Annotated in this window: 94 protein-coding genes, 2 tRNA genes, 3 pseudogenes and 1 riboswitch (1 of these 100 cut by a window edge); of the genes and pseudogenes, 28 read left to right on the top strand and 71 right to left on the bottom strand. The window is 74.6% G+C overall.

Annotated elements, in window-relative coordinates:
* From G9H72_RS05185 to G9H72_RS05210, 6 genes and pseudogenes are all read right to left on the bottom strand, one after another.
* A pseudogene (locus G9H72_RS05185) lies at positions 1–542 on the bottom strand (cell division initiation protein); the annotation flags it as partial.
* 55 nt (positions 543–597) lie between these two features.
* Positions 598–1,089 (bottom strand): pantetheine-phosphate adenylyltransferase, encoded by a 492-nt coding sequence (gene coaD / locus G9H72_RS05190; protein WP_166168992.1) that lies wholly within the window; start codon positions 1,087–1,089, stop codon positions 598–600.
* 8 nt (positions 1,090–1,097) lie between these two features.
* Positions 1,098–1,709, bottom strand: coding sequence for a GNAT family N-acetyltransferase (locus G9H72_RS05195; RefSeq protein ID WP_166168503.1), 612 nt, complete (start codon positions 1,707–1,709; stop codon positions 1,098–1,100).
* A complete protein-coding gene (rsmD, locus tag G9H72_RS05200; RefSeq protein WP_166168506.1) occupies positions 1,706–2,278 on the bottom strand; it encodes a 16S rRNA (guanine(966)-N(2))-methyltransferase RsmD in 573 nt (190 codons plus the stop codon). Before rsmD ends, G9H72_RS05195 begins: the two co-directional genes overlap by 4 nt.
* Positions 2,275–4,491 carry an ATP-dependent DNA helicase RecG gene (gene recG, locus G9H72_RS05205; RefSeq protein ID WP_166168509.1) on the bottom strand — a complete coding sequence of 739 codons (2,217 nt, stop codon included), beginning with the start codon at positions 4,489–4,491 and terminating at the stop codon, positions 2,275–2,277. Before recG ends, rsmD begins: the two co-directional genes overlap by 4 nt.
* A 4-nt stretch (positions 4,492–4,495) precedes the next feature.
* Entirely contained in the window at positions 4,496–6,145 is a 1,650-nt protein-coding gene (locus G9H72_RS05210; protein WP_166168512.1) for a DAK2 domain-containing protein, read from the bottom strand.
* Between the two features lie 186 nt (positions 6,146–6,331).
* On the opposite strand from G9H72_RS05210, the gene rpmB reads away from it, so the two are divergent.
* On the top strand, positions 6,332–6,517 hold the full coding sequence (gene rpmB, locus G9H72_RS05215; RefSeq protein WP_166168515.1) for a 50S ribosomal protein L28: 186 nt from the start codon (positions 6,332–6,334) through the stop codon (positions 6,515–6,517).
* Between the two features lie 226 nt (positions 6,518–6,743).
* Here the strand turns inward: rpmB and G9H72_RS05220 are convergent, their stop codons facing one another.
* Positions 6,744–7,811: a thiamine-phosphate kinase gene (locus G9H72_RS05220; RefSeq protein WP_331271999.1), complete on the bottom strand. Its 1,068-nt coding sequence runs from the start codon at positions 7,809–7,811 to the stop codon at positions 6,744–6,746.
* On the opposite strand from G9H72_RS05220, the gene G9H72_RS05225 reads away from it, so the two are divergent.
* Both G9H72_RS05225 and G9H72_RS05230 read left to right on the top strand, forming a co-directional pair.
* A complete protein-coding gene (locus G9H72_RS05225; RefSeq protein ID WP_166168518.1) occupies positions 7,803–8,036 on the top strand; it encodes an Lrp/AsnC ligand binding domain-containing protein in 234 nt (77 codons plus the stop codon). The genes G9H72_RS05220 and G9H72_RS05225 overlap by 9 nt on opposite strands.
* 104 nt (positions 8,037–8,140) lie before the next feature.
* Positions 8,141–8,566 carry a DUF3515 domain-containing protein gene (locus G9H72_RS05230; RefSeq protein ID WP_166168521.1) on the top strand — a complete coding sequence of 142 codons (426 nt, stop codon included), beginning with the start codon at positions 8,141–8,143 and terminating at the stop codon, positions 8,564–8,566.
* Positions 8,567–8,570: 4 nt separating this feature from the next.
* Here the strand turns inward: G9H72_RS05230 and G9H72_RS05235 are convergent, their stop codons facing one another.
* Positions 8,571–9,677, bottom strand: coding sequence for a D-alanine--D-alanine ligase family protein (locus tag G9H72_RS05235; protein ID WP_166168524.1), 1,107 nt, complete (start codon positions 9,675–9,677; stop codon positions 8,571–8,573).
* 50 nt (positions 9,678–9,727) lie between these two features.
* On the opposite strand from G9H72_RS05235, the gene G9H72_RS05240 reads away from it, so the two are divergent.
* Complete coding sequence (locus G9H72_RS05240; RefSeq protein WP_166168527.1) at positions 9,728–10,852, top strand: trans-sulfuration enzyme family protein; 1,125 nt, start codon at positions 9,728–9,730, stop codon at positions 10,850–10,852.
* A 15-nt stretch (positions 10,853–10,867) separates the two neighbouring features.
* On the opposite strand, the gene G9H72_RS05245 is transcribed toward G9H72_RS05240, so the two are convergent.
* Positions 10,868–11,866, bottom strand: a complete 999-nt coding sequence (locus G9H72_RS05245; RefSeq protein ID WP_166168530.1) for an NAD(P)H-dependent glycerol-3-phosphate dehydrogenase — start codon at positions 11,864–11,866, stop codon at positions 10,868–10,870.
* Positions 11,863–12,597, bottom strand: a complete 735-nt coding sequence (locus tag G9H72_RS05250; RefSeq protein WP_166168533.1) for a lysophospholipid acyltransferase family protein — start codon at positions 12,595–12,597, stop codon at positions 11,863–11,865. Before G9H72_RS05250 ends, G9H72_RS05245 begins: the two co-directional genes overlap by 4 nt.
* Positions 12,598–12,797: 200 nt before the next feature.
* Here G9H72_RS05250 and cofC point away from each other — a divergent pair, with 200 nt between their 5' ends.
* Together cofC and G9H72_RS05260 are read left to right on the top strand one after the other, a co-directional pair.
* Positions 12,798–13,421, top strand: a complete 624-nt coding sequence (cofC, locus tag G9H72_RS05255; RefSeq protein WP_331272000.1) for a 2-phospho-L-lactate guanylyltransferase — start codon at positions 12,798–12,800, stop codon at positions 13,419–13,421.
* Between the two features lie 4 nt (positions 13,422–13,425).
* Positions 13,426–13,668, top strand: coding sequence for a cold-shock protein (locus G9H72_RS05260; protein WP_196790882.1), 243 nt, complete (start codon positions 13,426–13,428; stop codon positions 13,666–13,668).
* 46 nt (positions 13,669–13,714) lie between these two features.
* Here G9H72_RS05260 and G9H72_RS05265 read toward each other — a convergent pair whose 3' ends face one another.
* The 4 genes from G9H72_RS05265 to leuC form a co-directional block, all read right to left on the bottom strand.
* Positions 13,715–14,512, bottom strand: coding sequence for an HU family DNA-binding protein (locus G9H72_RS05265; RefSeq protein ID WP_166168536.1), 798 nt, complete (start codon positions 14,510–14,512; stop codon positions 13,715–13,717).
* A gap of 144 nt (positions 14,513–14,656) precedes the next feature.
* Positions 14,657–15,475: a class I SAM-dependent methyltransferase gene (locus G9H72_RS05270; protein ID WP_166168539.1), complete on the bottom strand. Its 819-nt coding sequence runs from the start codon at positions 15,473–15,475 to the stop codon at positions 14,657–14,659.
* Positions 15,476–15,485: 10 nt separating this feature from the next.
* Positions 15,486–16,085, bottom strand: a complete 600-nt coding sequence (gene leuD / locus G9H72_RS05275) for a 3-isopropylmalate dehydratase small subunit (protein WP_166168542.1) — start codon at positions 16,083–16,085, stop codon at positions 15,486–15,488.
* Positions 16,086–16,127: 42 nt separating this feature from the next.
* A complete protein-coding gene (gene leuC / locus G9H72_RS05280; protein WP_166168545.1) occupies positions 16,128–17,552 on the bottom strand; it encodes a 3-isopropylmalate dehydratase large subunit in 1,425 nt (474 codons plus the stop codon).
* A 92-nt stretch (positions 17,553–17,644) separates the two neighbouring features.
* Here leuC and G9H72_RS05285 point away from each other — a divergent pair, with 92 nt between their 5' ends.
* On the top strand, positions 17,645–18,355 hold the full coding sequence (locus G9H72_RS05285) for an IclR family transcriptional regulator (RefSeq protein ID WP_166168548.1): 711 nt from the start codon (positions 17,645–17,647) through the stop codon (positions 18,353–18,355).
* 140 nt (positions 18,356–18,495) lie between these two features.
* Here G9H72_RS05285 and G9H72_RS05290 read toward each other — a convergent pair.
* The 5 genes from G9H72_RS05290 to G9H72_RS05310 form a co-directional block, all read right to left on the bottom strand.
* A tRNA-Glu gene (locus G9H72_RS05290) sits at positions 18,496–18,568 on the bottom strand.
* A 35-nt stretch (positions 18,569–18,603) separates the two neighbouring features.
* Positions 18,604–18,675: transfer RNA gene (locus tag G9H72_RS05295), tRNA-Gln, on the bottom strand.
* A gap of 212 nt (positions 18,676–18,887) precedes the next feature.
* A complete protein-coding gene (locus tag G9H72_RS05300) occupies positions 18,888–19,625 on the bottom strand; it encodes an HAD family hydrolase (protein ID WP_331272001.1) in 738 nt (245 codons plus the stop codon).
* Positions 19,622–21,088: a glutamate--tRNA ligase gene (gene gltX / locus G9H72_RS05305; protein ID WP_166168551.1), complete on the bottom strand. Its 1,467-nt coding sequence runs from the start codon at positions 21,086–21,088 to the stop codon at positions 19,622–19,624. Before gltX ends, G9H72_RS05300 begins: the two co-directional genes overlap by 4 nt.
* Positions 21,081–21,866, bottom strand: coding sequence for a fumarylacetoacetate hydrolase family protein (locus G9H72_RS05310; protein ID WP_166168554.1), 786 nt, complete (start codon positions 21,864–21,866; stop codon positions 21,081–21,083). The genes gltX and G9H72_RS05310 overlap by 8 nt, the downstream gene beginning before the upstream one ends.
* Positions 21,867–21,955: 89 nt before the next feature.
* On the opposite strand from G9H72_RS05310, the pseudogene G9H72_RS21325 reads away from it, so the two are divergent.
* Positions 21,956–22,276, top strand: a pseudogene (locus tag G9H72_RS21325) (VOC family protein); the annotation flags it as partial.
* A gap of 74 nt (positions 22,277–22,350) precedes the next feature.
* Here G9H72_RS21325 and cimA read toward each other — a convergent pair.
* The 20 genes from cimA to G9H72_RS05415 form a co-directional block, all read right to left on the bottom strand.
* Entirely contained in the window at positions 22,351–23,970 is a 1,620-nt protein-coding gene (cimA, locus tag G9H72_RS05320) for a citramalate synthase (protein ID WP_166168557.1), read from the bottom strand.
* A gap of 308 nt (positions 23,971–24,278) precedes the next feature.
* A complete protein-coding gene (locus G9H72_RS05325; RefSeq protein WP_166168560.1) occupies positions 24,279–25,373 on the bottom strand; it encodes a branched-chain amino acid aminotransferase in 1,095 nt (364 codons plus the stop codon).
* A gap of 57 nt (positions 25,374–25,430) precedes the next feature.
* Positions 25,431–26,039: a hypothetical protein gene (locus G9H72_RS05330; RefSeq protein ID WP_166168563.1), complete on the bottom strand. Its 609-nt coding sequence runs from the start codon at positions 26,037–26,039 to the stop codon at positions 25,431–25,433.
* 26 nt (positions 26,040–26,065) lie between these two features.
* On the bottom strand, positions 26,066–27,130 hold the full coding sequence (locus G9H72_RS05335; protein WP_331272002.1) for a 3-isopropylmalate dehydrogenase: 1,065 nt from the start codon (positions 27,128–27,130) through the stop codon (positions 26,066–26,068).
* 299 nt (positions 27,131–27,429) lie between these two features.
* Complete coding sequence (gene serA, locus G9H72_RS05340) at positions 27,430–29,022, bottom strand: phosphoglycerate dehydrogenase (RefSeq protein ID WP_166168566.1); 1,593 nt, start codon at positions 29,020–29,022, stop codon at positions 27,430–27,432.
* Positions 29,023–29,089: 67 nt separating this feature from the next.
* Positions 29,090–29,776 carry a TenA family protein gene (locus G9H72_RS05345; protein ID WP_166168569.1) on the bottom strand — a complete coding sequence of 229 codons (687 nt, stop codon included), beginning with the start codon at positions 29,774–29,776 and terminating at the stop codon, positions 29,090–29,092.
* The gene (thiD, locus tag G9H72_RS05350) at positions 29,773–30,576 is read right to left on the bottom strand and encodes a bifunctional hydroxymethylpyrimidine kinase/phosphomethylpyrimidine kinase (protein ID WP_166168572.1); all 804 of its coding nucleotides are present in this window, start codon (positions 30,574–30,576) and stop codon (positions 29,773–29,775) included. The genes G9H72_RS05345 and thiD overlap by 4 nt, the downstream gene beginning before the upstream one ends.
* Positions 30,573–31,220, bottom strand: coding sequence for a thiamine phosphate synthase (gene thiE / locus G9H72_RS05355; RefSeq protein ID WP_166168575.1), 648 nt, complete (start codon positions 31,218–31,220; stop codon positions 30,573–30,575). Before thiE ends, thiD begins: the two co-directional genes overlap by 4 nt.
* The gene (gene thiM, locus G9H72_RS05360) at positions 31,217–32,044 is read right to left on the bottom strand and encodes a hydroxyethylthiazole kinase (protein ID WP_196790850.1); all 828 of its coding nucleotides are present in this window, start codon (positions 32,042–32,044) and stop codon (positions 31,217–31,219) included. The genes thiE and thiM overlap by 4 nt, the downstream gene beginning before the upstream one ends.
* An 88-nt stretch (positions 32,045–32,132) precedes the next feature.
* A riboswitch (TPP riboswitch) is annotated at positions 32,133–32,208 on the bottom strand.
* A gap of 196 nt (positions 32,209–32,404) precedes the next feature.
* The gene (locus tag G9H72_RS22805; protein ID WP_331272004.1) at positions 32,405–33,463 is read right to left on the bottom strand and encodes a sensor domain-containing diguanylate cyclase; all 1,059 of its coding nucleotides are present in this window, start codon (positions 33,461–33,463) and stop codon (positions 32,405–32,407) included.
* 139 nt (positions 33,464–33,602) lie between these two features.
* Entirely contained in the window at positions 33,603–34,631 is a 1,029-nt protein-coding gene (ilvC, locus tag G9H72_RS05370) for a ketol-acid reductoisomerase (RefSeq protein ID WP_166168581.1), read from the bottom strand.
* Between the two features lie 53 nt (positions 34,632–34,684).
* A complete protein-coding gene (gene ilvN / locus G9H72_RS05375; RefSeq protein ID WP_166168584.1) occupies positions 34,685–35,209 on the bottom strand; it encodes an acetolactate synthase small subunit in 525 nt (174 codons plus the stop codon).
* Complete coding sequence (locus tag G9H72_RS05380; RefSeq protein ID WP_407939547.1) at positions 35,206–36,987, bottom strand: acetolactate synthase large subunit; 1,782 nt, start codon at positions 36,985–36,987, stop codon at positions 35,206–35,208. The genes ilvN and G9H72_RS05380 overlap by 4 nt, the downstream gene beginning before the upstream one ends.
* Positions 36,988–37,348: 361 nt before the next feature.
* The gene (gene ilvD, locus G9H72_RS05385) at positions 37,349–39,070 is read right to left on the bottom strand and encodes a dihydroxy-acid dehydratase (RefSeq protein ID WP_166168587.1); all 1,722 of its coding nucleotides are present in this window, start codon (positions 39,068–39,070) and stop codon (positions 37,349–37,351) included.
* Positions 39,071–39,181: 111 nt separating this feature from the next.
* Positions 39,182–40,081, bottom strand: a complete 900-nt coding sequence (locus tag G9H72_RS05390) for a hypothetical protein (protein WP_166168590.1) — start codon at positions 40,079–40,081, stop codon at positions 39,182–39,184.
* The gene (locus tag G9H72_RS05395) at positions 40,078–41,034 is read right to left on the bottom strand and encodes a hypothetical protein (protein WP_166168593.1); all 957 of its coding nucleotides are present in this window, start codon (positions 41,032–41,034) and stop codon (positions 40,078–40,080) included. Before G9H72_RS05395 ends, G9H72_RS05390 begins: the two co-directional genes overlap by 4 nt.
* Positions 41,034–42,482 carry a hypothetical protein gene (locus G9H72_RS05400; protein ID WP_166168595.1) on the bottom strand — a complete coding sequence of 483 codons (1,449 nt, stop codon included), beginning with the start codon at positions 42,480–42,482 and terminating at the stop codon, positions 41,034–41,036. Before G9H72_RS05400 ends, G9H72_RS05395 begins: the two co-directional genes overlap by 1 nt.
* Before the next feature lie 41 nt (positions 42,483–42,523).
* Entirely contained in the window at positions 42,524–43,303 is a 780-nt protein-coding gene (locus G9H72_RS05405; protein ID WP_166168597.1) for a hypothetical protein, read from the bottom strand.
* A gap of 204 nt (positions 43,304–43,507) precedes the next feature.
* Positions 43,508–44,221: a Mut7-C RNAse domain-containing protein gene (locus G9H72_RS05410; protein ID WP_331272005.1), complete on the bottom strand. Its 714-nt coding sequence runs from the start codon at positions 44,219–44,221 to the stop codon at positions 43,508–43,510.
* Between the two features lie 11 nt (positions 44,222–44,232).
* Positions 44,233–45,132, bottom strand: coding sequence for a 2-hydroxyacid dehydrogenase (locus tag G9H72_RS05415; RefSeq protein ID WP_166168599.1), 900 nt, complete (start codon positions 45,130–45,132; stop codon positions 44,233–44,235).
* 59 nt (positions 45,133–45,191) lie between these two features.
* Here G9H72_RS05415 and G9H72_RS05420 point away from each other — a divergent pair, with 59 nt between their 5' ends.
* From G9H72_RS05420 to G9H72_RS05435, 4 genes are all read left to right on the top strand, one after another.
* Positions 45,192–46,283, top strand: a complete 1,092-nt coding sequence (locus tag G9H72_RS05420; protein WP_166168601.1) for a PQQ-dependent sugar dehydrogenase — start codon at positions 45,192–45,194, stop codon at positions 46,281–46,283.
* A 56-nt stretch (positions 46,284–46,339) separates the two neighbouring features.
* Positions 46,340–47,506 carry a PQQ-dependent sugar dehydrogenase gene (locus G9H72_RS05425; protein ID WP_166168603.1) on the top strand — a complete coding sequence of 389 codons (1,167 nt, stop codon included), beginning with the start codon at positions 46,340–46,342 and terminating at the stop codon, positions 47,504–47,506.
* Between the two features lie 28 nt (positions 47,507–47,534).
* A complete protein-coding gene (locus G9H72_RS05430) occupies positions 47,535–48,077 on the top strand; it encodes a ferritin (RefSeq protein ID WP_166168630.1) in 543 nt (180 codons plus the stop codon).
* Positions 48,078–48,245: 168 nt separating this feature from the next.
* Positions 48,246–49,349, top strand: coding sequence for an Ig-like domain-containing protein (locus G9H72_RS05435; protein WP_166168632.1), 1,104 nt, complete (start codon positions 48,246–48,248; stop codon positions 49,347–49,349).
* A gap of 491 nt (positions 49,350–49,840) precedes the next feature.
* Here G9H72_RS05435 and gatB read toward each other — a convergent pair whose 3' ends face one another.
* The 5 genes from gatB to G9H72_RS05460 form a co-directional block, all read right to left on the bottom strand.
* Positions 49,841–51,352, bottom strand: a complete 1,512-nt coding sequence (gene gatB / locus G9H72_RS05440; protein WP_166168634.1) for an Asp-tRNA(Asn)/Glu-tRNA(Gln) amidotransferase subunit GatB — start codon at positions 51,350–51,352, stop codon at positions 49,841–49,843.
* Entirely contained in the window at positions 51,349–52,878 is a 1,530-nt protein-coding gene (gene gatA, locus G9H72_RS05445) for an Asp-tRNA(Asn)/Glu-tRNA(Gln) amidotransferase subunit GatA (RefSeq protein WP_166168636.1), read from the bottom strand. The genes gatB and gatA overlap by 4 nt, the downstream gene beginning before the upstream one ends.
* A complete protein-coding gene (gatC, locus tag G9H72_RS05450) occupies positions 52,875–53,174 on the bottom strand; it encodes an Asp-tRNA(Asn)/Glu-tRNA(Gln) amidotransferase subunit GatC (RefSeq protein ID WP_166168638.1) in 300 nt (99 codons plus the stop codon). The genes gatA and gatC overlap by 4 nt, the downstream gene beginning before the upstream one ends.
* 266 nt (positions 53,175–53,440) lie before the next feature.
* Positions 53,441–55,588 (bottom strand): NAD-dependent DNA ligase LigA, encoded by a 2,148-nt coding sequence (gene ligA, locus G9H72_RS05455; RefSeq protein WP_166168640.1) that lies wholly within the window; start codon positions 55,586–55,588, stop codon positions 53,441–53,443.
* The gene (locus G9H72_RS05460; protein ID WP_166168642.1) at positions 55,585–56,640 is read right to left on the bottom strand and encodes a uroporphyrinogen decarboxylase/cobalamine-independent methonine synthase family protein; all 1,056 of its coding nucleotides are present in this window, start codon (positions 56,638–56,640) and stop codon (positions 55,585–55,587) included. The genes ligA and G9H72_RS05460 overlap by 4 nt, the downstream gene beginning before the upstream one ends.
* A gap of 70 nt (positions 56,641–56,710) precedes the next feature.
* On the opposite strand from G9H72_RS05460, the gene G9H72_RS05465 reads away from it, so the two are divergent.
* Positions 56,711–58,099: an MFS transporter gene (locus G9H72_RS05465; RefSeq protein WP_166168644.1), complete on the top strand. Its 1,389-nt coding sequence runs from the start codon at positions 56,711–56,713 to the stop codon at positions 58,097–58,099.
* Here G9H72_RS05465 and mnmA read toward each other — a convergent pair.
* From mnmA to G9H72_RS05490, 5 genes and pseudogenes are all read right to left on the bottom strand, one after another.
* Positions 57,997–59,118, bottom strand: coding sequence for a tRNA 2-thiouridine(34) synthase MnmA (mnmA, locus tag G9H72_RS05470; RefSeq protein ID WP_331272007.1), 1,122 nt, complete (start codon positions 59,116–59,118; stop codon positions 57,997–57,999). The genes G9H72_RS05465 and mnmA overlap by 103 nt on opposite strands.
* A gap of 1 nt (position 59,119) precedes the next feature.
* Positions 59,120–60,346 (bottom strand): cysteine desulfurase family protein, encoded by a 1,227-nt coding sequence (locus G9H72_RS05475; RefSeq protein ID WP_166168646.1) that lies wholly within the window; start codon positions 60,344–60,346, stop codon positions 59,120–59,122.
* An 11-nt stretch (positions 60,347–60,357) separates the two neighbouring features.
* Positions 60,358–61,569 (bottom strand): glycosyltransferase, encoded by a 1,212-nt coding sequence (locus G9H72_RS05480; RefSeq protein ID WP_166168648.1) that lies wholly within the window; start codon positions 61,567–61,569, stop codon positions 60,358–60,360.
* Positions 61,566–62,771, bottom strand: a complete 1,206-nt coding sequence (locus G9H72_RS05485; RefSeq protein WP_166168650.1) for a glycosyltransferase family 4 protein — start codon at positions 62,769–62,771, stop codon at positions 61,566–61,568. The genes G9H72_RS05480 and G9H72_RS05485 overlap by 4 nt, the downstream gene beginning before the upstream one ends.
* Before the next feature lie 272 nt (positions 62,772–63,043).
* Positions 63,044–63,790: pseudogene (locus G9H72_RS05490) on the bottom strand (glycosyltransferase family 2 protein); the annotation flags it as partial.
* 414 nt (positions 63,791–64,204) lie between these two features.
* Between G9H72_RS05490 and G9H72_RS05495 the strand changes: the two are divergent.
* Complete coding sequence (locus G9H72_RS05495; RefSeq protein ID WP_166168652.1) at positions 64,205–64,909, top strand: serine O-acetyltransferase; 705 nt, start codon at positions 64,205–64,207, stop codon at positions 64,907–64,909.
* A gap of 52 nt (positions 64,910–64,961) precedes the next feature.
* Here the strand turns inward: G9H72_RS05495 and G9H72_RS05500 are convergent, their stop codons facing one another.
* The 4 genes from G9H72_RS05500 to G9H72_RS05515 all read right to left on the bottom strand — a co-directional run bounded on the left by G9H72_RS05500 (position 64,962) and on the right by G9H72_RS05515 (position 70,184).
* Positions 64,962–65,708, bottom strand: a complete 747-nt coding sequence (locus G9H72_RS05500) for a hypothetical protein (protein WP_166168654.1) — start codon at positions 65,706–65,708, stop codon at positions 64,962–64,964.
* Positions 65,695–67,614, bottom strand: coding sequence for a hypothetical protein (locus G9H72_RS05505; protein ID WP_166168656.1), 1,920 nt, complete (start codon positions 67,612–67,614; stop codon positions 65,695–65,697). Before G9H72_RS05505 ends, G9H72_RS05500 begins: the two co-directional genes overlap by 14 nt.
* Positions 67,615–67,785: 171 nt before the next feature.
* On the bottom strand, positions 67,786–69,216 hold the full coding sequence (locus G9H72_RS05510; RefSeq protein WP_166168658.1) for a family 16 glycosylhydrolase: 1,431 nt from the start codon (positions 69,214–69,216) through the stop codon (positions 67,786–67,788).
* Positions 69,213–70,184 carry a glycosyltransferase family 2 protein gene (locus G9H72_RS05515; RefSeq protein WP_166168660.1) on the bottom strand — a complete coding sequence of 324 codons (972 nt, stop codon included), beginning with the start codon at positions 70,182–70,184 and terminating at the stop codon, positions 69,213–69,215. Before G9H72_RS05515 ends, G9H72_RS05510 begins: the two co-directional genes overlap by 4 nt.
* 204 nt (positions 70,185–70,388) lie before the next feature.
* On the opposite strand from G9H72_RS05515, the gene G9H72_RS05520 reads away from it, so the two are divergent.
* The 6 genes from G9H72_RS05520 (at position 70,389) to glgX (ending at position 79,758) form a co-directional block, all read left to right on the top strand.
* Positions 70,389–72,173 (top strand): family 16 glycosylhydrolase, encoded by a 1,785-nt coding sequence (locus tag G9H72_RS05520; protein ID WP_166168662.1) that lies wholly within the window; start codon positions 70,389–70,391, stop codon positions 72,171–72,173.
* Positions 72,174–72,296: 123 nt separating this feature from the next.
* Positions 72,297–73,730: a lipopolysaccharide biosynthesis protein gene (locus G9H72_RS05525; RefSeq protein WP_166168664.1), complete on the top strand. Its 1,434-nt coding sequence runs from the start codon at positions 72,297–72,299 to the stop codon at positions 73,728–73,730.
* A 162-nt stretch (positions 73,731–73,892) separates the two neighbouring features.
* Complete coding sequence (locus G9H72_RS22810; RefSeq protein WP_166168666.1) at positions 73,893–75,932, top strand: hypothetical protein; 2,040 nt, start codon at positions 73,893–73,895, stop codon at positions 75,930–75,932.
* Positions 75,929–76,828 carry a DUF4397 domain-containing protein gene (locus tag G9H72_RS22815; RefSeq protein WP_166168668.1) on the top strand — a complete coding sequence of 300 codons (900 nt, stop codon included), beginning with the start codon at positions 75,929–75,931 and terminating at the stop codon, positions 76,826–76,828. The genes G9H72_RS22810 and G9H72_RS22815 overlap by 4 nt, the downstream gene beginning before the upstream one ends.
* 7 nt (positions 76,829–76,835) lie before the next feature.
* Complete coding sequence (locus G9H72_RS22820) at positions 76,836–77,582, top strand: class F sortase (protein ID WP_331272009.1); 747 nt, start codon at positions 76,836–76,838, stop codon at positions 77,580–77,582.
* Between the two features lie 58 nt (positions 77,583–77,640).
* Positions 77,641–79,758: a glycogen debranching protein GlgX gene (glgX, locus tag G9H72_RS05545; RefSeq protein ID WP_166168670.1), complete on the top strand. Its 2,118-nt coding sequence runs from the start codon at positions 77,641–77,643 to the stop codon at positions 79,756–79,758.
* 106 nt (positions 79,759–79,864) lie between these two features.
* Here the strand turns inward: glgX and glgP are convergent, their stop codons facing one another.
* Entirely contained in the window at positions 79,865–82,468 is a 2,604-nt protein-coding gene (gene glgP / locus G9H72_RS05550) for an alpha-glucan family phosphorylase (protein ID WP_166168672.1), read from the bottom strand.
* A 436-nt stretch (positions 82,469–82,904) separates the two neighbouring features.
* Entirely contained in the window at positions 82,905–83,039 is a 135-nt protein-coding gene (locus tag G9H72_RS22265; RefSeq protein WP_269205053.1) for a hypothetical protein, read from the bottom strand.
* Between the two features lie 385 nt (positions 83,040–83,424).
* On the opposite strand from G9H72_RS22265, the gene G9H72_RS05555 reads away from it, so the two are divergent.
* From G9H72_RS05555 to G9H72_RS05575, 6 genes are all read left to right on the top strand, one after another.
* The gene (locus G9H72_RS05555; RefSeq protein WP_166168674.1) at positions 83,425–85,407 is read left to right on the top strand and encodes an alpha-1,4-glucan--maltose-1-phosphate maltosyltransferase; all 1,983 of its coding nucleotides are present in this window, start codon (positions 83,425–83,427) and stop codon (positions 85,405–85,407) included.
* 4 nt (positions 85,408–85,411) lie between these two features.
* Complete coding sequence (gene treS / locus G9H72_RS05560) at positions 85,412–87,100, top strand: maltose alpha-D-glucosyltransferase (protein WP_166168676.1); 1,689 nt, start codon at positions 85,412–85,414, stop codon at positions 87,098–87,100.
* Positions 87,097–88,503: a maltokinase N-terminal cap-like domain-containing protein gene (locus G9H72_RS20920; protein WP_331272010.1), complete on the top strand. Its 1,407-nt coding sequence runs from the start codon at positions 87,097–87,099 to the stop codon at positions 88,501–88,503. Before treS ends, G9H72_RS20920 begins: the two co-directional genes overlap by 4 nt.
* 5 nt (positions 88,504–88,508) lie before the next feature.
* The gene (gene glgB / locus G9H72_RS05565; protein ID WP_331272011.1) at positions 88,509–90,689 is read left to right on the top strand and encodes a 1,4-alpha-glucan branching protein GlgB; all 2,181 of its coding nucleotides are present in this window, start codon (positions 88,509–88,511) and stop codon (positions 90,687–90,689) included.
* Positions 90,686–91,327 (top strand): NYN domain-containing protein, encoded by a 642-nt coding sequence (locus G9H72_RS05570; RefSeq protein WP_166168678.1) that lies wholly within the window; start codon positions 90,686–90,688, stop codon positions 91,325–91,327. The genes glgB and G9H72_RS05570 overlap by 4 nt, the downstream gene beginning before the upstream one ends.
* Positions 91,328–91,488: 161 nt before the next feature.
* Positions 91,489–92,826, top strand: coding sequence for a cellulase family glycosylhydrolase (locus tag G9H72_RS05575; RefSeq protein WP_166168680.1), 1,338 nt, complete (start codon positions 91,489–91,491; stop codon positions 92,824–92,826).
* Between the two features lie 9 nt (positions 92,827–92,835).
* Here the strand turns inward: G9H72_RS05575 and G9H72_RS05580 are convergent, their stop codons facing one another.
* From G9H72_RS05580 to G9H72_RS05620, 9 genes are all read right to left on the bottom strand, one after another.
* Positions 92,836–94,584, bottom strand: coding sequence for a hypothetical protein (locus tag G9H72_RS05580; RefSeq protein WP_166168682.1), 1,749 nt, complete (start codon positions 94,582–94,584; stop codon positions 92,836–92,838).
* Entirely contained in the window at positions 94,577–96,034 is a 1,458-nt protein-coding gene (locus G9H72_RS05585; protein ID WP_231126439.1) for a glycosyltransferase family 2 protein, read from the bottom strand. The genes G9H72_RS05580 and G9H72_RS05585 overlap by 8 nt, the downstream gene beginning before the upstream one ends.
* A 38-nt stretch (positions 96,035–96,072) precedes the next feature.
* On the bottom strand, positions 96,073–97,863 hold the full coding sequence (locus tag G9H72_RS05590) for a glycosyltransferase (protein WP_166168684.1): 1,791 nt from the start codon (positions 97,861–97,863) through the stop codon (positions 96,073–96,075).
* Between the two features lie 302 nt (positions 97,864–98,165).
* Positions 98,166–98,975, bottom strand: a complete 810-nt coding sequence (locus G9H72_RS05595) for a class I SAM-dependent methyltransferase (RefSeq protein ID WP_166168686.1) — start codon at positions 98,973–98,975, stop codon at positions 98,166–98,168.
* Between the two features lie 35 nt (positions 98,976–99,010).
* Positions 99,011–100,159, bottom strand: coding sequence for a glycosyltransferase family 4 protein (locus tag G9H72_RS05600; protein ID WP_166168688.1), 1,149 nt, complete (start codon positions 100,157–100,159; stop codon positions 99,011–99,013).
* A gap of 70 nt (positions 100,160–100,229) precedes the next feature.
* A complete protein-coding gene (locus G9H72_RS05605) occupies positions 100,230–101,363 on the bottom strand; it encodes a glycosyltransferase family 4 protein (protein WP_166168690.1) in 1,134 nt (377 codons plus the stop codon).
* The gene (locus tag G9H72_RS05610) at positions 101,360–102,757 is read right to left on the bottom strand and encodes a lipopolysaccharide biosynthesis protein (RefSeq protein ID WP_166168692.1); all 1,398 of its coding nucleotides are present in this window, start codon (positions 102,755–102,757) and stop codon (positions 101,360–101,362) included. The genes G9H72_RS05605 and G9H72_RS05610 overlap by 4 nt, the downstream gene beginning before the upstream one ends.
* Before the next feature lie 488 nt (positions 102,758–103,245).
* Positions 103,246–103,896, bottom strand: coding sequence for a class I SAM-dependent methyltransferase (locus G9H72_RS05615; RefSeq protein WP_166168694.1), 651 nt, complete (start codon positions 103,894–103,896; stop codon positions 103,246–103,248).
* 139 nt (positions 103,897–104,035) lie between these two features.
* Complete coding sequence (locus G9H72_RS05620; protein WP_166168696.1) at positions 104,036–105,271, bottom strand: glycosyltransferase family 4 protein; 1,236 nt, start codon at positions 105,269–105,271, stop codon at positions 104,036–104,038.
* 243 nt (positions 105,272–105,514) lie between these two features.
* Here G9H72_RS05620 and G9H72_RS05625 point away from each other — a divergent pair, with 243 nt between their 5' ends.
* Positions 105,515–107,125, top strand: coding sequence for a glycosyl hydrolase family 28-related protein (locus tag G9H72_RS05625; RefSeq protein ID WP_166168698.1), 1,611 nt, complete (start codon positions 105,515–105,517; stop codon positions 107,123–107,125).
* A gap of 247 nt (positions 107,126–107,372) precedes the next feature.
* The gene (locus G9H72_RS05630; protein WP_331272012.1) at positions 107,373–108,524 is read left to right on the top strand and encodes a nucleotidyltransferase family protein; all 1,152 of its coding nucleotides are present in this window, start codon (positions 107,373–107,375) and stop codon (positions 108,522–108,524) included.
* Here G9H72_RS05630 and G9H72_RS05635 read toward each other — a convergent pair.
* The 7 genes in view from G9H72_RS05635 to G9H72_RS05665 are tightly spaced (at most 52 nt apart) and all read right to left on the bottom strand, a layout consistent with a single transcriptional unit that may run on beyond the window.
* Complete coding sequence (locus G9H72_RS05635) at positions 108,459–109,187, bottom strand: glycosyltransferase (RefSeq protein WP_166168702.1); 729 nt, start codon at positions 109,185–109,187, stop codon at positions 108,459–108,461. The two genes, G9H72_RS05630 and G9H72_RS05635, sit on opposite strands and share 66 nt — an antisense overlap.
* Positions 109,177–110,289: a glycosyltransferase family 4 protein gene (locus G9H72_RS05640; protein WP_166168704.1), complete on the bottom strand. Its 1,113-nt coding sequence runs from the start codon at positions 110,287–110,289 to the stop codon at positions 109,177–109,179. The genes G9H72_RS05635 and G9H72_RS05640 overlap by 11 nt, the downstream gene beginning before the upstream one ends.
* Positions 110,286–111,641: an oligosaccharide repeat unit polymerase gene (locus tag G9H72_RS05645; protein WP_166168706.1), complete on the bottom strand. Its 1,356-nt coding sequence runs from the start codon at positions 111,639–111,641 to the stop codon at positions 110,286–110,288. The genes G9H72_RS05640 and G9H72_RS05645 overlap by 4 nt, the downstream gene beginning before the upstream one ends.
* Before the next feature lie 7 nt (positions 111,642–111,648).
* Positions 111,649–112,521, bottom strand: coding sequence for a glycosyltransferase family 2 protein (locus G9H72_RS05650; protein WP_166168708.1), 873 nt, complete (start codon positions 112,519–112,521; stop codon positions 111,649–111,651).
* Positions 112,518–114,008 carry a hypothetical protein gene (locus tag G9H72_RS05655; protein WP_166168710.1) on the bottom strand — a complete coding sequence of 497 codons (1,491 nt, stop codon included), beginning with the start codon at positions 114,006–114,008 and terminating at the stop codon, positions 112,518–112,520. The genes G9H72_RS05650 and G9H72_RS05655 overlap by 4 nt, the downstream gene beginning before the upstream one ends.
* A gap of 33 nt (positions 114,009–114,041) precedes the next feature.
* Positions 114,042–115,202, bottom strand: coding sequence for a glycosyltransferase (locus G9H72_RS05660; RefSeq protein WP_166168712.1), 1,161 nt, complete (start codon positions 115,200–115,202; stop codon positions 114,042–114,044).
* 52 nt (positions 115,203–115,254) lie between these two features.
* Positions 115,255–115,343, bottom strand: the 3' portion of a protein-coding gene (locus tag G9H72_RS05665; protein ID WP_331272013.1) for a sugar transferase. 1,294 nt of this gene lie beyond the right edge of the window; 89 of the gene's 1,383 nt are visible here — the last part of the coding sequence; its start codon lies off the right edge, out of view; the stop codon is at positions 115,255–115,257.

A 115,343-nucleotide genomic window follows, 5' to 3' on the forward strand; every position in this document is an offset into this window, starting at 1 on the left:
CTGTAGGGCTGCTCGCTGTACGGCTGCTCGGCGTACGCCTCCTGCGCGGCCGGGTGCCCGCTGCCGGCGCCCCCGCGCTCGGCGATGTCGGCCAGCTCGGAGCGACCCCGCAGCTTGTCCCGGCCGCGGGTGACGGCGGCCAGCGTCTTGGTCAGGGCCACCTCGAAGTTGGCCAGCTTGGCGTCGACGTAGTCGTCGGTCTCGCGGCGCATCCGCTCGGCCAGCTCCTCGGCCTCGGCGACGATCTCGCGCGCCCGCCGCTGGGCCTCGGCCACGACCTCCTGCTGGCCGACGAGGCGCTCGCGCTCGGCGTACGCCTCCTCGAGCACCTGCGCGGCCTGGCGCCGCCCGTCGTCGACGACGGCCTCGCGGTCCTCGAGCACGGCCTCGGCGTGGTGGAGCTCCTCCGGAAGCAGCTCGCGGACCTCGTCGAGCAGGGCGAGGACCTCGCCGCGGTTGACGATGCAGGACGCCGACATCGGCATCGAGCGCGCCTCGGACACGAGGCCGGTGAGCTCGTCGAGCTTGCTCGTGACGTCCACGGGCTCTCCCTTTCTGCGTGCGCCGGGGGTCGGGACGACTCCCGCCGGTGCCGGCTCAGGACCGCCGGCCGCCGGACTGCAGGCGGGCGCGGAGCCGCTGCAGGACGAGGTCGGGGACGAGCCCGGTCACGTCACCACCGTAGGTGGCGACCTCCTTGACCAGGCTGGAGGACAGGTAGGAGTACTCGGGGTTGGTCGCGACGAAGACGGTCTCGAGCCCGGACAGCCGGTGGTTCATCTGCGCCATCTGCAGCTCGTAGTCGAAGTCGCTGACGGCGCGCAGCCCCTTGACCACGACCGGGATGTCCCGCTCGCGGCAGAAGTCGACGAGCAGGCCGTGGAAGGACGTCACCTGCACGTTGCCGAGCCGGCCGACGACCTGGCGGAGCATCTCGATGCGCTCGTCGAGCTCGAACAGCCCCTTCTTGCTCGCGTTGACGAGGACGCCCACGGTGACCTCGTCGTAGAGGCGCGACGCCCGTTCGATCACGTCGAGGTGCCCGTTGGTCACGGGGTCGAACGACCCGGGGCACACGCATCGCCGCACGGACTGGCTCACGGCTCCTTCCCGCCTCTGGTGGGGCCCACCTGGGACTGCGCGGGCGTGGCCGGCGCAGCCCCTGGCCCCACTCGGCTCGGGGCGGCCGCATCGTCGCACAGCCCTGGGCCGAGCGCCTTCACGAGGTGCGTGAACACGACGCCGTCGAGGGCGGCCGGCTCCGTGCCCGCCGGCGCGTCGACGTAGCCGTGGCGCCGGTAGAGCCGCAGGTTCGCGGCGCTGCGCGCGCCGGTGAACAGCCGGATCTCGCGCACGCCGTCCGGCGCGACGCTCTCCGCGGCCGACAGCAGCGCTCCGCCGAGCCCCCTGCCCTGCAGGTCGGGGGCGACGACCAGCCGGCCCAGGTGGGCCACCGTGTCGTCCGCCTCGTCGAGGCGCAGCCGGGCGGCGGCCAGCAGGCGGCCCCCGGGGCCGCGCAGCCCGAACACCACGACCGCCGGGCCCTCGATCGCCGCGACGACGGCCGCCAGCGGCTCGGTCAGCGGGTTGATGTGCGGGTTGGAGTACGCCTGCGCCTCGGTGACGAAAGCGGCCCGCTGCAGTGTCAGCAGCTCACCGGCGTCCTCGGCGGCGAGCAGGACGAGAACCGCGCTTCCTGGAAGTGTCATTCGGCGAACTCGGCGTACCAGATCGTGCCTTCGCCGTAGCGGCGCTCCCGGCGCGGAAGGAACCCCGGCGGCCACGTGAACGGGCCTCCGCGCGTCTCCCGCTCCACGGCGGCCACCGCCCCGTCGGCGAGCCAGCCGTTGCGGGCGAGCAGCTCCAGCACCTCCGCCACGGCGGCATCGGCGACGGCGTAGGGCGGGTCGAGGAAGACCACGTCGTACGGCCCGCGCGCCGGGGGCGCGGGCGGGAGCGCGACGAGCCGCTCGACCGGGGCGCCGACCACCTGCGCGCCGGGCAGCCCGAGGGCCGCGACGTTGGAGCGGACGACCCGCTGGGCGCGCTCGGCCTTCTCGACGAGCAGGACGTGGGCGGCGCCACGGCTCAGCGCCTCGAGCCCGACGGCGCCGGACCCGGCGTACAGGTCGGCGACGTGCGCGCCGTCCAGGCCGCCGGTCAGCGCGGTCAGGGTGGAGAAGAGCCCCTCGCGCGCCCGGTCCGAGGTGGGCCGGGTGCCCGCCGGCGGGACCGCGAGCCGGCGCCCGCCCGCGGTACCGCCGACGACGCGCGTCACGCCTTCTCCAGATAGTCGGCGCGCTCGGCGTCGAGCAGCTCGCGGACCGCGGACCGGAGCGCGGGGTGGGCGGCGAGCTCGGGGTCTGCCTCGACGACGGCCACCGCCTGCTCGCGGGCGGCCCGGATGACCTCCTCGTCGCGGACGACGGAGAGCGCGCGCAGGCTCGAGCGCTTGCCCGACTGGGTGGCGCCCAGCACGTCGCCCTCCCGGCGCTGCTCCAGGTCGATCCGCGACAGCTCGAAGCCGTCGAGCGTCGAGGCGACCGCGTCGAGCCGCTCCCGCGCCGGCGTGCCCGCCTCCGCGTCGGTGACGAGCAGGCAGATGCCGGGCGCCGACCCGCGGCCCACCCGGCCGCGCAGCTGGTGCAGCTGGGAGACGCCGAAGCGGTCGGCGTCCATCACGACCATGGCGGTCGAGTTCGGGACGTCGACGCCCACCTCCACGACCGTCGTCGCGACGAGCACGTCCACCTCACCGGCCGCGAAGCGGCGCATCACGTCGTCCTTGGCCTCCGGCGGCAGCTTGCCGTGCAGGACGTCGAGCCGGAGCCCGGACAGCGGCCCCTCGGCGAGCATCGGCGCGACGTCGAGCACGGCGAGCGGCGGCCGGCGCCCGGTGTCGTCCGGCTCGTCGCCGGTCGGCTCCTCCTCGTCCTTCTCCGCGCTCGAGCCGGCGCCGGCGCCGGCGGCGGCCTCCCCGATGCGCGGGCACACGACGTAGGCCTGGTGGCCGGCCGCGGCCTCCTCGCGCACCCGCGCCCACGCCCGCTCGAGGAAGTGCGGCTTCTCCCCGACCGGCACGACGTGGCTGGAGATCGGGGAGCGCCCGCGTGGCAGCTCGCGCAGGGTCGAGACCTCGAGGTCGCCGAAGACGGTCATGGCCACGGTCCGCGGGATGGGCGTCGCGGTCATGACGAGCACGTGCGGCGGGTGCTCCGCCTTGCCGCGCAGGGCGTCGCGCTGCTCGACGCCGAACCGGTGCTGCTCGTCCACCACGACCAGGCCGAGGTCGAAGAAGGAGACGTTCTCCTGCAGCAGCGCGTGCGTGCCGACGACGATGCCGGCCGCGCCGCTGGCGACGTCCAGCAGCGCCTGGCGGCGCGCGGCCGTCGGCTGCGAGCCGGTGAGCAGCGCGACCCGGGTGCCGCGGTCGGCCCCGCCGAGCAGCCCGCCCTCGGCGAGCGGCCCGAGCATCGCCCGGATCGAGCGCGCGTGCTGCTGGGCGAGCACCTCGGTGGGCGCGAGCAGCGCGGCCTGGCCGCCGGAGTCGACCACGGTGAGCATGGCCCGCAGCGCGACGATCGTCTTGCCCGAGCCGACCTCACCCTGCAGCAGCCGGTTCATCGGGTACGCCCGGGCGAGGTCGGCGCGCAGCTCCTCGCCGACCGCCTGCTGCCCCTCCGTGAGCGTGAACGGCAGCGCCGCGTCGAACGCGGCCAGCACCCCGTCGGGGGAGCCGGCCCGCGCGACGGCGGGCAGGGCGCGTACGGCCGCCCGGCGCTGGGCGAGCGCGACCTGCAGCACGAACGCCTCGTCCCAGCGCAGCCGCTGCAGCGCCCGCGTCACGTCGCCGCGGGTCTGCGGCCGGTGCACCAGCCGGAACGCCTCGCCGAGCGGGACCAGCCCCTCCCCCACGAGCACGGCCTCCGGCAGGGGGTCCGGCGGGTCGCGCAACGAGTCGAGCGCCACCCGGACGCACTGGGCGATCTTCCAGCTGGGCAGCTGCGCGGTCGCCGGGTAGACCGGGATGAGCGCCTCCGCGAAGGCCGCGATGTCGTCGGCCCCCGCCTCCAGGTCGGCGTTGCCGTCCAGCAGCACGTAGTCCGGGTGCGCGAGCTGGCGCTGGCCGCGGAAGTCGCCGACCTTTCCGGAGAAGAGCCCGGTGCGGCCCTCCCGCAGCTCCTTCTCCCGCCAGTGCTGATTGAAGAACGTGAGCTTGAGCCGCCCGACGCCGTCGGTCACCACGACCTCGAGCAGCGACCCGCGGCGGCCGCCGCGGGAGAACTGGCGGGAGGAGACGCGCTCGACCCGCGCCATCACGGTCACGTGCTCGTCGGGCTCGAGCCCGCGCAGGTCGGTCAGCTGGCCGCGCTCGGCGTAGCGGCGCGGGTAGTGCCGGAGCAGCTCCCCGACGGTGCGCAGCCCCAGCCCCTTCTCCAGCACGGCCGCGGTCCGGTCCCCGACCAGGGACTTCAGCGGGTCGTCGAGCACTTCCTCACTCCACCCCGACGAGCAACGGCGTCCCGGGCAGGCCACCGGCCAGCACGACCACGTCCACGTCGGGCCGGGTCGCGGCAAGGTGGCCCTCGACGTGCCGCGCCAGCCCGGCGTCGCCGCCCTCGCCGTGCAGCAGGGTCACGGCCTCGCCCCCGCCCGCCAGCAGCCGGTCGACGACCTCGCACGCGACAGGGGCCAGGTCCGCGCCCACCACGGCGATGTCGGACTCCACGACGCCCAGCACGTCGCCCGGCCGGCAGGGGCCGGCGCTCGTGAGCCCCTCGGCCGCCGCGAGGGCGACCGCCCCGTGGCGCATGTGCCCGGCCGCGGCGGTCATGGAGACGACGTCGTCCTCGAAGCGGCGCGCGGCGTCGTGCACCGCCACGGCCGCGATGGCCTGCACCGGCGAGCGCACGGGGACGACCGCGACGCGGAGCCCGGCCTTGCGCGCCTGCCGCGCCGCGGCCTCGGCCACGGCCAGCCCCTCCTCGCCCCCGGGGAGCAGGACGGCCTCCCGGCAGCCGGAGCCGCGGACCGCCTCCAGCAGCCGCTCCGTGCCGGGCCGCGCCCCCGGCGCCAGGCGTACGACGGTCGCGCCCTCACCGGCCAGCAACGCCGCCAGCTCGTCCCCCTCGACGACGGCCACGACCGCCCGGTCCCGCGCTCCCGCGTCCTCGTGGGCAGCGGTGGCGGCGAAGGCGGTGACCCGGATCCGGTGCGGGCGGCCGGCGACGATGCCCGCCTCGACCGCCGCGCCCGCGTCGTCGGTGTGCACGTGCACGCTCCACAGCCCCTCGCCGCCCACGACGACGAGCGACTCCCCCGCCGCGTCGAGCCGCTCGCGCAGCGCCGGGACCGCCGCGTCGTCGGCGTCGAGCAGGTACATGACCTCGTACGCCGGGGCGCCGTCCTCCGTCGCCTGTGCCGCCGCTCCGGCCACGGGCGGGACCGCCGGCCCCCTGGTCGTGAGCGCGAAGGGCGGGAGCGGGGTGCCCGTGACGGTGGCGGCCAGCGCGTCGAGCAGCAGGCAGACACCGGCGCCCCCCGCGTCGACGACGCCGGCCCGGCGCAACGCCTCCAGCTGGTCGCGGGTCCGGTCCAGCGCCTCGCGCGCCGCCGTGGCCGCCGCCCGGGCGACGGCCCCGAGGTCACGGTCGCGCGCGGCCCGTGCCGCGTCCGCCGCCGCCCGCGCGACGGTCAGCATCGTCCCCTCGACCGGGTGGGCGACCGCGGCGTACGAGAGGTCCGTCGCCTTGCAGAGCGCCTCGGTCAGCAGGTCGGCGTCGGCGGCCCGGGTCTCCAGCGCCGCCTCGACGGCGAGCGTGCCGGCCACGCCGCGCAGCAGCTGGCTGAGGATGATCCCCGAGTTGCCCCGCGCCCCGACGAGCGCGCCACGGGCGAGGGCGCGCACGGTCTGGGCGAGCTTCGCGTCCGGGGGCAGGGCCGCCACGGCGTCGTGAGCGGCCTCCATGGTCAGGTAGAGGTTCGTGCCGGTGTCCCCGTCGGGAACCGGGTAGACGTTGAGCGCGTCGATCTCCTCGCGGGCGGCCCCGAGGGCGTCCAGGCTGAGGCGGCACCAGCGGCGCAGGGCGGAGGCGTCGAAGCCGGCGAGCGCCGGCTCGACCTGCGCGCTGTCTGCCTCGGCCACCCGACCTCCTCCGGACCACTGGCGCCGTGTCGCGACGACGGCTGCCTCCCTGCCGCCGCAGGGTATCCGCCGCCGCCCGGCCGCACGGTTTCCCGACTTGCTGGCGCGTCCGCTACTCTGTGCAGGTTGCCCGGCGTCGTCCGGGACACCAATGACCCCACTGAGCGACCTGACGGAGTGTTTCCCGTGGCAGCGAACTGCGACGTCTGCGGCAAGGGCCCGGGCTTCGGCAACAACATCTCTCACTCGCACCGCCGGACGCGCCGCCGCTGGAACCCGAACATCCAGACCGTGCGCGCGCTGGTGGGCAAGACGCCGAAGCGCCTCAACGTCTGCACCTCGTGCATCAAGGCGGGCAAGGTCGTCCGCTAGTACGGCGAGCTCTGACAAGGGCCGGTCCCCCTCGGGGGGCCGGCCCTTCTCGCGTCTCCGGGAGGGGCCGAGGATCGGCACGGACCCCCGCGACCGCGTGCAGCGGGCGATCGGCGTGCAGCATGCGGCAGCCCGGTGTCGTGGGGGCGACAGCAGACGCCGCGCGCCTCGCGCGACAGCCGGGAGCACCGGGCGGCACTGCCGTCCAACCGCCGCGCGAAGACCCTCAGCCGGCGTAGTGGTCCCACCCGAGCGTGCCCGGCAGCTCCCGCCCGTGCAGCACGACCCCCGGCGAGCGGCCGGACGCGTCGAGCACCCGCCCGACCACCCGGGCCCCCTCCGGCAATCGTGCGCCGGCCGGTGCCGCGCCGGCCAGCGAGTGCTCCTCACCGCCGCCCAGCACCCACTCCCAGGGGTCGCCCCCGAGCGCCGACGCGCAGGACGCCAGGACCGCGACGTCGCCCTCCAGCGCCGCCGCGTCCAGCGCGAGCACGACCCCGCTCGCCTGCGCGACGTGGCCCAGGTCCTGCAGCAGGCCGTCGCTGACGTCGACGAGCGCCGTCGCCCCCGCGTCGGCGAGCGCCGGGCCGGCGGGGTACGGCGGGACCGGCACCCGGTGGACGGCGGCCAGCTCGGCGAAGCGCTCGAGCAGCGCTCGGTCGGCGGCCAGGTGCAGGGCCAGCCCGGCGGCCGAGCGCCCGAGCGACCCGCAGACGACGACGTCGTCGCCCGGACGCGCCCCGGAGCGCAGGACCGGTGCGCGGCCCTGCAGGTCCCCGAGCGCGGTCACGCTGACCACGACCTCCTCGGCCCGCACGACGTCGCCGCCCACGACGTACGCCCCCGCGACCGCGCACTCGGCGGCGAGCCCGTCCGAGAGGCCGGTGGCCCAGTCGGCCGGGAGCGCCGGCGGCGCGGCCAGCCCGACGACGATCGAGGTCGGCCGTGCGCCCATGGCCGCGACGTCGGCGAGGCTCTGCGCCGCCGCCTTGCGCCCGACCTCGGTGGCGGAGGACCAGTCGCGCCGGAAGTGGACGCCCTCGACGAGGACGTCGGTCGTGACGACGACCCGCCCGTCGGGGGCGGTGACGACGGCGCAGTCGTCCCCCGGGCCGACGAGGACCTCCGGGCCCGCCGCGAACCGGCGGGTGATCTGCCGGATCAGCCCGAACTCGCCCAACCCGCCGACCGACGCGCCCGCTTGGGGCGCCGGGACCCCTTCGGTACCCTCGCCGTCAACTCGCCCTTGCCCGGTCAGCTCGGCTCCGTCCTCTCGGGAGGCCCCGTGGTCCACGCCTACATCCTTGTGCAGACCGAGGTGGGGCGGTCGGCGGCGGTCGCCAAGGAGATCCGCGAGGTCCCCGGCGTGGTCAGCGCCGAGGATGTCATCGGCCCCTACGACGTCATCGTCCGGGCTCAGGCCGCCGACGTCGACGAGCTGGGCAAGCTCGTCGTCGCCCGGGTCCAGGGCGTCGAGGGCATCACGCGGACCCTGACCTGCTCGGTGGTCAACCTCTGAGCGCCCCCGCCGACACCCCTCCGCCGGCGGCACCGCCGGCCCCGGAGGTACGCCGCCCCGCCCTCCTGCGGGCCGGGGCGGTCGTCGCGGCCACCGGCGCGGCGGTGCTGGCCGTCGCCGGCGTGACCACGGTGGCCCGCTCGCACCTCGGGCCGGCGCTGACGCCACCGCCGGTGTCGGCCGGGGAGCGCTCCACCTGCGAGATCGTCACCCGGCTGCTGCCACCCGAGCTCGGCGGCCTCGAGCGCCGCACGACCCGGCCGACCAGCACGCTCACCGCGGCCTGGGGTGAGCCGGCGGTGACGCTGCGGTGCGGCGTGCGCGAGCCCGGGCCGACGGAGGACGACTGCTACGGCATCGACGGGGTCGACTGGGTCAGCGTGCCGGTGGACGACGGCGCGATCTTCGTCACCTACGGGCGCCGGCCCGCGGTCGAGGTCAAGCTGCCGGCGAACTACGACAGCCAGCCGTTGGCCGAGCTGTCCGACGCGCTCGAGCACCTGCCGCGCACGACCACCGGCTGCAGCTGAGCCCCTAGCGCAGGCCCAGCGGGCGCGCGGCCGCGGTCCGCAGCAGCCGGTCGACCAGGGCCGGGTAGTCCAGCCCGGTCGCGGCCCACACCTGCGGGAACGCCGACGCCGGGGTGAACCCGGGCATGGTGTTGACCTCGTTGACGAGCACCCGCCCGTCGTCCGCGAGGAAGAAGTCGACCCGGGCCAGCCCCTCGCAGCCGAGCGCGTCGAAGGCCTGGACGGCCAGCCGTCGCACCTCGTCAGCGACCTCGGCGGGCAGGTCGGCCGGGACGTCGAGCGTCGCCCCACCGTCGACGTACTTCGCCCCGAAGTCGTAGAAGTCGTGCGCGGCGTCGACACGCACCTCGGCGACGACACTGGCCTCGGCCGGGCCGCCCGCCTCGCCCTCGAGCACGCCGCACTCGAGCTCGCGGCCCACGATGCCGGCCTCGACGATGACCCGCGGGTCGTGCCGCCGCGCCTCCTCGACCGCTGCGTCGAGCGCGTCCCACGAGGTGACCTTCGTGATGCCGACGCTGGAGCCCGCCCGGCACGGCTTCACGAACACCGGCAGCCCCAGCGCGCGCGCCCGGGCCCGCTCGGCCTCCGGGTCGCGGTCCCAGTCCCGCGGGGCCAGGACGACGTACGGCCCGACCTCGAGCCCGGCCGCCGAGAGCAGCGCCTTCATGTGGCCCTTGTCCATCGCGGCGGACGAGGCGAAGACGCCGCTGCCCACGTAGCGCACGTCGGCCAGCTCCAGCAGGCCCTGCACGGTCCCGTCCTCGCCGAACGGCCCGTGCAGCAGCGGCAGGACGACGTCGACCGAGCGCAGCGCCCCCGGCAGGCCGCCCGGCTCCTGCAGGACGAGCCCGCCGGTGGTCGGGTCCGGGGGCAGGACGACCGCGGTGCCGGTCTCGGGCACCTCGGGAAGCCGACCAGCGCTGATCTGCAGCCGCTCGGGGTCGTCGGCGGCGAGGGCCCAGCGGCCCTCGCGGGTGATGCCGACCGGGACGACGTCCCACGCGCTGCGGTCGATCGCCCGCAGCACGCAGCCGGCCGAGACGCACGAGATCGCGTGCTCGGAGCTGCGGCCGCCGAAGACGACCGCCACGCGGGGCAGCTTGCTCATGGGCGGCGACCCTACCGGCCCGGCGGATCGGGCTCTGGGAGGCTTGCGGTGTGAAGCGCAACCCTTCCCCCGCAACGATCGCCGTCTCCGCCGGCCGCCCGCCGCACGAGCCGGACGAGCCGCTGAACGTCCCCCTGACCTTCGCCTCGACCTACACCCAGGGCGGGGGGGCGGTCTACGGCCGCTTCACCAACCCCACGTGGGAGGCGCTCGAGGACGCGGTCGGCCAGCTCGAGGGCGGCATCGCGGTGGCGTACGGCTCGGGCCTGGCCGCGGTCTCGGCCGCCCTCGACCCGGTCCCGGTGGGCGGGACCGTCGTCGCGCCGCTGGGCTCCTACTCGGGCACCCTCGCGATGCTGCGGACGATGCAGACCCGCGGGCGCATCTCCGAGGTCCGGCTCGTGGACCCGGCGGACACCGCCGCGGTGACGGCCGCCGTGCAGGGCGCCGACCTGCTGTGGGTCGAGTCGCCGACCAACCCGCTGCTCGCCGTGGCCGACCTGCCCGCCCTCGTCGCGGCCGCACACGCCGCCGGCGCCGTGACGGTGGCCGACGCGACGTTCACGACACCACTCGTGCTGCGCCCGCTGGACCTGGGCTTCGACGTCGTCGTGCACTCGGGCACGAAGTACTTCTCCGGCCACAGCGACGCGCTGCTCGGGGTGCTCGTGAGCCGGGACGAGGCGCGCGTGGACGCGGCCCGGGCGGTGCGGACGACGTACGGCGCGGTGCCCGGAACGGCCGAAGCGTGGCTCGTGCTTCGCGGGCTCCGCACCCTTCACCTGCGCGTCGAGCGCAGCCAGGCCAACGCCGCCGAGCTCGCCGCCCGTCTCGAGGGCCACCCCGCGCTGGAGCGCGTCCGCTACCCCGGGCTCGCGAGCGACCCGGGCCACCGGCGGGCAGCCGAGCAGATGCAGGGGTTCGGCTCGATCGTCTGCATGGACGTACGCGGCGGCACCGCAGCCGCGGAGCAGCTGGTCTCCGCGTGCGAGCTGTGGACCCCTGCTACCAGCCTCGGGGGTGTCGAGTCGACCCTGGAGCGCCGGCGCCGGCACTCGGGCGAGTCGGCGGACGTGCCCGAGGGCCTCGTCCGGCTCTCGGTCGGGGTCGAGGACGTCGAGGACCTCTGGGCGGACCTCTCCGCCGCGCTGCAGACGCTGACTAACGAAGGCTGATACGCGAAGCGCGGTTCACCGCTCGGCTTTCGTGCTGCGGAGCATGAGCAGCCCGACGGCCTCCGGCGGCGCCGCGCCCTCGCGGACGACGCGCACCACCTGCTCGATGATCGGCACCTCCACGTGGTGGCGCCGGGCCAGCTCGAGGACGGACTCCGCGGTCTTGACCCCCTCGGCGGTCTGGCCGGTGGCCGCGGAGGCCTCGTCCACGCTCATCCCGCGGCCCAGCCGCTCGCCGAGGCCGCGATTGCGCGAGAGTGGCGAGTAGCACGTGGCGACGAGGTCGCCGAGGCCGGCCAGCCCCGCGAACGTCATGGGGTCCGCGCCGAGCTCGAGGCCGAGCCTGCTGGTCTCGGCGAGGCCGCGGGTGATGAGGCTCGCCTTCGCGTTGTCCCCGAGCCCCATCCCGGCGGCCATGCCCACGGCGAGCGCGATGACGTTCTTCACGGCGCCGGCGAGCTCGCAGCCGACGACGTCGGTGTTCGTGTAGGGGCGGAAGTATGGGGTGAAGCAGGCTTCCTGCAATCGCGCGGCGACCTGCTCGTCGGCGCAGGCGACCACCGACGCGGACGGCTGGCGGGCCGCGATCTCGCCGGCGAGGTTGGGCCCGGTCAGCACGGCGACCCTGTCGGCCGGTGCGCCGGTCACGTCCTGCACCACCTCGCTCATGCGGCGGCAGGTGCCGAGCTCGACGCCCTTGGCGAGGCTGAGCAGGACCGCGGAGGAGGGCAGGTGGTCGCGCAGCTCCCCGAGCGAGGCGCGCAGCGTCTGGGCCGGCAGCGCCAGCACGACGGCCTCCGCACCGGCCAGGGCCCGTCGCGGGTCAGCCGTCGCGCGCACCTGCTCGGGCAGGCGGACGCCCGGCAGGTAGTCGGGGTTCTCGTGCGTCCGGTCGATCGCCTCGCAGAGCGCGGCGCGCCGGCCCCACAGGACGACGTCGGTGCCGGCGTCGGCCAGGACCTGGGAGAACGCGGTGCCCCAGGAGCCGCTGCCGAGAACGGCGACGTGGCTCACCCGGCCGCCCCGTCGGCGGCAGCCTTGCGCGGGTCGTACCGCTCGGCGGGCACCGGCTCCCCGCGCATCGCGGCCACCTGCGCCGTGAGGGCGTCGAGGATGCGGTCGGTCGCCTGCCGCAGGACGTCGGCCGTCATCGGCACCCCGCGCAGGTCGTCCAGCTGCACCGGCCGGCCCATCTGCATCTGCAGCGTGGGCCGCGGCCACACGCGCGGGCGCTTGGCGCCGGGCGGCAGCAGATCCTGCGCGCCCCACTGCGCCAGCGGAAGCACCGGCACGTCGGTCTGCAGGGCGAGCCGCGCCGCCCCGGTCTTCGAGGCCATCGGCCACATGGCGGGGTCCTTGGTGACCGTGCCCTCGGGATAGATGATCACGCACTCGCCCGCGCGGACCGCCTCCAGCGCCGCGTCGAACGCCTTGCCCGCGTGCCGGGAGTCGCGCTGGACCGGGATCTGGGCGGCGGTGGAGAGGACCCAGCCGATGACCGGCGTCGTGAAGAGGGTCGACTTGGCGAGGAAGCGTGGCCGCCGGCCGGCCGCATGCACGAAGTAGGCGACGGCTGTCGGGTCGGCGACGGAGACGTGGTTGGCGACGACGAGCACGCCGCCGGTGGGTGGGAGGTTCTCCTGCCCGCGCCAGGCCCGCCGGGTGAACGCCCGCAGCAACGGCACCAGCGTGACGACCGCCACCCGGTAGCCAGGGCCCTGCCAGTCCGGTCCGCCGCGCGTCACTCCGCCTCCTCCACCTGCCGCCCACGTGCTGTCGTCACCGCCGCGGCGGCGCACAAGTCTCCCGTCCTGCGCGGCGCGCTGTCCACGCGGGGCCCGATGTCTGCGCATGCCAGACGTCTGCGCGGGCCCGATGTCTGCGCGACCCGCCCCCGCGCGGCGCGGCTGTCGCCGGCGCGCGCCCGCATGGAAGGATTCGCTGCGTGCGCAGCTGGGCCCTCGTCGTGCCGGTGAAGCCGCTCGACCGGGCGAAGAGCCGGCTCGAGCCCCCGCCGGGCGCGGACCGGCCGGGGCTCGCCCTGGCGTTCGCGCTGGACACGGTGCAGGCCGCGCGGCGCTGCGCTGCTGTCGACAGGGTGCTCGTCGTCTCGCCCGACCAGCGTGTCGCCGAGGCCTTCGCCGGCATGGACGTCGCGGTCCTGACGGCCGCGCCCGACGGGATCAACCCGGCCCTGCAGGCGGGGTCCCGCAGCATGCTCGAGGCCGGTCACACCGGCCCGCTCGCCGCGCTGACAGCGGACCTGCCCGCCCTCCTGCCCGCCGAGCTGGAGGCCGCGCTCGACGCCGCGGCCACGCAGCCGCTGTCGTTCCTGCCGGACGCGGACGCGGTGGGAACCACCCTCTACTGCGCCCGGGAGCCGCGCGGCTTCGCCCCGGCGTACGGGGCGCGGTCGCGCGCGGCGCACCTCGCCGGCGGCGCGGCCGAGCTCGTGCTCGGCGGGGTCGACACCGTCCGCCGGGACGTCGACACGGCGGCGGACCTCGCATCGGCGCGTGCCCTCGGGCTCGGGCCGTGCACGAGCGCTCTGCTCACCCGGGCCGCGTGAGCACGTGAGCAGCGACGTGCGTGAGGAGCAGGGCACGGTGGCGGCGTACGACCGCGGGTCCGGGAGCGGCGCCGTCCTGCGTGACGACGGATCACGGGTCGCGTTCGACCGGACGGCGCTCGAACGGGCCGGGGTCCGCCTGCTGCGGGAGGGGCAGCGGGTCCGGATGCTCGTCGACGGCTCAGGGAAGCAGGTCCTGGCCCTGACCGCGGTCACGCTCCCGCTTCCTCCCGGGCTGCGCGACTGAGGCCGACGGGCCGGGGCCTGCGTCAGCGGCCCCGGCCCGTCGGGTGTCAGGCCTTCTTGGCGGCGCGCTTCGCCGTCGTCTTCTTCGCCGGGGTCGCGGCTGCCTTGGTAGCGGCACGGGCGGGCGAAGCCTTCTTCGCAGGTGCCGCAGCGGCCGTCTTGCGGCCGACGGCCTTGGTCGCCGTCGTCCTCGCCCCCGTGGACCTGGCCGCCGTCGTCTTGGTCGCTGTGGTCTTGGCAGCCGTCGACTTGGCCGCCGTCGACGTGGCGGCGCCACGCGCCGTCGTCTTCGTCGCGGTGGCGCGCGTGGCGGGCGCCTTGGTGGCCGTCGACTTCGCCGCCCGGGCCGGGGCCTTGGTCGCCGCCGCCTTCGTCGCCGTGGACCGGGCCGGGGCCTTGGTGGCCGCAGCCTTCGCCGTCTTGGCGGCCGGAGCCTTGGCCGCCGTGCGCGACGCCGTCGTCTTCGCGGCCCCGCGCGCCGCCGGCGCCGGGGTCTCGGCCGCCGCCGCGCGGCCACGGGTGCTGGGAGCCGGCGGCGAGGTGGCGATCGGCGTCTTCGGGAGCTTCTTGGCCCCGCTGACGACCGCCTTCAGCTCCGTGCCGGGACGGAACTTCGGCACGGTCGTCTTCTTGACCTTGACGCTCGCCCCGGTGGCGGGGTTGCGGGCAGTGCGCGCGGCGCGCTCGACGCGCTCGAAGACACCGAAGCCGGTGATGCCGACCTTCTCGCCCTTGACGAGCTGGCGCTGGATGACGTCAAGTACCGACTCCAGCGCATGCTGGGCCTGGCGCTTGTTGCCGTCATACCGGCCGGCCAGCTCCTCGATCAGCTGAGCTCTGTTCACAGCTCCCCTCCGGGGGTGACGACATCAGGCTCTGTGCCCGATTTCCCGCTGACGGTAGGGGGCGAAACCGCTGCACACAACGACCGGCGCGGCGTTTCCCCTTGTGTCCTCGGGTTTTCGTCCCTCCGGAGGCCGCAAAACGGGCTAGCGGCGCCGGGCGAGCACGTCGAGGCGGACGTAGTCCTGGTCGTAGGACCCGTCCTCCCGGCGCAGCTCCTGAACGCAGCGCTCCTCAGCCTCTGCGGAGAAGGCGGCGGCGGCCGCGTCGTCCACGCCGGCCAGGTAGGCCGGGAGGACCTGGCTGCGCAGCCACAGCCGCAGCGCGTCGGCGTCGGCGAACGGGCGCCGCTGCCGGACCAGCCGGGCCCAGCCGTCGACGAGCGAAAAGCCCGCAGCGGCAAGGAGTACGCCGTAGTCCGCCGCCTCCGGGAAGTACCACCCGGCACCCGCGAGGCCGTGCTCACGGGCGACGGCGTCGAGCACCTCGCGCGGGCGCTCGATCTGACCGGCTCCGCCGAAATCCAGGCGCAGCAAGCCTTCGGGCCGGAGCACGGCGGCCATCTGCGACAGCACGAGCGGGTGGTCCGCGCCGTCGACCCAGTGCAGGGCAGCGACGCTGAGCACCGCGTCGAACGCGCCGCTGTCGCCGACGGCGGACGCGAGCTCCTGCGCCCGGGCCGGCACGAAGCGCAGGCCCGGGCGCGACCGGGCGCTCGCCACGGCGTACAGGGAGGGGTCGGGCTCGACGCCCACGACCTCGCCGCTGCCGGCAGGGGCGCCCTCAGGGACGACGGCTCGCGCGACCCGCTCGGGAAGCTCACCGGTCCCGCACCCGACGTCGACGACACGCTTGCCCGGCCGAAGGCCCAGCGGAGCCAGGAACGTCGCGTCGAAAGCCCGGTGATGGGCGTTGGCGGCGGAGTACGTCGCCCCGTCCCAGCGGACCTGCGTCTGGCTGCTCACCGGATGGCGCTCAGCCCAGGACCGGCAGGGTGCGCGGCTTCCAGGAGGGCCGCGTCGCCTCGAAGACGTCGATCGCGTCGGCCTGGCGCAGCGTCAGGTCGATGTCGTCGAGGCCCTCCAGCAGCCGCCAGCGGCCGTAGTCGTCCACGTCGAACGGCGCGCTGAGGTCCCCGGCCGTGATGCGGCGCTGCTCGAGGTCGACCGTCACCGGCGTGGCGGGGTCGGCCTCGGTGATCTCCCACAGCCGCTCGACGACGTCCTGCTCGACCTGGGCGGTCAGCAGGCCGGCCTTCAACGAGTTGCCGCGGAAGATGTCGGCGAAGCGCGAGGAGATGACGACGCGGAAGCCGTAGTCGTTGAGCGCCCAGACGGCGTGCTCACGCGAGCTCCCGGTGCCGAAGTCCGGTCCCGCGACGAGGACGGTCGCCCCCGCCCGCTCGGGCTGGTTGAGCACGAACCCGGGGTCCTGGCGCCACGCGGCGAACAGGGCGTCCTCGAAGCCTGTGCGGGTGACGCGCTTGAGGTAGACGGCGGGGATGATCTGGTCGGTGTCGACGTTGCTCCGGCGCAGCGGGACCGCTGTGCCGGTGTGGGTCGTGAACGCGCGCATGGCGTACTCCCGTCGAGAGAAACGAAGCTCAGGCTTTGGAGATCAGGCGTCGACGAGCGCGGGCTCGTCGGCCAGATCGGCGGGCGCCGCCAGGTGCCCGGTGACCGCCGTCGCGGCAGCGACCTGCGGGGAGACCAGGTGCGTGCGTCCGCCCGCACCCTGGCGCCCCTCGAAGTTGCGGTTGCTGGTGGAAGCGCTGCGCTCCCCCGGCGCGAGCTTGTCCGGGTTCATCGCCAGGCACATCGAGCAGCCGGCACCGCGCCACTCGGCACCGGCGGCCGTGAACACCTCGTGCAGTCCCTCAGCCTCGGCCTGCAGGCGGACCTGCACCGAGCCGGGGACGACCAGCATGCGCACGCCGGACGCCACGCGGCGTCCCTGCAGGACCCCCGCCGCCGCGCGCAGGTCCTCGATGCGGCCGTTGGTACAGGAGCCCAGGAAGACCGTGTCGACGCGGATGTCGCGCAGCGGGGTGCCGGCCGTCAGGCCCATGTAGTCGAGCGCGCGCTCGGCGGCGACACGGTCCTGCTCGTCGGCGAAGTCCTGCGGGTCCGGCACGTTCGCCGACAGCGGCAGGCCCTGACCCGGGTTCGTGCCCCACGTGACGAACGGCGAGAGCTGCGACGCGTCGATGACGACCTCACGGTCGAAGACCGCGTCCTCGTCGGTGACGAGCGACCTCCAGTTCTCCACCGCGGCGTCCCAGTCGGCGCCCTGCGGGGCGTGCGGACGGCCCTTCAGGTAGGCGAACGTCGTCTCGTCCGGGGCGATCATCCCGGCGCGTGCACCGGCCTCGATCGACATGTTGCAGATCGTCATGCGGCCCTCCATGGAGAGCGCGCGGATGGCCTCGCCGCGGTACTCCAGGACGTGGCCCTGCCCGCCGCCGGTGCCGATCCTCGCGATGACCGCGAGGATGATGTCCTTCGCCGTCACCCCCTCGGGCAGCTGGCCCTCGACGGTGATCGCCATGGTCTTGAACGGCTTGAGCGGCAGGGTCTGCGTGGCGAGGACGTGCTCGACCTCACTGGTGCCGATGCCGAACGCCAGGGCGCCGAAGGCGCCGTGGGTGCTCGTGTGCGAGTCACCGCAGACCACGGTCATGCCGGGCTGGGTCAGGCCGAGCTGCGGGCCGATCACGTGCACGATGCCCTGGCTGGCGTCACCCATCGGGTGCAGCCGGACGCCGAACTCCTCGCAGTTGCGGCGCAGTGTCTCGACCTGGGTGCGCGAGACCGGGTCCGCGATCGGCTGGCCCAGGCCCGTCGTCGGGACGTTGTGGTCCTCGGTCGCAATGGTCAGGTCCGGACGGCGCACCGGCCGGCCGGCGAGCCGGAGGCCGTCGAACGCCTGCGGGCTCGTCACCTCGTGCACGAGGTGCAGGTCGATGTAGAGCAGGTCGGGCTCACCTTCGGCACGCCGCACGACGTGCGACTCCCAGACCTTCTCCGCGAGGGTCGTCCCCATCGCCAGCCCCTTCCTGAGCATCTTTCGCCTCGTCCGGCGTTTTCTGCTTCTTCGGCTTGCCATCTCAGGACTTGAGACGGCAGTCTTGGTACATGGACAAGAGTAGCGGAGTCGGCGTCCTTGACAAGGCCGCCGTCGTCCTCGGCGCCCTCGAGGCCGGCCCGATGACGCTGGCCGGGCTGGTCGCGGCGACGGGCCTCGCCCGCCCGACCGCGCACCGGCTGGCCGTGGCCCTCGAGCACCACCGCCTCGTCGGCCGCGACCTGCAGGGCCGCTTCGTGCTCGGCCCGCGCCTCGGCGAGCTCGCCGCGGCTGCCGGCGAGGACCGGCTCGTGGCCGTGTCGGGGCCGGTGCTGACCCAGCTGCAGGAGTCGACCGGCGAGAGCGCGCAGCTCTACCGCCGGCAGGGCGAGGACCGCGTCTGCGTCGCCGCCGCGGAGCGCCCGTACGGGCTGCGCGACACGATCCCGGTCGGCGCGACCCTCTCGATGCAGGGCGGGTCCGCTGCGCAGGTGCTGCTCGCCTGGGAGGAGCCCGAGCGCATGCACCACGGGCTGCGCGAGGCGGTCTTCAGCGCGACCGCGCTCGCGGCCGTGCGCCGGCGCGGCTGGGCCCAGAGCGTCGGCGAGCGCGAGCCCGGGGTGGCGTCGGTCTCGGCGCCCGTACGCGGGCCCGGGGGGCGCGTCGTCGCCGCCGTCGGCGTCTCCGGCCCCATCGAGCGGCTCACCCGGCAGCCCGGGCGGGTGCACGCACCGGCCGTGGTCGCGGCGGCCGCTCGGCTGACGGAGGCGCTGGCCCGCTAGGAATGGCAGGAGCCGGCGCGGGCCGGACGGGGTGTGGCGCTCGCCACTCGTCGTCCGGCCGAGGCGCCCGGGTCGGGGACGCGGAGGCCCCGGCAACGCGGAAGGCCCGCTCCTCGATGAGGAGCGGGCCTTCCGCTCTGTAGCCCCGACGGGATTCGAACCCGCGCTACCGCCTTGAGAGGGCGGCGTGCTAGGCCGCTACACAACGGGGCCATACAGAACCCGGGACGCGAGCGCTCCGGGCGGAGCTGGGGTACCAGGACTCGAACCTAGACTAGCTGAACCAGAATCAGCCGGGCTGCCAATTACCCCATACCCCATGGAGTTGAGCCGTTCCCGGCTCGACCACGGGAAGAACTGTACCCGACGGCCGTGGCGCTACGCGAACCCCATCCCCCACCGGGGGAGCGCCGGCGCGGGTCGGCCCCCGCCGCTCCCCCCGCCCGCGGCCGGCACGAGCGCGGGTCACCGCTCCGGGCTCGGGCAGCTGCCCGCGGGCAGGAGAAGCCGGCCAGCGGCCCGGTGGGTGCCCTCAGGGCCGGGTCGCGTCGGTACGCCCGCGTGCAACCAGCGCGGGCAGCTCGGCGAGGCTCTCGATCCGCACCACGCCCTCCGGCACCGCCCGGTCCGAGCGCGCCCGGTCGAGCCAGACGCCCACCAGGCCCGCGTCCCGGGCGCCGAGCGCGTCGGTGCGCAGCCGGTCCCCCACGTACGCCGTGGTGGCCGGGTCGGCTCCCAGGGCCTCGCAGCCGGCCAGGAAGACCGCGGGGTGCGGCTTTGCCGGCAGACCGCCCTCGGCGGGGCAGATGACGACGTCGAACCGCCCGCCGAGCCCGGCCCGCTCGAGCTTGGCCAGCAGGTTGGCCGTCTCGTTGTTGCTGACGACGCCCATCGGCACCCCGAGCGAGTCGAGCACGTCCACGGTGTCGTGGAAGACCTCGACGGCGGCGTCGAAGGCCGCGCGGTAGGCGTCGAACCAGGCGTCCAGCGCCGTGTCGTCCGCGAGCTCGGGCAGCCCCAGCCACGCGACGATGTCGCGCGCGCGCTCCCGGCGCTGCCCCGCCCAGGTCAGCTCGCCGGCGAGGTAGCGCGGGTAGTGCAGGTCCTCCAGCCGCTTCCACTCGGCCACGGCGGTCTGCCGGTCCGCGCCCGGAGCGATGTCGGCCAGCCGCGCCACGAACCCGCGCTCGACCGCCCCGGTGTGGTCGAGCAGCGTGTCGTCGACGTCGAAGAGCACGGCCTCGAGCGGCCGCGCCTCCCCCTCGCTCACGCCAGCGGGTCGAGCGCGGCGCGGATGCGCGCCAGGGAGCGCTCGCGGCCGAGCAGCTCGAGCGACTCGTACATCGGCGGCATGACCTTGCGCCCGGTGAGGGCCGGGCGCAGCGGCCCGAGCGCCTTGTTGCGGGAGAGGCCCAGTCCCTCCTGCAGCGCAGCGTTCAGCGCCCCCTCGATGGGGCCGGCGGCCCACTCCTGCACGGCCTCGAGGGCCTCGAGCGCGGCCCGCAGGACGTCCGCGTTCAGCAGCTTCGCGGCGTCCGGCGCGACGGTCACGGTGTCGACGAAGAGGAACGCCAGCATCTCGGGCACCTGCTTGAGCAGGTTGACCCGCTCCTGCACGAGCGGGGTGGCAGCGGCCATCACGGCCCGCTGCTCCTCGGTGGGGGGAGACGAGACGTAGCCGTCGAGCGCGAGCTGGCGCAGTGCCCGCTCGGTGAAGTCCTCCGGGGCCAGCCGGCGGATCCACTGGCCGTTGATCGCCTCGCACTTCTTGAGGTCGAAGCGGGCCGGGTTCGCGTTGACGCGGGCGACGTCGAAGGCCTCGACCATCTCCTCCAGCGAGAAGACGTCGCGGTCCTCGGCGATCGACCAGCCCAGCAGGGCGAGGTAGTTCAGCAGCCCCTCGGGGATGAAGCCCTCGTCCCGGTAGTAGCCGATGGAGGACTCGGGGTCCCGCTTGGAGAGCTTCTTGTTGCCCTCCCCCATCACGTAGGGCAGGTGCCCGAACAGCGGCGGCTCCCCGGTGCCGACCCCGATCTCGCCGAGCGCGCGGTAGAGCGCGAGCTGGCGGGGCGTGGACGAGAGCAGGTCCTCACCGCGCAGGACGTGCGTGATGCCCATGAGCACGTCGTCGACCGGGTTCACCAGCGGGTAGAGCGGCGACCCGTCGGCACGGACGATCACGTAATCGGGGATCGAGCCCGCAGCGAAGCGCACTTCGCCGCGTACCAGATCATCGAAAGCGAGATCGGTGTCCGGCATCCGCAGGCGCAGGACCGGCTGGCGGCCCTCGGCGAGGTACGCAGCCCGCTGCTCGGCGGTCGTGTGCCGGTCGGCGTTGTCGTAGCCGAGCTTGGGGTCCTGGCCCGCCGCGCGGCGCCGCTCCTCGACCTCCTGCGGCGTGGAGAAGGACTCGTAGGCCAGCCCGGCCTCGAGCAGCCGCCGCGCGACGTCGGCGTAGACGTCCATCCGCTGGGACTGGCGGTACGGCGCATGCGGGCCGCCGACCTCCGGGCCCTCGTCCCAGTCGAGGCCGAGCCAGCGCAGCGTCTCGAGCAGGGCCTGGTAGGACTCCTCCGAGTCGCGCGCGGCGTCGGTGTCCTCGATGCGGAAGACGAACGTCCCGCCGGTGTGCCGGGCGTAGGCCCAGTTGAACAGCGCGGTCCGGACGAGCCCGACGTGCGGGTTGCCGGTCGGCGAGGGGCAGAAGCGGACTCTGACGGCCTGGTCAGTCACGGGCCACCACCCGGCTGCTCAGCGTCCCGATGCCCTCGATCGACACGACGACGTCGTCGCCGGGGACGATCGGGCCCACGCCGGCGGGAGTCCCGGTCAGGATCACGTCGCCGGGCAGCAGGGTGAACGCCGCGGACACCAGCGCCACGAGGTCGGCCACGCCGGTGAGCAGGTCGGAGGTACGCCCGTCCTGCCGGGTCTCTCCGTTGACCGTGCAGGTGATCGCCCGGTCGTCCTCCGGCGTCACGTCGGTCTCGATCCACGGCCCCAGCGGGCAGAAGGTGTCGAAGCCCTTGGCCCGGGCCCACTGCCCGTCCTTCTTCTGCAGGTCGCGGTCGGTCACGTCGTTCGCACAGGTGTAGCCGAGGATCACGTCCGCGGCGCGCTCGCGCGGCACCTCGCGGCAGAGCCGGCCGATGACGACCGCCAGCTCCGCCTCGTGGTGCACCTCGCCGTGCCCCGGCGGGAGGACGATCGCGTCGCGCGGCCCGGCCACGGACGTCGAGGGCTTGAGGAAGATCGGCGGCTCGGGCGGCGCCTCGCCCCCCATCTCGCGGGCGTGGTCGGCGTAGTTCTTGCCCACGCCGACGACCTTGCTCGGCAGCACCGGCGCGAGCAGGCGCACGTCCGAGAGCGGGGCCGGCTCACCGGCCAGCTGGAAGGGGGCGAACGGGTGCCCGGCGATGGCGGTGACCGACAGGGACGCGGGCTGCGCCGGGTCCCCGTCGATCACACCGAAGGACACCGTGTCGCCACGGGAGAACCTCGCGATGCGCACAGCGGAAGGCTAGTCGACCCGCGTGTCCGGACCACCGGCGCCGCCGATGAGTCAGCTCGCCGCCCGTCGTCACCTCCGGCGTGAGCATCGTGACCCGCATCCACAGCGTTCCCGTCGAGGTCGCCGACCAGGACGCGGCGATCCGCTTCTACCGCGACGTCCTCGGCTGGGAGGTGCGCACCGACGTCGAGCTGTGGCCCGGCGCCCGCTGGGTCGAGGTGGCACCGCCGGGCTCGCCCGTCCTCGTCGCACTGGTCGCCGAGGGCAGCGGGATCCCCGTCGGGGTGCGCTACCTGACCGACGACGCGTCGGCGGCGCACGCGGCGCTCACGGCCGCGGGCGTGGCGCCGCACGAGGAGGTCCTGATCACCGGCTTCGCCCCGCCGGTGTTCACCGCGAGCGACCCGGACGGCAATCCGGTGATCCTGCTCGAGGGCGGCGGTGACGGCCCGCCGGGCACGCCGTCCGGGGCCCGCCCGGAGGGTCAGCCGGCCGGCTTCGCCGGGACCGGCTCCACGCCCGCCCGCAGCAGGCCGAACGACATCGCGTCGACCAGCGCCTCCCAGGAGGCCTCGATGATGTTCGCGGCGATCCCGACGGTCGTCCAGGTCTCGCCCGCGCCGTTGGAGGTCTCGATGAGCACCCTCGTCATGGCGCCGGTGCCGGTCCCGGTGCCCGCGTCGACGATGCGGACCTTGTAGTCCACGAGCGAGAACTGCTCGATGACCGGGTAGGCGTTGACGAGCGCCAGCCGCAGCGCCGCGTCGAGCGCGTTGACCGGGCCGTTCCCTTCCCCGGTGGCCACGTGCCGCTCCCCGGCGGCGTGGACCTTGACGGTCGCCTCGGCGAGCGCCTGCTCCCCGCCACGCCCGTCCATGAGCGCGCGCCACGACTCGACCTCGAACCAGCAGCGGCGGGCGCCCTCGACCACCTCGAGCAGCAGCAGCTCGAAGCTCGCGTCGGCCACCTCGAAGGTGTAGCCGCGGGCCTCCATCTCCTTGACCCGCTCGGTGAGCCGGGTCTGCGCGTCGCGGTCGCTGGACAGGTCGTAGCCGAGCTCGCGCCCCTTGAGCTCGACGCTGGCCCGTCCGGCCATCTCGGACACGAGGAGACGCATGTCGTTGCCGACCAGCGAGGGGTCGACGTGCTGGTAGAGGTCGGGGTCCACCTTGATCGCGCTCGCGTGGAGGCCGGCCTTGTGCGCGAACGCGGAGGCGCCGACGTACGGCTGCCGGGCGTACGGAGGGACGTTGGTGATCTCACTGACCGCATGCGAGATGCGCGTGGACTCCTGCAACCCGTTGCCCGCAAGGAGTTTCATCCGACGCTTGAGCTCGAGATTGGCGACGATCGTGACGAGGTCGGCGTTGCCCGTGCGCTCGCCGTAGCCGTTGAGCGTCCCCTGGACGTGCGTCGCGCCGGCGTCGACCGCCGCGAGCGTGTTGGCCACCGCGCAGCCGGCGTCGTTGTGGCAGTGGATCCCGAGCTTGGCCGAGCTGGCGGCGAGCACCTCGCCGACCGCGTCCGCCACCTCGTTCGGGAGCATGCCGCCGTTGGTGTCGCACAGCGCGATGACCTCCGCACCGGACTCGGCCGCGACTCGCACGAACTCGACTGCGTACTTCGGGTCGTACCGGTAGCCGTCGAAGAAGTGCTCGGCGTCGACGAAGACGCGTGTCCCCTCGGCGCGCAGGTGGTCGATGGTGTCGCGCAGCATCGCCAGCCCCTCGTCCGGCGTCGTGCGCAGCGCCTTCTCCACGTGCAGGGCGTGCGACTTCGCGACGAGGGTCACCACCGGCGTGCGCGCCTCGCGCAGCGCCGCGACGAGCGGGTCGTCGGGGGCCTTCGCCCCCGCCCGCCGGGTCGAGCCGAACGCTGCCAGCGCCGCATTGCGCAACGACAGCTCGGTCTGCGCGCGCCGGAAGAACTCGGTGTCCTTCGGGCTCGCGCCCGGCCAGCCGCCCTCGATGAAGCCGACGCCCAGGTCGTCCAGGTGGCGCGCGATCGCGAGCTTGTCGGCGACGGTCAGCGCGAGGCCCTCCTGCTGCGCGCCGTCGCGCAGGGTCGTGTCGTAGACGTGGAAGCCGTCGCTCGTCGGCGCCATGGGCCTGGGTCCTTCCGGAACGGGGTGGTGCGCGTGCTGTGCTGGGCGGGACAACGAAGTGCCGGGAAAACGAAAAGACCCCCCGCGGATGCGAGAGGTCGGCGCGCTCGGCGAAAGATGCCGGGCGCGCTAGCCGATAATCGAGCGGCTGCGGAGCATGGGGCCATCGTGCCACACCCCGGCCAGCGCCGTCCCCGGCTTGCCCGCACGGCCGCAAGCCCTCGACCCGGTCGGCAGGAGGCCCCCTTCCCCCTGATGGACGGGGAGAAGGGGGCCTCCTGCCGGCACGTGGCGGGGCGGGGCGGCGGTCAGCCCAGGGAGACGGTGCGCATCCAGCTGTGCTTGTCGGCCGCGACGCCGTGCTGGATGTCGAGCAGCGCCTGGCGCAGCCGGATCGTCACCGGGCCGGGCTCGCCGTCGCCCACCGTCCACTCCCCCTGCGCCGACTTGACCGTGCCGACGGGAGTGATGACCGCGGCCGTGCCGCAGGCGAACACCTCGGAGATCTCGCCGCTCGCGTTGCCCTCGCGCCACTCGTCCGTGGAGATGCGGCGCTCCTCGACCTCGAGGCCGAGGTCCGCGGCGAGGGTGAGCAGGCTGTCACGGGTGATGCCCGGCAGCAGGGTCCCGGTGAGGGAGGGCATGACCAGACGCGCCGAGTCGCCGCTGCCGACGACGAAGCAGAGGTTCATGCCGCCCATCTCCTCGACCCAGCGGTGCTCCACCGCGTCGAGCCACACGACCTGGTCGCAGCCGTGCGCGGCGGCCTCGTGCTGGGCCACGAGCGACGCCGCGTAGTTGCCGGCGCACTTGGCCTCGCCGGTGCCCCCGGGCGCGGCACGGGTGTACTCGGTCGAGAGCCACACGCTGACCGGCTTCACCCCGCGCGGGAAGTACGCCCCCGCGGGCGAGGCGATGAGCAGGTAGAGGTACGCGGCGGCGGGCCGGACGCCCAGCCCGACCTCCGTGGCGATCATGAAGGGGCGCAGGTAGAGCGAGCGGCCCGCCTCTGCCGGCACCCACGCGGCGTCCTGGCGCACGAGCGCCTCGACCGACTCGAGGAAGAGCTCCTCGGGCAGCTCGGGCATCGCCAGCCGGCGTGCCGAGCGGTTCATCCGGCGCGAGTTCTCCTCGGGGCGGAAGAGCGCGACCGAGCCGTCCGGCTGCCGGTACGCCTTCAGCCCCTCGAAGATCTCCTGGCCGTAGTGCAGGGCCATGGTCGCCGGGTCCAGCTGGAGCGGGCCGTACGGGACGAGCTCCCCGTCGTGCCAGCCGCGGCCCTCGACCCAGCGCACGGTGACCATGTGATCGGTGAATACCCGGCCGAAGCCCGGGTCGACGAGGAGCGCCTCGCGCTCCGTCGCGGACAGGGGGCTGCTGGTGGGCTTCAACTCGATGGCCATGAGGCAAACGGTAGTAGCCCCGGCCACGACGTCCACCGGATACCACCAGATGGACGGTCAGCCCCCGCGCAGCTCGAAGGTCGCGCTCCAGTAGTCCCAGGCCTCGCGCCAGTCGCGCTCCTCCGCGGCCAGGGCGCGGGCCAGCGGCACCGCGAGCCGAGGGTCGGCGGACCGGGCGCGGTTCGCCCAGAGCCGCCGCCACGCCTCCTGCGCGCGCCGGCTCGGCACGTCCGAGTCGAAGACGACGAAGCGCAGCATCTCCTCGACCGCTGCGTCCCACCGCCGCGGGTCGGCGGCCCAGTCGAGCTCGGCCGTCCGCTTCACGTGGGCGACGAGCGCGGCGATCGCGGCCGCGGCCTCGTCCCGGCTCTCCGCGGCGAGCCGGGCCTGCGCGCGCACCGCGGCCTCGAGCAGGAGGGCGGGGTCCGGGAGGTCAACGGCACCCGCGTCCCCGCCGCGCAGGCGACGGACGCGCTCCAGCAGACGGCCCCGGCGGCTGGCCGGTGGCGGCTCGGGCGGTGGCTGGAGCAGCCCGGCGATCAGCGCGCGGTGCGCCTCGAAACCGCGCGCCGGAGGCAGGTCGGCCTCTTCCGGGCGCGCCGCCGAGCGGCGGGCCAGCTCCTCGGCGAGCCGGGACCGCGCGTCCCGGAAGGGCGCTCGACGCACGCCCTCCAGGGTGACACGAGCAGCGGTCAGGCGAGCCGGGAGAGCACGGCGTCACCGACTTGTGACGTACGCCGGGGCGAGCTGCCGCGCTCGGCGAGGTCCTGCTCCACCGCGTCCTCGACCCGTCGCGCCGCAGCCGGCAGGCCGAGGTGGTCCAGCAGCAGCGCGACGGACAGGATCGCGGCGGTGGGGTCGGCGATGCCCTGACCGGCGATGTCGGGGGCGGAGCCGTGGACCGGCTCGAACATGCTCGGCGACGTGCGGTCGGGATTGACGTTGCCGCTGGCGGCGAGCCCGATGCCGCCGGTGACGGCGGCCGCGAGGTCGGTGAGGATGTCGCCGAAGAGGTTGTCGGTGACGATCACGTCGAAGCGCTCGGGCTTGGTCACCATGAAGATCGTGGCCGCGTCGACGTGCAGGTAGTCCACCGAGACGTCGGGGAACTCCTGCCCCACGCGCTGCACGGTCCGCGACCACAGGTGCCCGGCGTGCACGAGGACGTTGTTCTTGTGCACGAGGGTGAGCTGCTGGCGCGGGCGGGCCTGTGCCCGGGCGAAGGCGTCGCGCACGACCCGCTCGACCCCGAAGGCGGTGTTGACGCTGACCTCGTTGGCGACCTCTGCCGGGGTGCCGACCCGGATCGCGCCGCCGTTGCCGACGTACGGGCCCTCGGTGCCCTCCCGGACGACCACGAAGTCGATCTCCCGGTCGCCGGCCAGCGGCGACGTCACCCCGCGGAAGAGCTTGGAGGGGCGCAGGTTCACGTAGTGGTCGAGCTCGAAGCGCAGCCGGAGCAGCAGCCCGCGCTCGAGCACGCCGCTCGGCACGGCCGGGTCGCCCACGGCGCCGAGCAGGATCCCGTCGACGCCGCGCAGCTCCTCGAGCACGCTGTCCGGCAGCGTCTCCCCCGTCGCGTGCCAGCGGCGCGCGCCGAGGTCGTACTCGACGACCTCGGCCCGCCGGCCCTCCGCGGCGAGCACGGCGTCCAGCACGCGGCGGGCCTCGGCGACGACCTCGGGGCCGATGCCGTCACCGGGGATGGCGGCGAGGCGCAGGGTCTGCTCGGGCTGCTGCACGGTGCTGTCGCTCACGGGCGTGCAGCCTAACGGGTCGACCGCGCCTTGAGACAGTTCGTCTCACCATGTGGAGAGGAGAGCCCTCAAGGGGCCGGGTTTCCCCGCGGGCCGGCGTGGAGATCACTTCGATCACCGCAGGCTCCCGGCCTGCCCGACCACGGAGGGCCCCATGAACACACGCACGATCGCGATCATCGCGCTCGTCATCGCTGTCATCGTCGCCATCGCGGTCTTCACCAGCGTCCTGTGACGGCGAAGGGGGTGCTGCCCGGGACACGTCCCGGGCAGCACCCCCTTCGTCCGTCTGCTCGGGGTCAGCCCTCGAGGTCGACCGTCCGGCCGGAGACCGCCCCGATCTCCTGCACGATCGCCTCCAGCGTGTCCGCGGGCACGGCCGAGTCGACGGTGAGCGCGACGAGCGCGTCGCCGCCCTTGCTCCCCCGGCTCACCTGCATGCCGGCGATGTTGACCCCGGCCTCCCCGAGGACGCGGCCGATGGTGCCCACGACGCCCGGGCGGTCCTCGTAGCGCAGGAACGCCAGGTGCTCCGAGAGCGGCACCTCGACGTCGAGGCCGTCAACCTCGACGATCTTCTCGACCTGACGCGGGCCGGTCAGCGTGCCCGACACCGACGTCTGCGACCCGTCGGCGAGCGTCCCGCGCAGGGTGACGAGGTTGCGGAAGTCCGGGCTCTCCGACGTCGTCACCAGGCGCGTCTCGAGCCCGCGCTCCTTCGCGAGCACCGGCGCGTTCACGTAGGTCACCTGCTCCTCGACGACCTCGCCGAAGATGCCGCGCAGCGCGGCCAGCTCGAGGACGCGCACGTCCTGCTCGGCGATCTCGCCCCGGACCTCGATGTCGAGCGACTGCGGGACGGCGCCGGCGAGCGCGCTGAACACGCGGCCGAGCTTCTCCGTCAGCGGGATGCCCGGGCGCACGTCCTCGGCGATGACCCCGCCCTGGACGTTGACCGCGTCAGGCACCAGCTCGCCGGCGAGCGCGAGCCGGACCGACTTCGCGACGGCGATGCCCGCGCGCTCCTGCGCCTCGTCCGTGGACGCACCGAGGTGCGGGACCCCGACGACCGAATCCAATTGCATGAGCGGGGAGTCGGTCTTCGGCTCCTTGTCCCACACGTCGATGCCGGCGCCGGCGACCCGGCCCTCCGTGAGGGCGGTGTAGAGCGCCGCCTCGTCGAGGATGCCGCCGCGCGCGGCGTTGACGATGATGACGTTGGGCTTGACCTTGTGCAGTGCCTCGTCACCCAGCAGGCCGACGGTCTCCGGCGTCTTCGGCAGGTGAACCGTGATGAAGTCCGCCTCGGCCAGCAGCTCGTCGAGGCTGACCAGGCGCGCGCCGATCTGCGCCGCGCGGCCCGCCTGCACGTAGGGGTCGTAGGCGATGACCTTCATGCCGAAGGCCGAGAGCCGCTGCGCGACGAGCACCCCGATGCGGCCGAGGCCGACGATGCCGACGGTCTTCTCGAAGAGCTCGACGCCGGTGAACTTGCTGCGCTTCCACTCCCCGGCCTTGAGCGAGGCGTGCGCGGCCGGGATGCGGCGGGCCACGGACAGCAGCAACGAGATCGCGAGCTCGGCGGCCGAGACGATGTTCGACGTCGGTGCGTTGACGACCATGACGCCGGCCTGCGTGGCGGCCGGGACGTCGACGTTGTCCAGCCCGACCCCGGCGCGCGCCACCACCTTGAGCTGCTTGGCGGCGGCGATCGCCTCGGCGTCGACCTTGGTCGCGCTGCGCACGAGGACCGCGTCCACGTCCGTGATCGCCGAGAGCAGCTCGCCACGGTCGGCCCCGTTGCAGGAGCGGACCTCGAAGTCCGGCCCGAGGGCCTCGATGGTGGCGGGCGAGAGCTCTTCAGCGAGAAGGACGACTGGCTTCTTGCTCACCGTGGGACTCCTGTGGCTAGAACCGGGGACGGCGCTGCGAACTCTACCGATGGCCTCGTGAAGCCGTTCACAAGATCGGCGGCTGCACGTCCGGGCAGGGCCAGGCGTCCCCGCGCCAGGCCGCGTCCCAGAAGAGGTACTCGTAGCGCGCGCTGCGCAGGTACGCGGCCCCCATGGCGGCGCGCACTCCCGGCGACGCCGCGTCGGCCAGGTCGTCCGCCAGCCGCTCGGCCTGCGTCACGGCCTCGGCGAAGGCGTCGGCGGCGTACGCCTGGACCCACGTCCGGTAGCGGCCGTCCGCAGGCACGAGCCGCTCGCACGCCAGGCCCACGTCCAGGTAGACCCGGAAGCACGGCAGGACGGCGGCCACGCCCACCTCCACCGGCTCGAGCGCGGCGGCCCGCAGCAGCCAGGAGACGTACGCGGTGCACGTCGGGGTGGGGACGTGGGCCGCCAGGTCGTCCGGGCCGATGCCGCGCTCGCCGAGCATCTGCGCGTGCAGCAGGCGCTCCGCGTCCGCGGCCCCGATCGCGGCCGCCGCGAGCTGCGTGACCCCGGGCCCGCCGGGCAGCCGGCTCGCGCAGCTCGCCAGCGCGCGGGCGTACTCCCCCAGGTAGGCCGAGTCGTCGAGCAGGTAGCGGTCGAACACCTCGGGGTCGAGGGTGCCGTCGGCGAGCCCGCGCAGGAACGGGTGGGCAAGGATCTCGTCCACGACGGGCTGGGCGGCCCGGCGCACGTCGGTGGACCAGCTCACGCCGCCCACCAGCCCACGAAGTGGTGCACGGGGCCGCTGCCCGAGCCGACCCCGAGCCCGTCCGCGGCCCGCAGCGCGTCCGTGAGGTAGTCCTTCGACCGCTGCACCGCCTCGCGCATCGGCATGCCCAGCGCCAGGCCGGCGGCGATGGCGGAGGAGAGCGTGCAGCCGGTGCCGTGCGTGTTGCGGGTGTCGACCCGGGCCGCGGTCAGCTCCAGGACGCCGTCCGCGTCGACGAGGACGTCGGTGCTGGACGGGCCTGCGAGGTGCCCACCCTTGACCAGAACGGCCGAAGAGCCCATCTGGCGAAGTGCGTTTCCTGCATCTTGCATCTCGTCCTCCTCGATCGAGGGCCGGCGCAGCAGCGTCGCGGCCTCGGGCAGGTTCGGGGTGAGGACCGTCGCGAGCGGCACCAGCAGCTCGCGGATCGCGTCCACCGTCGCCTCGTCGACGAGCCGGTCCCCGCTCGTCGCCACCATCACCGGGTCCACGACGACCTGGGGCACCTCGTGCCGGACGAAGGCCTCCGCGACCGCGGCCACCACGTCGGCGCCGCCGAGCATGCCGACCTTGACCGCCCGGACGTCGAGGTCGTCGAGCACCGCGTCCAGCTGGGCGGTCACGAACTCCGCCGGGACGGGGAGCACTCCGGTCACACCCCGGGTGCTCTGCGCCGTCAGTGCGGTGAGCACCGCCCCGCCGTACGCCCCCATGGCCGAGAACGCCTTGAGGTCGGCCTGGATGCCGGCGCCGCCCGAGGGGTCCGAGCCGGCCACCGACAGCACGATGGCCGCCGTCATCGGCCCTCCTCCCTGGCCGCCAGCGCCGCGTCCACGGACTCGCGCACGGCGCGGGCCGCGGCGCGCGGGTCGGCCGCCGCCATCACCGCGGACACCACGGCGACGCCGGCGGCCCCGGCCGTGACGGCCTCGCCCGCTCGGGCCGCGTCGATGCCCCCGATCGCCACGACCGGCAGCCGGTTCCGTCCGGCGGCACGGGTGACGGCTTCGAGCCCGATGCCCGGCCCGGCGTCGGGCTTGGTGGCGGTCCCCCACACCGGGCCCACCGCGACGTAGTCGAGCGCCTCCTCCTCACCGGGCAGCAGGTCGCGCCCGGCGTACGTGCTCACCCCGAGCGGCACCCCCGGCCCGAGCGCCGCGCGCGCGTCGACAGGGGCGGCGTCGGCCCCGCCCACGTGCGCGCCGAGGCCGAGCGCCCGCGCGACCTCGACGTCGTCGTTGACGACGAGCGGCACGCCGGTGCCCTGCAGGACGGCGAGCAGTCGCCGGGCGACCGCTTCGAGCGCCGCCGGGCCGGCCGTCTTGTCACGCAGCTGCACGATCGTCACCCCACCCTCCACCGCGGCCGCGACGGTGTGCTCCACCGGGCGGGCGCCGCCGAGGCCCGGGTCGGTCACCAGGTAGACGCGCAGGTCCGGGGTCATGCGCTGGCTCCGGGCTGCTCGGCGCGGACGAGGGCGCCGTCGGCCAGGCCGGCGGCGTCGAGGGCCCACAGCTCGTCGAGGAGGGCGGTACGCAGGGAGGCCGGCCCCCGCGCGTCGCGGCCCGCACGGGTGCCGGCGGCGGCGAAGACCGCGCAGGCGGCGACGGCGGCCACCAGCGGGTCGGGCTCGACGGCCAGGAACGCCGCGGTGACCGCGGTGAGCGAGCAGCCGACGGCGGTGACCCGCGGGAGCAGGGCGGAGCCGCCCTCGACCCGCACCACGCGGTCGCCGTCGGTGACGACGTCGACCTCCCCGGTACAGACGACCACGCAGCCCCGCTGGGCGGCCAGCCCGCGAGCCGCCCCGACGGCGTCCTCGACGGCGTCCCCGGAGTCGACCCCCTTGCCGGCGCTGCGCCGGGCGTCCACCCCCGCCAGGGCGGCCAGGGCCAGGACCTCGCTCGCGTTGGCCCGGACGACGGTGGGCCGCCGGGTCAGCAGGTCGGCGCTGAGCTCGTTGCGCAGCGCGGTCGCGCCCACCGCGACGGGGTCGAGCACCCACGGGCGCCCGGCGGCGACCGCCGCCTCCGCGGCCAGCGCCATCCCCTCGGCCCAGCGCGGGGACGGCGTGCCGATGTTGACCGAGAGCGCGGCAGCGATACCGGCGAACTCGCCCGCCTCGCTCGGGTCGTGGACCATCGCCGGCGAGGCGCCCACGGCGAGGACCGCGTTGGCGGCGATGTCCATGGAGACGTAGTTGGTGATGCTCTGCACGAGCGGGGCGCCCGCCCGCACGGCGTCCAGCGCGCGGACGACGTCGGGCAGGCCGATCGATGACTGTGGTGCGTTCACGGTGACGTTCCCTCCCGCCTGCGGGAGAGCCAAAGGCGCACCGGGGGCGGCGCGCGCGTCGGGCTCCCTGCGCCGGCATGACCCGGATCAGGTTCGGCGGGTGTGCTCTCAGCCCCTCGGAGAGGGGCACCCCGGCCGACTGCTTGCCCGGTCACGCTACCGCCATCCGCTGCGCCCGCGCCGGGCCGTCCGCGGCGACGCCGTCCTCGGGGCCCTCAGCCCCACCTCTGCACCGCTGCGGAGGTGCAGAGGTGGTGCTCAGAGGGCCGAGGTGCTCGCGCCGGGCGCGCTCGCCGGCGCCGGCGCCTGTGGGACGTGGCGGCCCGTGCCGGCTCAGCTCGCGCGTACGCGGCGGCGCTTGTGGGCGTAGAGGTCGCCGTCCGCGCGGGCGATCCACTCGGCGAGCCCCTCGCCCTGCCACTGCGCGACCCCGGCGGTCCAGCGCGCGCCCGGCAGCGCGTCGCGCAGCCGCTGGAGAACCTCGACCGAGTCGCCCTCGGCGGTGTCCGGCATCAGCAGCACGAACTCGTCGCCCCCGTAGCGGCCCAGGACGTCGGACCGGCGCAGCGCCCCGCTCCAGGCCGCCGCCAGCCCGGCGAGGACGCGGTCGCCCACGGCGTGGCCGTCGCGGTCGTTGACGCCCTTGAAGTCGTCGAGGTCCAGCACGGCCAGGGTCAGCGGCTCCCCGCGCCGCAGCGCGCAGCCCATGAGCCGCTCGGCCGCACCGGCGAAGGCGACCCGGTTGAGCAGCCCGGTCAGCTGGTCACGGTCGGCCTGCCGCCGCAGCCGCTCGACGAGCGACTGCAGGACCAGCGCGACCCCGCCGACCGAGACGGTGACGAACCCCCACGTCTGCAGGGCGGAGGGCGCGTCGCACACCCCCAGCCCGGCCGCGAAGCCGCCGGCCATCACCGCGAGGTGGGCCAGTGCCCCCCGCCGGGAGTGGAACCATGCCGTGAACAGGGCGATCCAGACGTAGCCGAAGGCCGTGACGACGGTGCCGGCGGGGGTGGTGGAGCAGGCGATGCAGACGCTGACCATCACCGAGACCAGCGCCAGCACGGTGTGCAGGACGATGGCGGGGACGACGTCGCTGCACCGGCGCAGCGCCGCCGCGGCCGCCAGGCCGGCGCCGCCCAGGGTCACCGCGAGCCCGGTGGGAGCGGTGGCGCTGAACGGCATCGCCGCGTTCCCCAGGCAGACCACGGCGGCGAAAAGGCAGGCCTGGGCGAGCGTGCGCGCCTCGCTCGGCGCGGGACGTCCCCATGCCACCGGCACCCCCTGCGCGACCATCCCGCGACCGTCCGCCCCTTCGTCCTGCTGTCGGGCCTCCGCCGTCGGATCACCGGAACCGCCGGCGGCTGCGGCGAGGAAGTCCTTGCGAGCGGGCACAGCCTAGAGCGAACGAACCAGATCGGGGAGGCAAATGCTTGGCCAATAGCGGGACACCGGATGGCCGCAGCCCCGAACGCAGCGCGGGGGAGCACGCCTTGTGGGCGTGCTCCCCCGCGTTCCGCGGTCTTCGCCCTGGTCAGCGAGCCGCGGAGCCCTCGGTGTAGTCGTCGTCGGACGACTTGACCCAGCTCATGAGCTTGCGCAACTCACGGCCGGTTGCCTCGATCGGGTGCTGCTCGCCCTGAGCGCGCAGCGCCTTGAACTCCGGCGCCCCCGCGTCCTGGTCGGCGATGAAGCGGGCTGCGAAGGCACCGCTCTGGATGTCGCCCAGGACCTCCTTCATGTGCTGCTTCACCGACGCGTCGATGACCCGCGGGCCGGAGACGTAGTCCCCGTACTCGGCCGTGTCGGAGACCGACCAGCGCTGCTTGGCGATGCCGCCCTCGTACATCAGGTCCACGATGAGCTTGAGCTCGTGCAGGCACTCGAAGTACGCGACCTCCGGCTGGTAGCCGGCCTCGGTCAGCGTCTCGAAGCCCGCCTGCACCAGGGCGGACACACCGCCGCAGAGGACGGCCTGCTCACCGAACAGGTCGGTCTCGGTCTCCTCGGTGAACGTGGTCCTGATGCCGCCGGCGCGCAGCCCGCCGATCGCCTTGGCGTAGGAGAGCGCGAGCGCCCAGGCGTTGCCGGTCCCGTCCTGCTCGACCGCCACGATGACCGGGACGCCGCGGCCCTCGGAGTACTCGCGGCGCACCAGGTGGCCCGGCCCCTTCGGCGCGACCATGGCGACGTCCACCCCCGCCGGGGGCTTGATGTAGCCGAAGCGGATGTTGAAGCCGTGGCCGAAGAAGAGCGCGTCGCCCTCCTGCAGGTTCGGCTCGATGGCCTCGGCGTAGACGTGGCGCTGCACGTGGTCCGGCGTCAGCAGCATGATGAGGTCGGCCTCGGCGGCGGCCTCCGCGGGCGTGACGACGCGCAGGCCCTCGGCCTCGGCGCGGGCGCGGCTCTTGGAGCCCTCGGGCAGGCCGACGCGGACGTCGACACCGGAGTCGCGCAGGCTGAGCGCGTGCGCGTGCCCCTGGCTGCCGTAGCCGATGACGGCCACGACACGACCCTGGATGAGCGAGAGGTCGGCGTCGTCGTCGTAGAAAAGCTCTGCCACGAGAATCTCTTTCTGGTTCGTCGGTAGGGGAACTGCGGTTCTGGGGACGCCGGTCAGGCGGAGCGCTCGACCGGACGGAGGGCGCGGTCCGTGATCGACCGGGATCCCCGGCCGACCGCGACCATGCCGGACTGCACGATCTCCTTGACGCCGAACGGCTCGAGGATGCGCAGGAACGCGGCCAGCTTGTCGGAGTTGCCGGTGGCCTCGATGGTGACCGCGTCGGTCGCGACGTCGACGACCTTGGCGCGGAACAGCTGCACGGTCTCGAGGACCGAGGAGCGGGTCTGCGCGTCGGCCCGGACCTTGACCAGGAGCAGCTCGCGCTGCACCGAGCTGCCCTGGTCGAGCTCGACGATCTTGACGACGTTCACCAGCTTGTTGAGCTGCTTGGTGACCTGCTCGAGCGGCAGCTCGTCGACGGCGACCACGATGGTCATGCGCGACACGCCGGGCTGCTCGGTCGGGCCGACGGCGAGGGAGTCGATGTTGAACCCGCGCCGGGAGAAGAGCCCGGAGACCCGGGCCAGGACGCCGGGCTTGTCCTCGACGAGGACGCTCAACGTGTGCTTGCTCATCGCTGCCCCAGCTCCACTCCGGTCTCGCCCTCTTCGCGGTCCCAGACCGGGGCCATGCTGCGGGCGACCATGATGTCGTCGTTGCTCGTCCCGGCCGCGACCATCGGCCAGACCATCGCGTCCTGGTGGACGACGAAGTCGATGACCACGGGCATGTCGTCGACCGCCATCGCCTTCTCGATCGTGGCGTCCACCGCGTCGGCCGACTCGCAGCGCAGCCCGACACAGCCGTACGCGTCGGCGAGCTTGACGAAGTCCGGGACCCGCCGGCTCTCGAGCGTGGTGTTCGAGTAGCGCCCGCCGTAGAACAGCGTCTGCCACTGGCGCACCATCCCGAGCGCGCCGTTGTTGATGATCGCGACCTTGATCGGGATGTTGTTGATCGCGCAGGTGGCCAGCTCCTGGTTGGTCATCTGGAAGCAGCCGTCGCCGTCGATCGCCCACACCGTCGCGTCCGGGCGCCCGACCTTCGCGCCCATGGCGGCCGGCACGGCGTAGCCCATCGTCCCGGCGCCACCGGAGTTCAGCCAGGTGTTGGGGTTCTCGTAGTTGATGAACTGGGCGGCCCACATCTGGTGCTGACCGACGCCGGCGGCGTAGAGCGCCTCCGGGCCCGCGATCTTGCCGATGCGCTCGATGACGTACTGCGGCGCGAGCGTCCCGTCGGACGGGGTCTCGTAGCCGAGCGGGTAGGTCTCACGCCACTGGTTGACCAGCGACCACCAGGCCTCGATGTCCGGCCGGTTGCCGGCGGCGGCCTCCGCCTCCAGCGCCGCCGTCAGGTCGGCGATCACGTCGCGGCAGTCGCCCACGATCGGCACGTCGGCGATGCGGTTCTTCGAGATCTCGGCCGGGTCGATGTCGGCGTGGATGATCTTGGCCAGCGGGGCGAAGGTCGACAGCTGGCCCGTCACTCGGTCGTCGAACCGGGTGCCCAGGGCGATGAGCAGGTCGGCCTTCTGCAGCGCGGTGACGGCCGCGACCGTGCCGTGCATGCCGGGCATGCCCAGGTGCGACGGGTGGCTGTCGGGGAACGCCCCGCGCGCCATCAGCGTGGTGACGACCGGGATGCCGGTCAGGTCGGCCAGCCGGCGCAGCTCGGCCGCCGCGCCGGCCTTGATGACCCCGCCGCCGATGTAGAGCACGGGGCGGCGGCTCTCCAGGATCAGCCGCGAGGCCTCGCGCACCTGCTTGGCGTGCGGCTTGCTCACCGGGCGGTAGCCCGGCAGGTCGAGGACGGGCGGCCAGCTGAAGGTCGTCCGCGCCTGCAGCGCGTCCTTGGCCACGTCGACGAGCACCGGGCCGGGTCGGCCGGTGGACGCGATGTGGAACGCCTCGGCGATCGCCCGCGGGATCTCCGCCGGGTCGGTCACGAGGAAGTTGTGCTTGGTGATCGGCGTGGTGATGCCGGTGATGTCGGCCTCTTGGAACGCGTCGGTCCCGATGGCCGAGCTGGCGACCTGGCCGGTCACGGCCACGATCGGGACCGAGTCCATGTAGGCGTCGGCGATCGGCGTGACGAGGTTGGTCGCGCCCGGGCCGCTCGTGGCCATGCAGACGCCGACCCGGCCGGTCGCCACCGCGTACCCCTCGGCGGCGTGGCCGGCGCCCTGCTCGTGGCGGACGAGGATGTGGCGGATCTTCTGGGAGTCGAACATCGGGTCGTACGCGGGGAGGATCGCTCCCCCGGGGATCCCGAAGACGGTGTCGACGCCTACCGACTCCAGCGATCGGATGAGGCTCTGTGCTCCGGTGAGCTGTTCCGGCGACTCGGTCACCTGCTCCACCTTCCTGGGCTGGGGGTGTGGCGTGTCGGGCTGGGGGATGCGCGGGCGAAGGGCTAGCTGCGCCTGGGGCAAACAAAAACCCCCCGGCCCTGGTGGGCGACGAGGGGTAGCGCGCTCGGCGGGAAATCAGCCGGCGCGCTGTACGAGTACGAGAATTCGGGACTGCACACGAGCATCGTGCCCCACGCCGGGCACACCTGTCCACCCGTTTCGCATCGTGAGACGTCCGTCCCACGCCCACCCCTCCCCCGCTGTTCATGCACGGGTCGGCCGTTTCTCCACAGGCCTCGAGCGTGTGGAGAAGTGACCGACCCGTGCATGATCAGCGCCAGGGGAAGGGGAAGCGAGGGCGTCAGTTGCAGACCGCGCCCTGGGCCGCGGAGGTGACGAGCTTGGCGTACTTGGCCAGCACGCCGCGGGTGTAGCGCGGGGGCAGCGGCTCCCAGCCGTCCTTGCGGGCCTCGAGCTCGGCCGGGTCGACGAGGATGTCGAGGGTCGCGTTCTCGACGTCGAGCCGGATCCGGTCGCCGTCGCGGACGTACGCGATCGGGCCGCCGTCGACCGCCTCGGGGGCGATGTGGCCGACGCAGAGGCCCGTCGTGCCGCCGGAGAAGCGGCCGTCGGTCATGAGCAGCACGTCCTTGCCGAGGCCCGCGCCCTTGATCGCGCCGGTGATCGCGAGCATCTCGCGCATGCCCGGGCCGCCCTTGGGGCCTTCGTAGCGGATGACGACGACGTCGCCGGCCTGGATCGTGCCGTCCTCCAGCGCGTCCATCGCCGCGCGCTCGCGCTCGAAGACGCGAGCGGTCCCCTCGAACACCGCGGTGTCGAAGCCGGCCGACTTCACGACCGCGCCCTCGGGCGCGAGCGAGCCGTGCAGGATCGTGATGCCGCCCGTCGCGTGGATCGGGTCGGTGATCTTGCGGATCACCTCGCCGTCGGCCGAGGGGGCGTTCAGCTCGGCGAGGTTCTCGGCCATGGTGCGGCCGGTCACGGTGAGCGTGTCGCCGTCGAGCAGGCCCGCGTCGAGCAGGGTCTGCATGACGACCGGGATGCCGCCGATGCGGTCCACGTCCACCATCACGTGCCGGCCGAACGGCTTGAGGTCGCCGAGGTGCGGGACCTTCGCGCCGATGCGGGCGAAGTCGGCCAGGGTCAGGTCGACCTCGGCCTCGTTCGCGATCGCGAGCAGGTGCAGCACCGCGTTGGTGGAGCCGCCGAGCGCCATGACGACGGCGATCGCGTTCTCGAACGCGGGCTTGGTGAGGATCTGGCGGGCCGTGATGCCCTGGCGGAGCAGGTCGACGACCGCCTCGCCGGACTTGCGGGCGAACCCGTCGCGGCGCCGGTCCGTGGCCGGCGGCGCGGCCGAGCCCGGCAGCGACATGCCGAGCGCCTCCGCCGCGGCGGCCATCGTGTTGGCGGTGTACATGCCGCCGCAGGCCCCTTCGCCGGGGCAGATGGCGCGCTCGATCGCGTCGACGTCCTCACGCGACATCAGCCCGCGGGCGCACGCCCCGACCGCCTCGAAGGCGTCGATGATCGTGACCTCGCGGTCCGAGCCGTCGGAGAGCTTGGCCCGCCCCGGGAGGATCGACCCGGCGTACAGGAAGACCGACGCGAGGTCGAGGCGCGCCGCGCCCATGAGCATCCCGGGCAGCGACTTGTCGCAGCCGGCGAGCAGCACCGAGCCGTCGAGCCGCTCGGCGCCGAACACCGTCTCGACCGAGTCGGCGATGACCTCGCGCGACACCAGCGAGAAGTGCATGCCCTCGTGGCCCATCGAGATGCCGTCGGAGACCGAGATGGTCCCGAACTCCATGGGGAAGCCGCCGCCGGCGTGCACGCCGTCCTTGGCCGCCTTCGCCAGGCGGTCGAGCGACAGGTTGCAGGGGGTGATCTCGTTCCAGGAGGACGCGACGCCGATCTGCGGCTTGGCGAAGTCCTCGTCCCCCATCCCGACGGCGCGGAGCATGCCGCGCGAGGCCGTCGCCTCCAGCCCGTCGGTGACCACGCGGCTGCGCGGCTTGATGTCCGGAGTAGCGGGGCGCGGAGCCTGAGTCTCGGCAGTCACAGCACATCCTGTCTCTCACGGTGCCGGCGGCTTCGGCACCCGAACGATGTTACGTACGGGTGACGCCCCCAGGGGCGGGCCGCCGAGTGCTGAGACGCCGAGCCCGGCGGGTCAGCCGACGCCGAGCGGCACCGGGCCCCGGGAGGGCACCGCCCGAGGCGGACGCGGCCGCGGGGAGCCGGGCGAGCCCGGGCGCGGCGGGCCGACGGCCACCGTGACGGGGACCGGGACGGAGCCGGCCCCCGGGCCGGGCAGGCGCACGGTCACCGGCGCGGTGGAGCCCCCCTCCAGGGGCAGGACCGCCGCACCGTCCCAACCGGACAGCTCCTCCCACGCGAGCCGCCCGCGGCCGCCGTTCTGGTGCGGGTCGACGCGCCGGGAGGCCTCGGCGACCGGGGTGCCCGGGGGCCCGACGACGAGCAGTGCCCGGCCGAACACAGGCGTCGGCAGGATCACCGCCCACCCGGCGGGGCCGGAGCGCGTGGGGCGCAGCGTCGTCCGCGACCAGCGCCCCCGCGAGGGCTGGTACGCAACGACGCCCTTGCCTGCCGGCGGGCCGGGCTCGACCGCGAGCAGCGCCTTGGTCCCCGCCACGGTGCCGGCCCAGACGAGGACCGTCCCCGGCTCGTCGGCGAGCAGCGCCTCCGCCTCCCGGGCGGACGGCGAGCCGGGCGCCGCGAGCGCGCCGGACAGGTCCCCGCGCAGCGGCCATTCGCGGACGGGCAGCAGCGACGGGTCGCTGGGGCCGGTCCGGGTCGACCGTGCGTCGCGCTCGTCCCCACCGGCCAGGTCGGCCAGCACAGCCGCGCCCAGCAGCGCGACGACCAGTGCGGCGGCCGCCTGCCGGGCGAGCCGGGCCCGCCGCGAGGGAACGTCCCCGCCCCGGCCGGCCGGGCCGCCGGCCAGCTCGTCGGGCGACGGGACGGGGCCCGGCTCGCCCTCCTCGCGGACCGGGCCCACGGCGCCGAACCGCGCGCCGCCGGCCGAGGCTGCGGCGCGCCTGCCCCTCACGCGTCCACGGAGTCCGACGGGCGCGACGGCGACGGGCTCGGCGCAGCGGGGGCTCCGCCGGTGGGGGCCGGCGCGGGCGTCGCCCCGCGAGGCGCCTGCTGCCCGGGAGCGGGGGCCGCGGGAGCGCCCGGGGCCGCCGGAGCTGACGGGCTCGACGGCGCGGACGGGGCCGCGGGCGGCGCGCCCGCCAGACGCTGCCCGGTCAGCCCGGCGATCACCCGGGCGTACGTCAGCCCGATGTCGGCGGCGCTCGAGATGGGCGTCACGTGCACGTCGGCGAGCTCGGGGCTCTCGAGCACCGGGGAGCGCTCCGGCCCCTTGGGGTTGAGCACCCAGGTCTGGGTGATGCCCGCGGCCGCGAGGGCCGCGTCGAGCTCGGCCGGGTCGTCCTGGAACTCCCCGTCGCTGATGGCGAGCAGCGCGGTGGCCGCGCAGGACCGGCCGTCGAACGCAGCGCCCAGCGCGTCCGCGGCGGTCCGGGCGACGGTCTGCCCGGTGCCGACGGCCACCTCGCCGGGCGCGAGGGCGGGCGCGCTGCCCACCGGCGTGGGCGCCAGCGTCAGCAGCGCCTCGTCGGTGAACACCGCGAGCGCCACCTCGTCGTCGCCGGGGAGGTTCTGCCGCAGCCAGGGCAGCAGCTCGTCGGTCGCCTGCCGCCGGATGGGCTCGACCTGGTCCATCGAGGAGGAGGTGTCGCTGGCGATGGCGATGCAGAGCCGCCCGTCGAGGGTGCGCTCCCCCTCGAGGTACGTCCCGCCCAGCGCGCCGGGGCCGGCGGCCGCCGCCTGCGGGGCCGGGTCGTCCTCGAGCAGCTGCGGGACGCCCCACCCGGCGAGGGCCGCGAGCGGGACCAGCAGGAGCAGCAGCGGCACTCTGCGGTCGCTCGGCAGGCCCGGGTAGCGCGCGCCGGGAAAGCTCGGCCGGGTCGGGATCCCCCGGCGCCAGATCGGCATCAGGCCCCCGTGTCGCGCTCGCCGGAGGCGGCCCGGTCGACGTCGCGCTCGGCGCGCGGCGGCTGCGGCCGCTCGGCCTTCGGCCGGCCCAGATGTCCGCGCACGGTGCGCAGCAGCTCGGTCCGCAGGTCGATGACCTGCCCGTCCTCGACCGGCGGCCGGCGCTCCTCCCAGGGACGGGTGCTGCTGGCGGCCCGGCGCGGGCTGTCCTCGTCGCGCGAGGTCGGCATCGGGGCCTCCGGCGCCTGCAGCAGCTCCTCGACGGGAGCCGCGTAGACCGGCGCCCGCACCTCGGCGTAGTCGAAGATGCCGCTGTCGTCCGGGGAGGCCTTGTAGGCGTCGAGCAGGCCCTTGACCCGGCCGAGCTGTCCGCGCGCCGCGCGCCAGTCCTGGTGGGCCTGGACCTGCGCCTGCCGCTTGCCGGACAGCCGCTCGGCCTTGGCGTGCCGCCGCAGGGCGCCGGTCAGCACCCGCTGGGCGGCCCGGTCGCGCCGCTCGGCGCGCTCGAACTCGGCGGCCTTCGGGACGGCCTGGTACGCGGCCAGCCCCGCCGCCCCGGCCAGCTCGGCCAGGACGAGCCCGCCGAACATCAGCGCCGAGGAGAGCCGGGAGGTGTCGTCGTCGAGCGGCTCGAAGGCGCCGACGGCCATGCCCTTGAGGCTGACGCCCACGACGAGGCCGATCGCGGCCAGCACCAGGGTCGGCAGCACGGCACGGGCGAAGACGGTCCGCTTGCGCCGGGCCAGCCCCTCGACGTCGCCCCCGCCCGCCGACAGCCAGCCGGACACGAGCAGCTTGGTGCCGATGACGAACACCGGCGCGAAACCGATGGGCAGCAGGTACGACTCCAGCGGCGGCACGTCAGCCACCGCGAGGATCTGGTTGATCGTGAAGTAGCTCGCCGCCATGAGCAGCGCGGTGAAGAACAGCGACGTCACCGGCCGCATCGGTCGGACTACCGTCGGCGTCTCCAGCAGCTGCTGGCGGCGCTCCTGCGCCTCGGCCGTGGCCCGCAGCAGGGCGAGCTCGGTGTGCGCGGCGGCCTTGGCCGCGGTGGCGGCTCGGGTCAGCCGGCGGATGTCCGGCCGGGTGAGCATGGAGCCGTGGATGCTGCGGCCGAGGCCGCCGGCCAGCCGGATCGCCGCCGACTTGGTCAGCGGCGGCTGGCCGCCGGGCTTGCGCAGGCCGACGCCGGGCCGCCCGGCAGGGCCGCTGGCCGGGCCGCCGTAGGCGCCGTTGGCCGGGCCGCCGTAGGGCGCTGTGCCGGGCGCTGTGCCGGGCGCCGTGCCGGGCGCCGTGCCGGGCGCTGAGCCGGGGCCGGGGTACGGCCCGCCGACGGGCGCCCCGCGCGGCGGGACGGCGCCCGCGCGCGGGTCCGGAGGCGCGAAGCCCCGTGGGTCGTACGGGCCGCGGTCGCCCCGGCTCCGGGCCGTGCCGTCGTCACTCACGAGGCGGTCCTCCTACGCAAAGGGTCGGGGCGGGCGGGAGGTCAGACGTAGGACTGGCTGGACACCTCGGGCGACGGGACGCCCGAGCCGCGCAGCCACTCGGCCCACTCGTCGATGGTCTTGGCGGTGCGCTCGGTCGTCCAGGGGGCGCCGTCGACCGCCCCGATGCCGTGCATCTGCACGCCGCTGAACGCGGACAGGTCGACCTTCACGGCCTGCTCGGGCAGGCCCGCTCCGTCGGTCAGCATGACCGCGTCGCGCGGGGAGCCGTCCGGGGCGAGCGGGGTGCTCTGCGCGACCGCGAGCCAGCCGCCGACGATGCTGGTGCCGGGGGCGGACGGGGCCGGCTGGGCGCGCGCCGCCGTGAGCTGCGTCCAGAGCTCGGCCGCAGCCTGCTGGGCCACGTAGCGCTGCTTCTGCGCCAGGGCGGCCTCGTTGTTGTGCGCCGGCAGCAGGTTCGAGCACGCGAACACGGTCTGCGCCCCGGACGCGGTGCCGGTGAAAGTGATCACGCGCAGCGCCCGCGACTGCTCGACGGCGTTCGCGACCACGGCCTCGATCTGCGGCTTGATGCGGGCCTCGGCGGACGTGGAGTTCCAGTACGACCCGGACTGGTCGATGGCGACGGTGATCTCGCCCTTCGCCGCCTCGTCGGCCGTGAGCAGGGGCTCGAGCCTGTCCGGGCAGGCACCGGTCCCCGCCGCCGCGGCGGCCGGCGCGTCGCCACCGCCGTCGGGCCCACCGCCGTCGGAGCCGCCGCAGCCGGCGACGGCGAGCCCGGCGAGCAGCACCAGGGGCAGCCCTCGGCGCTTGAGGATCATGCAAGGACCTCCGAGGTCGAACTTCCGAGCAACAGGGACCGGTCCCGGCACCCCGGGACGCCACCGCCAGGACGAAAGCCCCTCTTCAGGCTACGTCGCCGCGTCGACAACCGCCCTTTTCCCGATCGGGTGGAGATCGACGATCCCCGCCGGCCTCGAAAGTCAGCAGAAAAGCGGAGCCGGCCTGCCCGGCTGCTCGGCGCCTCATTCGGCGCGCAGCCGGACGTGCTCGCGCACCCGTGCGTCGAGCCGGGCCGCGTGGGCGCCGCGCCAGTAGACGCGTGCGCACTCCGAGCACCGGGAGAACTCCTCCTGGGTGCGTCGCGTTCCGGGCTCGAGGCGGTCGAGGACGTCGCCCTTGGCCACCGGGGCAAGAGCCCCGTTGCAGACCGTGCAGCGGGTGTAGGGCTCGAGCGGTAGCCCGAAACGGTCGAGCACGTCCGCGAGCTGCTCGTCGGGCCGCGCCCCGCGCACGTACGCCGCGCGTCGCAGCGCCCGCCGGCGCAGCAGCCCGCGGTCCTGGGTGAGCAGCAGCCGGTCCTCCGCGCCGGCCTGCGCGACGAGCGCCGGGTCGTCCGCGTCGTTGGCGTACGCCGCGTCCACCCCCAGCAGCCGTAGCCGCCGCGCGAGCGCTCCGAGGTGCACGTCGAGCAGCAGCCGGGGCGGGCCCTCGAGCGGCTGCGGCCGCGGACGGGCGAGGACCTCCACCTCGTCGCCCGCGGCCAGCCGCCGCCCGGGCGGGGCCGGCATGCCGGCCAGCCGGAGCTCCCCCACCTCGGTGAGGGGCACCCCGGCGGCCTGCACCGCGTGCCCCAGCGAGGCGGTGGGGTCGGCCGCCACGTCCACGTCGACCATCCCGGCCCGGGCCCGCGCGGGCAGGAAGAGCCGCAGGGCCGGGGTGACGAGCAGGCGGGCCACCGGCGGCGGGGTCAGTACTGGCCGGAGATGACGTTGCGCAGCGGCCGGCCGTCGGCCCAGCGGGCCAGCTGGTCCGAGACCAGCGCGCGGGCACGCGGCCCCATGGCGGCCGTGCCGCCGCCGACGTGCGGGGTGAGCAGGAGGCCGGGCGCCTCCCACAGCGGGTGGCCGGGCGGGAGCGGCTCGGGGTCCGTGACGTCGAGCGCGGCCCGCAGCCGGCGGCTCGAGAGCTCGGCCAGCAGGGCGCCCGTGTCGACCACCGGGCCGCGGGCCATGTTGACCAGCAGGGCCCCGTCCTTCATCCGCCGCAGCATCGCCGCGTCGACGAGCCCGCGGGTGGCCTCGGTCAGCGGCACCAGCACCACCACCGCGTCGGCCAGCGGCAGCAGCTCCGGCAGCCGGCCCAGGTCCGCGACGCCCTCCCGGGCCCGGCGTGCGACACGCAGCACGTCGACCTCGAAGCCGGCCAGCCGCCGCTCGACCGCCTCGCCGATCGCGCCGTACCCGAGGATCAGGACCGTGCGGTCGGCGAGCCCGAGGGTCGACGTGGGCTCCCACCGCCCGGCCGCCTGGCTGTGGACGTACGCCGGCAGGTCGCGCTGAGCGGCGAGCAGGAGCGCGACCGCCAGCTCGGCCGTCGACGCGTCGTGCACGCCCCGGGCGTTGCACAGGGTCACGTCCTCGGGCACCAGCCCGCGCACCCCCTCGACGCCGGCGCTGAGCGTCTGCACGACCCGCAGGCGCGGCATGTGCGCCAGCAGGGACAGCCCCTCGGTGCCGCGGCCGTAGGGCAGGACGTAGAACTCCACGTCCTCCAGGCCCGTCGACGGCGGAGGAGCGTCCGCGCCCCACACCTGCGCGTCGACGCCGGGCGGGACGTCCACGCCGGACAGGCTGAGCAGTGCGCGCATGGGGGGGACGCTACCCAGGTGACGGTTGGACAGCGGAGAGCGACGGGTACAGGCCCGGCATGCGCCTTCCCCCTCCCGTGCGTGCCCCGCTGGCCGGCGCCCTCGCCGCCGGCCTCGCGCTCCCGCTGACCGCGGCGACGCCCGCGGCCGCCGGCCCGGCCGCGCCCGCCCGCCCTGCCGCGGTCGCCGCGTCGGCCACCGTGACGGGGACGGTGGCGACCGGCCTCGCCAGCCCGTGGGGGCTCGCGATCCTTCCCGACGGGTCGGCGGTCGTCTCCTCGCGGGACGAGGGGACCGTCTGGCGCGTCCCGCGCGGCGGGGGCGAGCCGCGGCGCGTCGGGTCGGTGCCGGGGTCCGTGCACTCCGGCGAGGGCGGGCTGCTCGGCCTGGCGCTGCACCCCGGCTACCCGCGGCAGCCCTGGCTGTACGCCTACACGACGACCGCCTCGGACAACCGCATCGTGCGGATGCGGTTCGACGGCAGCAGTCTCGGCGCCACCCAGGTCGTGCTGCGCGGGATCGGGAAGGCCGGGAACCACAACGGCGGCCGGATCGCGTTCGGCCCCGACGGGATGCTCTACGCCGGCACCGGTGATGCAGGGGCGCCTTCCCGTTCACAGAACCGTAGTTCACTGAATGGCAAGATCCTGCGCATGACGCCGACGGGTGGGGTGCCGGCGGGCAACCCGTTCCGGGGCTCGCTCGTGTGGAGCCTGGGACACCGCAACGTCCAGGGCCTGGCCTGGGACTCCCGAGGCCGGATGTGGGCATCGGAGTTCGGTCAGAACACCTGGGACGAGCTCAACCGCATCGTCAAGGGGAAGAACTACGGCTGGCCGAGGGTCGAGGGCCGGGCCGGGCGGCGCGGCTTCGTCGACCCGGTGGCGCAGTGGAGCCCCGCCGTCGCCTCCCCGTCCGGCATCACCGTGGCCGCGGGAGCCGTGTGGGTCGCCTCGCTGCGCGGGCAGCGGCTCTGGCGGGTCCCGGTCGGCGGCGGCACGCCGCGTGCCTACTTCGCCGGGACGTACGGCCGGCTGCGCGCCGTCGCCGTGGCACCCGGGGGCCGGCTGTTTCTCATGACGAACAACACCGACGGCCGCATCGCCCCGCGCTCCGGCGACGACCGCCTGCTGCGCGTCAAGGTGACGTGAGAGTTCCGTGACATAGCTCGCGGTGTCACGACCGTGCCGCCGGGTAGGCGCGCCTCATGAGCCGACGCCGCCGCGACGTACGAGCCCTGACCGCCTTCACCGCGCTCGCCCTGACGCTCTGCGCGTGCGGTGGCTCGGGCGACGAGGACGAGGCGGCGCCGGTACCGGCCGCGTCACCCCCCGGGTCGTCCGAGCCGACGTCCGAGCAGAGCACGCCGGCCGCGGCCCCCTCCGCCACGGCACCCGGCCCGGACGCGCGCGCCACCGTCACCAACACGCTCGCGACCGGGCTGGACACGCCGTGGGGCATCGCGTTCCTGCCCGACGGGTCGGCGCTCGTGTCGCTGCGGGACAGCGGGGAGGTCGTGCGGGTGCCCGCCCAGGGCGGGGACGTCGAGCAGGTCGGCGAGGTCCCGGGAGTCTCCTCGGGCGGGACCGCGGAGGGCGGCCTGCTCGGGATCGCGCTGCACCCGGACTACCCGAGCCAGCCGTGGCTCTACGCCTACTACACGACCGGCGACGAGAACGTCCTGTCCCGGATGCGCTACACCGACGGCGCCCTCGGCAGGCCGCAGGAGCTGCTGGACGGGGTCGACGCCGCGGCCTACCACAACGGCGGGCGCATCGGGTTCGGCCCGGACGGCATGCTGTACGTCGCGACCGGGGACGGCACCGACCGCGACAGCGCCCAGGACCCCGACGACACGAACGGCAAGATCCTGCGGCTCACGCCCGAGGGCGAGCCCGCGCCGGACAACCCCACGCGCGGGTCCGCGGTCTACAGCTCCGGCCACCGCAACATCGAGGGCATCGCCTGGGACGAGGCGGGGCAGCTGTGGGCCAGCGAGTTCGGCGACCAGACGTGGGACGAGCTCAACCGGATCGAGCCGGGCGCGAACTACGGCTGGCCGCAGCAGGAGGGCGAGGGCGGCGGGTCCGGGCTCGTCGACCCGTTCGTCCAGTGGTCGACCGACGAGGCCTCCCCCGCGGGCGTCGCGATCACCGGCGGCGCCGCCTACGTCGCCTCGCTGCGCGGAGAGCGGCTGTGGCAGGTCCCGCTCGACGGCGGCGAGCCCAGGGCGCTGTTCACCGGCGACCACGGCCGGCTGCGGACCGTCGTGCTCGCCCCCGACGGGAGCCTCTGGCTGACGACGAGCAACAACGACGGCCGCGGCAACCCCGGAGTGGACGACGACCGCATCCTGCGGGTCACGCTGTCCTAGGGGGCGGCAGCGGCGGCAAGATGGGCGGGTGACCGAGACCGCCGCCCCCGCCTCGTCCTTCGTCGCCCTGCTCGGTGAGCAGGTGCGCAACGAGTTCACCGCCAGCCAGCAGTACGTCGCCATCGCGGTCTGGTTCGACGCGCACGACCTGCCCCGGCTCGCTGCGCACTTCTATCGGCAGGCCGGCGAGGAGCGGAGCCACGCGATGATGATGGTGCGCTACATGCTCGACCGGGACATCCCGGTCGCGATCCCCGGCGTGGACGCCGTCGTCAACGCCTTCGGCGAGCCGCGCGAGCCGATCTCCCTCGCGCTGGAGCAGGAGAAGGCCGTCACCGGCCAGATCGAGACGCTGTTCAAGGCCGCGCGCGCGGAGGGCGACGTGATCGGCGAGCAGTTCATGCAGTGGTTCCTCAAGGAGCAGGTGGAGGAGGTCGCGTCCATGTCGACGTTGCTCACGATCGCGGACCGGGCGCGCGACGACTGGTTCAAGATCGAGGACTTCCTGGCCCGGGAGACCGTGGGCGACGGCGGGGTCGACGCCGACGCGCCACCCGTTGCCGGCGCCTGACCGACTGCCGGGCGGTGCACGTGAGGTGCACTACTGATGTGGTGCACCTCGCGCTTCCCGGAGGCGTGGGCGGCCGTCTCGAGAGGTGACAAGCCGACGACAACAGGACGGCAAGTGGGGCCGGGCAGCGTGTACGGCGTACCCGAACCGACTCGCAGGAGCACCGCCATGCGCCGCACCTCCGGCCAGCACCGCCCCGCCCGCTTCCGCAGGCTCGCCCTCGCCCTTCCCGTCCTGGCCGCGGCCGTGGGCGCGACGCCCTCGCCCGCGTCCGCCGCCGGCCAGGGCTGGATGGACGGCAAGTCCGACGCCGACACGATCATCGACTGCATCACGCAGAGCACGGCGACCGGAACGAGCGCCAACGCAGGAATGCTCGTCGACCCGGACCGGATACCCGCGGTCGGGGAGCGCTTCTGGGTGCGCGTCTACGCCGGCCTGGTCGGGCTGCCTTGTCACGGCAAGAGCGCGATGCTGCCGGAGTTCATCCCGCCGACGGGAGTGGAGTTCGCGGTCGACGACGCGAACCCGATCACCTACGGCATCGCCCCGGTCGGCCAGCAGCCGACGATGAGCCCGACCGGCCTCGTGTTCGACTACGGCGTCAACGGCGGCCTGCTGGTCGGCGTGAAGAGCGCTGACCACCCGAACGGCGGGCCGTTCATCCTCAACCGGGACGCGGGGATCCTCGAGATCCGCGTGCCGATGGTGGCCACCCGGGCGCTGAAGGGCAAGGCGACGCAGGAGCCCGAGTGCGAGGACCGCCGCAAGGGCCGTGCCCCGTGCAAGGTCGACCAGGCCGGCGACCACCTCCAGGTGGCTGTGACCGTCGAGGACAGCGGCGACAAGCAGTACGTCATCCCCTACGTCGGCCTCTTCGCCAACCCGGCCGCCGCCCCTGCTCCGGCGCCTGCCCCGGCCCCCGGGCCGGCCCCGGCCCCGGCTCCCGCCCCGGCTCCGGGCGCGCCCGGCGGTGGCAGCGCGCCGGCGAAGGCGAAGTCGTCGGTGTCGGTGGCCTGGAAGCTGCCGCAGCGCGGCCAGCGCACGGCCGTCGTCACCGTCCGCTCCGCGTCCCGGCCGACCGGCACCGTGACCGTGCTCGACGGCCGGCGCGTGGTGAAGAAGGTGACGCTGACGGCCGCCCGTCGCGGCAAGGTGACGGTGAAGCTGCCGGCCCTGACGAAGGGCAGGCACGTCCTGACGGTGAAGTACTCCGGCAGCGCGACCGTGCTGCCGTCGGCCTCCCGAGCGCGCAGCATCACCCTGCGCTGAGACGGGCCGGCCGGGGTCGTCCCGTCGGAGGAGCAGGCGGCGCCGGGTGTCGTCACCGGACACCGGGCGCCGCCTGCCGGCGTCAGCTGTCGACGGCGTTCTCGTCCAGTCGGCCGGCCCGGTCCGGGCCTGCGCCGGGCTGCGCTCACGAGCCGGTCGGCGGCAGCGCGGGGTCGTGCGGATGCTGGATAAGGTCCCCGACCCTCGCACCGCCGAGCCCGACCGACGGGACCCCCTGGCCCGGGCGCTCGCCCGGTCACTGCCCGCGCTTCCCGGTGCCGCGTTCTGCTCGTCCTGTCCGCTCATGGTCGCGGGGTACCCGGACAGGCGGCCCCGAACGGGCGCGTCCCAGGAGCATCGCGCCGCCCTGCTCGGCTCCCGGTCCGGCGCCGGGGCCGGGGCCGGACGGCGAGCCCCGGCCCACCCAGCGCGATGACCACCCCGCAGCACCCTGTCGGGAGGCGCCGCGCGACAGCCGGAGCGGGTGAGCGCTAGTGGTCGACCCCGATGCGCTCGAGCAGCAGCTCGCGCACCCGGGCGGCGTCGGCCTGGCCCTTCGTGGCCTTCATGACCGCGCCGACCAGCGCGCCGGCCGCCTGGTGCTTGCCCCCGCGGACCTTCGCGACCACGTCGGGGTTGGCGGCGAGCGCCTCCTCGACGGCCGCGGTGAGCGCCCCGTCGTCGGAGACGAGCTTCAGGCCACGCTTCTCCACGACCTGCTCGGGCGTCCCCTCGCCGGCGAGCACCCCCTCGAAGACCTGGCGCGCGAGCTTGTCGTTGAGCTCGCCCGCCTCGACGAGGGACTGCACCGTCGCGACCTGCGCCGGGGTCACCGCCAGCGCGTCGAGCTCGACGCCCTGCTCGTTGGCCCGGCGGGCGAGCTCGGTCAGCCACCACTTGCGGGCGGCACCCGGCGCCGTGCCCGCGGCGACGGTCTGCTCGATCAGGTCGAGCGCACCGACGTTGAGCACATCACGCATCTCCAGATCGCTGAAGCCCCATTCGGCTTGCAGGCGCGGACGACGGACCGCGGGCGGCTCGGGCAGCGCGGCCTGCAACTCCTCCACCCAGGCGCGGTCGGGCGCGACCGGCACGAGGTCGGGCTCCGGGAAGTAGCGGTAGTCCTCCGCCTGCTCCTTGCTGCGGCCGGCCGTGGTGACGCCGGTGTCCTCGTGCCAGTGACGGGTCTCCTGCGTGACCTTGCCCCCCGCGTCCAGGATCGCCGCGTGCCGGGAGATCTCGTAGCGAACGGCCCGCTCCACCGAGCGCAGCGAGTTGACGTTCTTGGTCTCGCTACGAGTCCCGAAAGGAGCTTCAGCGGACGGCCTGAGCGACACGTTCAGGTCCGCGCGCAGCGACCCCTGCTCCATGCGTACGTCCGAGACCCCGAGCGAGCGCAGCAGGTCGCGCAGATGGGCGACGTAGGCCCGGGCGACCTGGGGGGCGAGCGCGCCGGTGCCCTCGATCGGCTTCGTGACGATCTCGATGAGCGGGATGCCCGCGCGGTTGTAGTCGACCAGGGAGTGGTCCGCGCCGTGGATCCGCCCCGTCGCACCACCCACGTGGAGCGACTTGCCGGTGTCCTCCTCCATGTGCGCGCGCTCGATCGGGATGACGAACTCGCGCCCCTCGACCTCCACCGTCGTCGCGCCGTCGAAGCAGATCGGCTCGTCGTACTGCGAGGTCTGGAAGTTCTTCGGCATGTCCGGGTAGAAGTAGTTCTTCCGGGCGAAGCGGCACCACTCAGCCACGTCGCAGCCGAGCGCGAGGCCGATCCGCACGGCCGACTCGACCGCCTTCTGGTTGAGGACCGGGAGCGAGCCGGGAAGGCCGAGGCAGATCGGGCAGGTCTGGGTGTTGGGGTCGGCGCCGAACGCGGTCGAGCACCCGCAGAACATCTTCGAGGCGGTCGACAGCTCGACGTGGACCTCGATGCCCATGACGACGTCGTACGCCGCCACCGCCTCGTCGTAGGGGACCAGGTCCGCTCCGGTCGTCGTCATGCCTTCTCCTCGGGCAGCGCGGGGGCCTGGGCGAGCAGCGGGCCGCCCCATCGGTCGGTGAGGGCCGCCTCGACGGCCGCCCCGACCCGGTAGAGCCGGTCGTCCGCCATGGCCGGGGCCATGACCTGCAGCCCGACCGGGAGGCTGTCGTCCGGCGAGAGGCCGCACGGCAGCGACATCGCCGCCCCGCCGGCGAGGTTGGACGGGATCGTGCAGAGGTCGTTGAGGTACATCGCGATCGGGTCCTCGAGCTTGCTCCCGAGCGGGAACGCCGTCGTCGGCGTCGTCGGCGAGACCAGCACGTCGACCTGCTCGTAGGCCTGCTCGAAGTCGCGGGAGATCAGCGTCCGGACCTTCTGCGCGGAGCCGTAGTAGGCGTCGTAGTAGCCGCTGGACAGCGCGTAGGTGCCGAGCATGATGCGCCGCTTCACCTCCGGCCCGAAGCCGGCCGCGCGGGTCAGCGCCATGACCTCCTCGGCACTGTGCTCGCCGTCGTCCCCGACCCGCAGCCCGTAGCGCATCGCGTCGAAGCGGGCGAGGTTGCTGGACGCCTCGCTGGGCGCGATGAGGTAGTAGGCCGACAGGGCGTACTGGAAGTGCGGGCAGGACACCTCGGTGACCGTCGCGCCGAGCTCGCGGAGCAGGTCGACGGCCTCGGAGAAGCGCTGCTCCACCCCGGCCTGGTAGCCCTCGCCCGACAGCTCGCGGACGACGCCGACGCGCACCCCCTCGAGCCGGCCCTGCGCCCCCTCGAGGGCGGCCGCGACGACCGGCGGGAGCGGCGCGTCGATCGAGGTGGAGTCGAGCGGGTCGTGGCCGCCGATGGCCTCGTGCAGCAGGGCCGCGTCGAGGACGGTCCGCGAGCAGGGCCCGGCCTGGTCCAGCGAGCTGGAGAAGGCGACGAGGCCGTAGCGGGAGACACCGCCGTACGTCGGCTTGACCCCCACCGTGCCCGTGACCGCGCCCGGCTGCCGGATCGAGCCGCCGGTGTCGGTGCCGATGGCGAGCGGCGCCTCGTACGCCGCCACCGCCGCCGCGCTGCCGCCGCCGGAGCCGCCGGGGATGCGCCCGAGGTCCCACGGGTTGCGCGTCGCGCCGTAGGCCGAGTGCTCGGTCGAGGACCCCATGGCGAACTCGTCCATGTTGGTCTTGCCGAGGATCACGACGCCGGCTGCCCGCAGCCGCGCCACGACGGTCGAGTCGTACGGCGGGCGCCAGCCCTCGAGGATCTTCGAGCCGCACGTCGTGGGCACGCCGCGCTGGGTCATGACGTCCTTGAGCGCGAGCGGCACGCCGGCGAGCGGGCCCAGCTCCTCGCCCCGGGCGCGCTTCTCGTCGACCTCGCGAGCGGCGGCGAGCGCGCCCTCGGTGTCCACGTGCAGGAACGCGTGGACCGCCCCGTCGACCGCGCCGATCCGGCCCAGGTGCGCCTGCGCGACGTCGACCGCGCTCGCCTCCCCTCGGGCGATCACGCCTGCGGTCTGCGCCGCGGTCAGCCGGGTGAGCTCCGTGGCCGTGTCCGTCACGCCTCCTCCCCGAGGATGCGCGGGACGCGGAAGCGCGACTCCTCCTGCGCCGGGGCGCCGCTGAGCGCCTCCTCGGCGGTCAGGCTGCGGTGCGTGCGGTCCGGTCGCGTCACGTTGACCAGCGGGAGCGGGTGCGACGTCGGCGGGACGTCCTCCCCGGCCACCTCGGTCACCCGGGCGACGGCGTCGAGGATGGCGTCGAGCTGGCCCGCGTAGTGCTCGAGCTCTTCCTCCGGCAACTGCAGGCGGGCGAGCCGGGCGAGGTGCGCGACCTCGTCCCGAGTGATGGACGACATGGGCGTCATCCTAGGCGGGCGGCCTGCGGCGGGGCGGTGGGCGCGGGCGGGCCGGCTCCGGCCCCGGAGCCGGCAGGGCCCACGACGGCGCCCGTGCCGTCACCAGGGCCGCGTCCGGGCACGGCCTCCGGGACGACAGCAGCACCGTCGTCGCCGAGCCCGTCGAGCGCCCGGCCCCGCCACCTTCGCCCCCGCGGCCCACCTCTGGGCCCCTGCAGCCGGTCGGAGGTGGGGCTACGGGTGCCGAGGTCGACCTGCGGCGCGCCTCAGGCGTCGCCGTCGGCCGGGGCGCCATCAGCGGGAGCAGCGTCATCAGGGGCCCCCTGCGCCACCGCCCGCGCGGCGTCGGGCCCGTCGTCGAGCAGGACCCGGAACCCGGCCTCGTCGAGGATCGGCACCCCGAGCTGGACGGCCTTGTCGTGCTTGGAGCCGGGGCTCTCCCCCACGACGACGAACGAGGTCTTCTTCGACACCGATCCCGACACCTTGCCCCCGCGCGACTGGATCGCGTCCTTGGCGGTGTCGCGGGAGAAGCCCTCCAGGGTCCCGGTGACGACGAGCGTCAGCCCCTCGAGCGGGCGCGGGCCCTCCTCGACGGCCTCGTCCTCGGTACGCATGCCGGAGGCCGTGATCCGGTCGAGGAGCTCGGCGTTCTGCGGGTCGGCGAACCACTCGGCCATCGTCTGCGCGACGACCGGGCCGATGCCCTCGACGTCGGCGAGGTCCTCGGCGGTGGCGGACCGCAGCGCGTCGAGGGTGCGGAACCGGCGGGTGACCTCCTGAGCAGTCGGCGGGCCGACGTGCCGGATCGCGAGCCCGGTGAGCAGGCGCCACAGCGGCTGCTGCTTGCCCGCCTCGATGCCGCGCAGGATCTGGTCGATCTTCTTCTGCCCGAAGCCGCGCAGGCCCTCGAACGACTCCGGGCGCAGGTGGAGCACGTCGCCGATGTCGCGGATCCGCCCGTTGTCGAGCAGGGTCTTGGCCGTCTCGTAGCCCAGCCCGTCGATGTCGAGGGACTCCCGGCCGGCGAAGTAGAACACCTTCTCCCGGTTCTGCGCGGGGCAGCCGGCCGTGTTGGGGCACCGGGCGTCCGCCTCCCCCTCGGGCCGGCGCAGCGGGGTGCCGCAGGAGGGGCAGTCGGCCGGCATGACGAAGGCGCGCTCGGAGCCGTCGCGCAGGTCCGCCACGGGCCCGACGATCTCCGGGATGACGTCCCCGGCGCGGCGCACGACGACGGTGTCGCCGATGAGCACGCCGCGGCGGGCGAGGTCGTCCTCGTTGTGCAGGGTCGCGCGGGAGACCGTGACGCCGCCGACCTGCACGGGCTTGAGCACGGCGAAGGGCGTGGCCCGGCCGGTGCGGCCGATGTTGACCCAGATGTCCTCGAGCTCGGTCGTGACCTCCTCCGGCGGGTACTTGAAGGCGATCGCCCACCGGGGCGCGCGTGACGTCGCGCCGAGCCGGCGCTGCAGCCCGAGCTGGTCGACCTTCACGACCACGCCGTCGATCTCGTGCTCGACGTCGTGCCGGTGCTCGCCCCAGTAGCGGATGTAGTCGCGCGCCTCGGCGAGCGTGCCGACGACCCGGTAGCGGCTCGACACGGGCAGCCCGAGCTCCTGCAGCCGCTCGTACGCCTCGGACTGCGAGGCCGCCTCGAAGCCGTCGCGCGCGCCGAGCCCGTGCAGGGTCAGCCGCAGCGGCCGCTGGGCGGTGATGCGCGGGTCCTTCTGCCGCAGGGAGCCCGCGGCTGCGTTGCGCGGGTTCGCGAACGGCGGCTTGCCCGCCGCGACCAGGGACTCGTTGAGGCCGAGGAACTCGCTGCTGGGGAAGAAGACCTCGCCGCGTACCTCGAGCAGGCGCGGCACCGAGCCACCGGGGGGCGTACGCAGCCGTGAGGGGACCTGGGACAGCGAGCGCACGTTCGGGGTGATGTCCTCCCCGGTACGCCCGTCCCCCCGGGTCGCGGCGCGCACGAGGGCGCCGTCCTCGTAGACCAGGTCCACGGCGAGCCCGTCGATCTTGAGCTCGCAGAGCCAGCGCGCCTCCCCCTCGCCGACCTCGCGCACGACCCGGCCCGCCCAAACGGAGAGCTCCTCGTCGTCGAAGACGTTGTCCAGGCTCATCATCCGCTCGAGGTGCTCGACCGGGGTGAAGAGGGTGGAGTAGCTGCCCGCGACCTTCTGCGTCGGCGAGTCCGGCGTGCGCAGGGACGGGCACGCGTCCTCCAGCGCGCTCAGCTCGCGCATCAGCCGGTCGTACTCGGCGTCCGACACGGTGGGCCGGTCGAGGACGTAGTAGCGGTAGGCGTGCTCCTCCAGCTCCTGCGCGAGCTCGGAGTGCCTCTGCGCCGCGTCCGGTGGCGCCGGCGCGGCCGGGGCCCCGTCCACTCGGTCTGCTCCAGCCACGCTGCTCATCCCTCCGGGTCGTCCGTGAGCACCTTGCCCGCCGCGCGGGCCAGGGCGAGCGCCCGGCGGAAGTACGCCGGGGACGCCCCTGCCAGACCGCAGGCCGGGGTCACCACGACCGAGGACGCCAGCCGCTCGGGCGCGAGCCCGAGCCGGTGCCAGAGCCGCCGGGCGGGGTCGACCGTAGCCGCCGCCCCCGACAGCCGCGTCCCGGCCGGCGGCTCGACGGAGGGGACCAGCCCGAGCAAGAGCAGCAGCCCGGCCTCGAGCGCCTCGCCGACGGGCTCCTCGTCCCGCGCGGTGAGCAGAGAGGCGTCGAGCGACACCCCGCGCGCCCCCGCCTCACGGACGAGCCGCAGGTCGACCGCGGGGGCGCAGGAGTGGACCACGACAGGGGCGCCTGCCGCGTCGATCACGGCTCGCAGCGCCTGCAGCGCCTCGCCGCGGTCCAGCGCCGCGAGCCGGCCCAGCCCGCTCGCGGTCGGCACCCGGCCGTCGAGCACGGCGGTCATCCCCGGCTCGTCCAGCTGCAGTACCACGGCGGCGCGCGGCAGCCGCCGGCGTACGGCGGCGACGTGCTCGGCCACCCCCTCGGCCAGGGAGGCGGTCAGGTCACGGCGGGCGCCGGCGTCGGCGAGCGCCCGCCCGCCGCGCGGCAGCTCCAGGGAGGCCGCGAGCGTCAGCGGCCCGCAGACCTGGACCTTGAACGCCCCGTCGGCCTGCCCCGCGAGCTCCTCGGCCGCGTCGAGGTCCTCCCCCAGCCAGGACACCGCCCGCCGCTCGTCGCGCCCCGGCACGTCGACCAGGCGCCAGCCCGCCGGCTGGACGTCACCGTGCAGCCCGGCCAGCAGGCCGACGGCGCGCCCGACCATGTCGGCCCCCGGCCCGCGGGCGGGCAGCTCGGGCAGGTGCGGCAGGTCGGGCAGCTCGCCGAGGACGACGCGGAACGCCTCGCGGACGTCCTCGCCGGGTGCGGAGCCGATCCCGGTGGCACTGCCGGGGGCGGGAGCGGGCCCGGGTGCAGCGGCCGGCTCGCCCGGCTCCGGCAGTTCGATGGCCATCGGCCAACCCTACGGAGGACCGCCCGCGGGCTCGACAGCTCTAGAGCGACTGCACGTAGAGTAACCCCGAATGTTCTCTAAGTACTCGGCGTCGACGGCGAGCCGGGCCACCCGCAGGAGCGGACGGCGACGGCGGCAGACGGCCGTCCGGGGCCTGCTCCGCCGCCCGGCCTTTCGCGCCCTCCTCGCGGCGCGACTGGCAGCCGCTCTCGCGACCGCCGCGGCCCCGCTGCTGCTCGCCTTCACCGTCCTGGACATCTCCGGCAGCGCCGCGACGCTGGGCCTGCTGCTCGCCGCCCGGTCCGCCCCGCAGGTGCTCCTGCTGCTCGCGGGCGGCGTCGTGGCCGACCGCTTCCCGCGCCGCCGGGTCGTCCTCGCGGCGACCGCCGTCAGCGTGCTCACCCAAGCGGGGATCGCGGCCATGCTGTTCGCGGGGCCGGGCTCGCTCGCCCTGCTGGCCGTGCTCGAGGCCGTCGCGGGGGCGGCGTCGGCGTTCCTCTTCCCGGCGAGCGAGGCCCTGACCCCGCAGACGGTCCCGCCCGACCGGCTCCGCGAGGCCAACGCGGTCCTGCGGATCGGGGCCAACCTGGCGTTCACCGGCGGCGCCGCGGTCGCCGGCGTGCTCATCGCCGCCGTGGACCTCGCCTGGGGGTTCGCCGGCTCGGCCGCGGCGTACGCGCTGGCCTGGGCCTGCCTCGCCCGGATGCGCGTCGCGCCGGCCACCGCCACCCCCGGGCCCAGCTTGGTCGCGGACCTGCGGGCGGGCTGGCGCGAGTTCGCCCGCCGGCGGTGGCTGTGGGTCGTCGTCGCGGAGGCCTTCGTGGTGAACGCGGCCCTCGCCGGCGCCTGGATGACCCTCGGGCCGGTGATCGCCCAGGACACCGTGGGCCGGGCCGGCTGGGGCCTCGTCGCCGCCGCCCTGACCGTCGGCATGGTGCTGGGAGGCGTGCTCGCCCTGCGGCTGCGCGTCCCGCGCATGCTCGGGCTCGGGGTGGCCGCGACGCTGCTCGTCGCGCCCGCCCTGCTGGTGCTCGGGCTGGCGCCCGGGCTCGCCGCGCTGATGGCCGCCGCCCTGCTCGCGGGCGTCGGCAGCGAGGTGTTCGAGGTCGCCTGGCAGGTGTCGCTGCAGGAGAACGTGCCCGACGGGACGCTCAGCCGGGTCTACTCCTTCGACCTGCTCGGGAGCCTGGCCGCGGTCCCGCTGGGGCAGGCGCTCGCCGGCCACGCGGCGGACATGACCTCACCGCGGGCGACCGCGACCGTCGCCGCCCTCGCCGCGGGGGCCGCCGCGCTGGCCGCGCTCGCCGTCCCTGACGTGCGCCGTCTCGAGCGCCGGGACGTGACGCCGCCGCCGGGTCAGCCCGCCGACCGCCCCGCCTGGGTGGCTCCGGAGGCCCGGGCGGCCGGAGCGCCCGCCCCGCTGATCGTGGCCGACCCGAGGACCCGGGTCGAGCTGTAGAGCACGACCGCCTGGCCGGGGGCCACGCCGCGGACCGGGGCGTCGAGCCGCACGACGAGCCGGCCCTCCTCCGGGTACGCGGTGGCGGGCACGGCGTCCCCGTGCGCGCGCACCTGGGCCGCGCAGCGGAAGGCCCCGGCCGGGACGGGGCCGGGCCAGCGCGGGCGGACGCCGACCAGCTCGGTCACGTCCAGCGCCTCGGCGGGGCCGACCACCACCCGGTTGGAGACCGGGGAGATCTCGAGGACGTAGCGCGGGCGGCCGTCGGCCGCGGGGCGCCCGATGCGCAGCCCGCGCCGCTGCCCGACGGTGAACGCGTAGGCACCGGAATGGGCGCCGACCACGGCCCCGGTCTCGTCGACGACCTCGCCCGGCGCGTCTCCCAGACGTTCGCGCAGGAAGCCGGCGGTGTCGCCGTCGGAGACGAAGCAGATGTCGGTGCTGTCGGGCTTGTCGGCCACGGCCAGCCCGCGCCGGGCCGCCTCTGCGCGGACGTCGGCCTTGCGGTCGGCGCCGAGCGGGAACATCGCCGCGGCGACCTGGCCGGCGTCGAGCACGCCGAGCACGTAGGACTGGTCCTTCTCCACGTCGACCGCGCGGTGCAGCTCGGGGCCGTCCGGGCCGTCGAGGACGCGGGCGTAGTGGCCGGTGCAGACGGCGTCGAAGCCGAGCGCGAGCGCCTTGTCGAGGACGGCCGCGAACTTGATCTTCTCGTTGCAGCGCAGGCACGGGTTGGGCGTGCGGCCGGCGGCGTACTCGTCGAGGAAGTCCTGCACGACGTCCTCGGCGAACCGCTCGGCGAGGTCCCACACGTAGAACGGGATGCCGAGCACGTCGGCGGCGCGGCGGGCGTCGCGGGCGTCCTCCGGGGTGCAGCACCCGCGCGAGCGGCCCGAGCGGTCCGGAGCGCCGGACGCCAGGGCGAGGTGGACGCCGGTGACCTCGTGGCCCGCGTCGAGCGCCCGGGCGGCGGCGACGGCGGAGTCGACGCCGCCGGACATGGCGGCCAGGACGCGCACGTCAGGCCCCGGCCGGCACGGCGCCGGCGACGCGCTCGCGAGCGGAGGAGCGCCCCTGGCCGGCGCTGCCCGCGCGCCGCGCCCGCTCCACGACGGGGGCTAGCGCGGCGACCGCGGCCTCGACGTCGCCCGGGGTGGAGGTATGACCGAGGCTGAAGCGCAGCGAGCCGCGCGCCCGCTCCTCCGCCACCCCCATGGCGAGCAGCACGTGGCTCGGCTGCGGGACGCCGGCCGAGCACGCCGACCCGGTCGAGCACTCGATGCCGCGCGCGTCGAGCAGCAGCAGCAGGGAGTCCCCGTCGCAGCCGGGGAAGGACAGGTGCGCGATGCCGGGCAGCCGGCCCTCCGGCGAGGGGTCGCCGTTGACCAGGGCGTCGGGGACCTGCTCCAGGACCCCGCGGACGAGGTCGTCACGGAGCGCGGCGAGCCGGGCGGCGCGCTCGGGGCGCTGCTCGACGGCCAGCGCGGCGGCGGCGGCGAAGGCGGCCACGGCTGGGGTGTCGAGGGTGCCGGAGCGGACGTCGCGCTCCTGCCCGCCGCCGTGCAGCAGCGGCACGAGCGGGACGCCGCGCCCGAGCAGGAGCGCCCCGACCCCGATGGGCCCGCCGAGCTTGTGGGCGGTGACGGTCATCGCGGCGAGGCCGCTGTCGGCGAACGACACCGGTAGCTGCGCGGGCGCCTGCACCGCGTCCGAGTGCACCGGGATCGCGTGCTCGGCGGCGAGCGCCACGACCTCGCGGACCGGCTGCACGGTGCCGACCTCGTTGTTGGCCCACATGACGCTGATCAGCGCCACCGAGGCCGGGTCGCGCGCGACGGTCGCGGCCAGCGCCGGGAGGTCGAGCCGGCCCGTCCCGTCGACCGGCAGCAGCTCGACGACCGCGCCCTCGTGCTCGGCCAGCCAGGCGGCGGCGTCGAGGACGGCGTGGTGCTCCACCGCGCTGACGAGCACGCGGCGGCGGCGCGGGTCTGCCCGGCGGCGCGACCAGTACAGCCCCTTGACCGCCAGGTTGTCCGCCTCGGTGCCCGAGGAGGTCAGCACGACCTCGCTCGGGCGGGCGCCGAGCGCCGACGCCAGCTGCTCGCGCGACTCCTCGACGACCCGGCGTGCCCGTCGGCCCGCAGCGTGCAGGGACGAGGCGTTGCCGACGGTCGGGAGCAGCGAAGCCATCACCGCGACCGCCTCCGGCAGCATCGGCGTCGTGGCTGCGTGGTCGAGGTATGCCATCGCTGCCGAGTCTAGGCGCCGTCGTGGCCGTCGCCCCTGCTGGACCGTCGCGACGACAGCAGCCGGGCGTAGAGCCCCTCGGTCGCCGCGAGCATCGCCGGCAGGCCGTAGCGCTCCTCCAGCGCCCGGGGCACGGGGTGGCGGCCCCCGTCGGTGCCCGCGCCGTCCAGGGCGGCCGCCAGGGCGGTGCGCAGAGCGTCCTCCTCGTCCGCGGGCGCGAGCGCGCCGGGGACATGGGTGGCCCACTCCGGCCGCAGACCGTCGTCGTCGAGCGCCGGGCACTCGGCGTAGACGACGGGGAGCCCGTTGGCCAGGCCCTCCACGATCGCGATGCCGAACGTCTCGTCCCGGGACGGGCTGGCGAGCACGTCGAAGGCGTTGAGCAGCCGTGGCACGTCCCGCCGGGGGCCGAGCAGGCGGACCTGCGCGGAGACGCCGAGCTCGTCCGCGACCTCGACGAGCCGGTCGTGCAGCGCCCCGTGGCCGGCGATCACGAGGTACGCCTCTGGCCGCGCGTGCAGCAGGGGCGCGACGGCGCGCAGCAGCGGCTCGAACCGCTTGACCGGGTCGAGCCGGCCGACCGCGCCGATGACCCGTGCCGCGGCCGGGAGCCCGAGGTCCTCGCGCGCCTGCCGGCGCAGGGTGGCGTCGTAGGCGAGCGCCGGGAAGTCGACCGCGTTGTCGATGACCGTGACCCGTCGCTGGTCGACGCCCCACTCCCCGAGCCGCTCGCGCGTGGTCGCTGAGACCGCGACGGTGTGGGTGGCGAGCCTCTCGAGGGCCCGGTAGGTCGCGCGCAGGGCCGGGGTCTTCGGCCGCCCCTCGAGCATGTCGGCCATGATCGAGTGCTCGGTCGAGACGACCACCGGGACCCGGGCCAGGCGCGCGGCGAGGATCCCGAAGAGCTGCGCGCTCAGCAGGTGGACGTGCACGACTTCCGGACGGGCCCTGCGCAGCAGCCGCGCGAGCCGCAGCACCGCCGTGCCCTTGGCCACGCCCTCCATGCCGAGCAGCTCGACCTGCGCCCCGCGGGCCGCCATCCGGTCGCCGATCTCGCCCGTGAGGTACAGGCACACCGCCCGCGCCTGCGTGCTGCCGCGGGTGACGAGGTACTCGATCTGGTTCTCCGCGCCGCCGGGAGCCAGGCCGGGCACCACGTGGACAACGCGCAGCGGCGCGCCCGTGCCCGGGGCGCGCACCGGCGCGGGAGCTTCCGCCGTCACGCGGCCTCCTCGTCGGGCGCCCGGTCAGCAGCGCTCGCCTTCACCGAAGAAGAGTTCGCCGCATTCTGCTTCCGAAGGACCGGCGCCCGGCGCGGAGCGGCGGCGACCTCCCGGTAGATGCGCTCCAGCGCGTCGGCCGCCGTGTCCCACGTCGGCAGGTCGACCTGCCGGGACGTGCGGGGCTTGCCCATGGCGGCGGCGAGCAGGCCGGCCGCCTGCTCGGGAGTGGCACCCGGGGCGATGCCGTCGACGAGCCCGTCCTCGACGAGGTCGGCGACCCCGGCGATGTCCGTGCCGACGACCGGGACGCCCAGGGTGAGCGCCTCCATCACCGCGACGGGGTGCGCCTCGTAGTCGGAGAACGTCGCGAAGACGGAGGCCTCCGCGAGGCTGCGTGCCATCGCGCCCCGGTCACCCGGGGGGACGGAGCGGATCTCGACGGCCTCGGCGACGCCGAGCTGCTCGGCGAGCGCCCGCAGCTCCGGCTCGTAGGGCCCGGCGCCGAGGACGTGGACGTGAGCCTCGGGGACGAGCCGCCGCAGCGCGGGCAACGCGGCGATGACCCGGTGATGGCCCTTGTAGCGCTCGAGCCGCCCGCTGGAGACGACGCGGCCCGCGACGGGGCGAACGCCGGCAGGCACCTCGGGAAGCGACCCGCCGTTGCGGACCACCGCGATCCGCTCCTCGTCGAGGCCCGTGGCCTTCGCGAAGAGGCGCCGCTCGAACCGGCTGACCGCGACCAGCCGGTCGGCGCGCCGCAGCAGCGGCGCGATCGCCCTCCACTGCGCGTCCCGGACCGCGTTGCGCGCAGCGGAGGAGTTGCCTCCGGTGTGGAACGTCACGACGAACGGGACCCGCGCGGACAGCGCCGCGAGCATCCCCAGCGGCGGCACGGCGGTGTGCACGCCCTGCACGTGCACGACGTCCCAGCCCCCCGTCCGCACGACCTGCGCCAGGCCGGGGGCGACGTAGTAGTCGCGCTCGGCCGGCCAGGCACGCCGGCGTACGACGTCGAACCCCTCGACCTGCTCGAGCCGCGGACGCGAGCCGGTGCGGTCCGAGGCCGCGACCGTGAGGTCGACCCCCGGGCGCGCCGCCAGCCGCTTGCCCACCTCGTGGACGTGGGTCTCGATGCCGCCGAGGTCCGGCAGGTAGCGCGCGGCCAGCTGCAGGACGCGCAACGGCCGGTCCGCCCCGCCCATCAGACCGCCACGTCCCCGCGGCCGTTGACGCGCGTGGTCGTACCGCGGGCGGCAGGCACCTCCCGCGCGGTGAGGTCGATCAGGTGCGAGCGCACCTCGGCGTCGTCGAGCTCGTCCACGTCGGCCTCGTCCATGGACTTGATCTCGGTGAGCTCACGGGCCACGACGCCCGCGGTCACGACGAGCTCGTCGGCGGGCGTGGGCAGCGGCGTCGGGGCCGGGCGCGCGGCGGCGGCACCGAGCGCGCGGACGCGGGCGCCGCTGATCACGTCCCGCTTCTCGATGGCGATCGTGCGCAGCACACGCAGGCCGTCGGAGACGGCGTTGAGGTTGCTGCTGCCGAAGAGCCGCTCGGACTCGAAGGACGCCACCTCCGCGATCTGCAGCCCGGCCGTGTGGACCCGGATGTTGATCAGGGTCTCGACCTCGAACCCGTCGCCCCAGCGCTTCTCCGCGGCGGCCTCGCCGGGCTCGCCCGGGTCCAGCGCGAGCACCGGGAGGATGCGGCGCCAGAAGGCGTTGTAGCCGTAGCAGAGGTCGCTGTAGCGGGTGCCGTGGACGGAGTTGGTGAGCAGGTTGAGCGCCTTGTTGCCCAGGCTGCGGACACGCGTGATGTCGCTGGACCCGCCGCCGGGGTTGAAGCGGCTGCCCTTCGCGTAGTCCGCGCCGGCGACGAGCGCGTCGACGTAGAACGGGATCTCGCCGGGGTCCATCGAGCCGTCGGCGTCGATCATCACGATGATGTCGCCGGTGGCCGCGTGGAAGCCGCACGCGAGGGCGTTGCCCTTGCCACGGCGCGTCTGCGTCACGACGCGGACGTCCGGCCACAGGCTGCGCGCGACATCGACGGTGTCGTCGACCGAGTTGCCGTCCACGAGGACGATCTCCGTGACGCCGCCGGGCATGTGCTTGGCGAGCCACGGCAGGTTGCGCGCCTCGTTCATCGCAGGCACGACGACGCTCACGGTCGGGCCGTCCGGGTCGAGGTCGCGGCGGGCCGCTGTCACCAGCACCTTCATGCTCGATAGCGCGGACATCCGCTCGTCGTGGTCAGGCACGTGCATCCCCCTGGGGCTGGTCGGTATCTGCGGGCGAGAGCTCTCGGCGGGCGCCGTCCCCCGGCTGCCCTCGTCGGCACCGGGGAGGCGACGTCGCGCGCGACGCTGCGCAGCGAGGAGAAGCCCCACAGAGAGATTCGGAGCCGACCGCGGGGTGGATGGGGGCTCTTCGAGTGGTTTTTCGCAGCGGCTCTCGCAGGCCGTTCCCGGCTACGATGACGCTGCTGCCCGCTTGCTCGCGTGCCGGGAGCCCAGCCCGGCACCGGCGCCGGCACCCGCTGTCCCCGCTCCCGCTCCCCTGCCCGTCGCGGCAGTCGCCGTCGGCGCCTCGTCGTGCCGGCGTCGAGCCCCTTCTCCACGACTCCGGGAGGCCACGTGCTCCGCCTGCAGCGCGCACGGTCCCTTCGCGCGGACGCGTTCGCCGCGGCCCGTGCCGACATCGCGCGCTACGTGCACATGCTCCGCCTGGACGGCGTCGGCGAGGGGGTGGCCGGCAGCGGGCGGGCGGAGGTGCTGCGTGCGGTCGCGGTGTGCCCCGGCCTGCAGGCGACCCTCGTCTACCGGTTCGGCCGGGCGGTCGCCCTGTCGCAGCCGAGCAGCGAGGCCGGCCAGGCCCTGCGGACGGCCGGGCGGATCCTGCACTTCGCCCTCGCCCGGCTCATGGAGATGACCAACGGGATCCGCATCAACGAGCACGCCGACATCGGCCCGGGCCTGCACATCGCCCACCACGGCACGACGATCATCGGCGCCGTCACGATGGGGGCCAACTGCAACCTCACCCACAGCATCACCCTGGGGCGGAGCAGCCGACGCGGCGAGAAGGGCGTCCCGACCCTGGGCGACCGGGTGTGGATCGGGCCCGGGGCGGTCGTCACCGGCGCGATCTCGATCGGCGACGACGTCGTGATCGGAGCGAACGCCGTGGTGACCCGGCCGCTGGCCGACCGCGCCGTGGCGTACGGCATCCCGGCCCGTGTGACGTCCGCGCGTGGGAGCTTCGACCAGGTGGTCTACCCGGGCTGCGACGAGGACCCGGTGCGGCTGGCGTCGATGGCGCTGCGGGCCAGCGCCCCGTGACGCGCAGCTGACCCACCACGGCGGGCGTGCGACGGCACGCCCCGCCGCCGGCTCAGCCCGCGTCGACGACGAGGGTCCGCAGCGGGGCGCTCCGCGGGTGCGCGCTGTCGACGAGCAGCAGCTGCGTCCGCCGGCCGGGCGCGGTCTGCACCGTGAGCCGCAGCGGCAGTCCCGGGCTGACGACGAGGTCGCTGTCCAGCGTGCGCCGCCGCTCCCCCACGACGGACACCAGGTCGTAGGGGCCCGAGCGCCCGCTCGCCGTGAGCACGACGTCGACCCGGCCGTCGCGGGGGTTCTCGAGCGCGAGCTGCAGCGGCGCCCGCTCGCTGTCGCGGGCAGACGTCACGGACACGCCCACCGCCGCGATGACGACGAGGGCGGCCGCGGCGTACCAGAGGTGGCCGGCCCGCAGCGCCGGCCACGCCGGGACGGAGGTCTCGGGGACGCCGCGCCGGGCGGCCACGCCCAGGGCCAGCAGCCCGAGCAGGCCCATGCCGAGCGCCCAGGACGTGCGGGTGATGCCGCCCGGCACCACGTCGAGCACGACGCCGAGCAGCACGGCGCCGACGAGCAGCGACCCCACCGCCACGAGCACGAGGTGCCGCAGGCCCTTGCCCCGCGGCGCCGCGGCGAGCACGACGGCCAGGGCCGCGAGCGAGGCCACCGGGGCGCGCAGGTACGCCGGCGCGCCCGCCACCGCGAGGGCGACGGCCGCGACCACGAGGGTCGCCGCGCCCCCGAGCAGCGGGACGCCCGCGTTGCGCATGTGGGCAGGAGCCCGGGTGTCAGCTCGCGTCACGCAGCGCCCTCACGTCGTAGATCTGGATCGAGCCGTTGTCGTAGACCCGCTGCACGCCCTCGACGGCGGCGAGCTTGGTCAGCGCGGAGCGGGACACCGGCTCGGTGCGCCCCTCCCCGCCGAGCTCGCCGCTCTCGTAGTAGACGCCGATGCGCGGCAGCCCGGTGGCGTCGCGCAGGTCGATCACGACGTACGCGATCCTCCCCTCGCGGATCAGCTCGGCGTCCCGGTCGGTGAACTCCGGCCCGAGCAGGACCTGGGAGGCGTCGATCCGGTCGCCCAGGTGCGTGACCGGATGGTGGCCGCCGATGGCGCCGGCGAGCAGCCGGCCCACCCGGTCGGCGAGCACGCGCTCGCCGGGCGGGAGGTTGCGGGCCTCCCAGCGGGCCGCCGCGATGTTGTCCGCGTCGACGCTGCGCGAGTCGGCCGAGACGAGGTAGGGCCCCGGCACGCGCGACCAGCGTGGCCCCGAGCCCAGGATCGTCTGGCCGACGAAGACCACCCCGACCAGGACGACGGCCACGGCGGCAGGCACCCAGCGCGAGAGCCGCCACCGGCGCACCAGCCAGGCCCCGAGCAGGAGCCCGACGCCGACGAAGAGGAAGCCGGAGGCGCGGTCCGTGACCTCGGACGTGGCGGGGGTGATGTGGCCGGCGGGGATGACCGGGTACGCCGCGCCGATGGCGCAGAGGAAGAGCGCGAGCGCGGCGCGGAGGCGCCACACGGCGCGGGCGTGCCAGAGCGCGGGCAGGATGGCCGCGCAGAGCAGGCCGAGGCTCGCCACCAGGGCGAGCTGCTGCCACGCCGGGGTCGTCTCGCCGCTGCCGTCGGAGAACAGCTGGCGGGACTCCTCGCCCTTGACCCGGCTCGACACGTCGTTGGCCGAGCTCTGGGCGATCTCGCCGAGATAGTGGGTGACCGTGTTCCCGGGGCGCAGCGCCCAGGCCAGGACGAGCAGCGTGCCGAGGCCGATGAGCCCGGCGAGCACCTTGCTGTCCGACGTCCGGCCGCGCAGCACCAGCTCGAGCAGGCACCACAGCACCAGCGCGCCGACCAGCAGCATCGCGGTCAGGTGGTGCGTGACCACGACCGCGCCGAGGGCCGCCGCGGCGGGTGCCGCGCCGCGCCAGCCGGGGACCCTGCGGTCGACGATGAGGTACACCGTCAGCAGAGCCAGCGGCAGCGACAACGTCTGATAGCTGTATTGCGAATTGAAGAACAGATATTGCGGGTTGCACGTGTAGATGAGAGCCGCCACGCAGGCGATGCGCATCGACCCGGTGACCCGCGCCATGACACCGATGAGGGCGAGCGTCATCACCAACCGCGCCAGGCCGAGCACGACCAGCGCCGCGGGCCGGTCCGGCAGCCCGGTGACCGCTTCGACCGCTGACGTCGCGATCTCGAGGCCGGGGTAGGACGACGAGGCGGGCAGCAGCGCGTTGTTCCCGAACAGGTGCCCGGTGTTCTGCAGGACCCGCAGGGTGTTCGCGTGCGCGAGCTCGTCGTGGAAGACGAACTGCGTCGGGTAGAGCAGGGCGCGGGTGCCGAAGAGCGCGAGCGGCAGCAGCAGGGAGAGCACCAGCCGCTCAGGGGCGGGGGTGCGCGCCCAGAGGACGCGGGCCGCGACCGGCACGAAGATCAGGCCGAGCCCGGCCCAGTAGACCGTCTCGGTGGAGGCGATCGGGTCGCCGTCGCGCCCGCGCGCCGCCGTCCACGCGACGAGCAGCAGGCCGACCGCCATGAGCAGCGTGACGGGGCCGGTGAGCGTGCGCCCCCTCGCGGGCGGGTCGTCCTCCTCGACGGCGGTGGCATCGGGCGTCAGCACCGGCATCGGCGTGGGCACCGGCATGGGCGCCTGAACGGGCGTCGGCGTCGTGACGGCCGGGGTCCGGGCGGTGCGCACGCGCCTACGGCCTCCACCGGCGGCGGAAGCGCGTGCACTCGCAGAGCGCGCAGTCCGACCCGCGTCGGAGGTGCTCGTGCGCCCGGCGGGGATGGCCACACGACGTGCAGGGGGTTGCTGGTCCGGCGGTTCGACGGAAGGGCCACCGGCGCGAGTCCACGTCTCCATCTTCTACGACGTCACCAGGACCCGGTCCACCAGCATGCGCGCGGGGAAGGTGGTCCCCCCGTCCGGCGGGCCCGCCCACTCGCCGCCCACGGCGAGGTTGAGGACGAGGTAGAACGGCGAGTCGAACGGCCAGTCCTGCCCCGGCCGCTGGTCCACGGCTGCAGCGGTGAAGTACGGGCGGCCGTCGACGCTGAAGGTGATGGCCCCCGGCTGGACGTCGGCGGCGTAGACGTGCCATCCCTCGCTGAGCGGGGACCCGGTGTCGCGGCCGAGCCCGAGGCTGCTCACCGGCTGGTCGCGCCAGCCGAGCGGGTCCTGGTCGTCGCCGAGCCCGTGCACGTGCGCGTAGACCGTCGAGGGCTCCTTGCCGACGACCTCCATCACGTCGTACTCGCCGCTGCGCGGCCAGTCCACCTGGGCGCGGTCGGCTCCCACCGCCCAGAACGCGGCCCAGAGCCCCGCGCCGGCCGGTGTCGAGATGCGTGCCTCGACGCGGCCGTAGGTGAAGCTGAACGTGCCCTCGGTGCTGAGCTTGCCCGAGGTGTAGTCGGCGCTGCCGCCGTCGAAGAGGAACGGCTCCCGGCGCGCGGTGATCGCGAGCGCCCCGTCGCCGTCGAGCGCGCTGTTCGACGGGTCGTCGGTGTAGGCCTGCAGCTCGCCGGTGTCGGTGGGCGTCTGCGTCGCGCGGCGCCACGGCCCGGTCGGCTCGGCGCCGGCGGGGCCGTCGAACTGCTCGTCGAGCAGGGTGCGCGCCCCGGTCGTCGGCCCCATCCCGATCACCGACAGGGCGCTGGCCACCGGCTGCCCCGCGACAGCGGTGAAGGAGACGCGCAGCTCCGGCCCGTCCACGTCGACCATGCCGGTCACGTGCAGGGCGCGGGTGCCGTCCGGGGACTGCACCGCCGGGTCGAAGCCCTCGGCGAGGACGCGGTCTCCGACGCGTACGTCGAAGACGCGGTCGCCGGGACTGCCGGGTGTGAAGTCCGCGAGCATGAGGTCCACGGCGTAGCGCCCCGGCACCGGGACGGTGATCGACCAGTCGGTGACGCCTTCGCGGTAGTGCTGGTAGAGCTCCGGGTTGGCGGTGCCGTCGACCGTCGCGGTCACCTGCTTCTCGACGCCGCCGCGCAGCCCGGACGAGGGCTCCCAGCGCCCGCCGGCCGCATCGACGAGGGCGCGGCTGGCGGCGGTCGACCGGCTGACGAAGCCGGTCGGGTCGGTGTCGGCCGGCCGGGACGACGCCCACCACGCCGCCCCGCCGACGACGAGGGCGAGCGCCACGAGCACGGCGAGCAGCGCGCCCCCGCGCCGGCGCGGCGCCCAGTGCGCGCCGCGACGGGGCGGGTCACCGGCGGGGGCGTCCGGCGTCCCGGGCACGGCCGCGCCCGTGGCGGGGCCGGCGGCGGGCAGGGAGGAGGTGCCGGCCGCCCTCACGCGCGCACCCGCGCGGCGAGGTAGCCCCAGCCGGTCCATGCCAGCCCGAGCACCACCATCACGCCTCGGCGGGGGTCGCGGCTGGCCAGGCCGCGCAGGACGCCGGTGGGCAGCGTGCGCAGGACGTACGCCCGCTCGCTGGACAGCGCCTCGTCGTGCGTGGACAGCCGGCCGACCTGCACCTTCGTGAGGCCCTCGCCGAGGCACCGGCGCCGGAAGTAGCCCAGGGTCGCCCGCTCCGGCGTCACGCGGTGGCGTACGACGGCGGCCGGCTCGTGCACCACCTCCGCGCCGGGGAACCGGCCCCGCGCCCGGATGCAGAGCTCGGTCTCCTCGCCGCCCGTGGGGCGGGTGCCGACGCGGCCGATGGAGCCCTCGAAGCCGCCCACGTGCTCCAGCACGCTGCGGCGGAAGCTCATGTTGGCCCCGATGCTGTTGCGGACCGGGGACCGGCGGGTGGGCAGCCCACGGTAGGAGCACCCCACCACCCAGTCGAACTCCGGCGGCCACCAGGTCGGGCGCCCGGCCGGCCAGGCCGGCTCGATGTGGCCGCCCACGCCGAGCACCGGGCCGGCGAAGTACGCGTCGGCGAGCCGCCCGGACCAGTCCGGGGCGGCTGCGGCGTCGTCGTCGAGGAAGGCCACCACGGGGCTCGTGGTGGCCGCCACGCCGGTGTCGCGAGCGCCCGAGAGCCCCTGCGCGCCGGCGTTGGGGACGACCGCCAGCTGGGGCCAGCGCTCCTGCGCGCGCGCCAGCAGCTCCGGGTTGTGGTCGATGACGACCACGACCTCGCCGACCGGCTCGTCCTGGCCGAGCAGGCTCGTGACCGAGGCGACGAGGTCGTCCCAGCGGTCCAGGGTGTAGGCGCAGACGACGACTCCGACGTCCTGCGGGCGCACGGGCGCCTCGAGGTCGGGCAGGGCGTCGCGTCGCGGCGCCGTCTCCCGATGGGTCGGGGACGTGGGCATGCAACCTCCAGGATCGGCGAGCACGGTCGGCGTTCGGGCGCGCGACGTTGCGACCCCTACGGATGTGTTCGGAGCGGCGGCGGGGCCGGATGGGTCCGGCCGGGGCCCTGTTCCGGGCGGGCCGGGGGAGCAGTCGGGAAACACTGGGTATCAAGATCGGACATCGGCTCAAGCCGGGCGCCCGACGAGCCGACGATTCGGCCCGTGACCCCGGTTCTCGTCCGGCGCGCGATCGCTCTCGCCGCCCTGCCCGCCCTGGCCGCCCTGCTCCCCTCCGCGCCCGCCGCCGCCGTCGTGCCGGCCGGTGCCGTGGAGGCCGAGGCGCTCTCCCTGCCCGCCGCGAGCGGCACGACGTACGCCGACACCACGGCGTCCGGCGGCCGCGAGCTCTTCCTCTGGTCGCCGGACGCCGCGACCGGGACCGTCCCGACCACGATGCGGGCCGCCGCCCTGCTGCTGCGCGCCCGCGGCGACCAGTGCCAGGGCGCCCCGCAGGCCGAGGTCACCGTGGACGGCAAGCTCGTCTCGACTGTCACGGTGAGCGCGGCGGGCTCCTGGGCGACGTACCGGCTGCCCGGCTCCTGGGAGGCGGGCGCCCACAGCGTCGCCGTCCGCTACGTCAACGACGTGCGCACCGCGGCGTGCGACCGCAACCTGCACCTGGACTCGCTCTCCTTCGAGGCCGCCCCCGGGGCCGTGCCGGTGCCCGCCGCCGCGCCCGCTCCCGCCCCCGTCCCCACCGCCCCCGCGGCCCCGACGGCCGCGGGCAGTTGGACGCTGCGCCAGACCACCGGCACGACCCCGATCACCGACGTGACCGGAGCGGTGTGGGCGCCGGCGACCGGGCTCGTCGGCGGCTCGCAGGTCCCGGTGTGGGGCGGCATCGCCGGCTCCGCGAGCGAGGCGCTGTACAGGTCCGCCCGCCAGGGCGCCACGTCGTGGACGGTCGACGTCCCGGCCGCGGCGCGCTACGCCGTGGACCTGCTCCTCTCCGACGCGACCGGCGCCAAGCCCGGCGCCCGCGTCTTCGACGTCACCGCGGCCGACGGCAACGGCACGCCCGTCCCGATCGCCACCGGCGTCGACATCGTGGCGACCGCGCGGGGCTGGTGGGCGTACCACGTCACCGGCGTCGTGCCCGTCACCAGCGGCAAGCTCACCCTGCGCTTCGTGGCGCGCAAGGGCCAGACCCTCGTCAACGGGCTGTCCGTCACCACCGCCGGGCCGCTCTCGTCGGCAGGCCCGGTCTTCACCGACGAGTTCACCGGGCCCGCGGGCTCCGCCCCGGCTGCGGTCTGGGGGCGCCGGGTCGGCAGCGGCCCGTGGGGCGGTGGCGAGCTGCAGGCGTACACCGACTCCCGGTCCAACAGCTACCTGGACGGCAACGGCCGGCTGGTCATCACGGCCCGCAAGGAGCGCTGGGCCGACAGGTACGGCGCGCAGGACTACACCTCCGCCCGTCTGGAGACCAAGGGCCGGCAGACGTTCACGTACGGCCGGGTCGAGGCGCGCATGCAGGTGCCGGCGGGAAAGGGGCTGTGGCCGGCGTTCTGGAGCCTCGGCGCCGACATCGACTCCGTCGACTGGCCGCGGTCGGGCGAGCTCGACGTCATGGAGTACCTCGGCAGCCAGCCCACCACGGTCTTCGGCCACCTGCACGGCCTCGGCGACGCGAGCGACAAGCTCGGCTGGCTGAGCCAGCGGGTGTCCGACGTCGGGCTCGGCTACGACACCGGCGTCCCGCTCGCGAACGGCATGCACACGTACGCGATGGACGTCACACCGAACTACGTCACCTTCAGCGTCGACGGCCGCGAATACTTCACGGCGACCCGGGCCGACATGCGCTCCGGCCAGCAGTGGCCGGTCGGGAAGCCGTACTACCTGATCCTCAACCTCGCGGTCGGGGGGGACTGGGGCGGCGCGCCCGACGCGTCGACGGCCTTCCCGGCCTCGCTCGTCGTCGACCGGGTGACGATCACCGGGTGACCGGGCTCCCGGCCGGCCGCACCCCTAGCATGGGTGCGGCCGCCGGAGGCGCGGCACTCGGAGGGCGCTCCCTCCGGGCCGTCCCTTCGACGTGAGCGCGGGCGGCAGAACCAGGAAGCAGGAATGCCGATTACCGCAAGAGCGCTCGCCCCACTGCAGCGCTTCAAGGGGTTCGAGCGGGTCGCCGCCGTCACCGCAACTCTGGTCGGCACCCAGGCCATCACGAGCATCCTCGGCTTCGTCTACTGGACGGTCGCGGCCCGCCGCTTCTCCGTGGAGTCGGTCGGCCTCGCCAGCGCGGCGACGTCGTCCATGCAGCTGCTCGGGTCGATCGGCATGCTCGGGCTCGGCACGCTGCTCATCCGCGAGATGACGCGCGTCGCGCTCAGCCGGCGCCGGCTGCTCGTCCGGACCGCGCTGGTGCTGTCCACCGCGGTGAGCTTCGTCCTCGGCCTCCTGCTGGCCGTGGGCGCGCAGCTCGTGGGCGCGGACGAGCTGGCCAAGGTCGGCTCGAGCCCGCAGGTGGCGCTCCTCTTCGCGGTCGGAGTGGCCCTCACCGGCATGACCCTCGTCCTCGACCAGGCCGTGCTGGCGCTCGGCAGCGGGCTGCTCCAGCTCGAGCGCAACGTCATCGCGAGCGTGACGAAGATCGGCTTCCTGCTCGCCCTCTCCTTCGGCGGCGCCGACGGCGGCATGGCGATCTACCTGTCGTGGACGCTGGGCACGCTGGTCTCGCTGCCGGTGGTGATGTGGCGGACCCGCGGCGGGCTCCAGCACCAGGAGAGCAAGCGCCTCTTCGACCTGCGCACCATGCGCGGCCTGCACAGGGCGGCCGCCAGCCACCACGCGCTCAACCTCGCGCTGCAGGCCCCGCCGCTGCTGCTCTCGCTCGTCGTCACGGTCGTCCTGTCGGCCACCGACAACGGCTACTTCTCCACCGTCCGGCTGGTGGCCGGGTTCGTCTTCGTCCTGCCGTACGCCATGGCGATCGGCCTGTTCGCCGCCGCGGACGCCGACGAGCGGGAGCTGATCTCCCGGATGCGGCTGACCCTGCCGCTGGGCATGGCCGCCAGTCTCGCCGCCTGCGTCGTGCTCTACCCGATCGCGCGGCCGATCCTGCTGGCCTTCGGTGACGCCTACGCGCTCGAGGGCCTCAGCGAGCTGCGGGTCATCGTGCTGGCCGGCATCCCGCTCATCGTGAAGGACCACTACGTCGCGTTGCGCCGGGTGCAGGGCCGGACCACGGAGGCCGCGGGCGTCGTGCTGGTCGGCGCCGTCTTCGAGGTGGCCGGGGCGACGGCCGGAGCGCTCCACTCGGGCACGCTGGGGCTCACCGTGGCCTGGGTCATCGTCCTGGCCGTCGAGGCCGTGGTGCTGGCCGTGCCGCTGGCCCGCGCGGGCAGGCCGGCCCGCCGCCCGCCGCAGCACATGCGCGGCCGCGGCCGGGGCCGGCTCGGGCTGCCCGTCGAGACTCCTTCCGGCGGCCTGGTCGACGACGACAGCGCGCTGTTCGCGGCGCTCGCGGACCGCGACGAGCCACCCCGCCGTGACGGGTAGTGAGCAGCACTGAACACGGCGTCGAATTTCCGGCGCATCCATCGATCCGGGGCATCCGCACCCCCGGCCGCCCCGAACCGTCCGTGTGGATACCGCCCGGAGCCTGACCGCCGTCCCGTGGGCGCCTCGCCCTGACCGCACGGCACCGCGGGCCGCTCGCCGGTGACGGCGCTCGCCCCCGGCCCCGCGCACGCGCGGCCCGAGCACCTGCGCGCTCCGCAGCCGGCGGCTCCTGAGCCGCCCGCCGTCGACGGCTCGCCGCCGGGTGGGCGGGCATGGGCGCTGCTCGCCGCCCTCCCCGTCCTCGCCGTCGCGGGAGCGGTCGGGGCGGCCGGCCTCGCCGACGCCCCGGCCCGCAGCGCGGCCGAGGGGGCGCTCACCGCCTCCGCGTACGCGGTCGCCCGCGGCGACGGGCTCGGGCCGGGCCGGCTCGACCCGCCGCTCGCCGCCCTGCAGGTCGGTGGGTGGGACGCCCTGACCGACGCGCTCTCCCGCTGGGACGGAGCGCTCGGCGCCGGCCGGGAGGCACTGCTCCTGTGCCACCTGGCCGCAGTCGCACTGACCATGGCGCTGGCCCGGCGGCTCGGGCTCCCGCGCGTGGCCGCGGCAGTCGCCGGGCTCGTCCTCGCGCTCTCGCCACTCGCGGTCGAGGAGGCACGCCGGGTCACCGCGCCGGGGGTTGCGACGCCGTGGCTGCTGCTCGCCCTCTGGCTCGCCGCCGGCCGGTCGCGGGCACGGTTCCAGCTGGCCGGCTCGGCGGCCGCCCTCTCGGTCGCGGCTCTCACCGCACCGGTCACGCTGCTGGCGCTGCCTGTGGTGGCGTGGCTCGCGCTGCGCTCCACACGCGGGCGCCGTTCCGTGCTGGCCGTGCCCGTCACGGTCCTGACGGGGGTGGCCGCGCTCTACGCGGTGCTCGCCACGGCGGCCTCCGTGTGGCCCGAGGGCACCCGCGGCTGGCCGTGGCCGGCGTCGGGCGCCGCCGGCTCCGGCACCGGGCAGCTGTGGGACGCGCTGCGCGGCTGGGCGGACCGGGACCCGGTGCTCGCGGTCGCTGCAGTGGTCGCGGTGGCGCTGGCCACCCGGTCGCGCGCGCTCCGGCCGCTCGTGGCCCTGGTGGGCCTGCTGCTGCTCGTGCCGTTCGTACCGGGCGCGCCGCCCGCCGGGCAGGCCGTGCCCGTCCTGCCGGCGGTCGCGGTCCTCGTGGTGGGGGCCGTGGTCAGCGAGGCACGCCGGGCGCGTTCCGCCCGCTCGGCGACTGGTTGGCTGCCCGCCATCACCGTGGCACTCGCGGCCTGCCTCGGGGTCCTCGCGGCCGGGCAGGCGTGGACGGCCACACTGCGCGGCCTGGTCGACCGCGACGCGGACGCGGCGTACCGCTCCGCGGCGGCGTGGGTGCTGAGCAGCCTGCCCGCCGAGGCACGGGTCGCCACCGACGACGCGCTGCTGCCCGAGCTGGTCGCCGCGGGGCGGGCACCCGTGGGCTACGCCGCGGTCGAGGCGGACGGGCAGGGCGCCGACAGCTGGCGATCGCTCGACGTCGTGGTGGTCACCCCCGCGCTGCGGGCGGCGCTCGCCGAGCTGCGCGCGGCCGGCAGCACCGGGACCGTGGGCACCGCCGAGTCCGACGTCGTGGACGAGGGCGTGGCCGCCGCGGTGCGCAACTCGGTGGTGCTGGCGACGTTCGGGGCCGGCGAGGGCGCGATCGAGGTACGCCGGGTCGAGCCGGACGGAGCCGGCGCCGCCACGGCCGCACAGGAGGCGGACGCCGCCGCGCGGGCCAGGGTCGGGACGGCGCTGGCCGGCAACGCGCGGCTCGACCTCCCGGCCCCGGCTCGGCGCCAGCTCGCCGCCGGGCGCGTGGACAGCCGGGTGATGGTCGTGCTCGCCCTGGCCCTCGGCGAGCAGCGCCTCGGCGTCGCCGGCTTCCCGGCGGCCCCGGGAGAGGCCGCGCCCACTCCGATCCGCACGGTGACGGTGGCCTCGGCCGACGGCGAGCCTGTGCGCGACGGGGCGCCCGCCACGAGCCGGCTGCTCGAGGTGCTGCGCGCCCAGCCGGAGCCCTACGCGCCGCAGCTGTCCCTGGCCGGCGGCCGGTTGACCGTCACCTTCCCCGCCCCCAGCCCGCTCGGCCTGCTCCCGGCCCCCGAGTCGGACGACGCCGACCTCAGCGCTCCGCCCACCACTTCCCCGGAGGACCCGTGACCCCGTTCCAGACCCGCCCGACGCCCTCCCTCCCCCGCCGCCGGGCCGGCGCGCTGCTGCTCGCCGGCGCCCTCGCGGCCGGCCCGGCGCTCGTCGTCGTCCCTGGCGCGGCCGCGGCGGCGACGGGCACCTCCTGGCTCCGCCTGGCACACCTGTCCCCCGACACCCCGGAGGTCGACGTCTACCTCGCCCCGTTCAGCGGCGGCGACAAGCCGGTCGTGCTGCGTGGCGTGGGCTACGGGGACGTGAGCGCCTACCAGGCGGTGCCGGCCGGTACCTACACCGCGACCATGCGCTGGGCCGGCGACGCCGGCACCAGCACGCCCGTGCTCTCCGCGACGGCCACGGTGTCGCCCGGCAAGGCCTACACGGTCGCCGCCGTAGGGCTCAAGGCGGACCTGACGACCAAGGTGCTGCGCGACGACCTCGCCGCGCCGGCCCCCGGCAAGGGGCGGGTACGCCTCATCCAGGCCGCCACCCGGGCCGACAGCGTGGACGTGCGCGCCGAGGGCGGGCCGCTGCTCGCGCAGGACACGGCGTTCGGCACGGCGACGGGCTACGCGACCGTGCCCGCCGGCCGGTGGACGCTGCGGGTCACGCCGTCCGGCGGCACCGCGAAGCCGCTGACCGCGACCGTGGACGTCCCGGCGGGCCGCGTGGCCTCGGTGCTGGTCCTCGACGGCGCGGGGGACGCCACCTTGAAGGTGGCGGCGGTCGTCGACAGCGAGGGCTCGGCGGCGATGCCCAAGGGCGGGGTCAACACCGGGCACGGCCCGGGCGCGACTGCTGCCTCCCCGTCCGCGATGACGTGGGGCGCCGCTCCCCTCGCCCTCGGCGGGCTGCTCGCCGGCGCGGGGCTCGTGATGCTGCGGCGGCGCCGGCCGTCGGCCCGGTGACGCGGCGGTGACCGACGCGCTGGGGCGCCACCGCCGGGAGCGGCGCGGGGGGGCAGGGCCGGGCGACAGCCGCTCGCCGGGCGGGCCGCAGGCCCGGCGCACCGCCGCAGGCCTCGCGCTCGCCGCCTGCCTGCCGCTGCTGGGCGGCTGCGGGGCGGGTGACGCTCCGGCCCGGCCCGCCGCCCTCGGGTCACCCGCCACCGCGGCGACGGCTCCCCCGGTCGCGCCCACTGCCGGGCCACCCGCGCCCGCCGCGCCCGAGCGGTCGGGCCCGGCCGCGCTGCCCGCGTCGACGCTGCACCCGACCCGCCTGGTCATCCGTCGGCTGGCCGTCGACGTGGGGTTGGACCGGCTCGCGCTCGACGCCGCCGGGGAGCTGGAGCAACCACCACGCTGGGAGCGCCCCGGCTGGTACGCCGGGGGCGCGGTCCCCGGAGAGCGGGGGCCGGCAGTGATCGCGGGCCACGTCGACTCCCCGGACGGGCCCGCCGTCTTCTGGCGGCTGGCCGAGCTGCGGCCCGGGGACGAGGTCGAGGTGGTGCGCTCGGACGGGACGACGGCGGCCTTCCGGGTCACCCACACCTCGCAGCACCCCCAGGACGCGTTCCCGACAGCGGCCGTCTACGGGCCGACGCCCGGCCACGAGCTGCGTCTGATCACCTGCGCCGGGACGTACGACCGATCCGCCGGCCGCTACCGCGACAACCGGGTCGTCTTCGCCAGCGCCGACGAGAGCGCGTTCGGCCCGGGCTGATCGCGGCTCACCGAGGGCAGGCGGACTGCTTCGCGGCGCTGTCGGGGATGATCGGGCGGTGAGCGCAGCCGCCCGACCCGCGTCCCCGCACAGCTCGCCCGCGCACGGCTCGTCCGGGCGCGCAGGAGCCGAGCCCGCTCCCTGGCCCGGGTCGCCCTCCCCGCTCGGCGTCACCTGGGACGGGCAGGGCGCGAACGTCGCGGTCTGGTCCGAGCACGCCGAGTGGGTCGAGCTCTGCGTGCTGGACGACGACGGCGGGGAGCGGCGGTTCCGCCTGCCCGAGCGGGTCTACGGGGTCCGGCACGGCTACCTGCCGGCCGAGGTCGCCGACCTGCGCCCCGGCACCCGCTACGGGTTCCGGGCCCACGGGCCGCACGCCCCCGAGGCCGGCCACCGCTTCGACTCCGGCGCGCTGCTCCTCGACCCGTACGCCCGTGCCCTGGACGGCCCCGCCGACGCCCCGGTGTCCGTGGTGGCGGACACCGCGTACGACTGGCAGGGCGACCGCTCCCCGCGCATCCCCTGGTCGGACACCGTCGTCTACGAGTTGCACACCCGCGGTTTCACCAAGCTGCACCCGGCCGTGCCCGCCGAGCTGCGCGGGACGTACGCGGGGCTGGCGCACCCGGCGGTCGTGGAGCACCTCGTCGACCTCGGCGTGACGACGGTCGAGCTGCTGCCCGTGCACCACTTCGTCAGCGAGCCGTTCCTCCGTGAGCGCGGCCTGGTCAACTACTGGGGCTACAACTCGATCGGCTTCTTCGCACCGCACGGCGCCTACTCCGCCTCGGGCACGCGCGGGGAGCAGGTCCGCGAGTTCAAGGACATGGTGCGCACGCTGCACGCGGCCGGGCTCGAGGTCGTGCTCGACGTCGTCTACAACCACACGGCCGAGGCCGGCGGCGACGGCCCCGTGCTGTCGTTCCGCGGGCTGGACAACGCGTCCTACTACCACCGGCACGGAGCGGCCTACGCCGACTACACCGGCTGCGGCAACTCGGTCGACGCCTCCCATCCGCAGGTGCTGCAGCTGATCCTGGACTCGTTGCGCTACTGGGTCGAGGAGATGCACGTCGACGGCTTCCGCTTCGATCTCGCCCCCACGCTGAGCCGGAAGCGCGGCGGGGACGTCGACCTCGAGGGCGCCTTCCTCACCGCGGTGCGCCAGGACCCGGTGCTGCGCGACGTCAAGCTCATCGCCGAGCCGTGGGACGTCGGCTGGGGCGGCTACCGGGTGGGCGAGTACCCGCCGCCGTGGGCCGAGTGGAACGACCGTTTCCGCAACGGCGTCCGCGACTTCTGGGCTTCGCGCTCGCACGGGGTACGCGAACTCGCATACAGGCTTTCCGGTTCCAGCGACGTCTACGGCACACGACGGCCGCTGGCCTCGATCAACTTCGTCACCGCTCACGACGGCTTCACGCTGCGCGACCTGGTGTCGTACAACGGCAAGCACAACGACGCCAACGGCGAGCACGGCCGCGACGGCACCGACGACAACCGCTCGTGGAACTGCGGCGTCGAGGGCGAGACGGCAGACGCCGAGGTCCTGCGGCTGCGGGCGCGCCAGCAGCGCAACCTGCTCTCGACCCTCCTGCTCTCCGCCGGCGTGCCGATGATCACCGCGGGCGACGAGATGGGCCGCACCCAGTCGGGCAACAACAACGCCTACTGCCAGGACAACCCGGTCTCCTGGGTTGACTGGGCGCTGGACCGCGACCGGGCCGCGCTGCTCGGCTTCACCAAGCGGCTGATGCGGCTGCGCCGTGAGCACGTGGCACTGCGTCAGGAGCACTTCTTCGAGGGCCGCCCGGCCGAGCCCGGCGGCCCCAAGGACGTGGCGTGGTACGCCCCCGGCGGCAGCGAGATGCACGAGGCCGAGTGGTTCGACCCGAACGTGCGGACGCTCGGCATGCGGCTCTCCGGCCGCACGGTGCGCCGCCGCGGGCCGCGCGGTGAGCGCCTGCAGGACGCGACGTACCTGCTGGTGCTGCACGCCGGCAACGACCCGCGCAAGGTCGTCCTGCCGCAGACCGGCAGCGCCTCGACGACGTGGGCCCTGGTGCTCGACACGGCCGATGACGACGCCCCGACCGAGGAGCACGCCGTCGGCGAGTCCATCGTGCTGCAGGGGCACAGCGTGGTCGTGCTGTGCGCCGACCCGCCTGGGGCCTGAGCTCCGCGTCCCGGCCCGGCGCCGGGACGGGCGCCGGCCGCAAGCACAGGAGACGCAGACAGGCCCGGCACGTCACCCGTGCCGGGCCCGTCCTCTCGCAGGAGCGTCAGCGCAGCGGAGGCGCGCCCTTCGACTGGCCCTCGGGGGCGACGGCGTTGGCGACGAGGCCGAGCTCGGCCGGGGCCGCCGCCAGCTTGGTCGACGGCAGCACGCGCACGGTGTAGCCGAACGCGCCGGTCCGCTCGAGGGTGAGCTCTCCGTCGTAGCGGTGCCGGCCACCCTCGTACGCCTCGGCGTGGGTCAGCGGGAGCGCCGCGGTGTCGGCCAGCTCGTCGCCCTCGTCGACCCGGCCGTGGACCAGCTGCACCTCGACGTCTCCGGGCTGCAGGGCGCCGATCGAGACGAAGGCGCGCACGCGCAGCACCGAGCCGACCTCGGGGGCGTCCCCGACGCCCTCGGACTCGACGTGGTCGACGCGGACGCCGTCCCAGGACCCGCGGACGCTGCGCTTCCACTCGGCGAGCACGCGGGCGCCCTTGAGGTCCTCACCCAGCCCGCGGGCGGAGGTGGCTGCCGGCACGTAGAGCTGGTTGACGTAGTCCTGGACCTGCCGGCTCGCGAGCACCTTCGGCCCGAGCGACTGCAGGGTGTGCCGGACCATCGAGATCCAGCGCTGCGGGACCCCGTCGTGGCCGCGCTCGTAGAACTTCGCGGCGACCTGGGACTCGATGAGGTCGTAGAGCCCGGCGGCCTCGATGTCGTCGCGCCGGTTGGGGTCGCTGACGCCGTCGGCGGTCGGGATGGCCCAGCCGTTCTCGCCGTCGAACCACTCGTCCCACCAGCCGTCCAGGATCGAGAGGTTGAGGCCGCCGTTGAGCGCGGCCTTCATGCCCGACGTGCCGGAGGCCTCCAGCGGGCGGAGCGGGTTGTTGAGCCAGACGTCCGTGCCGGGCAGCAGGACCTGTGCCATGGCGATGTCGTAGTTCGGCAGGAAGACGATGCGGTGGCGCACCTCGGGGTCGTCGGTGAAGCGGACGAGCTCCTGGATGAGCCGCTTGCCGCCCTCGTCGGCCGGGTGGGCCTTGCCCGCGACGATGATCTGCACGGGGCGCTCGGGGTGCAGCAGCAGCGACTTGAGCCGGGCCGGGTCGCGCAGCATCAGCGTGAGGCGCTTGTACGACGGCACCCGGCGGGCGAAGCCGATGGTCAGCACCTCGGGGTCGAGGGCGTTGTCGATCCAGCCGAGCTCGGGCTCGCTCGCGCCCCGCTCCAGCCACGAGGCGCGCAGCCGGCGGCGCGCGTCGTCGACGAGCTTGCCGCGCAGCGTGCGGCGCACCTGCCAGAGATCGCCGTCCGAGAGCCGGGACAGGCCCTCCCAGTCGCGGGCACCGCCGGCCCGCTCGGCCGCGTCCTGCGCCTCCCGGGCGACCCACGTCGGGGCGTGGACGCCGTTGGTGACCGAGGTGATCGGCACCTCGGAGGGGTCGAAGCCCGGCCACAGCCCGGAGAACATCCCGCGGCTGACCACCCCGTGCAGCAGGCTGACGCCGTTGGCGCGCTGGCCCAGGCGCAGGCCCATGACGGCCATGTTGAAGACTCCGGGGTCGCCGCCCTCGTACGTCTCGGCTCCGAGGGCGAGGATCTGGTCCAGCGCCTCGGGCGGGGCGAGCGGGCCGGAGAAGTGCTGCGCGACCAGGTCGCGGGGGAAGCGGTCGATACCCGCGGGCACCGGGGTGTGGGTGGTGAACACGGTGCCGGCGCGCACCGCCTCCAGCGCCTCCTCGAACGTCAGCCCGCTGTCGGCGACGAGCTCGCGGATGCGCTCGATGCCGAGGAAGCCGGCGTGGCCCTCGTTGGTGTGGAAGACCTCGGGCGCAGGCGCCCCGGTGACCCGGCTGTACGCGCGCAGCGCACGCACGCCGCCCATGCCGAGCAGCAGCTCCTGCAGCAGGCGGGTCTCGTTGCCCCCGCCGTAGAGCCGCTCGGTGACCGTCCGCTCGGAGGGCTCGTTGGTCTCGATGTCGGAGTCGAGCAGGAGCAGGGGCACGCGGCCGACCTGCGCGACCCAGACACGGGCGTGCAGCGCGCGCCCACCCGGCAGGTCCAGCGTGACGACGACGGGGGTCCCGTCGGGCTCGCGCAGCACCGAGATCGGCATGCCGTCGGGGTCGAGGACCGGGTAGTGCTCCTGCTGCCACCCGTCACCGGACAGCGCCTGGCGGAAGTAGCCCGAGCGGTACAGCAGGCCGACGCCGACGATCGGCACGCCGAGGTCGGAGGCGGACTTGAGGTGGTCACCGGCGAGGATCCCGAGCCCGCCGGAGTACTGCGGCAGCACGCTCGTGATGCCGTACTCGGGCGAGAAGTAGGCGATCGAGGCGGGGATCGCGCTGTCGCCGGGCTCCCCGGAGCCGAGCGACTGGTACCACCGGGCCCCGGTGAGGTACTCGTGCAGGTCGCCGACGGCGTCGTGGACACGGCGTACGAAACCCTCGTCCGCGGCGAGCTCGGCCAGCCGCTCGGGCGCGAGCGCGCCGAGCAGGGCCACCGGGTCGTGCCCGACGGCCTCCCAGGTGCCGGGGTCCGCGTCCCGGAACAGGTCCTGGGTCTCCGGGTGCCAGGACCACCGCAGGTTCATCGACAGCTCGCCCAGGGGCGCGAGCGCCTCCGGAAGAACGGTGCGCACGGTGAAGCGGCGGATGGCTCTCACGTGAATCCCTCACTCGTCGGGCGGCTACTGGCCGGCTGGCTGGCACTGCAACGGACGTCGACCCCGCGAGGCCATCCTTCCCACCTCTGCGTTGCCGGGCAAACCCGCTCCGCAGCCGTCGGCGCCTCGTTCTCCCGAACTGTCCGAAGGCAACGACTACGCCGAGTGTCAGGCCGATTACGCCCATCGTCTCGTACGGCCAAGGCGGCGGCGCACTCGCCCCTCGACCGGCCACCTGCGGCCCACGAAGCCCGACCCGACCCATCGGCCGCCGGCGGTCACCCGACCCACACCGAGCAGGCCGATGCCCGCTGACGCCGAATTCCCTGCTTCCAGGCGAGCGGTTCGTCCGATCGACGCCGGGAACCCGGCGCGCGCCGCCGCTGGGAGCAAGCGGGCGGGAGGCGACCGGCGCCTCCCGCCCTCCGGGGCCGCCTCAGGAGAAGATCGAGAGCGGTGCCGTCACCGGGGTGCTGAGCGGGACGTCGGTCGCGGTGCCGGTGACCGACGCCCCCGTGAGCTCTTCCAGCCGACCCCGCAGGGTCAGTGCGGGCGGGGTGTAGTCGCGCATGTAGCTCCTTCCATGGGGCTCCGCGTCGTGCAGTCGCAGCGGCACCCGCCCCGGGTGCCGCGGGACATCACCACACCCGGAATTCCGGATACCACGTCACGGATCACTTTTCGTGACCACGGCAGCACTTAGCGCACAAATCGGAGCCGAAACAGGAATCTGCCGTACGCACCGGCTTCCATGGACCAGGCACGGGCAAACTCGCGCAGCGCAACTTCTCCGCTTGTTTACGGGCCGGACATCCTTCGACGCGCTGCTCGCCGAGGAACGGGCCCGTGCATGACGGTCCGTCGAGGCCCGAGCGACCGGCGGTGACGAGCAGGCCGTCATCCCGAGCGGCACCGGGGAGGTGATCCCTGGCCGCACCTGGGTAGGTTCGCCCTCGATGACCGGACGCATCCCCATCAGCAACGTCCAACCCGTCGTGGCCTGCGGTAGGTACCCGGCCAAGGCGGTTGTGGGCGAGCGGTTCACCGTGTCGGCGACGGTGTTCCGTGAGGGGCACGACGCCGTGGCGGCCAACGTCGTCCTCCGGGACGCGGACGGCCGGAAAGGCCCGTGGACACCGATGCGCAAGCTCGGCCCGGGCGTGGACGTCTGGGAGGCAGAAGTCGTGCCGACCAGCGAGGGTCGCTGGAGCTACGCCATCGAGGCGTGGAGCGACCCCTACGAGACCTGGCATCACGATGCCGGCATCAAGGTGCCGGCAGGGCTCGACGTCGAGCTGATGCTGGAGGAAGGGGCACGGCTGCTCGAGCGAGCCGCGACGGTGCCCGGCCGCTCGGCCACCGGCAAGCGCGTCCTGGCCGACGCCGCCGCGGCCCTGCGGGACACCGGGCGGCCGGTGGAGGCGAGGTACGCCGCGGCGACCGCACCGGAGGTCGAGGCGACGCTGCAGGAGCTGCCGCTGCGCGACCTCGTGACGTCGACCGAGCGCTTCCCGCTCCAGGTCGACCGCGAGCGGGCGCTGTTCAGCAGCTGGTACGAGCTCTTCCCGCGCTCGGAGGGCGCGAGCATGGGCGAGGACGGCGGGCCGAAGCGCTCCGGGACGTTCCGCCAGGCGGCCGAGCGGCTGCCGGCGATCGCGGGCATGGGCTTCGACATCGTCTACCTGCCGCCCATCCACCCGATCGGCTTCACCGCGCGCAAGGGCCCGAACAACACCCTGACCCCGGCCGAGGACGACCCGGGCGTCCCGTGGGCGATCGGCTCCCCCGCCGGCGGGCACGACGCCGTCCACCCGGACCTCGGCACGATCGAGGACTTCGACTTCTTCGTGGCCCGCACCCGCGAGCTCGGGATGGAGGTCGCGCTCGACCTCGCGCTGCAGGCCTCGCCCGACCACCCGTGGGTCACCGAGCACCCGGAGTGGTTCACCACGCGCGCCGACGGCACCATCGCGTACGCGGAGAACCCGCCGAAGAAGTACCAGGACATCTACCCGATCAACTTCGACAACGACCCGCAGGGGATCTACAACGAGGTGCTGCGGGTCGTGCGGCACTGGATCAGCCACGGGGTCCGGGTGTTCCGTGTCGACAACCCGCACACCAAGCCGGTGAACTTCTGGGAGTGGCTGCTCGGCGAGGTCCGCAAGACCGACCCGGACGTGCTCTTCCTGGCCGAGGCCTTCACCCGGCCGGCCATGATGCAGGAGCTGGCCAAGGTCGGCTTCCACCAGAGCTACACGTACTTCACCTGGCGGAACACCAAGCAGGAGCTCGTCGAGTACCTCACCGAGCTCACGACGCAGACCGCGCACTTCTACCGGCCGAACTTCTGGCCCAACACGCCGGACATCCTGCACGCCTACCTGCAGTACGGCGGCCCGGCGGCGTTCAAGATCCGGGCCGTGCTGGCGGCGACCATGACCCCGTCCTACGGGATCTACTCCGGCTACGAGCTCTACGAGCACGTGGCGGTCCGGCCCGGCAGCGAGGAGTACCTCGACTCGGAGAAGTACCAGTACCGCCCGCGGGACTGGGCGGCGGCCGAGCGCGACGGGCGGACGCTGACGCCCTACCTCACCCTGCTGAACCGGCTCCGGCGCGAGCACGTGGCGCTGCAGCGGCTGCGCGGCCTGCGCTTCCACGAGACCGACAGCGACCACATCCTCGCCTACAGCAAGGTCGAGAAGGCCGCGGACGGCTCCGAGGACGTCGTGCTGGTCGTGGTCAACCTCGACCCGCACTCCGTCCGCGAGGACACCGTCCACCTGGACATGCCCGAGCTCGGCTTCGGCTGGGACGACCACTTCGCCGTCCGTGACGAGATCACCGGCGAGACGTTCTGGTGGGGCCAGCACAACTACGTCCGGCTCGACCCCTATCGCGAGCCGGCGCACATCCTGACGGTCCGGAGGGTCTGAGCCGGTGACCGATATCGCCATCGAGCAGTACAGCGGCAAGCCGGACAACGAGCGCGACCCTTACTGGTACAAGCGCGCCGTCTTCTACGAGGTGCTGGTCCGGGCATTCAACGACGGCAACGGGGACGGCAGCGGGGACCTGGCCGGCCTCACCGAGAAGCTGGACTACCTGCAGTGGCTCGGCGTGGACTGCCTGTGGCTGCCGCCGTTCTTCGCCTCGCCGCTGCGCGACGGCGGCTACGACGTGGCCGACTACACCGACGTGCACCCGGACTTCGGCACCATCGGCGACTTCGTCGGGTTCGTCGACGCCGCGCACGAGCGCGGCATGCGCGTGATCATCGACTTCGTCATGAACCACACCTCGGACCAGCACCCCTGGTTCCAGGCCTCGCGCAGCGACCCGGACGGGCCGTACGGCGACTTCTACGTGTGGTCCGACACCGACCAGCTGTACCAGGACGCGCGCATCATCTTCGTGGACACGGAGACGTCGAACTGGACGTTCGACCCGGTGCGCAAGCAGTACTTCTGGCACCGGTTCTTCTCCCACCAGCCGGACCTGAACTTCGACAACCCGCGGGTGCAGGAAGCCGTGGTCGAGGCCCTGCGCTTCTGGCTGGACCTCGGCGTCGACGGGTTCCGGCTGGACGCGGTGCCCTACCTCTACGAGCGCGAGGGCACCAACGGCGAGAACCTGCCGGAGACCCACGAGTTCCTCAAGCGGATCCGCGCGGAGGTCGACCGGCTCTACCCGGACCGGGTGCTGCTCTGCGAGGCGAACCAGTGGCCGGCCGACGTCGTCGAGTACTTCGGCGACGACGACGAGTGCCACATGGCGTTCCACTTCCCGGTCATGCCGCGGCTGTTCATGGGGGTGCGCCGCGAGTCCCGCTACCCCATCTCCGAGATCATGGCGCAGACGCCGGAGATCCCGAAGAACTGCCAGTGGGGCATCTTCCTGCGCAACCACGACGAGCTGACGCTCGAGATGGTGACCGACGAAGAGCGCGACTACATGTGGGGCGAGTACGCCAAGGACCCCCGCATGAAGGCGAACATCGGCATCCGCCGCCGCCTCGCACCCCTGCTCGACAACGACCGCAACCAGCTCGAGCTGTTCACCGCCCTGCTGCTCGCCCTGCCCGGCTCCCCCGTCCTGTACTACGGCGACGAGATCGGCATGGGCGACAACATCTGGCTCGGTGACCGCGACGGGGTGCGGACGCCGATGCAGTGGACCCCGGACCGCAACGCCGGCTTCTCCAAGGCCAACCCGGGCCAGCTCTACCTGCCGATCATCATGGACCCGGTCTACGGCTACCAGGTGACGAACGTCGAGGCGCAGATGTCGGCGTCCACGTCGCTGCTGCACTGGACCCGCCGCATGATCGCGGTGCGCAAGCAGAACCCGGCGTTCGGCCTCGGGACGTTCACGGACCTCGGCGGCACGAACGGCTCGGTGCTCTCGTTCATGCGGGAGTTCGGCGACGACGTCGTGCTCTGCGTCAACAACCTCTCCCGCTTCCCGCAGCCGGTCGAGCTGGACCTGCGCAAGTGGGAGGGGTGGCGCCCGATCGAGCTGCTCGGCGGCGTCTCGTTCCCCGCCATCGGCGACCTGCCGTACTTCCTGACGATGCCGGGCCACGGCTTCTTCTGGTTCCGGCTGGCCAAGCCCGAGGAGGGCCTGTGACGGTGAGCCCGGAGCTGATCTCGCAGTGGATGGGGTCCGCGCGCTGGTTCGGCGGCAAGGGCCGCGACTGGACGGTGACGGCGGTCGCCCCGCTGGCCGAGCTCGACGCGCCCAGCGGGCCGATCCGCCTGCTCGTCGCCCGGGTCGAGTACGCGGGAGGCGAGGTCGAGTCGTACCAGGTGCCGCTCGCGCTGCACGAGCAGCGGGTGGAGGCCCTCGACCGCGCCTACGTCGGCGAGATCGAGGAGGACGGCCGGACGTGGTACGCGTACGACGCCCTGCACGACAGGACCGCGACGGCGCTGCTGCTGAAGAACCTGCGCACGGGAGCCACGGTCGGCGACGTGACGTTCGCGCCGCTCAAGGGCGCGGACGACATCCCGCCGGAGGTGAGCTCGCGGGTCCTCTCGGCCGAGCAGTCGAACACCTCCCTGGTCTACGACGACTCGGCCATCCTCAAGGTCTTCCGCAAGCTGGCGCCGGGCGAGAACCCTGACATCGAGATCCATGAAGCGCTTCTCGGTGTCGGCTGCGAGTACATCGCCGCGCCGCTCGGGCACATCGCGGGCCGCTGGGAGCACATCCCCGGCGAGACCGTCGACGGCAGCCTCGCGATGCTGCAGGAGTTCCTCGCGACCGCCAGCGACGGCTGGGGGCTGGCGCAGTCCAGCGTGCGCGACCTGTTCGCCGAGGCCGACCTGCACGCCGACGAGGTCGGCGGGGACTTCGCCGGCGAGTCGTTCCGGCTCGGCGCGGCAACGGCGGCGGTCCACGCCGACCTGGCCCGCGCGCTGCCGACCGGCACGTTCGGGCCGGAGCGGCTGCAGCCGCTGGCGTCGGCGATGAAGGCCCGGCTCGAGGTCGCGGTACGGGAGGTGCCCGAGGCGGCCCCGTACGCGCCGGCGCTGACCGCCGCGTACGACGCGCTCGCCGCGCGCACCGAGCCGGTCCCGGTGCAGCGCATCCACGGCGACTACCACCTCGGCCAGGTCATGCGGACGCCGACGGGCTGGCGGCTGCTCGACTTCGAGGGCGAGCCGGCCAAGAGCCTGGCCGAGCGGCGCGCGCCGGACTCCCCGGTGCGCGACGTCGCCGGGATGCTCCGCTCGTTCGACTACGCCGCCCGGCACCAGCTGATCGACCGGCCGCGCGACCCACAGCTGGAGTACCGAGCCGAGGAGTGGGCGCAGCGCAACCGGTCCGCGTTCTGCGACGGCTACGCCTCGGTCGCGGGGGCGGACCCGCGGGCCGACGCCGGCCTGCTGCTGGCGTACGAGACCGACAAGGCCGTCTACGAGCTGCTGTACGAGGCGCGGAACCGCCCGTCCTGGGTACGGATCCCCTTGTCTGCAATCGAGCGTCTGTCCGCGGCTGCCGCTGCGGACGCTGGAGGAGCACCGTGACCGACGTGAGCGCGACCCCGACCCCCACCCCGGTGAGCCGAGAGGAGCTGGACCGGCTCGTCGGCGGCGCCCACCACGACCCGCACAGCATCCTCGGGGGCCACCCGGGCAACGGAGGCGTGACGGTCCGTGTGCTGCGGCCCTGGGCCCGCGGCATCTCGGTGGTGACCGCCGACGGGTCCTACGAGATGCAGCACGAGCACCGCGGGGTCTGGGCGGCCGTGCTGCCGGGCACCGAGGTCCCGGACTACCGGCTCGACGTGACGTACGACGAGGGCGGGCCGCAGCGCGTCGACGACGGCTACCGCTTCTGGCCGACGCTCGGCCAGGTCGACCTGCACCTGGTCGGCGAGGGCCGCCACGAGCAGCTCTGGACCGTCCTCGGCTCGCACTGCCGGACGTACGACTCCCCACTGGGCCAGACGCAGGGCGTCTCGTTCGCCGTGTGGGCGCCGAACGCGCAGGGTGTGCGCGTCGTCGGCGAGTTCAACGGCTGGGACGGCACCGCCTCCCCCATGCGCTCGCTCGGGTCGTCCGGGGTCTGGGAGGTCTTCCTTCCCGGCATCTGGAACGGCGCGCGGTACAAGTACGAGATCCTCGGCCGCGACGGCGTGTGGCGGCAGAAGGCCGACCCGCTCGCCTTCCACACCGAGGTGCCGCCGGCGACCGCATCGGTGGTCTGGACCGGCAGCTACGAGTGGAACGACGGCGACTGGCTGGCCCGGCGCGCACAGTCCTCCGTCCACACCTCCCCCATGAGCACGTACGAGGTCCACCTCGGTTCCTGGCGGCAGGGGCTGTCCTACCGGGAGCTGGCCGAGGAGCTCACCGCCTACGTCAAGGAGATGGGCTTCACGCACGTGGAGCTCATGCCCGTCGCCGAGCACCCCTTCGGCGGCTCGTGGGGCTACCAGGTCTCCTCGTACTTCGCCCCCACGTCCCGGTTCGGCAACCCCGACGAGTTCCGCTACCTCGTCGACCGCTTGCACCAGGCCGGGATCGGGGTCATCGTCGACTGGGTGCCCGGCCACTTCCCGAAGGACGACTGGGCGTTGGGGCGCTTCGACGGCACCCCGCTCTACGAGCACCCGGACCCGCGCCGCGGCGAGCAGCTGGACTGGGGCACCTACATCTTCGACTTCGGGCGCAACGAGGTCCGCAACTTCCTCGTCGCGAACGCGCTCTACTGGCTCGAGGAGATGCACGTCGACGGCCTGCGGGTCGACGCGGTCGCCTCGATGCTCTACCTGGACTACTCGCGCAAGGAGGGCGAGTGGCTGCCGAACGAGTACGGCGGCCGCGAGAACCTCGACGCGGTGCGCTTCCTGCAGGAGACGACCGCGACGGCGTACCGCCGGAACCCGGGCACCGTCGTCATCGCCGAGGAGTCCACGGCGTGGCCGGGCGTCACGCAGCCGACGTACGCCGGCGGCCTCGGCTTCGGCTTCAAGTGGAACATGGGCTGGATGCACGACTCGCTGTCGTACATGCACCAGGAGCCGATCTACCGCCAGTACCACCACAACGAGATGACGTTCTCGATGGTGTACGCGTACTCCGAGTCCTTCGTGCTGCCCATCAGCCACGACGAGGTCGTGTACGGCAAGGGCTCCTTGCTGCGCAAGATGCCCGGTGACCGGTGGCAGCAGCTCGCGAACGTGCGGGCCTACCTCGCCTTCATGTGGGCCCACCCCGGCAAGCAGCTGCTGTTCATGGGGCAGGAGTTCGCCCAGGAGTCCGAGTGGTCCGAGGCGCGCAGCCTGGACTGGTGGCTCACGGACAACCCCGACCACCGCGGCGTGCAGACCCTCGTGCGCGACCTCAACCGGCTGTACGCGCAGATCCCCGCGCTGCACGAGCTGGACAACGACCCCAAGGGCTTCCGCTGGATCGACGCGAACGACGCGGCCGGCAACACGCTCTCGTTCCTGCGCTACGACTCCCAGGGGCGCCCGGTCGCGGTCGTCTGCAACTTCTCCCCGGTCCCGCACGAGTCCTTCCGCATCGGCCTGCCCTCCTCCGGCCGCTGGGAGGAGATCCTCAACACCGACGCCGACGTGTACGCCGGCAGCGGGGTCGGCAACGCCGGCGCCGTCGAGGCGGTCGACGAGCCGTGGCACGGCCTGCCCGCCTCCGCGCAGCTGCGGGTCCCGCCGCTCGGGACGGTATGGTTGCGGCTCCCATGAGCCCTTCCGACGGACCACAGCCGACGAACGGGCGGGAGGCCGGCGCCAGCAGCCGCCTCCCGCTCGACCTGCTGGTGTGGGACGCCCCGAACATCGACATGACCCTCGCGCAGGTCACGGGCACCCGGCCCGGCCCGGAGTCGCGCCCCCGCTTCGACGCGGTCGGCCGCTGGCTGGTGCGCGCCGCCGGGGACCGTGACGTCGAGGCCACGGTCTTCGCCAACGTGCCGCCGCAGAACGCGGTCAACATGCGCGGCTGGGTCGAGACGCTGCGCGCCTTCGGCTTCGCCGTCTTCGCCCGCCCCAAGCTCGCGCCGTCCGACGACGTCGACGAGTCGATGCTGGACCACATCGCCACCCGCGCGGTGGAGCGCCGCCTCACCCGCCTCGTGGTCGCGTCGGGGGACGGCCGCAACTTCCGCGAGCCGCTCGAGGACCTCGCCCGCGACGGCGTCGAGGTCGTCGTGCTGTCGTTCGCCGAGATCGCGGGCTACGCGCAGGAGTCGGACCTGCTGACGTTCGTGGACCTCGAGGACGTCCCCGGGGTCTTCACGGTGCCGCTGCCGCGCACGCGGCTGGACGCCCTGCCGCCCGAGGGCGCCTGGCTCGCCCCCACCGGCAGCCTGCGCGACCTGTAGCTCCTCCACCCGCCGCCCGCGCCGTCCGCTGCGTTCGCCCGGCGGGGGCGGCGCCCGTCGTGGGACCCTGACCCCGCCGCTCGCGCCGCCCGCGCGCTCAAGGCGTGCCGCCGGCGCGCCGACACCTTCGGGGGCCGGCCCGCGACGACAGGAGCTCCTCGATGCCCAGGCACCGCACCACACTCGCGGCCGCCGTCACGGTGGCCGCGGTGACCCTCGGCGGGCTCCACGCCGTCCCTGCCGCGGCCGCGGACGTCGACCTCACGGTGGCCGGGGCCGGCCTGCACGGCTCGGTTCAGCCGGCCTCGACCGTGCACGTCGACGTCGAGGCCGCGCGGCAGGTCGAGCAGCTCACCTACCTCGTCGCGGGCCGGGTGGTCGCCACCGCACCGGTGACACCGAGCGCGGCGGGCTCCCACGGCTCCGCCCCGGTCGACCTGCGCGCGTACGCGGGGACCACGGTGACGCTGCAGGCACGGCTCTCGCGCAACGGCAAGGTCCGCGAGGACGTCAGCACGACCTTCACCGTCCGCCCGGCCGCGGCCCCCGTCCCGACCGTCCCGCCCGCGCCGGCGCCTGCCCCCACCCCGGCTACCGGCCGGGTGTCGGTCTGCGGCACGAGCTTCTGCCTCGACGGCCGCCGCTGGGCGATGCGCGCGGGATCGGTCTACGGGATGCTCGACCGCCCCGTCGAGGCCGCCGGTCTGGCGGTGGCGGCGGGCCTCAACACCATCCGGGTCACCGACTTCCTGGAGGGCACGGCGGCCGACGCCGCGGCGGCCGAGGAGCGCTGGTGGCTGCGCGTGGACCGGCTCGTGGCCGCGGCGCGGCAGGCCGGGCTGCGCGTCCTGCTCGACCTGTCGGTCTACCGCAACCTGCTGGCCCGCCAGGGCGTCAACCCGTACACCAAGGACTGGGGGCAGCTGCTGCGCACGGTCGCCCGGCGCACGAACACTGTGACCAGGGTGCGCTACGCCGACGACCCCACCATCGCCCTGATCGCCCTGGCCGGGGAGGCCGAGCCGCCGAAGGGCTCGCCGGCGCCGACCGTTCCCACGACCGCTCAGCTGACCGCGTTCTTCGCCCGCAGCCTGGCCCAGTGGCACGAGGCGGCGCCGGCCACGTTGGCCAGCACCGGCGGGTTCCTGCAGCTCGACTGGGACTCCGGCATCGACTGGCGCTCCATCATGGCCCTGCCGCACAACGCCGCCTGCTCGCTGCACGTGTACTCCACGGGCGACCTGGACACGACCGTTCCCGCGGTCGCCTCCTACTGCCGCGCGCTCGGCAAGCCGTGGATCGCCGAGGAGTTCGGCCAGGAGAGCTCGGGCGGCGACGCGTCGCGTGCAGCGCACTTCACGAAGCTGCTGTCGGCCTTCGCCGAGCGGTCGGCAGCCGGCTTCGGCATCTGGAACCTCGGGTACGGCGCCGGCCGCACCTTCGACGTCAACCCGTCGACACCGCTGACCCTCGCCGCCGTCCGCTCCGCGGCCGTCTGAGCGGCCCGGCTACCGCACCGAGTAGAGCCGCCACGCCGGCTGGTCGCTGTTCGCCGCCCACTCCCGCTCGAGCGTGCCGATCCCGGCGCCGTCGGCGAAGAACGTCGGGTAGGCGACGTTGACCGCGTTGGACCGGCCGAGCAGCTCGTTGGGCACGTCGAGCACGAAGCGCACGTCGTTGGACCCCAGCGTCCGCAGCGCCTCCGGGAACTCGCGGTCGGTGGTGACGACGAACTGCTGCGGCCGCCTCGACGCGAGGACGATCGCGTAGCCACTGGCGTTGTCGACGAGGACCGACTGATCGGGCAGCAGCTGCGCGTCCAGGAACGCTGCGATCTCCCGCTCGTTGGCGAAGCGGCGCTCCATGCGCTGCGCGACCGGGCTGTCCGGATGGAAGACCAGGTCGAACTGCGGCGCCTCCTCCGCGGCGACCGAGCCGTTCTCGATCGCCCAGACCTGCGTGCCGAACGGTGCGACCAGGGCGGCGGCCACCGCGGCGGCCGTCGCGCCCCGCAGGGCGCGGCGGCGGGACGCGGGGCGCGCGGCCCGGGGCACGGAGCCCGGCCGGCCCGCCAGCAGCAGGCCCGCGAGCACGAACGCCAGCGGGACGGTGCAGATGTAGAACCGCAGCCACCCGAAGGTCGTGCCGCTGAGGTAGGCGTACAGCTCGAACGCCAGCACCGGTGCCAGCAGGGCGGTCGGTGCGAGGAGTGACAGCCGGCGACGGCGCCAGGCGAGGACGAGCGAGACCCCGACCAGCACCACGAGCAGCGGCGACAGCGCCAGGAGCTGCAGACCGCTGGTCATGACCCGGTCGAGCGAGAAGAGGGCGTCGGTGCTGTTGGCGCCCTGCTGCTCCACCTGGCTGGAGTTGCCGTAGGCCGAGCTGAACTGTGCGAAGGGCTCGCCCACGATCAGCCAGCTCAGGCCGGCCCACACCGCGACGACGAACCCGACCGGGGCGGCCACGAGGAGCGCGTCGAGAAGCGCGACGCGACGGCGGGCCGCGGGTGCGCCCTCGGCGCTGCGGTGGACCGCGACCGCGACGAAGGCGCAGGCCGCGGCCGCGGAGACGGCGGCCTCGTAGCGGGCGAGGTAGCCGACCCCCAGCGCGACGCCGACCGTCACGAGCGCGGGCCAGTGCCCCGTACGCGACCACACGAGCAGCGCGCGCACCGCGACCAGCTGGGTGAGCAGGAGGTAGGCCTCGCTCATCCCGTTGGCGCCGTAGTAGGCGATCATCGGCGTCAGGCCGAACGCGACGGCCAGCGCGAGGCGCGGGCCGCGGCGCAGGCCGGCGTCGCGCAGCAGCCCGGCCAGCACGGCGACTGCGGCGGCCATGCAGCCGGCCGACAGCACGTTGCCGGCGAACGCCTTGGTCGCGAGCTCCGGGACGAGCCCCTTGCCGAACAGCAGCGGGATGGAGGCGATCGACGGCAGCGGGTTCCACACGAAGCCGACGGCGGCCAGGTGCGGGTCCGAGCTGAACACGACGAGGCTGCCGTTCGCTACCCGGCTCATCGCGTCGAGCGCGATGCTCCCGTAGTGCTGCACGAGCACCCAGCCGAGCGCGACGTAGCCGGCGAAGAACAGGCCCCACAGCGTCAGCGCCTCGCGAGGCGACGCCGCCGGCCGTGGCGGGGCCGAGCGGCGCAGGGACGGCCGCGCGGCCGGCTCCGGGGTGCGTACGACCTCGAGCGTGTCCCTGCGCAGGACGACCGGGCCGTCCTCGCTTCCGCGGGTCAACGTGTCAGACATCGACGGCCTCTCCTGCCGGTGCTGGGACGTGCGGGGCGCTCAGCCCGTGCGTCGTCTTCTCCCAGTACGACGGCTGCAGCACCAGCTGCACCACCGCCTTGACCGCGGCCAACGACATCATCACCCAGTAGCCGGGGAACGTCAGCGCCGCGACGAGCAGGTCGAAGCGGCGCGCGGCCCGGGCGGACACGAGGCCGGCGTAGATCATCGCGAAGTTGCCGAGGACGAAGCAGACCATCGACGGGTAGTAGACGTAGCCGGGGAAAAGCGCCGCGATCACGCCCGGCTCCGCGACGAACCAGGCGATCGCGAGGTACCAGAACACCGGGTTCAGCGCCGCGAGAACCGGAGTTCCGGCAACGAAGAGCGTGAATCCGAGGTAGCCCTTCCAGCCGATCGTGCGGATCAGCTGTACCGGGTGGCGGTTGTGCACGATCCACGTCTGCAGGTAGCCCTTGTACCAGCGGCTGCGCTGCTTGACCCAGTTGACGAAGTCGGAGTTCGCCTCCTCCAGCGTCAGCGACGCGAGGACCTCGGTCCGGAGCCCGGCACGGGCGATGCGCAGCCCCAGGTCCGCGTCCTCGGTGACGTTGTACGGGTCCCAGCCGCCGAGCTCGCGCAGCGCGGAGGCCCGCAGGTGGTTGGAGGTGCCGCCGAGCGGGACCGGGGCCTTCAGCGCCACCAGGCCGGGCAGCAGGTGCTCGAACCACGTGACGTACTCGAGCGTGAACCAGCGGGTGATGATGTTCTGGCCGGCGTTGAAGTAGCCCAGCCTCGCCTGCACGCACACGACGTCCTCGGGCAGCCGGGCGAACGCCACCGCCGCGCGTCGCAGCTGCAGCGGGTCCGGCTGGTCCTCGGCGTCGTAGATCGTGATCAGATCGCCCGTCGCCTGCTGCAGGCCGTAGTTGCACGCGTTCGGCTTGGTGCGCACCCCGCCGTCGGGCACGAGCACCACCCGCAGCATGGCGGGCAGCTGCACTCGCGCGACCGCGGCCCGGGTCACGTCGTCGTCCTCCTCGAGCAGCAGCAGGACCTCGAGCTTGTCCCGGGGGTAGTCGAGGCGGCCGAGGTTGCCCACCAGCTGCCCGATGACCTCCGGCTCGCGGTACGCGGGCACGAGGACGGTGTAGGCCGGCAGCTCCGCCTCGGGGACCGCGAGCGCCTCCGCGTCCGGGACCTCGATCGCCTCGGGCGCCGTGGTGCCGAGCTTGACGCACATCAACCGGTACGCCACGGCGGCGAGGTAGGCGAGCGTGACCGCCACCACCAGCACGTTGCCGGTGCCGGTCGGGCTGAGCACGAGGCCGACGAGCAGCAGGGCCCCGACTCCGCCGAGCGCCTGCTTCTGCCGTCGGGACAGGGTGCTCGCGGCCGACTGGTCCGCGGTCAGCCCGAACGCGGTGACGCCGCCGCGGGTACGGCGCTGGGCAGGGATGACGGCGGTCATGGCACGCTCCTGGGACGGCTCGCGGGAGGCCGGCGGAGTCACAGGGCCACCACGGCCGCGACGGCGGCGGCCGACACCGCGGCCAGGGCGACGGTGGCGCCCGGCCCGCCCTTGCCGAGCGCGACGGCCTCTCGCGCCGGCCCGGGCGAGGAGGTGACCAGGGGCAGCGCGGCCAGCGCGGCGACGAGCACCGACCCCAGGCCGACCTCGGCCACGCTGTGGGCCGGCCCCGCGGCATCCCAGGCGGCCTGCCCCAGCGGCGACGCGGTCAGCGCCCCCACCGTGAGCGGCAGCCATGCGCGCCACAGCGCCCGGACACCGAACAGCAGCGTGACCAACCCGGCGCTGAACACGGGCAGCGCCGCGACGGGGCCGGCGCCCGAGCCGTCCTCCCGGTGCGCGGCCAGCAGGACCGCGCTGCCGAGCAGGACGACGGCGACGATGAGGTCGAGCTGCAGGTCCTCGATCTCGTTCCCGCGGCGCGCCCCGAGGCCGGCCAGCACCGCGGCGAGCGGGGCCCAGGCCGCGGCGACGAGCCAGCCGAGCGAGCCCTCGGGCAGCGCGAGCGCGCCCTGGGCGAAGGCGGCCGTCGAAGCCACCACGAGCAGCGCCGCCCGCGTCAACGGCCGTTCCCACTGCGCGACGGGGCGTGCGGGCGGCGTGGAGCGTGCGGCGAAGTGCCGGCCGCCCGTGCTCTGCGTGCCCGCCGCCGGGAAGACCCAGCGGGCGCTGACGACGTAGCGCAGCACGAAGACCAGGCCCAGCATGACCACGTTGGCCGGGGCGTGGTGCAGGCCGACGCCGTCGACCAGCGCGGTGAGGATCAGCACCTGCAGCGGGATGAGCCCCGTGTTCAGCGCCCAGAAGCGGCCGAACCGCTCGCTGGAGCGGCGCTGGGCGCCGGAGAAGACGAACCGGTCGGCCAGGACGAAGTTCCAGACGATGGCGGCCTGCGTGGCCACCGCGCTGGCCGCCTGGTACGGCAGCGCGGGGGCGGCGGCGGTCAGCGCCGTGAGGGCGAGGGTGTTGACGACGATCCCGCTGAGGCCCACGGCGAGGAAGCCGCCGACCTGCTTCAGCCCGCCGGCGAGCACCGTGACGGCGGCGAGCCGCAGCAGGACCAGCTGCCACAGGAAGCGCAGCCCTTCCCGCAGGGACGCCTTGCTCTCCCCTGCCCGGCGCGCCTCGAAAGTGAAGGGAACTTCGCTGATGCGCAGGCCGGGTGTGCGCAGGACGAGCTCGAGCAGGATCTTGTATCCCCGCGGTCGGAGCCTGTCGAGGTCCACGGCGCCGCGACGCACCGCGAAGAACCCGCTCATCGGGTCGCTGACCGGCTGCAGCCGGCGCGGGAACATTCCCGCGGCCATGCGTGTCGACAGCCCTGAGACCAGCGCTCTCCGGGCGCCCGCGAGGCCCGCCGCGCTGCCGTCCCCGAAGTAGCGGCTCGCCACCACGACGTCGGCGCCGTCGGCACCGGCCTCGAGCAGGAGCGGCAGGACCTCCGGCGGGTGCTGCAGGTCCCCGTCCATGACGACGGCCCAGTCCGCGCGGGCCGCGCGCAGCCCGGCGACGACGGCGCCGCTGAGCCCTCCGCGCCGCTCGCCCTCCGGACGGTGCAGCAGCCGGACGTCGAGGTCGTCGCGGCGGGACTGCTCGAGGATCCGCGTCGGCGTCTCGTCGTCGCTGTCGTCGACGAACAGCACCTCGACCGCACGGCCGGGGAGCGCCGCGGACAGCCGTGCGAGCAGCGGCCCGACGTTGTCGGCCTCGTTGCGCGTGGGGACGACGACCGTGAGGTCGGGTGCCACCAGGTCGTCGACCGCGGGCATGCGGCCTTCCAGCGCGGCACCGGCCACGTCGTGCCCCTCCAGCAGGCGAGGCGGCGGCACAGGGCGCGCGACGGCCTCGGTTCGTACGGCGGTCGGGCCCGGGCGACTCCCGGGCCGCTCGCACAAGCCACGCTGCCGGCGAGACGTCGAGCGGAGGCCCGACGTGTGCTCAACGTAATCAAACCCCGAGGCGATCACCAGTGGATCAGGGATTTCGTAACGCAGATGTACCACTTGCGAGGGACATCGTCGACCGAGCGTGACCGAGCGTGTCCGCGACGTCGGCCACTGGCGACTGCCGGTCAGGTCCCGTCCGGCTCCCGGGTCTGCGCCGCGGCACGCAGCAGAGCCTCGTGGTCGGCCTGGGTGCGGCCGCGCAGCCGCTTCTCGACCACCCGGCCGGCCAGCCGGCTGCCGCGGTAGGACGCCAGCAGCGCGTACGCGCGCGGGTCCGGGCTCCGGTCCGTCAACATGTGCAGCCCCGACGCGGAGTAGAGGCGCAGCCCGAGCCGTGACCCGATGTGCTCGAGGGTGCGACGCCGGTAGAAGGCGATGTGCTGGCCGGTGGCGAAGGCGAAGTACCACCAGTCCCGGCCGGGAGGTCTCTCCTCCGGCCAGAGCTCGGTCGTGAACAGCAGCGTGCGGCACCCGCGGTCGCGCATGACGCCGTCCACGAACTCGACCGGGTGCTCGAGGTGCTCGAGCACCTCCAGCGCCGTCATCGCGGCGAAGCCCCGGTCGTGGTCGGCGGCCTCGAAGCCGCGGGCCAGCACGTTCTCGGTGTAGGGGTCTGACCAGTAGAAGTCGAGCCCCTTGTCGCGCAGCAGCCGGGTGAGCAGGCCGACGCCCCCGGAGACGTCCAGGAACCGGCCGGACACCCCGGTGACGTACGCCAGCACGGGCAGGATCCGCGTGCCCATCTGCAGGTTGCGCCAGAGCAGGCCCGTGTCCGCGTCCGCGATCCCCCGGCTGTACGCCTCGTCCAGCCAGTAGGGGGCCTCCGTCTGCAGGAACCCGCAGCCGTCACAGGAGAAGTACGCCACGTCGTGACGCCCGAGCACCCGCTCGGTGAACATCGGCCGGGCCTGCGCCCCGCACACCCTGCAGACCATCGCTGGCTACCCCTTGTCCTCGTGTGGCCCGGCGCTCAGGTGAGCTGCCGGTAGGCCGCGGCGGTCGACGCAGCGGTGCGCTCCCAGGTGAACCGGCGCGCCCGGGCCCGGCCCGCCGCCCGCAGGCGTTCCCGCATCGCCCCGTCCTGGACGAGCCGTTTCACCCCGACCGCCATGTCCTCCTCGTCGGCGGGGTCGACGTAGGAGGCCGCCTCGCCGAGCACCTCCGGGACCGAGGACGCGCTCGTCGCCAGCACCGGGCAGCCGCGCGCCATCGCCTCCAGAGGCGGCAGGCCGAACCCCTCGTACAGCGAGGGGTAGACGAACCCCAGGGCCGATCGGTAGAGCCGGTCGAGCTGCGCGTCGTCGGCCGGGACCTGCTGCACCCTTCCCGCGAGCCCGAGCTTCTCGACGAGGCCTCGTTCGGAGGCCTGCAACGGCCCGCCGCCGGCGCAGACGAGCCGGGCCTCTGCGGCGACGCCCGATGCCGCGTACGCCCGCACGAAGGGCGCCCAGTTCTTGTAGCGGTTCGAGCGCGCCCCGGCGTAGAGCAGGAACGGCTCCGCGCCCCGCTGGGACCGCGTCCCCTGCCCGGGGCCGGGGTCACGACAGGGCTCAGGGCAGGGCTCCGGGCAGGGCTCCGGGCAGGGCTCGGGGATCGTCACGCCGTGCGGCACCACGACGACGCGCTCGCGGGGCACGTCGAACACGGACAACAGGTCGCGCCTGGTGTTCTCGGAGACGGCGATCAGCAGGTCCGCGCGGGCGAACAGCTCGCGCTGACGCGGGACGGTCGGGTCCTCGGGCAGGAAGTACTCGGGGAAGAGCGCGTGGATCAGGTCGTGGACCGTCACCACGACCGGGCCCTTCCACCTCTCGTGCGCCCGCCCGCCGTAGTAGGTCTTGTGGTAGACGGTGCCTGCCGGTAGCCGCCGTGACCAGAGGCGCAGCGCTTGCTCGTTGAGCGCATCGCAGAGCAGGCGGGCACGGTGGCGTTCCAGCGCGCGCGGCGTCCTGGCCCCCAGCACGCCGGGGACGCCCTGCAGCAGCTCGTTCGCGTGCAACCCGGCGAAGAGCGAGCTGTCCACGTCGAACCCGCCCAGTCGACGGTGCAGCTCGACCAGATAGCGCGTGACGCCCCCGTACCGCTGGTCGAAGGCCTCGGGCCCGAGCACCACTCTCATGCGGGTGCCCCCACCCGCCCGCGGGAGACACCGCGCCGGACAGGACGGCCGGCATCGGCCTGCCGGGCCCTCACGAGCGCGACCGGCGGTCGCGACGCGCGGCGAGCCGGTCCCGGAGCAGGCCGGGCACGGCGCGGGCCCGGTTGTAGGTGACGTCGAGCGCCAGGCGCTTCCCCGTCTCGGCCAGCGACGAGTAGGGCGAGGGCGTGACCGTCGCGGCACGGAGCACCGCACGGCTGACCGGCGGGACGGGGCTCTGCGCGGCGGTTCCCGACAGCTCCTCCACGGCGGCCTGCACCTGGCCGGCGAGCCTGTCCCAGGTGAAGTGCTGGCGCAGCCTGGCCTCGTTGGCCGCCCGGTAGGACTCGAGCTCCTCGACCGGCGCCAGCTGGAGGCGGCGCAGCACGGCGAGCGCGCCGGCGACGTCATCGAGCGGCACGTTCACCACACCCGGCTCATCGACGTAGCCGCTGGTCGGGGTGCACACGGGGACCAGGCCCCACGACATGGCCTCGAGCACCGTCGTGGGGTTGGCGTCGGCGCGCCCGACCGTGAGCAGGAAGTCGTACGTGGCCAGCAGCTCTCGGGTGTCGGGCGCGGCGGTGTCGCGGGCGCCGTGGGCGACCGTCCCGGGGATGCCGTCGCCGTTGCCCATCCAGCCGACCTGGCCCGCGGGCAGCGCCTGCGCGATCGCCGAGAGGTAGCCGGTGTTCTTGTACCACCCGGTGTGGCCGATGTAGAGGAAGCGCCTGCGGCCGGCCGGCGCGAGCTCGCGCTCCAGCGGGGGGAAGTCGCCGCGGTCCACGGCGAGGTCGACATGGATCATGCGGGGCGCCCAGTGGCGCAGCTCACCGAAGGCCACGCTCTGGAACCACGCCCGGCCGGTGATCGCGAGGTAGGCGTCGGCGGTGCGGACGAAGGGGTCGAGGTAGGCGACCTGGTGCAGCTCACCGGCGTAGGGGCAGAGGACGAAGCGCCCGCTCCATCGGGGGTCCTTCCACAGGCGCCGCAAGGCCGTCCCCGGCGAGGGATGGGGATGCCCGACCAGGACGTCGCCGCGCTCGGGGCGGGTGCGGGGCGGCGCGTCCCAGTCGTGCAGCACGACGTCCCAGGTCTTGGACAGCCGTTGGGCCAGCTGCCGCCCGATGGCGTCCGGGGTGCGGATGCCCTCCCCGTGCGGGTAGACCAGGTGCAGCCTGGTCATGCCGCCCCCACCGGCTCGGCGACCCGGCCCGCGTCCGCCACGGACATGCGGCGCCACACACGGGGCATGTAGACCAGGATCGGGACGGTGATGCACAGCGTCTGGGCCACGAGGCTCCCCCAGATCGGCCCGGAGACCCCGAACGCGTGAGTCAGGGCGACGGACAGCGGCAGGTTGACAGCGGCCATGACGAGCGCGCACACGACCTGGAACCGCACGACGTGGGCACCGTTCAACAACATCGCGAACGGCCCGACGAGGGTGTTGTTCGCCGTCCACAGCGCGCAGGCCACGAGCAGCGACAGTGGGACGCTCGCACGGTCGCCGATCCACAGGTCGAGGATCTGCGAGCTGGCCAGGAGCAGGACCGCGGCCCCGGTGACGTTGACCGCCGCAGCAACGAGCACGGCCTGCCGCAGGGTGCGCCGTGCCCATGACACCTCACCGCGAGCGAAGGCATCGCTGAACGCCGGCCACAGCGGAGTGAGGGCGAAGGAGACGACGATCGTCGGCAGCAGGAAGAGCCGCTGGGCGATGTAGTAGGAGGTGACCTCCGCAGGGCCCAGCAGGTGGGCGACCACCAGCGCGTCGGTCTGGTACGCCACGGCTCCGGCGACGCCGAGCACGAGGAAGAGCCCCCCGCTGTGCAGCAGGTAGCGCAGCGAGGCGCTCCGCACGGCGGACAGGCGCGGGCGCAGGTGCGGCCGCCGGGCGAACAGCCAGGCGCAGTTGACCGCGGACGCGACGACGGGGCCGGCGAGCGCGGCTGCCACGAACGCGGGGACGCCCGCCTCCGCGGCGACGCAGAGCAGCGTCGCGGCGATGCTCCCCAGAGCCCCGGCCAACTGCCAGAGGTTCGTCTGCAGGCCCTCCTGGAGCGCCAGGTGGATGCGCCCGGCAAGGCTCACGGGCAGGCCGGCCAGGAACACGACGGCGAACACGGCCAACGCCTCGGGCGCCTCCTCGCCCGCGAGGCCGTCGACCCCGAGGACGGACGCCCAGGGCACGAACGGCCATGCCAGGAGGAGCAGCCCACCGATGCCGGCTGCCACCGACAGCAGCAGCACCCATGCCGACGAGATCAGGCCGCGCGCTTCGTCCGTGTCCCCCCGGGCCACCGCGCGCGACAGCGGGGTCACCAGGCCGTTGCCGAAGCCGAAGTCGGAGAACACGAGCAGGGCCGGGAGCGAGGTGACCAACACCAGAAGACCATTGCGCGCCTCACCCAGGGACCCGAGCACGAGCGGAAGCGTGACGAAGGCTCCGACGGTCGTGGCCGCCCGGAAGCCGGCGGCGCCCAGAGCGGCAAGGACGATGCGCCGCCAACGCTCGCGCCCCGTCCCCGCCGAGGCCTCGAGGCCGGGCGGGACGGCCTCCAGCCGGTGCCTACTCATGCCGGCGGGCCCGCGTCGGAGGCACGGTGGGGCGCGGGGCTCCGACGCCGGTCAGGCGGCCCACCCGTCCCATCGAGCCTCCTCATCCTTTCGCGGCCGGCATTGTCCGGAGTCTACGGACAGAGAAGCAGGTCGCGGTGTCGACGACGACAGCACCCGAATTCTCCGCGAGCGGGGCGCGAACGTTGTCCGGACGGGCTCGCACCGTCAACCTGCCGTTAACCAGCACACTGAACGCCCAGAATGTGCAGCCGCGCGGTCGTCGCCGTTAAGGCCTTGTTGCGTTCCCTCGGCGTTGCGTTCCTCCGGCGTTGCGTTCCTCCGGCGCGAGCCGCAGGGCTCGGCGCGGTACATCGACGGAACGTGCCCGGAGCATCACGAGCAGCACCCGTACTGCCGGGCTCGCCCTCGACCACGGGACAGGCCCGGCAGCAGAGACCTGATTGTGGCTTCAGGTGTGTGCGGCCTCGGCCCGGAGCTCGGCCGGCCTAGGCGGGACGGGTCACCAGGCCCATGCCGAACTCGTACGCCTCCGGCAGCCCCTGCTCCGCCATGAACCGCACGTAGCCCTCGCGAGCCTTCCAGTGCTGTCCCTCGGGGCAGTCGTCGACGAGGATCACCCCGCCCGGGGAGAGCAACGGGTAGACCCGCGTGAGCCCCTCGTAGACAGGGACCGAGAGGTCGACGTCGATGAGCGCGGCCGCCACGGGAGCAGGGATGCGCGCCGGCCGCAGAGTGGTCACGTCGGCCTGCAGCAGCTCGATCTCGGGGGCGCCGAGCCCGTCGACCGTGCTGCGCACGAGGGACTTGGAGTTGGCCGAGAACATCGTGCGGTAGCCCGCCGGCGTTCCCTTGCCCTGGTCCACCCGGAACGTCTCGTCCGTGAAGCCGCCGAAGGTGTCGATGCACACGTAGCGCTTGTCCGACCCCGCACCGCGCAGCATGCGCGAGCAGAGCGCAGCCGTCCCGCCGGCCGAGCACCCGACCTCGAGCACCACGCCCGGCACCTCGCGGGTGTCCATGAGCGTCTTCATCCAGAGATGCAGCCGAACGGGCTGCAGCCCGATCGGCGGGAACCGGTAGAGCACCGGCCGAAGCGCTCGCTTCGCTGCGTACTTGGCCATCGTCGTCACGTCCACGGCACGCCTTCCGTCGGGGCCTGCAGGGCGGGCTACGACGGAGGAAACGCTCGACTCCGCGGCCCTCTGAACGCGGCGCACGCTAGCACCGGCGCGAGCCGGGGCACCAGAGCTCGGGAGGCTCCGGGCGCTGCCTGCGCTACGCCTTGGCCGGCCGCAGCACGTCCAGCCATCGCCTGCCGGCTATGTCGAGCTCGCGCTCGGCGAGGAAGAACTCGAGGCCGCGCCGGCCGTACGCCTCGGCCTCGGGCCCGTCGAGCAGCTTGCGCACGAACGCCGCCAGCCCCTCGGAGTCGTCGGGGTCGAGGACGAGGCCTCCGCCACCGGCTGTCACGTCGAGGGCGCTCTGGCACTCGGGCGAGCCGAGGAACGCGACAGGCCGGGCGACGGCCATCGCGGCGTACGTCTTCGAGGGCACGCAGGTCCCGGTGGCGCGCAGGTCCAGGCTCACCACGTGCAGCCCGCCGCTGGACAGCAAGGCCGCGACCTCGGACTCCGGGACGCGGGGCAGCACCCGCAGGTTGGCCAGCCCCGCGGCGGCGGCCTGCCGCCGCACCTGCTCGATGCGGTCACCGGTCCCGGCGAGGGCGAACAGCACCCGGGGGTCGTCGCGCAGCAGCTCGGCCGCGCCGACGAAGGCCTGCAGCGGGTGCCGGTGGGTCGCGTGCCCGCTGTAGAGGACGACGAACCGGTCGCCGAGGCCGAGGCGTCGGCGCAGCGCCCCGTCGTCCACCCGTGCGAGCCGCTCCTTCTTCTGCCACATCGGGATGACCTCGACGGACGAGCTCACCCCGCGCCGGATGAGCGCCTCGCGCATGCACGAGCCCAGCGTCACCACCACGTCGGAGGAGTTGCCGCCGAGGTTGTCCACCCGCGTGCGGGCACGGGCGAGCAGGCTGCCGCCGTCCGAGCGCAGCTCCAGCGCGCGCTCCTGATCCGCCCACAGGTCGAGCACCCACGTGACGTGGCGGACGTCGGGCCCTGCGACCCGCTTGGCCAGCAGCCCGAGCAACTCGACACCGGTGGGGGTGTCCACGGTGAGGATGGTGTCGAACCGGCGGCGGCGCAGGGTGACCACGACTCCGGAGGCCAGGAGGTACCAGAGATTCAGCACCTTCTGCCCACGGTGGCTGGCCGTGCGTCGGGCCGGGATCAGCCACTCGCCCAGCCCGGCCCGCTCGGTCCCGTCCTCGGGCGCGTGGCCGGCCAGCCGCAGCAGGGTCACCTCGTGCCCCTGGCCGCGCATCCATTGGGCGAGCTCCAACAACGCACGCGCCACGGCGTCGCGGTCGTAGTCGAGCTCGGCGCGGGCGATCAGCAGCCGGAACCGGCGCTTCCCCCCGGGCGCCGCGGCTGCGCGACTCCTCCGCCACATCGCGATGACAACCTCTCGTGGCCGTGGCCGAGGCGCTTCCCACCTGTCGTCGCGGAGCAGGGCGCCCTTTCCGGTGCCTGAACGTATACCACCCAGGTGACGTTCAGGTTGCCGTCGCGAAGCCACGTCCCGCAGCCCCGAAAGCCCTGGTACACCTGTCGCCGCGGCTTGCCGGGGGACGACGCGGACCGCTTCCGACAGGGATGCGCCGGCCCCGGCGTACGACGCGACAGGAACTGAACAGTGCACGAGCAAGGCGCGGTGCCGGCGTGCGGCACCGACACCGCCGGACGGGTGACGCTCGTCAAGGCGACTCCTTCGGGTGACGACACCCAGGGCATGAACATCCTCCGCACGACGGTCGCCGCAGTCGCGCTCACCGTTGCCACCGGCTCCACTCCTGCCCTTGCTGCGACGTCCCCTGCGGAGAAGCCGGCGAAGGCGAAGACCGTGTCCGGCAAGGCGGTCTCCCGCACCAGCACCGGCGTCAGCACGATGCTCATGGGCACGGTGACGAGCACGTCGAGCACCGCGACCCTGCGGTCGATCGCGCTTCCCGCCGGTACGCTCACCCTGACCAACAGCTTCAGCGGCTCCTGCAGGACGTTGCGCGTCGACGTCCCCTCGCTCGGCCTCTCGACGACGGGCCCCACCGGCTCCAAGCTCGTCGGCCAGGTGCCGGCCGGAGCGCTCACCGTCAAGGTGACCGGCCAGAAGTGCAACGCCACCGCATTCCTCGGGATCACCGTGACCCCCACGCCCGCCGCAGCCGCCCCCGCCGCGAACGTCAAGAACGTCCTGTCGTACGGCGCGGTCGGCGACGGCGTCACCGACGACACCGCGGCGATCTACCGCGCGATCGACGCGCTCGCCCCCGGCGACACGCTGCAGTTCCCGCAGGGGCGGACGTTCGTGCACAAGCAGATCATCAAGATCCTCAAGTCGAACATCCGCCTCGCCGGCAAGGCGACCCTGCTCGCGACCGACCCGATGAGCTCCGACGTCGTCATCGAGTCGAGCAACGTCACGGTCGAGGACCTCACCTTCAAGACGGTGGGCGCCACGGTGCGCAACTCCTCGATCGACCAGATGGGGCTCACTCTCGGGATGAGCAGTGGCACCGTGCTGCGTCGCGTCACCGTCGACGGCCCGTCCGCGGCCGGCATCTTCGTCGTGGGCGCGCGCGACTTCCTCATCGAGGACGCGGTCGTGCAGAACTCGCTCTCCGACGGCATCCACGTCACGCACGCCAGCCAGAACGGCAGGATCGTGCGGCCGACGATCCGCAACAGCGGCGACGACGGCGTCGGCATCGTCAGCTACCTCAACGACGGTGCGCCGGTCCGCAACGTCACGGTCACCTCGCCCCGGTTCTACGGCAACACCTGGGGCCGCGCATTCTCCGTCGTCGGCGGCGAGGACATCAGCTACACCGATGTGTACGCCGAGCGCTCCGCAGGCGCGGCGGTCTACATCGGCGCGGAGGGCGCGCCCTGGAACACCTTCACCGCCAAGCGGGTCACCGTCTCCGGCGGCACCCTGGTGGGCTCGAACACCGTCGCCTCGGTCGACCACGGCGCGATCCTCGTGCTGCCCGGCAGCAAGGACCGGCTCGAGGACGTCACCATCAAGAACCTCCTCATCAAGGACACCCGCGCCACCGCCAGCCGGCAGGTCGGCCTCTACCTGCCCGACGAGGACGCCGTCGCCCCGGCGCGGGTCAGCTTCCTCGGCCTCACCGTCGAGGGCGGCAACGAGATCGTGTTCTGGACCAACGCGCCGCGGACCAGCTACGCGCTGACGGGCACGACCTGGAACCGCACAGCGGTCGCCGGCAACGAAGCCTCCTGGTAGGGGCGGACCAGCCCCTGAGCCGGCCCCGAGCCGGCCCCGAGCCAGCCCCTGAGCCAGCCCCTGAGCCAGCACTGCGTCACTCCTGCACCAGCACCGCGCCAGCACGGCCTCGGCACGGCGCCCGGGCGGGCCCGGAAGACTGAATCCGGGCCCGCCCTTCAGGTGTTGCCAGCCGGAGGCGCGCAGTAGGATCACACTCGCCTCGGTCGGCGGTCGTCGGCCTTCTTCGACGAGTGCGGAGGTGGGAGTGCTGTCCCGCCTGACGCGGGCGTCCGCCGGGGCCCGACTGCAGGGGCTTTACCCCGCCCTCGGCCCCTGGACGTCCGCAGCCCTCTGGCACGGGATCACCAAGCCCGAGCTCCCCACTGCCCCGCTCGAGCAGGACCTGGGACAGATCCGTGCCCAGCGGCTCACTCCCCTGCTGCTGCGCCTGTGCGACGAGCGCGGCTGGCCGCTCACCGAGGAGCAGCGCGGCGCCCTCGAGGTCGAGGCGTTCATGTGGGAGACGCTGTCGACCAGCGCACGGAGCGCGGGGCGGGCCGTCCTGGGCATGCTCGAGGCGGCGGGCATCCCGGCTGCCGTCACCAAGGGCCCGGGTATCGCCGCCCACTACGAGCCGCCGCTGCTGCGCCCCTACACCGACGTGGACCTGCTCGTGCGGCCGCGCGACTTCGACCGGTCCATGCGCCTGCTCGCCCGCGAGGGCTACCGCCCCGCCGAAGCCAGCCGGCAGCCCTGGCCCTACTTCGACCGCTGGTGCCGCGAGGGCGTCAACCTGACCGGCCCAGCGGGCGAGCGGGTGGACGTCCACCACCACGTGCCCCCCTGGCACTGGTCCCGACGGCTCGACGCAGCGTCCCTGCTGGGACGAGCGCAGGCACCCCGGAGCCAGGGCATGCCCCTGGTGCCGGCGGAGGACAACCTGCTCGTCGCGGCACTGCACCTGGTGACCGACCGGAACCGCGCCGGGCGCAGCCTGCTCATCTGGCGCGACGTCGTCCAGCTGGGGTCCTCGGTCGACCCCGGCAGCGCGGTCGCGCGGGCGCGGGAGGTGCGGCTCGACGGGTGGCTGCGCCACGTCCTGCTCGCGCTGCCGGAGGAGGTCCGCCCCACGGCTCTGCTGCAGCGGCTGGAGGACGGGCCGCTCTCGCCGCTGCCCGCCGCCGGCCGGCTCGCGGTGCTCCTCTCCCCCGTCCCGGCGCACCTCGGCGCCCGGTCCTCGCAGGCGCTCCGGCTGCCCGTCCCGGCCGCGGCGTGGTGCCTGGCCGGGGCGCTGCTCCCCTCCCGCAGCTTCCTGCACGCCAAGGACCCGGCGGCCGGGGCGTACCCGGTGCTATGGGCGCGACGGGCCGCCCGCTCCTGGCGCTCCGTCCGCAGCAGCTGGCAGCCGCGCGGCTGACCCCAGCGCACGCGCCGACCGGGCGGCCATCCAGGTGTCGGCCGTCCAGTGCTGCGCCGGCCAGCCGAACACGTGGGCGCGCGAGAGGATCCCGGCCAGTCGCTCGAGCAGCACCTCCGGGTCGCGCTGCTCGCCCGGCAGCGCGCCCAGCACGAACTGCGGCGCCGTGGACACCCGGCCGCGCAGGGCACGCACCTCCGCCGCCTGCAGCACCACCAGGCTCGTCCACGGCGAGGCGACCCGCTCCCAGGCCGTCGGAAGGCCCAGCCCGCTCCAGGGCGCAGGCAGCGCCCCGTGCGGCAGGTACGCCGTGGGCACACGGCCGCGCACGGCGTACCGACCCACGACACCGGCCGTGCGCCCGTGCAGCACCAGCACCTCGGGATCGACCGCGGCCACGACCCCGTGCAGCCGTCGGGCCGCCCGACGCACCGCGGACGGGCGACGTGAGGCTCCCTCGAGGACGTGGGACGTGGCCACACCGGCGGCGTCCGCCCGCTCCGTCGCGACGTGCACGTCCCAGCCGCGGTCGGCCTGCTGGCGCGCCGCCGCCGCCACGAAGCCGGGCACGACGGGGGCCACGTCGGCATAGGCCACGTGCAGCACGCGGAGCGGTACGGCATAGGGGTCGCAGCCGGCGACCAGCGAGACCTCAGGCTGCATCGCGCACCACCGCCACCGTCTCGTCCGCGACATCGGCGTACGTCCGGTCCGGAGGCCGCGGCCGGCGCTCGCGCGGGTACGACAGGTGGTCGATGACCGCGGCCGCCCAGGCGTCCGTGTCGAGCGCGCTGATGTGCACGGCCTCGGCCCCGCTCACCTCGCACATGGCCGGGTCGTCGGACGTGATGACCGGGGCCCCGAGCGTCCCCGCCTCGACGCTCGGCGCCCCGAAGCCCTCGGCCAGGCTCGGGCAGAGCGCCACGGCGGCGTTCTCGTACGCCCACCGCAGCGCCCCGTCGTCGATGTGGCCCATCAGCCGGACCGCGCCCTCGTCCACCAGCCGCCCCGCCGCCGCCCCGAAGCTCGTCGCCCCCCAGCCCGACGGGCCGATGACCGCCAGCACCGCGTCGGGGTGGGCCTCGCGCACCCGGCCCCACACCCCCGTCGCCAGGGCCACGTTCTTGCGGCCGGTCGGGTCGCCGACGACGACCGCGAACCGGCCGGGCACCAGCCCTTCCACGGGCACCGGGGCGGCGTCGAGCAACGCCCGTGGCGAGGCCACCGGGACCACGTGTGCCCGCGCCGCCACCTCCGGCAGGTAGGCGCAGAGACGGTCCCGGGTCGCGGCGGAGACGCAGACGATCGCGTCGGCCGCCCGCGCGCTCGAGAGGTAGGGGGCCTGCACGAGCAACGACTTCACGCGGCCGAAGTCCGTGGGCCGGTCCAGCAGCAGCATGTCGTGCACGGTGAGCAGCCGGAGCGCGCCCGCGGCGCGGCGGGGCAGCAGGTTCTTGGCGCCGTGGACGACGTCGAAGCGGCCCCGGACGACCAGCCGGTCGAGCGCCTCGCGCTCGATCAGCGACATCGCCGTGGTGGGCAGCGCCGGCAGCACGTGCGCCCGGCCCACGCCGAGCCGGCTCTCGAACATCTCCTTGGACGGCGCGCTGCAGACGACGTGCAACTCGACGTCCGGGCGGCTGTGCAGCGCTGTCGCCATCTCCATGACGTAGCGGATCATGCCGCCACCGGCGCCCGACGGCGGCACGTGGGTCATGAGCATCAGCCAGCGCAGCCGCGACGGCAGGGGGCGGGGGAAGGTCATGCTGCTACCGATCGTGAAGGTACGGGAACGGCTCGCCGACGCCCTTGTCGGAAGAGGAGGACGAGCAGCACGCAGGCGGCGAGCGCGGGCGTCGCGCGGCCCGCGCTCCAGTAGACGTAGCGCGGCAGCTCGAAGACCCCGATCGCGAGGATCGGGTAGAGGAGCAGCCCGGCCAGGCGTCCGCGCACGAAGGCGACGAAGGCGAGCCCCAGGACGGTGCCGCAGAGCAGCAGGTAGGCCAGCCCTCCCCAACGACCGAAGTCGAGGTACACCGTCCCGAAGCCGCCCGGGTTGTTGAACTCGATGTTGCCGTACTGGCGCAGCACGGTGAACGTGTTGGTGCCGGCGTTCTCGCCCGTCAGCCGGGTGTAGAGGTCGGCCTGCTCGGCCCCGGGCGCGGCCCAGAGCCATCCCAGGTTGTCGTACGGCAGCCGTCCCGGGAACCCCGCATGCTCCACCAGCAGCTCGCCGTTGTTGTAGGCGGTGACGTAGTAGCCCGACAGCCGGTCCAGCACGAACGTGGAGAAGGGCGAGCCGCCCCGCGCCCCGTAGAACTGCCAGCTGCGCAGGCGCTCCGACACCGCGAACAGCACCACGAGGGTGGGGAGCAGGAGCGCGGGGAGCAGCGCGACCGCCGCCCGCGCCCAGGCTCCCCGCCGGGCCCAGGTCACCGTCGCGGCCACGACGAGCAGCGGGATGGTCAACTCGAGCAGGGCGAGCCGCTCGCTGAGCCCGAACGCCCGCAGCGCGGCGCACAGCAACAGGGCGCCGAGCCGCAGGCGGAGCCCTCGGGACGCGCCTCCCGCCGCCAGCAGCAGGGCGGCCACCACCACGTAGCCGACGCCGAACTGCGTGAACGTGGTCACGCCGGCGATCGGGGCGAACTGGCTCTTCGCCACGTTGGCGTCGGCCGAGCCGAGGAGCACCTGCACGATCAGCAGGGGGGACGCGCCGCGCGAGAGCCCCGCGAGGAAGAGGCAGACGTAGCCGAACATCGTCATGGCGAACAACGGCAGCTCGGCCCGCGCGAGCAAGCCGTGCCGGCGGCCGTCGAGGTACGGCCAGCGGCCGGCCACGGGCGGACGGGACGCGGCCGCCACGGGCCAGAGGGCTCCGATCGCGAAGACCAGCACGCCCGCCAGCAGGTGCACGGCGCCGGAGTCGGTCAATGCCTTGGGGCTACGCCAGGCCTCCCGGTAGCGCTCGTCACTGGTGGCCCAGGCCAGCGCGATCGTGGCGGGGGCCACCAGCAGCACCCCGCCGGCCGGCGACAGCCACCACACGAAGCCCCGGGGGCGCCGCAGCGCGCGCAGTCGGCCGCTGCGACGCGCGGGGGACGCGTCCGCGCTCACCGGCAGCTCATCGATCGTTCGCCAGCGGGCCCGGAGCCCACAGCCCGGAGGCCAGGCCGCGGACGTACGCGACGTCGGCTCGGGTGAGGTCGCGCCGCCCCCGCGCCGCGCGTACCGTCGCCCCCACGAGCTTGCGCGCGGCGATGTAGCCGAGCAGCGCGGGGGGCAGCCCGCGCTTGCGCCACAGCCGGCCCTGCCCGCGCCCGTAGCCGAGCATCTTCTCGATGAACGCGCGGTCCGGCTCGTCCCGCGGCTCGTCCTGCAGCACGACGAGGGCGGGGTCGTAGGCGATGCGCCAGCCCAGCTCGATGCCGTGCATGACGACGTCGGTCTCCTCCCCCGACCGCCACGGCCCGGCGGAGCCGGCTCCGAGCATCGGGTCGAAGCCGCCGGCCGCGTCGACCAGCGCCCGACGCAGGAACAGGGTGCTCGAGATCCCCGTGCGGTAGAAGTTCCAGCGCGTGACGTCGCACGCGTCGGGAGCCCAGCGGAGCATGGAGCTGCGCCCGTCGGCCGTGAGCTGGCGCCCGGAGACGCCGCCCAGCTCGGGCTCCTGGCGCATCCGGCGCAGGGCCTGCCCGAGGGTCTGCGGCGGATACCAGCAGTCGTCATCAGGGAACGCCACCACGTCACCGACGGCGTGGGCGAGACCGGCGTTGCGCCCGATCGACAGGCCACGGGGCGAGGTGACGCCGACGCGGCGGAACGTCCCCTGCCACGCGTCGAGCTCGGCCAGCGCCGCCGTGTCGGGCGTCTGGTCCACCAGCACGAGCTCGACCTCGGCGGCCGCGTCGGACGCCTCCACGCTCGCGAGCAGCCGGCGGAGCTTGTCGGGTCTCCCGATGGTGCTGACGACGAGGGACAGGCCGATGTCGCTCACCCGCGTGCGGTCCCCGGTACGGCGGGCTCCTCGACGGGAGCAGGAGCGGAGACGACGACGCCCTCGACCGCGAGCCCGGCCGAGCGCAGCTCCGACAGGCCCCGGTGCAGCAGGTCGACGGGCGTCCGTCCGACCGTCGCCACGACCGCGACGACCGGTGCCGAGCCCGCCATGCGGTTGACCACCGCGGAGTCGCAGATGGGCGGCGCGTCCACCACGACCCGCCATCCGGCCGCGGCGAAGCGGCTGAGCAGGTCGGGGCTGCACACGGCGTCCTCCGCGCGCTCGACCTGCCGGGCGGACCTGCTGCCGGCGGGCAGCAGGTAGAGCCCCTCGACCGCCGTGGGCTGCACGAGGCCGTCGATCGAGCGGGCCGACTCCTCACCCTTGAGGTCGGCCAGGCCGTACGCGGCGTCGGGCACCGCGAACCAGCGCGCCACCCGGCGCTCGTAGGCGTCCGCCGCGCAGAGCAGCACCGTCGGCGTCTCGCGCGCGAGCGCTGTCGCGACGTTCACGGCCACGACGCTGCCCGCGGCCGCGTCGTCCACGCTCTGGAGCACCACGGGGCGCCCCGGCTCCTTGTTGGCCAGCAGACGGCCGGCCACGAGGCGCGCGGCCGACTCGACCGGGTCCTGGCTGGCGCGGCCCGGCAGGGCCGACACCCACGCACCGGACACGCCGGGGACCTGCGGGCCGAGCGGCCGCTCGCCGAGCCGGACGACGTCGTCCACATCCTCCACACGCCAGGTGCGCCGCCGGAAGGCGATGACCGCAAGGGCGAGCAGGCAGCCGAGCAGCGCCCCCAGGGCGCCGCCGCGGGGGAGGGACGGGCTGCGCTCGCCGACGTTGTCGGCCGGCTGGTCGAGGGCGACGGCGGTGGGCCCGGCCGCCTGCACCCGGGCCTGCCCGAGGCTGTTGAGGAGTGCGTCGTACTGGCCCTGCAGGCCGGCGCGGACGAGCTCCTCCTCCTGCGTGCGCGGGGTCGCGGGAAGCTGCGACAGCTGACTCGTGATTTGCGAAAGCTCGTTCTGCAACGACTCCACGCGGCCGGAGGCCTCGGCGCCGAGCCGCTCCGTGTAGGCCGCGAGCAGCGCCTCTGCCCCGCGTACCGCTTCCTGCTCGGAGTCGGTGCTGACGGACACCTGCACGACGTTGCTGAGCCCCACCTGCGCGGCGTCGAGTGCGGCACCGGGCGCCTGGGCCTGCACCGCGCGGGCCACCTCGGGGCCGGTGAGGTAGAGCAGCTCCGTCGCGACCTGCCGGTCTCCCGTCGACGACGGGGCCAGCAGGTCACCGGGCGCGAGATCGATGCGGACCGTGGAGACGTACGTCGACGGGCGGGCCTGCTGGACGGCGGCGCCGGCGACGGCGCCGAGCACGACCAGCCCCACCAGCCACGGCCAGCTGCGCAGCACCCGTCGGTCGAGCAACGGACGCTGAACGACGCTCTCGCCGTGGTCGTCCCACCGGTTGGCGCTCGCGGCCATGGAACTCCTTCTCGATCGTCAGCGGTCAGCGAATCACACGGCGTCGGGCTGCGGGCGCAGTTGCGCGCCCCGGTCCCTGCCGGCGATCCGTGCGCTCAGGTCGGCAAGGGACTCCAGCGAGCCCGCCAGTGAGAAGCGCTCCTCCATCCGGCGCCTGCCCGCCGCGCCCTCGGCGGCGGCCAGCCCCGGGTCGAGCAGCCGTGCGGCGACCGCGTCGGCGATCCGGTGGGGCAGCAGGCTCGGCTCCTCGAGCGGGACCACCACCCCCGCGGCCGCCGGGCCCTCCCCCACGACCTCCCGCATGCCGCAGGCCGACGTGGTCACCAGGCTGCGTCCGGTGGCGCACGTCTCGAGCGCGGCGAGCGCCATGCCCTCCCAACGGGAGGGGCTGACGACCACGTCCGCGGCCGCGAGCCAACGCCGTACGCCTGCCCTGTCCTGGCGGACGGGGACCAGCGTGACGCCCGGCAGCTGCGCGGCCGCCGCAGCCAGCCGCTCGCGCTCCGGGCCGTCCCCGACGAGGTAGAGCCGGGCCTGCGGGACGGCGGCCTGCACGCGCGGCCAGGCCGACAGCAGGAGGTCCTGCCCCTTCTGCACCGCCAGCCGGGCCACCACCACCACCATCGGCGCCCCGGACGGCACGCCGAGCTCGCCGCGAGCCGCAGCGCGCTCGGCCGATGAGGCCAGGGGCCAGGCCTCGGTGTCGACGGCGTTGGGCACGACCACGAGCCGGCCGGGGTCCAACCCCGAGCCGATGCCCAGGGCACGCTCCTGCTCGCTCGTGCACACGGTGATGTCGGCCCACCGGCCGGCGAGCCGCTCCCAGCGCAGGGCGGCCGCGTTCAGCGGTCCGGACCCCGCGAGGAAGGACCACGCGTGCGGCTGGAAAAGCGTGGGCACCCGGCCACGGAGCACCGTGCGCCCGACCATCCCCGCCTTGCTGCTGTGCAGGTGCACGAGGTCCGGCCGCACCCGCGCCACCAGGGCGCGCAGCGTGGTCGCCTCCTGCAGCATGCTGCGGCCCGGCGCCCGCGCCGCCTCCCAGGGCACGTGCCGCGCTCCTGCGGTGACGACGCCGTCGCGGAGCGCCCCGCCCAGCGGAGACGCCACGACCACGTCCCAATCGCGCTCGACCTGGTCGCCGGCCACGACACGGACCCAGTTCGCCACGCCCTCGTCGACGGGCTGGCTCACGTGCAGCACCCTCACGCTGCGGCCCCGACGCAGGTGCGGCCGAGCGGCCGGGTCACGAGCCCCTCGTGTAGACGAGCTTGCCGAAGGTGCGGATCATGACCTTGATGTCCAGCCACAACGACCAGTTCTCGATGTAGTAGT

The sequence above is a fragment of the Motilibacter aurantiacus genome (assembly GCF_011250645.1).
In the GTDB taxonomy this organism is placed as follows: Bacteria; Actinomycetota; Actinomycetes; order Motilibacterales; family Motilibacteraceae; genus Motilibacter_A; species Motilibacter_A aurantiacus.

Bases quoted from the DNA above. Each gene is read 5' to 3' on its own strand.
- G9H72_RS05195 (WP_166168503.1), bottom strand. From the start codon at position 1,709: ATGACACTTCCAGGAAGCGCGGTTCTCGTCCTGCTCGCCGCCGAGGAC.
- G9H72_RS05235 (WP_166168524.1), bottom strand. From the start codon at position 9,677: ATGAGCAAGCTGCCCCGCGTGGCGGTCGTCTTCGGCGGCCGCAGCTCC.
- leuD (WP_166168542.1), bottom strand. From the start codon at position 16,085: ATGCGCGCGTTCACGACCCACACCGGCACAGCGGTCCCGCTGCGCCGG.
- leuC (WP_166168545.1), bottom strand. From the start codon at position 17,552: ATGGGGACGACCCTCGCGGAGAAGGTCTGGGAGTCGCACGTCGTGCGG.
- G9H72_RS05285 (WP_166168548.1), top strand. From the start codon at position 17,645: ATGGACAAGAGTAGCGGAGTCGGCGTCCTTGACAAGGCCGCCGTCGTC.
- cimA (WP_166168557.1), bottom strand. From the start codon at position 23,970: ATGGCGCCGACGAGCGACGGCTTCCACGTCTACGACACGACCCTGCGC.
- G9H72_RS05325 (WP_166168560.1), bottom strand. From the start codon at position 25,373: ATGGCCATCGAGTTGAAGCCCACCAGCAGCCCCCTGTCCGCGACGGAG.
- thiD (WP_166168572.1), bottom strand. From the start codon at position 30,576: ATGACGGCGGCCATCGTGCTGTCGGTGGCCGGCTCGGACCCCTCGGGC.
- thiE (WP_166168575.1), bottom strand. From the start codon at position 31,220: ATGACCCCGGACCTGCGCGTCTACCTGGTGACCGACCCGGGCCTCGGC.
- ilvN (WP_166168584.1), bottom strand. From the start codon at position 35,209: ATGAGCAAGCACACGTTGAGCGTCCTCGTCGAGGACAAGCCCGGCGTC.
- G9H72_RS05395 (WP_166168593.1), bottom strand. From the start codon at position 41,034: ATGCCGATCTGGCGCCGGGGGATCCCGACCCGGCCGAGCTTTCCCGGC.
- G9H72_RS05405 (WP_166168597.1), bottom strand. From the start codon at position 43,303: ATGATCCTCAAGCGCCGAGGGCTGCCCCTGGTGCTGCTCGCCGGGCTC.
- G9H72_RS05415 (WP_166168599.1), bottom strand. From the start codon at position 45,132: ATGCGCGCACTGCTCAGCCTGTCCGGCGTGGACGTCCCGCCCGGCGTC.
- G9H72_RS05420 (WP_166168601.1), top strand. From the start codon at position 45,192: ATGCGCCTTCCCCCTCCCGTGCGTGCCCCGCTGGCCGGCGCCCTCGCC.
- G9H72_RS05425 (WP_166168603.1), top strand. From the start codon at position 46,340: ATGAGCCGACGCCGCCGCGACGTACGAGCCCTGACCGCCTTCACCGCG.
- G9H72_RS05435 (WP_166168632.1), top strand. From the start codon at position 48,246: ATGCGCCGCACCTCCGGCCAGCACCGCCCCGCCCGCTTCCGCAGGCTC.
- gatB (WP_166168634.1), bottom strand. From the start codon at position 51,352: ATGACGACGACCGGAGCGGACCTGGTCCCCTACGACGAGGCGGTGGCG.
- gatC (WP_166168638.1), bottom strand. From the start codon at position 53,174: ATGTCGTCCATCACTCGGGACGAGGTCGCGCACCTCGCCCGGCTCGCC.
- ligA (WP_166168640.1), bottom strand. From the start codon at position 55,588: ATGAGCAGCGTGGCTGGAGCAGACCGAGTGGACGGGGCCCCGGCCGCG.
- G9H72_RS05460 (WP_166168642.1), bottom strand. From the start codon at position 56,640: ATGGCCATCGAACTGCCGGAGCCGGGCGAGCCGGCCGCTGCACCCGGG.
- G9H72_RS05465 (WP_166168644.1), top strand. From the start codon at position 56,711: ATGTTCTCTAAGTACTCGGCGTCGACGGCGAGCCGGGCCACCCGCAGG.
- G9H72_RS05475 (WP_166168646.1), bottom strand. From the start codon at position 60,346: ATGGCATACCTCGACCACGCAGCCACGACGCCGATGCTGCCGGAGGCG.
- G9H72_RS05485 (WP_166168650.1), bottom strand. From the start codon at position 62,771: ATGGGCGGGGCGGACCGGCCGTTGCGCGTCCTGCAGCTGGCCGCGCGC.
- G9H72_RS05515 (WP_166168660.1), bottom strand. From the start codon at position 70,184: ATGCCCACGTCCCCGACCCATCGGGAGACGGCGCCGCGACGCGACGCC.
- G9H72_RS05525 (WP_166168664.1), top strand. From the start codon at position 72,297: ATGCCGATTACCGCAAGAGCGCTCGCCCCACTGCAGCGCTTCAAGGGG.
- G9H72_RS22265 (WP_269205053.1), bottom strand. From the start codon at position 83,039: ATGCGCGACTACACCCCGCCCGCACTGACCCTGCGGGGTCGGCTGGAA.
- G9H72_RS05555 (WP_166168674.1), top strand. From the start codon at position 83,425: ATGACCGGACGCATCCCCATCAGCAACGTCCAACCCGTCGTGGCCTGC.
- G9H72_RS05570 (WP_166168678.1), top strand. From the start codon at position 90,686: ATGAGCCCTTCCGACGGACCACAGCCGACGAACGGGCGGGAGGCCGGC.
- G9H72_RS05575 (WP_166168680.1), top strand. From the start codon at position 91,489: ATGCCCAGGCACCGCACCACACTCGCGGCCGCCGTCACGGTGGCCGCG.
- G9H72_RS05580 (WP_166168682.1), bottom strand. From the start codon at position 94,584: ATGTCTGACACGTTGACCCGCGGAAGCGAGGACGGCCCGGTCGTCCTG.
- G9H72_RS05585 (WP_231126439.1), bottom strand. From the start codon at position 96,034: ATGACCGCCGTCATCCCTGCCCAGCGCCGTACCCGCGGCGGCGTCACC.
- G9H72_RS05590 (WP_166168684.1), bottom strand. From the start codon at position 97,863: ATGCCCGCGGTCGACGACCTGGTGGCACCCGACCTCACGGTCGTCGTC.
- G9H72_RS05595 (WP_166168686.1), bottom strand. From the start codon at position 98,975: ATGGTCTGCAGGGTGTGCGGGGCGCAGGCCCGGCCGATGTTCACCGAG.
- G9H72_RS05600 (WP_166168688.1), bottom strand. From the start codon at position 100,159: ATGAGAGTGGTGCTCGGGCCCGAGGCCTTCGACCAGCGGTACGGGGGC.
- G9H72_RS05605 (WP_166168690.1), bottom strand. From the start codon at position 101,363: ATGACCAGGCTGCACCTGGTCTACCCGCACGGGGAGGGCATCCGCACC.
- G9H72_RS05610 (WP_166168692.1), bottom strand. From the start codon at position 102,757: ATGAGTAGGCACCGGCTGGAGGCCGTCCCGCCCGGCCTCGAGGCCTCG.
- G9H72_RS05620 (WP_166168696.1), bottom strand. From the start codon at position 105,271: ATGTGGCGGAGGAGTCGCGCAGCCGCGGCGCCCGGGGGGAAGCGCCGG.
- G9H72_RS05635 (WP_166168702.1), bottom strand. From the start codon at position 109,187: ATGCAGCCTGAGGTCTCGCTGGTCGCCGGCTGCGACCCCTATGCCGTA.
- G9H72_RS05640 (WP_166168704.1), bottom strand. From the start codon at position 110,289: ATGACCTTCCCCCGCCCCCTGCCGTCGCGGCTGCGCTGGCTGATGCTC.
- G9H72_RS05655 (WP_166168710.1), bottom strand. From the start codon at position 114,008: ATGGCCGCGAGCGCCAACCGGTGGGACGACCACGGCGAGAGCGTCGTT.